The sequence below is a fragment of the Natronomonas halophila genome, from assembly GCF_013391085.1.
GTDB classification, from domain to species: domain Archaea; phylum Halobacteriota; class Halobacteria; order Halobacteriales; family Haloarculaceae; genus Natronomonas; species Natronomonas halophila.
In genome coordinates, this window is the sequence record NZ_CP058334.1 from 336,260 (window position 1) to 442,478 (window position 106,219).

Sequence of the window (106,219 nt, forward strand, 5' to 3'; positions counted from 1 at the left end):
AGACGGGCGTCCCCGACGGGAGGTTGGTATCGAACTCCTCCGCCGGCATCGTTGCCAGAGCGACGGTCACTGACCCCGGGTCGCGGTCCGCCGCGTACTCCAGCAGGGCAGTCAACAGTCCGCGCGTGATGTAGACCACGTCCCCTGTAGGGGCGCTGGCGCACAAATACCTTGGTTGGTCCGGTCGCGCCGGTGGCCGCAGTTCCGGGCCTCAGAACCCGAGGAACGATTTGGCGGTCTTCAGGTAGAGTTGCGGCGTTTTGATTCGCGACCCCGATATCGCGGAGTCGATGGCCTCAGGAACGTCCTCATCGAGGCCCTCGCCGTGGCCGACGAGCAGCCGTTCGGGGTCGTAGTCGGTCAGCGATTTCGGCGGCAGCAAGCGCAACATCGGGTGAACGCCGACGCGTTCGCCGGATGTCGTGAAGTAATCGACAGTTCCCAGGGCTTCGGGGACGACCAGCGTCTCGCCATCGAAGAGGGCGGCCTCCTGCCAGGCCGGGTTGTCGACCAGCCGTTCGGCCTCGAAGCCAGCGATTTCGTCGCCGAACCGTTCTACCGGCGCGTCGATATCCTCTTCGACGCCGCTCATCCACGAGGGGACGTGGACGGCGACGTCGTGTCGTCGCGCTATCGCGGCGGAATCGCGCTTGTGGCGGTCCAACAGCACGATGACGCCCGCTACCTCGCCGTATTCGGCGAGCAGGTCATCGAGGCCGTCGGCGTCGACGGGGTCGATGAGCCAGACGTCGCCGTCCCGTTCGACCGCGTGTGAGGCCCGTTGCATCGACTCGTTCGGATAGGCGAGCCAGCCCACCCCGTAGTCGTGCTGGTCGATTACGGTCAGGTCAGCCGTCCCCGAGGCTTTCATCGGCATATCCCTCTCGACGGCTGGAAGCCGCTTAAAGCCCCGAGTGCCGGCAGACTCCCTCTCATTCGGCTGCCGTGTGAGGCTCTACGCCGGCCAGCCCCGGGGTTTATCGCCACGCGGGCCGGCGTGACTACCATGCTGGGTGCCTGTCGCTGGCTGGCGCTTGAGGTCAAGTATCCCGAGCCTGTCGTCGACTTCTACCGGCGGGTTCTCGATACGCCCGTCGTCGCCGAATCCGAACGCGAGGTCGCAGTTGCCGTGGGCGGCGGCTCCGAACTCCGATTCCGTCGACCGGACGGCGTTCCACGGGGCGGCCTCCATACGCACTACGCGCTTTCGTGTCCGTCCAACGCCTACGACGCGTGGTGGGACCGACTCGACGAGGAGTTCGACCTACAGGAGATGGATTTCGGCGGGATGCGTTCGTTGTATTTCTACGACCCGGCGGACAACTGCGTCGAAGTCGGGAGTCGGGCCGACCCCACCGACTCCGGCGACCCGGAGCTTTCGGGCATCTTCGAGGTGGTCTTCGAGGTCGAGGACCTGCCGACCGCCGAATCTTTTTATACCGACCTCGGGTTCGAAGTCGTCGACAGGGGCGAAGACCGCAAGCGGACGCGGCTGACGACCGGTCCGTTCGATATCGAACTGTGGGAGCCGCATCTCGGCCTCGCCAACGCTCGCGGCGGCGTCCACGTCGACGTCGGCGTCGTCTCACAGAATCCCGTGCAAGCAGCCGATTCGGTCGCTGCACGCGTGACCAGACGGGAGCGGGTCGAGGAAGGCCTTCGGATTCGCGACCCGGACGGGCATTATCTGACGCTCGTCGACCAGTAGCGATTCGCGGGCGGCCGCCTCGTTATTCCAGTCGGTCAGTGTCGATGTCCCGCCCCGGCGGCGAGACCACGAGGAAGTCCCGGAAGTGCATGAGTTCGCCGCCGAGGTCACGGATGTCGCGGGCGAAGGGTGCCGCGAGTTCGTTCAGGTCGCCCTCGACGTTCAACACGAGGATGTCGTCGTTTTCGACGTGTTCGACCCATTCGAGGGGGTCAGTCGTTCCATCGAGGACGCCGAGGACGACCCGGCCGCCGTTTTCGGGTTCGTCGAGTTCGCCCTCCGCCGTCTGTAAATCGAGGTCTAAATCGCTCATATCCGGGAGTGTCCCGCCGGACCGGAAAAAGTCTACCCACTCCCGAGGGTGTCTCGCAAACTCTGCCAACAGCTTCATGACTTATTTTTGATGAGGTATATCCGTCGGGTGTGGTACACATCAACGTCGAGTATTGCGCACCCTGTCGCCTCGGTGGCGAGGCGGTGACGACACAGCGCGTTCTTTCGGACCGGTTGCGGAAATACGACGAAATCGAGGCCATCTCGCTGGACCCTTCCGGCGAACGTACCTTCCAAGTCAACGTCAACGGCGAGTCCGTCTGGCGGGCCGACCCGAGCGACGATATCGACCCGATGGAGGCGGTCGCCGCGGTCCGAGAGCGTCTCTCCGCATAGCCGTCCCGACGCGGGCCGCTTTTGTCCGCCCGCCACGTAAGGCGGGTAGTGACTGACGACGCCGCCACGGACCCCCCGACGGAGACTGACGCAGACGCCGATAGCGAGGACGACCCCGGGCCATCGGCCGATGAGTCGCCGGTCGACATCGACACCTTCTACGACGCGCTTGAGGACCGCGCCCGCCCGGTCGTGACCGCCAGCGAAGTCGCCCGTATCGCCGACTGCTCACAGGCCGAGGCGGCAAAAGCCCTGCAGCAGCTCGCCGACGATGGCCGTCTCACGCGCTTCGACGCCGAGCGGGACCCCGTCGTCTGGTTCCCGAGCGACTACCGCGAGACGGCGGCCCGCGAACGCCTGACAGTCTTCCCGAAGCGCCGGGAGATTATCGCCGACCAGCCAACCCAGTTCACCCGTGCGCGACTCTCGCAGTTCGCTCATCTCCGGGATACGAACCACGAATCCGGTTACATCTACGAGGTCCGCGAACAGGACATCTGGAACGTCCCACACGAGACCTACGAGGAGTTGCGGACGACGATGCGGTCGGCCCTCGGTGGCCGCTACGAGGCCCTCGAAGAGTGGGTCGAAGGCCAGTGGGAGCGGGCCCACAAGTTCCGGCTTGCGACCCACGAGGACGGCTACGTCGTCCTCGAGGCCCAGAGCGCAGACCTGCTCGGCAACGTCGCCGAACAGCACCTCGCCGACGGCGTGTTGCGGGCCCGCATCGGCGATACCACCGCGTGGGTCGCCGACGACAAGACGGCCGAAGTCAAGCGCACGCTCTACGAGGCCGGCTATCCCGTACAGGACCACCGAGACCTCGAAACCGGCGACGCTCTGCCCGTCGAACTCACCCTCGACCTCCGGCCGTATCAGGCCGACTGGGTCCAGCGCTTCGCGGACGCCAAATCGGGCGTTCTCGTCGGCCCGCCGGGGTCGGGCAAGACCGTCGCCGCGCTCGGCATCATGGCCGACATCAAAGGTGAGACGCTGATTCTGGTTCCCTCCCGCGATTTGGCGAGCCAATGGCACGAGCGCATCCTCGAAGACACCAATCTCACACCGGACCAGATCGGCGAGTACCACGGCGGGTCGAAGGAAATCCGGCCGGTCACCATCGCCACCTACCAGACGGCAGGGATGGACCGCCATCGGATGCTCTTCGACTCCCGGAAGTGGGGCCTCATCGTCTACGACGAGTGCCAGCACATCCCCTCGCCGGTCAGTCGCCGAAGCGCCGACTTACAGACCAAGCATCGCCTCGGTCTCTCGGCGACGCCGATTCGGGAAGACGACAAGGAACAGCAGATTTACACCCTCATCGGGCCGCCCATCGGCACCGACTGGGAGGCGCTGTTCGAGGCCGGCTACGTCGCCGAACCCGAGGTGGAACTCCGATACCTCCCGTGGGCTTCGGAGATGCACCGCAACGAGTACGGCTCCAGCGAGGGCCACGAGAAACGCCAACTCGCGGCGACCAACCCCGCGAAGGTTCAGGAGATTCAGGCCATCCTCCGGGCCAACCGCGGTTCGAAGGCCATCATCTTCGTCGAGTTCATCGACCAGGGCGACGCCATCGCCGAGGCGCTGAACGTCCCATTTATAAGCGGCGAGACGCCGCACGCCCGCCGGAGCCGGCTGTTCGGTGAGTTCCGCTCGGGGTCGCTGGATACCATCGTCGTCTCGCGGGTCGGCGACGAGGGCATCGACCTACCCGACACCGAAGTCGCCATTGCGGCCTCGGGACTGGGTGGCTCGCGACGACAGGGCGCCCAGCGCGCGGGGCGGACGATGCGACCCGTCGGGAAAGCACGGATGTACGTCCTCGCGACGCGCGGCACGCGCGAGGAGGATTTCGCCCGCCAGCGCACCCAGCATCTCGCGGCACGCGGCGTCAGGGTCCGTGAGGCCGAACCCGAGGCCTTCAGCGGCGGGCGCGTCGCCGGCGAGGACGACGAGACGGCGACGCTCAACGGGCCGGAAGAAGGAACGGCAGCCGACGAGGACGCCGCCAGCGACGAGGAGTAACTTCAAACCGGTCGGCCGCCATATCCGAGTCGTGACGAACGGCGACGACACGGTGGACGATTCGGAGGGAGACGAAACGGCCGGCGAGCGGCGCCACGACCGACTGGCGCGCCACCCGACGCCCGGCCCCGGCAACTCCCTCATGTCGTGGCCCGACGCCAAGCATCCCCTTCGGGTCGCGTTCAACTACGCCTTTATCGTCGCGGCCCGCCACTCGCCGAGCCTTCGCCTCAAGAACTGGCTACTCAGTCGCATCGGCGTCGACGTCGAGTCTGGTGTCTCGTGGGGACTGGAATCGACGCCGGACGTCTTCTGGCCGGAACTCGTGACCGTCGAAGAGGACGCCATCGTCGGCTACGACGCGACGCTGCTGTGCCACGAGTTCCTGCAGGACGAATACCGAACTGGGGAAGTCCACGTCGGCGAGCGAGCGATGATCGGAGCAGGTGCTATCGTCCTCCCGGGTGTGACTATCGGCGACGAGGCACAGGTCGCGGCCAACTCGCTCGTTACCGAGGACGTCCCACCGGGCGAGACGTGGGCGGGCGTGCCGGCCGAACCGGTCGGCGAGAGCGACATCGAGGACGTATAAGAAGTCCGACGGTCCGATTCAGTCCTCGGCCGCGACTTCGCTCTGAACTTTCTGCTTCAGTTCGGCAAACGACGTTTCGGCAGAGACCCGCGTTTCACCGAGCGTGGCTCCGGCGAGGCCGCCGACGGCGCCGCCAGTACTCGCCGCGTTTCGGCTCAGCAGGCCACCGACGGCCGCCCCGATAGCGGCGCCGATGGCTGCGTATTTCGCGCGACCGACTGCCGTCTTGATGCGAGAGCGCATGGTTCAACTATCGCCGGGAGTTCGGAAAAGGATACTCCCCGGTTGGCTCACGAACTGTGTCATAACTTCCCAAAGAGGCATACGGCTCTCCGCCGTCCGTTCGGTATGCTCTCGGATATCGAGAACGTCCGTAAGATGGTCGAGTTGCTCGGCGACGAGGGGTTCGTCGAGGCGCTGACGAACGCCGAGAAACTGGTCGAGGACGTGGACGAGACGCTCGACCGCGTCGAGCGAATCGAGGGCGACGCCGAGGAAGCCGTCCGGGAGGCCAACGAGGCGCTGACGGCGGTCGATAACCGACTGGGGAAGTTCGACGAGACCATCTCCCTTCTCGAAGCCAAAATCGAGGCCGGTTTCAGCGTCGGCTTCTTTTTCTTCGCGCTCAGCACCTGGCGGGGCGGCGACGTCTTCCTCGCTGCCGGCCTGTTCTTCATGGGGCTTTTGGGCGCCTCGTCGCTCGTAGTGACGGTCGTCAATCTGCCACAGGTTCGTCGCCTCCGTCAGGCGGGTCGATACACGATACAGCGACTCACGGAAGACGAAAGCGAAACCGCACCGGCCGACGAAAACGGCCGGGATTCGTAGTGCCCGGGGTCAACTCCGGACCCGCATCGCGCCGTCCCGGAGGACCTTCCGATTCGGAATCATGTACTCCTCGCCTTCGCTTTCGACGTAGGTGACGAAGACGTCGACCTCCTGGACGATGCCGCGATTGCCGTCGATTTCGACCTCGTCGCCGATGCTGTAGGGTTCGGTCAACAGGAGATAGATGCCGGCGGCGGCCGACGACAGCAGGTCCTTGAACGCGAGGCCGCTGAGGAGGACGATGCCGAAGGCGTAGGCCGCGAGCAACACGAGCAGCGCGCCCGTCGCGACGCCGAGTTGTGAGAGGGCGATGAGCGCGGCGATATACAGGATGGAAAACTTCACCAGCGTCGGCAGCAGCGTCACCTCGGGGAGTTTGATGCTTCGGAGCCGTTCGCCGACGAGGAGTTCGGCCTTGTCGGCCAGCAGGATGCCGACGATGACGACGAGGACGGCGATGAACAGTTGCGGGAGGAAGGTTCTGAGTTCGGTCAGGAACGCGGCGGAGGGGAGTATATCCATCGTCCCGGCCGCGTAGATGGCAGCGACGATGAAGACGAACAGGCCACAGAGCCATGCGAGAATGCGTACGGTCGAACTGCCGAGGCGGCGAGCGGTCCGTTCGAACGGCGTGCCTTCGACGGCCTCACCGACGCCGAAGGCCATCAGAATGCGGCGAACCAGCCACGCCGTCGCTGCCCCCAGAATGAGGCCGGCCAGCAGCACCGCAACCGCGATTGTGAGGTTCTGTTCGGGTATCGACAGACCGGAAAACCACTCGCGGACCGATACCATCGTCAGTAATCCTCCGGGTCCAGTTCGAGGACGATCTCGCCGCCCGTGAAGGCTCGAACGAGCGCGTCGGACTCCGAGAGGACGATGGCGACGGCGTTCGTATCACGCGTGATGGCGCCGGCCGCCATGTGGCGGGCACCGAGGCCCTTCGGGATGTCGACGCCTTCCGCCGAAGGTTCGAGATAGCGGTAGGCGGAGACGATTTTCCCCGAGTCGCTGATGACGAAGGCGCCGTCGAGGCGGGAGAATTCCTTGAGCATCACGTTCACGATGGGGTCGCCGACGTGGACGTGACTCTTCTCGAAGGGGTTGTACGACAGCGGGCGGGACTTGTTCATCACCTTGCCGGCGTCGCCGACGACGAACAGCGCGCCGACCTGTTTGCCCTTCTGGCCCTTCTTGCCGAGTTCGATGGCGACCTCCAGCACGTCCCGGATGACGCCGGGTTCCGGGCGGGTGTTGACGAAGAGGTCGTAGACGCCCGAGTGTTCGAAATCGCCGACGCGGACGCGCGTAACGGTATCGAGGTCCTCGGCGAACATCTTCGCCGCGCAGGCGACGTAGTCGCCCTCCTCGACGAACTCGTTTTCGAGCGCGCCCTCGATGCCGAACCGGATGCGGTCCCGCATGTCCTCGAATTCGAGGGGTAACTCGACGTACTGCTCGGCGTCGACGGCGTTTTCCGGCGAAACAACGACCGTAGGCGTGTCCGTTTCGGCGAACCGCTCGTAGATCGAGCCGCTCGGGGAAAACAGAAACACGCTGTCCACGTCCGCGACGATATCGTCTATCAGGTCCCCGAGTTCACTCATCGTTCGTTTATCGATTCCGACAGGAAAAAGGTTTATGGGGAGTCTGACGACTGAGGGGCATCTATCACAGTCCTGAAACCATCGAATCGCCGTGGGGCGTCGGGTCGAGGCGAGAGTCTCGGTTCGGCTGCTGTGAGGCCGGAGTCTCGTTTTCAGTCGGCCCTAGCACTCCCGGTCGTAGCAGTGACCAGTCAGCAGGGCGACGATGTTTATACAGAACACCGCCGCCAAAAGCGGGAGCCAGCCGCGCGGCTGTATCGCGACGAGTCCCAGCGCGACGAACGGGAGGCCGACGGCCGCCCAGAACCCGGTTCGTCTGAACGCGCGGCCGGCGAGTAGCCGTCCGGTCGATGCCGCGGTCTCGTGATACGTCCCATCCCCGCCGTCCCCGGAACCGTTCGCCTGCGCCATATTCGGAGATGCCACTCTCCCTTCAAGAACGTTGTTCGAACTCTCTTCGAACTCTCACCCAAATTCGGCGGCGTTTATAAAACTTCGTCGAGGGAGCGAACCGTATCGGACATGATCCAGGCGTCCTCGTTGTCCGGGTCCTCGATGCTGAGGGCATAAAACGAGTCACGGCCGTCGTCGACGGAGATACGGTACCCCTGGCTCGTCAGCGGGAATTCCTCGGATGGTGGTTCGGGTGTCGAATCGCTCACATCCCCTCTCAGGGATTGGTAGGGATAACCCGCACGATTCGGCCGAACGTGGCCTAAATTACCGGCAATCGGGCCGCTGCTGTGGGTTTGGGAAACGCGGCGAAACGGGGCTAGTAACTCCGCGGCAGTCCCAGTTCGTGTTCGCCGATGTAGTTCAGTACCATCTCGTTGGAGACGGGGGCGGTCTGGGTCAGCCGGAGGTTCTGCCAGATGTCGTAGACTTCGTATTCGTGAGTGAACCCGTTGCCGCCGTGGGCCTGAATGGCCCGGTCGGCGGCCTCGGTGCCGGCCTGCGAGGCCAGCAGTTTGGCGACGTTGGCTTCGAGTCCACACTCCTCCTCGTCGTCCCACTTGTTTGCGCCCTTATAAAGAATCTCGCGAGCGGCCATGAGTTTGGCGTAGGATTCGGCGATGGGGTGCTGGATGGCCTGATGGGCGCCGATGGGTTGGCCGAAGACGTTGCGGTCGCCCGCGTAATCGACCGCGAGGTCGATAGCCCGGAGGCCGCCGCCGAGCGCGGAGGCCGCGCCGGCGAGACGTTCGGTGTTGAGGGTGTCCCACAGGAGATAGAGGCCGCCGTCCTTCGTCCCGAGGATGTCGTCCTCGGTGACCTCGAGGTCGTCGTAGGTGACCTGATACTGGCGTTCGAACCACGGGACGGCCGTATCCAGTTCCGAGAGGCTGATGCCGTCGCGCTCGGCGGGGTCGTCGACGACGAAGAGCGTCACGCCGTGGGTCGGGTTCGACTTGTCGAACTCCGAGGTCCGGGCGACAAGGAGCATCGAATCGGCGTTCTCGACGCCGCTGATGAACGTCTTTTGACCGTTGACGTGGAAGGTGCCGTCCTCGACTTCCTCGGCGTGGGTGGAGATGTTGAGCGTGTTCGTCCCGGCCTCGGGTTCGGTCAGCGCCATGCAGAACTTCATCTCGCCGTCGGCGATTTTCGGGAGGTACTCCTCCTTCTGTTCCTCGCTGCCGTGCCGCTGGATGCCGATGCCGCCGAAGACGGGCGTGAGAACGAAGATGATGCCGCCCTGTCCGCCACCGCGGGACAGTTCCTCGATGATGATACTCATCTCCAGCATGCCGAGGCCCTCGCCGCCGTACTCCTCGGGGATGGTGACGCCGAGCCAGCCATCGTCGGCCAGCGCCTGCCAGTACTCTTCTGGGAACTCCTTTTCCTCGATGTGTTCGCGCCAGTACTCGCGGTCGAAATCGTCTGCGATTCCCTGTACCGATTCCCGGATGAGGTCGTGGAGTTCCGTCTCGCCTCGTGCCATGGTCCGTGTAAACTGTACCCACTATTAGAGTTTGCGCAGGTCCAAACGGGTGGAGCGAAAACGAAAGAAAGCGCGGCGGTTACTCGCCGAGTTCGTCCAGCAGCGTCCGTGCGGCGGCCGCCGAAGAGGCCGGACCACGGGCGGTAATCAGGTCGCCGTCGACTTTCACGCTCGTGTCGGCGTCGAGTTCGGCGTCCCACTCGCCGCCGACGGCCTTGACCTCGTCTTCGACCCAATAGGGGAGTTTGCGGCCGTCGGGCAGGCGGTCGAACTCGTCGACGATGTCCTCCTCCCACGCGTTCGGGAAGCCGGTGACCTCGCGGTCCTTGACGAGATAGGATCCATCGGCTTCGCGAGTGAACCCGAGGATGCCGACGGCGTGGCAGACGACGAGCGCGAGGCCCTCGTCGCCGGCGACCGCATCCAGCAGGAGTTGGCGGGCGTGGCGGTCCTGCGTGATGTCCCACTCGGTCCCGTGGCCACCGGGGAAGACGACGACGTCGTGCTCGCCGGGCGTCGCCCGCGCGAGCGGAATCGGGTTGTTCAGTTTGGGGTGGTTCTCGTCGACCTCGCGGACCCGTTCGGCCGTCTCCTCGCCGACCTCCTCGGGGTCCGCGGACCCCTCGTCGATGACGGGTTCGCCGCCGGTCGGCGTCGCGACGGTTACGTCGATGCCGGCGTCTTCCAGCGTGGTCAGCGGCTCGACGCATTCCTCGCCCCAGTAGCCCTCTTCGCTGACGACGAATAGTGCAGAAGTCATACACTCACCTGTTGGAGCAGGCCACTCAAAAGGGGACGACGACCGGCAGCCGCTGCCGTGGGTGGGCCATTTATCCGTGCGCGCTCGGGCACCCACAATATTATTTACCTGCGTTGGTATATCACGGCATACACAGAGGCTGGAAACTCTAAACATCAGGTGAGTTTCCACGAGCTACCATGGAAATCAAAATCGACGACGAAACCGACGAGGAGATCGCACAGGCCATCGCAACGGCTGTCTCGGAGCATCTGGGCCGCGGCGTGGAATTAGTGGACAAAGGCGGCGGCAAACTCGCCGAGGCCGGCGAAAACTGGAGCGAGGAAGGCGCCGTTATCACCGAGCGCGAGGAGGCCATCCGCGAGGATATCGAGGCCATCATGTCCGGCGGGCCCGAGCGCGGATTCGACAAAATCGACAACCTCGGGAAGGTCTTCGCCCGCGACCGCCTCGACATGATCTTCGACGAAATCGAGTACGAGGACGGCTCCTTCGCCCGCTACGGCGACGACGACGAACTCCCCGCCGACGGCCTCATCACCGGCATCGGGACCATCGACGGCCGGAAGGTCGCCTTCACCGCCAACGACTACACCGTCAAAGCCGGCTCGCTCGGCCAGATGGGCGTCGAGAAGGTCATCCGCATCCAGGAACGCGCGATGGACCTCGGTATCCCCATGCTCCGCCTCGTCGACTCGACGGGCGCCCGACTCAACGCCGAGGAACGCGAACCCGGCGACACCCACATGGACCGATACCGTGGCGGCAAGATGTTCTACAATCAGTGTCGGATGTCCGGCGAAATCCCGCAAATCGGCGTCCTCTACGGCCCCGACGTCGCCGGGTCGGCCTACACCCCCGTCTTCTGTGACTACCTCATCATGGTCGAGGAGATTTCGGGTATGGCCATCGCCTCGCCACGCATCGTCGAGGCGATGACCGGCGAACAGGTCGATATGCAGGCGCTCGGCGGCCCGCAGGTCCACGCCGAGGAGTCCGGCAGCGCCGACCTCGTCGTCCCCGACGAGGAGACCGCCGCCGAGAATGCCCAGGAAATCCTCAAACTCCTCCCGCAGAACTACGGCGAGGACCCGCCGGAAAAGACCGCCAAACCGCCGAAGAAGAACCCCTACAGCCTCGACGACATCATCCCGGACGAACCGAACAAGGCCTACGACGTCACCGAGGTCATCGACCGCGTCGTCGACCGGGATTCCTTCATCGAGATGAAGCCCGATTTCGCGCCGGAACTCGTCACCGGCCTCGGGCGCATCGACGGCCAAGTCGTCGGCATCGTCGCCAACAACCCCGAACACGTTTCGGGCGCCATCTTCCCCGATTCCGCGGACAAGGGCGCCGGGTTCGTCTGGACCTGCGACGCCTACAACATCCCTCTCGTCTACCTCTGCGACACGCCGGGCTACATGATCGGCTCACAGGTCGAAAAGGAGGGCGTCCTCCGAAAAGGCCGCAAATTCATCTACGCCACCTCGAACGCCCAAGTGCCGAAGTTCTGTGTCATCACCCGCAAGGCCTACGGCGCCGGCATCTACGCGATGGCCGGGCCCTCCTTCGGCCCCGACGCGACGCTCGCGCTCCCATCCGCCGAAATATCCGTTATGGGCCCCGACGCCGCCGTCCACGCCCTCTTCGGCGGCCAAATCGAGGACATGGAGGGCGACGCCAAGGACGCCTTCATCGAATCGGCCAAACAGGAGTTCGACAAGTACATCGACATCAAAAAGCAGGCCAGCAAGATGCAGGTCGACGAACTGATTCCCGCGGGTGACCTTCGCGAGCAACTGGAAGTCCGCCTCGACACCTACCGGACGAAGCAGCGAGACGACAGGCCGCGGCATCACGGGACCGTTTTCTTTTAAGCCACTTTTTGCACGAGAACACGGGTCGCGCCCGCTTCGGGGCGCGACCCCGGTTCTCGGCAAAAACATAGTGAAAATATGCGCGCCTCCTTTCTGCCGCCGCGCTCCCTACGGTCGCGCGGCGTTAGTCAGTCGGCGCTACGGCGGCTCGGCCTCCGGCCTCGCCGCCGGGAACCGCCTCGGGGGCCTTCTTCGAAGGCCCCGCTCGGCGGATGCTACTTAAAAGGAGATCAATCAGCCGATTCAGGCCGAAACGCCGAGTTCTTCGAGTTGCTCGTCCGTAAATTCCTCGCGGAGTTCCTCCTCGTCGTGTTCCTCGCGTATCTCCTCAATGACCGCCTCATCGTAGTTCTCGATAGGGATGTTATGGTGGCACATCGTGGTATCGAATAGCACGCGAGAGCATATAAACCCCACTCAGTTGCACGCTATCGGAGAAAGTCGAAATTCGGGTCGGCGCTGTTGATATTCGTCTCGACCTCACGGCCCTCCTCGAATTTCACGAAGCTCAGATAGTAGGGTTCGCCACAGCCCTCGCCACCGGTTTCAGCGGCGCCACAGACGATGACCACGCCGTCTTCGTCCTCGAAATCCTCGTAGGCGTCTGCGTACTCCCACCCGTCGAGCGGGTCCGGGGTGACGCATTTGTCATTTAAATACGCGTCCCGTTCGAGTTCGGCGATGGCACCGCAACGCGGGCAGTGATAGGAGACGGTGACCATACCGCTTCTTGGGCAGCAACCGCCATAGGGCCGTCGGACGCTCCCGAAGGCATATGGGACGGCCCTGCGATGTTTCGGGCATGATAGACGAGACCGTCGAAGAGATACAGGAGATGCAGACCCACTCCTCGTCGACCGTCGCCATCAAGGCCGCCGAGGCCCTCCGGGAGTTGCTCGACCGGGAGTTCGCGACCGTCGAGGAGTACGTCCGCTCGCTGGACCGCAACAGCAGCGCCCTCCGACGCGCCCAGCCCTCGCATGCCTCGCTTTTCAACACGCAGCGGGAAATCGTCACCCGCGTCGAGGACGCCGACGCCGAGAGCGTCGAGGACGCCAAAGACGTGACTGAAGCAGCCATCGACGACATCGTCGACGAGGTCGAACACGCCAAACACGAAGCCGCCCAGCAGGCCGTCGAACTCCTCCCCGACGGGGCGACGATTCTCACCCACGACTACTCCTCGACGGTGCTGGAGGCCATCGAACTCGCCGCCCAGGAGGGCCACCACCTCGACGTCTACGTCACTGAGGCCCGACCCCGCTTTCTCGGCCGCAAAACGGCACGCACTCTCGCCAGCGTCGACCGCGTGAACGCCACCCTCATCGTCGACAGCGCCGCCGGCCACTACCTCGACGAGTGCGACCGGGTCGCGCTCGGCATGTCCTGTATCGTCGACGAGACGCTCTACAACCGCGTCGGCACGTTCCCCATCGCCGCGACGGCCGCGGAACTGGCAGTGCCCGTCTCCGTCTTCGGCGCGAGCGCGAAAATCATCGAGGAAGGCTTCGCCTTCGAAAACGAGTTCCGCTCGCCCAGCGAGGTCATGCGGGAACCCGCGGAGGGCTTCGACGTCGCCAACCCCGCCTACGACGCGACGCCGAAACACCTGCTGGATAGCATCGTCACCGACGAAGGGATTCGAAACCTGCAGTAGACCTCCACGATTGCGATATGAGTTACGCGGAAACCGCAGCGACGGTGGTCGGAAGCGCGCTGTTCATCGGCGGTATCGCGCTCTCGACGGCATTTATCGGTAGGGGGACTCGAGACCCCGTCGCAACTCTCGTGCTCGGTGACTACTCCCTCCTCGTCGCGATTGCCGGCATCCTCGGGGGCCTCGTAGTGATGGCCTGTGGCCTCGTCATCGGCGTCAGAGTGGGGAACATGGAGAAGTATCACGAGGGCACGGACGACGGCCAGTAGGCTACCGCGGTTTAATAAAGAAATAAAACCGAATCAGTCAGCGGGCGTTACTGGAACGTCCGGCTGACTTCGCGTTCTTCCGGCTCGCGGCCGGGGGTGAACTCTTCCTCGATTTCCTCGTACTGTTCGCGGGTCTCGTCGTCAACGCTGGCGCCGACCTCGTCGAGGGCGTCCTCGAAGTGCTCGGCGGTGATGCGGACGTTGCCGACGCTTTGGACGGCCTCCTCACGGGAGACGCTGTTGATGAACTCCCGCGTCGCGGCCATGGAGGCTTCACGGCAGACCGCCTCGATGTCGGCACCCACGTAGCCGTCCGTCTTTTCGGCCAGTTCGTCGAGGTCGACGTCGTCGGCCAGCGGCTTGTTCCGGGTGTGGACCTGGAAGATGGCCTTCCGGGCGTCCTCGTCGGGGACGGGGACGTGGACGTGGCGGTCCAGTCGACCGGGGCGCAAGAGCGCCGAGTCGATGAGGTCCGGTCGGTTGGTCGTCGCGATAACGACGACGTCCTCGAGGTCCTCTAGCCCGTCGAGTTCGGTCAGCAGCTGGGAGACGACGCGTTCGCCGACGCCGGAGTCGCCCATCCGCTGGCCGCGTTCGCCCGCGATGGAGTCGATTTCGTCGAAGAAGACGACGGTCGGTGCGTTCGACCGCGCCTTCTCGAAGACCTCACGGACGCCCTTCTCGGACTCGCCGACGTACTTGTTGAGCAGTTCGGGGCCCTTGATGGAGATGAAGTTCGACTCCGCCTCGTTGGCGATGGCCTTCGCCATCAGGGTCTTACCCGTACCCGGCGGGCCGTACAGCAGGACGCCCTTGGGGGCCTGCATGTCCATCTCCTCGAAGACCTCGGGGTATTCGAGCGGCCACTGGATGGTTTCGCGGAGCCGTTCCTTGGTGTCTTCGAGGCCGCCGACGCTCTCCCAGGAGGTATCGGGAACCTCGACGAACACCTCGCGCATCGCCGAGGGCGTGACCTGCTTGAGGGCGTCCTTGAAGTCCTGCTCGGTGACCGTCATCGCCTCCAGGACCTCGGCGTCGAGTTCCTCCTGTTCGAGGTCGAGTTCGGGCCGGATGCGGCGGAGCGCGTTCATCGCCGACTCCTTGGTCAGCGACGCGAGGTCCGCGCCCACGAAGCCGTGGGTGTTCTCGGCGTACTGGTCGAGGTCGATGCCCTCGGCCAGCGGCATCCCGCGGGTGTGGACCTGCAGGATTTCCTTCCGGCCGCCCTTATCGGGCGCGCCGATTTCGATTTCGCGGTCGAAGCGGCCGCCACGGCGGAGCGCGGGGTCGAGTGCGTCGACACGGTTGGTCGCGCCGATGACGATGACGTCGCCGCGCTCTTCGAGACCGTCCATCAGCGAGAGGAGTTGGGCGACGACACGGCGTTCGACGTCGCCGCTGGTCTCGCCGCGCTTGGGCGCGATGGAGTCCAGTTCGTCGATGAAGATGATGGCCGGGGCGTTCTCCTCGGCCTCCTCGAAGACCTCACGGAGTTGCTCCTCGGATTCCCCGTAGTATTTCGACATGATTTCGGGGCCCGAGATGTTCGTGAAGTAGGCGTCAATCTCGCTGGCGACGGCCTTGGCCATGAGCGTCTTCCCGGTGCCGGGCGGGCCGTGCAGGAGGACGCCCTTCGGCGGCTCGATACCGAGCTGCTGGAACAGTTCGGGGTGCCGCATCGGGAGTTCGATCATCTCCCGGACCTGTTCGAGTTCCTCGTCGAGGCCGCCGATGTCCTCGTAGGTGACCGAAGGCGTGCTGCCCTCGCCGCCGGCTGCACCGCCCGCACCACCGGCCTGCTGGGCGATTTGCTCGGCGGGCTTTTCGCTGACCTCGATTTTGGTCGAATCGGTCACGACGACCGTTCCGTCGGGGTCGGTGTCGGCGATTTTCAGCGGGATACGCTGGCCGCTCTGCGAGGAGAGCGGGCCGAGGCCGAGCGAGAAGGGCACGTTCTGTCCCTTCGTGACGGCCTGTCCGCTGAGTTTGTCACGGATGTGGGGGCCGATGTTCCCGCGAATACGGAGGTTCTGCGGGAGGGCGACCGTGACCTGTTTTGCGGGGTTGACGTCCGCCGCCTCGACGGTAACGCTGTCGTCGATGCCGACGTCGGCCTCCTGACGGAGGCGGCCGTCGATGCGAATGACGCCCTTCCCCTCGTCTTCGGGGTATCCGGGCCAGACGCGCGCGACCGCGCGGGCATCACCCTCGATGACGATGTAATCGCCGTTCTCGAGGTCGAGTTCGTCCATCGCGGCGCGGTCGATGGCGGCGAGTCCGCGGCCGGCGTCCTTCTGCTTGAGGGGTTTGACCGTCAGTTTCATCGTTATCGCTCCACCTCGATAGTAACGATTCCGTTGTTCATAATAGCACGGGACGAGCCCTCGGGAACCTCGAACTCGTGTTGGTCGCCGTCGATGACGACGATAGCCGTGCCGTCAACTACGTCGACGTGGCCGTCGGTGACGCCGAAGTCCGCGACGAGGACGGTTTCATCCTCGTACTCGTAGGTACGTGCCATACCGTCCGTGTCGCCGCGAATCGCCTTCGTAAATTCTGTCATACTAACTCAGAGTTAGCCGTCAAACTATATAAACCTTTCTTCGATACCCCTCTTACGTGCGGGGGTTGCATCTGAACGGTTGATTTGCGGTTCACACTCGAAACGGCTGCGCACAGGCGGGCCTCGAAGGACAATCGAGCCGAAAAGAGACCGGAAAACGGCTGGATACCGACGCTCGTCAGTCGGCCATCTCGGTGAGGCGCTGGATGCGCTTTTCGGTCGGCGGGTGCGTCGAGAAAACCGACGCAAGCAGGCCGCGCTCGCCGCCGAAAATACACATCGATGCTGTCGCACCGTCGACGTCAGGGGCCTTCTCGTGGGTGCCGACTTCCTGAATCACCGACAGCGCCCGCGCGAGCGCGTCGGGGTTGCCGGTGTGTTCGGCGGCCTCCTCGTCGGCGACGTACTCCCGGTACCGGGAGATGGCCAGCACGAACACCATCACGAGCATCTGGGTGATGACGCTCAGCAGGTAGGCGACGATGAACCCGACGATAGGGATGTCGTCGGTGACCAACTGGACGATGAAAAAGACCGTCAGGCCGATAATCGACGCGATGGACTGACCGAGCAACATCACGACGACGTCGCGGTTCTTGATGTGGGCCAGTTCGTGTGCGAGGACGCCCTCCAGTTCGTCCATCGACATATGGCCTTCCTTGACCATCTGGAGCATCGATTCGGAGACCACGACCGTACCGGCGCCTTTCCGCCCGATAGCGAAGGCGTTCGGCAGACCCATCTGGCCGGCCATTAGCCGGGGTTTGTCGATGTCCATCGATTCGGCCAGTGCCTCAACGCGCTCGTGAATCTCCGGATGTGCCTCCGGCGACAGGTCGGTCGCGTTGACGCTTCGGAGCGCGAGTTTCTTGCCGACGACGTACTGGACGCCAACGAAGAGGACGCTGCCGGCGAGAACGACTGGGATACCGACGATGGGCGCGAACAGCGCCGCGACGAACACGTAAAACCCGAACAGGATGCTCATCGCGACGACCATTCGCGCTTGCAGACCACGGTGTGCCATGCGGTCTCGATCCACAGGTTCGGCAATAAAATTTTGCTCCGTGTGGCGTGCCGAAACGTCTCGACGCCAGCCCCTATCGCCGCAGTCGCCGTGTTTATCGGCCGACCGGGCGAGGGGGCAATCATGGACACCGTCACCCACCACGGCCGGACGACCGCCTATCGACGGACGGACTTCGGCGACGGCCCCCGCGTCTGCTACATCCACGGCGCGGGCGGCAGCCACGACGTCTGGGTCGAACAGTACGGCGACCGCGAGGGCCCGCCCGCCGTCGCCGTCGACCTCTCGGGCCACGGCGACAGCGACGACGTCGACACCGAACCCGGTACCGAGACGCTCGACGCCTACGCCGACGACGTGGTCGCGGTCTGCGAGCAGACGGACGCCTCGGTGCTCTGCGGCAACTCGATGGGCGGGGCCGTCGCGCTGTGGGTCGCCCTCGAACGCGACCTCGACCTCGATGGGCTCGTTCTCGCCGATACCGGCGCGAAACTCGGCGTCGACGAGGGGTTCCGGGAATCGCTCGCCCGGAACTTCGAGGCCGCAATCGCCTCGATGCACACGCCGGACACCCTCTTTCACGAACCCACCGACGAGCTCATCGAAGTCTCCAAGGAGGGCCTGCTGCGGACCGGACAGGCCGTCACCGTTCGGGACTTCGAGACCTGCGACGAGTTCGACGTCCGCGACCGCCTCGACGAGATTACGATGCCCGCTCTCGCGCTGTGCGGGGAACACGACCCGATGACGCCGCCGATGTTCAGCGAGTTCCTCGAAGCCGAACTGCCCGATTGTGAGTACCGAGAAATCGCCGACGCCGCCCACATGCCGATGCTCGAACGCCCGGACGTCTTCAACAGCGCCGTGCGGGCGTTCCTCGCCTAGCGGGACCGCTTACGTACGGCAATCAGATTCTTAAAAAGAGCCGCCGAACGTCGTCCCATGAGCCGAATAATGCGCGTTTTGAGCGGCCTCCTACAGACCGTCGTCACGTTCGCGGTGCTGATAATCCTCGGTACGCTCGCCTTCTACGTGACCGTCTTCGTCGTCTCGACTGGGGCGGGATTGGCGGGCTATGAGAACGTCAGCGGCGACTTCGTCGTCCTCTCGGCGGCCCTGCTCGTCGTCGCGGCCCTTTTAGGTGGGATACCGCTGAGCGCCGCCCCACAGCGGGGCGACGAAGACGACCGGGAACCGAACGCCGGCTTCGAATAATCACTCGGCGGCCCGCGCCTCCAGCCAGTCGACGATGTGTGCGGGCACGTCGACGTCCGGAACCGCGGCGTTCAGCGCCTCGAATTCGCAGGTCGCGTTCATCTCGTGGGCGGATACCTGGTTTTCGTCCCCATAGTCCACAGTTACTTGGGAATCGCGCCTGACACCGATGGTATGCCGCTTGGTACCGCGAAGCGCCACCCGGTCGCGACCGGGCTTGCGCTGTTGGGCACCGTTGTGACGGCCGGCTGGCTCGCCGAATCGCGTCTCGACCCCGCCGAATGGTATCCGCCGGACCCGCCGCCGATGGAGGGGCTACTCGCCTCCGGCGACGAACTGGTCGGCGCCGACACCGTCCTTCGGTGTGAGGGCCCCGAAGACGTGGCTTTCGACGACGAGGACCGCCTCTATACGGGGAGCGAGGACGGCCGTATCATCCGGACGGTCGACCCGGTAACGCCTGAGACAACCGACGCCGACACCGAGACGTTCGCCCTGACACAGGGTCGCCCGCTCGGGATGACCTTCGACGGTGAGGACCTGCTGGTCTGTGCGGAGGACGCCGGCCTCATTTCGGTTGACCCCGCAGGCGAGGTGACGACGCTGGCGGATTCGGCGGGGGGCCGCGACATCGCCTTCGCCGACGACCTCTATATCGCCGACGACGGTACCATCTACTTCACCGACGCCACCGAGCACGAAATCTTTCAGGACGAACTATTCGAGTTGGAGGATACCGGCCGCCTGCTGGCGTACCACCCCGATTCGGGGGAGACGACCGTCGAATTGACCGGTCTCGGCTTCGCCAACGGCATCTGCACGCACGCCGACGGCGAATCGGTGCTCATCACCGAAACCTCCCGATATCGGGTGACCCGTTTCTGGATCGACGGCGACCTCGAAGGCGACGAGCGACTGTTCGCCGAGAACCTCGTGGGCTACCCGGACAACATCGAGGCCGTGGGCGACGGCACCTACTGGGTGGCGATTCCGAGCCTCCGTGACGAGACCCTCGACGGCCTCCACGAACACGCGTGGGTCAAGCGCCAACTCGGTAAGTTCCCGACGGCGGTCCTGGAGCAGGTCAGCGGCGACCCCTACGGACTCGTGCTCCGACTCGATGAATCCGGGACGGTTATCGAGAGCTTTCACGACCCCGAGGGAGACGTCCACGGCGTTACCTCAGCGACACCCAAACCCGACCACGACGCGCTGTATCTCGGCTCGCTGTTCGGCGAGAAGGTCTCGCGGTACTCGTTGGAGTAACCGCGACCGCACCGGCTTTACTTCCACCGCGCTCTCGCAACCTTATAGGCGACCGTCCCGCTATCGACGGGTATGCCACGGCTCCCGGGCGTCGAACCGCCCGAACAGGTGGTCTGTCACGTCGACATGGACTGCTTTTATGCCGCCTGTGAGCGCCTCAAGGAGCCACAACTGGAGGGCGAACCGGTCGTCGTCGGGATGGGCTACGAGGACGGCGAGGAACACGGTGCCGTCGCCACTGCGAGTTACGATGCCCGGGAGTACGGCATCGAGTCGGCGATGGCCATCTCCGAGGCCCTCGAAAAACTCCCCCGGCGAGCGACGGCCGACGACCCCGAGGACACGGGCATCTACCGGCCCGTCGACATGGCCTTCTACGAGGCGGTCAGCGCCGACGTCAAATCGGTGCTCGGGGACTTCGCCGACACCGTCCGGAACGTCTCCATCGACGAGGCGTATCTCGATTTGGGCGACCCCTCGTGGGACGACGTCGCGGATATCGGCCGTGAACTCAAAGCCGAAATCGAGGCGGAGGCCGGTGTCGTCGCCTCGGTCGGTATCGCCCCGAGTATGACGACCGCGAAACTCGCCTCCGACGCCGACAAACCGGACGGCCTCGTCGTCGTCGAACCCGACGAAGTGCGGGAGTTCCTCGCACCGATGGACGTGGCGGACCTCCACGGCGTCGGCCCCGTCACCGCCCGCGAGCTGCGGGAGATGGGCTTCGAGACGGCCGGCGACATCGCTTCGGCCGAGGAGGCGACGCTGGTCGAAACCTTCGGCGAACGGGGCCGAGACATCTACGCGCAGGCCCGCGGCGAGGACGACCGCGAGGTCGAACCGAAGGGTCGTCCCAAGAGCCTCTCCAGCGAGTCGGCCTTCGTCGAGGCGACCGACGACATGGAAGCGAAACGTGAGAAAGTGCGGGCGCTGGCCGACGAGGTCGCAGAGCGAGCGACGGCGAAAGGCGCTCTCTACAAGACCATCGGCATCAAGGCCGTCGAACCGCCCTTCGAGGTCAACACCCGCGCCCGGTCGCTGTCGGGGCCGGTCGACGCACCGGACCTCGTCGAAGGGATTGCCCTCGATTTGCTCGACGAATTCGAGGACGCGACCGTGCGGAAACTCGGGGTTCGCGTCTCGAACCTCTCCTTCGACGAGCGCGACCAGACCAGCCTCGATACGTGGGAAGTCGACGGCGCGGAGACGGCGAGCGGTGACTCCCACGACATCCGCGAGCGCCACCGCGAACGCTCCTCGGGCGGGCAAGCCAGCCTCACGGATTTCGAGTGACGGGAGCGTATCCTTTTGGCCCTCGCTGCCGAAGGCGGTCGTATGAACCATCTCGCCGTCGTCAACGAGGAGACGTGGCGACTCGCTCGCCATGCCCACGTCATCGTCCACGAGACCAGCGACGGCAACGAGTTCATCACCGTCTACGACTGCGGCGCGGCCCAGAAGCCGCCCTCCGCCCAACTCATCGGTAACCTCGTCCGGGTCGACGCCGACCACGAACTCCTCGACCAGCCGACGGGCTATATCGCCAAATTGCGCGAGCCATCGGTACTGATTCGACAGGACGAGAACCACTGGGTCATCCGCGCGGCCCCTGAGTCGGACCCACAGGCTGATTGACCACCGGTCGGACGCGATGATATGGAAATCGACGGGACGGCCCGCATCGAGAACTCGACGGTTGCCGAAGCCGACGGCCAAATCCGCGAGTACGTGACGATACACGATTCCGAGATAGCCGCCGGCGTGCGAATCTACGAGCGCACGTCCCTCAAGAAATCCACCGTCGCCGGACCGACGGATATCAACGCCAACTGCTACGTCGAGAACGCGGACATCGGCGAGGAAGTCCAGATCGGCCCGAACAGTTCCGTCGTCGGCGTCACCCACGACCTCGACGACGAGGGGATGACCTTCCGGGAGGACACCTTCGAGGAAGTCGTGCTGGAAGACGGGGCGTTTCTCGGTGCCGGCGTGACCGTCCTGCCGGGCGTTACCGTCGGTGAGAACGCCGTCATCGGGGCTGGTGTCACGGTGACCGAGGACGTCGCTCCCGGCGACGTGGTCCGCGAGTAACTACGGAATCACCATCCACAGCAACCCAATACCACCGAACAGTGCGAGTCCGCCGCCAACCGCGAGGTTTCGGCTGGTCGCCTTCGACAGCGAGGTGGCGACGCTTTCGAAGTCGCCCTTCGCGATGAACGTCCCCGGTGTCGTACAGCGCAGGACAGTCTCGCCGAAGCCCTCGCCCTGTTCGGCTTCCCCGGCGACGACGACCGATTCGCCGGGCGTGATGGTCGTCTCCTTGAATCGGAGTTCCCGCTCGGCGCGGCCGTCGCTCGTCAGCGGCAGCGGGTCGAACACGTCGGTCGTCCGGAAGCGCTCCGGGACGCGTTCGCCGGCTTCGACGACCTGTTCGGTTTCTGCGGGCCCGCCGGTGAAGGCGCCCTCGACGTTCGGTTCGACGTCGGTCGGCGACCCCGACACGAGACTCACCCACGCGCCCTCGGGGTCGACCGAGGCGGTGCCGAACGCCCCGTCGACGTCGAACGGCTGGGTCTCGACGTCGTAGGCGGTGATGAAGTAGGTGCCCGACGAGCGCATCGGCCGGGATTTGTACTGGGCGACGGAGGTGACATAACAGACCGCCGGGTCGCCCGAGACGGGGGCTTCGAGCGGCGCCTCGCCATCGGGGACCGCCGCCGTTCCGGCGACGATGTTGGAGCCGTCGGGCGTGAGTTCGTCGGGGTCGCCGCCCGCCTGTTCGATGTAGTCGGCCCGCGGGCGGTTGGCGACGGCAATGACGCCGATATAGAGGCCGCCGATGTAGAGGCCAGCCGCGATTACCCACGCGAATTCGGAGATATCGCCACCCTTCGTCGCTAGTGGGACGAGGATTAGCAACGACAGCAGGGCGGCGGGAACCGTCTGCCGGCGCGTGAGACCGCTCTGATAGGCGGCGTATTTATACGGCGCTCGGAGGCCGCCCTCGGGAACCCAGGCCGCGAGGACCCACCAGACGACGCCACCGATGATGAGGAGGGCGATGCCGTAGGTGAACAGGTCGACGGTCGAAAGCGGCATTCGGCGGTACTGGCTCGCGAACCCTTATAAATAGCCGGCTCCGGTCGAGCGCCGAAACCGACCGCATGACGCCCGTCTGACGGACAACTATGTGGGGCGGGCGCCACGTGATTGCCGATGGGCGAGGAAACGATTACCGTCGGAGAAATCAGTCGTGGCGACGAGGAGGGGACCCCCGTCGAACTTCCCGTCGTGGACGTGTTAACGGGCCGCTCCTTTGTGACCGGTAAATCCGGGTCCGGGAAGTCCAACACTGCGAGTGTCATCTGTGAGAAAATGCTCGATAAGGGCTTCGGCATCCTCATCGTCGACATCGACGGCGAGTATTACGGCCTCAAGGAGGAATACGAGATCCTCCACGTCGGCGGCGACGAGGAGTGTGACCTGCAGGTCACCGAGGAACACGCGGGCAAAATCGCCGAACTCGCCCTCGAGCAGAACGTCCCGATAATCCTGGACGTCTCCAGTTTCCTCGACGAATCCGAGGCGCGGGCGCTTCTGACCGAAGTGACCAAACACCTCTTCGCGAAGGAGAAGAAGGTCAAACAGCCCTTCCTGATGCTTGTCGAGGAGATTCACGAATACATACCGGAGGGCGGCGGCGTCGACGAATGCGGCCGGATGCTTATCAAGGTCTCAAAGCGGGGCCGCAAGCACGGCCTCGGCATCGTCGGCATCAGCCAGCGGCCCGCCGACGTCAAGAAGGACTTCATTACCCAGTGTGACTGGCTGGTCTGGCATCGGCTGACCTGGAACAACGACACGAAAGTCGTCGGCCGGATTCTCGGCAACGAATACGCCGACCACATCGAGGAGATGGACGACGGCGAGTGTTTCCTGATGACCGACTGGGCCGAGGACATCCGCGTCGTCCAGTTCGAACGCAAGCGGACTTTCGACGCTGGCGCGACCCCGGGCCTCGACGATTTCGAACGGCCCGAACTCAAAAGCGTCTCCGGCGACCTCGTCGAGGAACTCGAAGAGATATCCGAGACCAAGGAGCGCCGCGAGAACCGCATCGAGGAACTCCAGCGCGAACTCGAATCGAAGGACGAGCGCATCCATGACCTCGAACGCCAACTGAAGGAGGCCCGCGACCTCAAGAAGATGGCCGACCGCTTCTCGCGGGCGATGATGGAACAGGTGACGGGCCGGCCCCTCTCCGCTGCACCGGGCCGACAGAGCGAACTCGACGAGGCTGCCGGGCCCGTCCGTCGGGACCCCGAAATCGAAGCCGAACTAAAGGCCATCCGCAACGGCGAGAAGGAACGGGAATCCAGCCCCGTGCCGGTCGCCGGGAACGATGACGACGCCAGCGAGGAGGCCGAAGACGACGCCGTAGACGAGACGACCGACGACGAATCTCCGCCCGATTCGGAAACTACGGAAACCGAACCGGAACCCACGGCCGAAACCACCGAGACACGGGCTGAAACCCAATCGGGCGAGGAGACCACCTCCGAGACGAGCGACTGGCCGACCGAATCGGACAGCCAGTCGTTCGGCTTCGGCGGCATCGACCGGGTCACAGGCGACACCGGAGTCGACACCGACGACTCACCGACGGTTTCGGACGTCGCAAGCGGGAGCGCCCGAGAGCCGACGGCTTCGCCCGCCCTTTCCGGAGGGGAGCGACTCGTCGACCGACTCCAATCGGAGATTCGGGCCCTCGACGACGTCGCCGTCGAGATGCTGCGGGTCTACCGGGCTCGCGGCCCGCTGACGCCACAGGAGGCCCACGAGGCGGCCGGGGGGTCAGGCGACCGGACCGGCGCGTATTCGATGAATCGCCAACTCCGCGAACGCGGTTTCGTCGCCCACGCAAGCCGTGGCCGCCACGAGTACGCCCTCCCCGAACTCGTCGCCGAGGAGACGGTCGACCCGTTCAATCCGAACCAACCGGTCGACGGCACCGAACACGACCTGCTCGTGCAGGCCGTCGAGTCCGTGTTCGTCGACGGTATTGACGCCCCCGAGACCGTCGACGCGGCGGCAGAAGTAGCGACTGACGGCGGCACTGATTCGGATAACTGAGAACGCGCTTCCTTTTCAGACGAGCGGCGAAACGAGGTCTTCCAGCGCTTGCTTCGGGTCGTCGGCCTTGGCGACGCCCGAGGCGAGCAGGACCCCCTCGGCGCCGAGGTCGCCGGCGGCTTCGAGGTCCTCGCCCGTCGAGATGCCGGCCCCACAGAGGACGGGCACGTCCCCGACGCTGGCGGCGGCTTCGACGGAGTCGGTGACGATGTCGGGGTCGGCCTGTGAGACGGGCGTGCCCGTGCCGATGAGTTCCGGCGGTTCGACGGCAACGGCGTCGGGTTCCAGTGCCGCCGCGGCCGCTATCTGTCGCGGGTTGTTCGCACAGACGACGGTTTCGAGGCCCGCGCGTTCGGCGGCGCGGACGCTACCGTCGATATCGGCGAGTTTCAGGCGGTTCTCGGAGTGATTCAGGAGCGTCCCGACGGCGCCGGCCTCTTTGGCGGCTTCCGCGAGCGTCGAGCCGGTATGCGAGCCGTGGTCGACCGGCGAGACGTGCTGGGCCCACGTTTCGACGCCGGTGGCGGCGACCCGGTCGAGGTGGGCCGCCTGCGGGGCGACGGCGATACGAACGCCCGTGTCGTTGGCCACTTCGGCGGCGGCCTCGGCGACTGCGACGGGGTCGCAGGGATACGCCTTCAGGTTGACGAGAACGAACATAGCGGGAGGGGGAGGGCCACCGAAAAATAACTGTCTATGGCAACCCGCGTCGGTCCGAAGTATGCTTGGCCCGCGGAACCGACGAATACAGGAACCACGAGGTTCGATGGTTATCCATGGATGCACGCCGTGTGTGGGTCACCGTCGACGGGGAGCCACGGCTGGGGACGGTCGAAAAGTACACCTACGCGCCCAAAACCGGGGCGAAACTACTCGCAGTCGAGTTGGACGAACCGGCCGGCGATACCGAACGGGTCGTCGTGAACCCGAACGTCGACGAAGTCCTCTACGAACACGAACTCTGACTAATCTTTTCGCTTGACCACGTCGCCGAGGGTCGTCTCGCCCGCCGAGGACCCACCGGACCACTCGCTGTCGTCGCCGGAACCGCCGGCCGAAAGCGAGATGCCCAGCGCCTTTTCGAGTTTGGTCTGGACCTTGTCGCTCGGGAGGACGTCGCCGCGTTCGAGTTTGCGGATAAGGCTCGCCTTCTCGTTGAGTTGGTCGGCGAGTTCCTCCTGAGTGAGGCCCTCGGATTCGCGGGCGTTCCGGATGCGCTCGTCGTAGTCCTGAACGACCTCGTCCATCTCGTCGAACATGTCGCGGCGACTGCCGCCACCGCCGCCCGAGGAACTGCTCGACGAACTGGACGTCGAAGAGGAGGAAGAACTCCCCGAGGAGGACGTGGAGTATTTCGTCGAGGACGAGGAGGTTTCCTGCGTTTTCACCTCCGTGCCGAAATCGGCGCAGTTGTCACAGACGTCGAGTTCCGCGCCTTCGACCTTGACCGTCTTCGGGTCGCTGGTGTTGGCGCCACACATCTCACATTGAACCATACTGGAGCCTAACACTCCGTCGCAAAAGGGTTTTCCGCCCGGCCCGGCGGGCGTCTCATTCGATGGGACACTGCTGCCGCCGATTTATATGTGGGACACTACGTCTCATCTATGAACGCCGACCTCGAACCGCGGCCGTCGGAACGACGCCCCGTCGTGAAACCCCTCGCCGAGGAGTCTCCCGACTGGATTCTCGACACTCGGCAGATGACACAACCCCGACTCGGGGCCGTCATCGACGCGCTGGGAGACGCCGAGGTCGGTGACACTGTGGTCGTCATCACCCCTATCTCGCCGGTGCCGCTGTACGACCACCTCAACGAGCGTGGCTGGGGCTACGAGGTCGACCGAATCTCGCCCGACGAATGGCAGGTTCGTATCACCGTCGGCGAGCAGCCCGGCGATTCCGGCGAGCGACTCCGCCGGCCGCGGCGGCGCCGCCTCCGATAACTCAATTCAGGCAAATATTATCAACTCTGGGTGTGAGTGCCATGGTATGCCGTACAGTTACGAGCCACATCACTTCGAGGACATGGAGGTCGGCAAGACCTTCGAGAGCGCCGGACGAACGATTACGGAGACGGATTTCGTCTTCCACTCGATGTTCACCGGCGACTGGACGGAACTGCATACGAACGCGGAATACTCCGAGGAAGGACCGTTCGGCGCCCGCATCGCACAGGGGCCGATGACGTTCATCATCGCGACCGGGCTCTTCCAGCGGACCGGCATCGTCGAACGCACCGTCGTCGCCTTCCTCGGCATGAACTACATGGACGTCCCGAACCCGGTCTTTATCGGCGACACCATCAGCGCCGAATACGAATGTGCCGAAAAGCGGGAACTCGACAGTCGGGACGATGCCGGCTACATCGAGATTGATACCCTGATGACGAATCAGGACGGCGAGTCGGTCTTCGAGGGCGACATGAAGTTCCTCTTCAAGAGAAGGGAATCGTAAGGTGTCGATATCGGCATCCGGAGCCGTCTAACCCCGCACAGAATTTATTACCAGTCCCCTGATTGACGTGACATCGATGCAGCGAACCGTCCGTATCGGGTTGCTGGTTCTCTGTGTCACGCTGGTACTCGGCAGCGGCGTCACCGTGTTCGAACCGCACCGACCGCTTACGGACCAGCAGACCGAGTACTTCGTCTCGCCGGACATCTCAACGTCCGCGCTGTGGTCACACGCGCGACTCAATACGAAGCAGGCGTCCCATACGATGGTCGTCGAGAAATACGCACCCGCATCCAACGAGACACGCTTCTCGAAGCGCGTCTATCGGTACGACCCGCAGTCGCGACAGGTTCGCTCGACCCTCTATTATCGGAACGACGGCGGCTGGGGCACCTCACATGTCTACTTCGGCGAACAGGTCAAGGCCACGGCCATCGGCGACGCGTCGTCCCCGACTCGCTCCGCCGTGTCGGACGTCTCGGCCCGCACCACGACCCAGTATAACGCGTTCGTTCGTGCGACCGACGACTATCTGACCGCCGAACAGGGGGCGTATGCACTCAAACACCTGAACACGACGTCACAGCACCTCGTCGTCGGGGTTACGACCGCCGACGGCTACGCGGATTTCCACCAAATCGAGGACGAGCGCATACTGAACGGCAGTTCGTATCGGGCGTACGTCGACCGCGACACCGGCCGCGTGACGAAGGTCGTGGAAACGCGCCGCTACCGGGATACCGACAACGAGACGCGGTCGGTCCGAACCGTCATCAGGTTCGAGCGGTTCGGGAACACGACCGTCTCACGCCCCGACTGGGCCGAATGGAGCCCGCTGGAACTCGTCTACGATGCGCTGTCGCTGTGACCGGCGCGCGCTCAGTTCAACAGGCGGTCGAACAGTTCGGACTGGGCGCGCCGGAGCCGCTCCAGAAACGCCGATTTCGAGATGCCGACCGCGTCGGCGACCTCCTGGGCCGTGGCGCCTTTCGGCACGTCAAAATAGCCCAGTCGGTGGGCGGTTCTGAGCGCCTCGGCCTGTGCTGGCGTGAGGTTCCAGCGGGTCGAAATCCCGTCGTCTGCCTCCTCGCCGAGCGGCGAGATGCGTTCGAGTTGCACGCCGACGGCCTCGCCGGCGGCTTCGAGGACGCCGTGGAGGACCTCCTGACCGACCACGGCACCGAGATGTCGTTCGACGCCGTCGACGTAGCGGACCGTCTCGACGAGAAAACCCTCGTCGATGAGCCGATGGACGACACACCGTTCCTTGGAGAGACACCGGTAGGTGTCGCGCCCGTCGGCGGCCGCACGATGGAGATATCGGATGCGGTCGTCGGCATCGAGCACGTCGCCGACCCGCGATTCATCGGTCGAAAACCGGAGGAGAGTGTAGCCGTCCTCGCGCAACAGCGGCGGCGACGCCTCGACGGTCCCTCCGGTGGCCCGCGTGGCGTCCGCGAGCGGACACTCGTCGCCGGTCACCTGGAACTCGACGACGAGACACTCCGATATCACGTGTTACGATAGCATGAACCAATATTTAAAACCAGCCTATGGGCGGGTGAACCAGTATGGTACTCCGTCACATTAGTTCTTGTAGTGATGGACCTCCAGACCGCCACGGAGCGCGCGGGGCCGCGGGAGTTCGGCCCTGCCGACGACATGCCCCGGGAGTACAGGGAGGCGGCGACCCGGATGATTCAGTTCCACGCCAACAGCGAGATTATGGGCGCCTACATCGAGCGACCGTTCATCCGGCAGGCGCCGAGTCTGGACCGCAAACTCGCGGTCAGCGCACAGGTCCAGGACGAAATCGGCCACGGCCAGTTGCTCTACCGGGCCGCCGAGGAGTTGGGCATCAAGACCCGCGAGGAGATGCTTGACGAACTCGCCGCCGGGGAAGGGAAGTTCCTCAACTGCTTTCACTACCCGCTGGACGACTGGTACGAACTGCCGATGATCATGTTCTTCGTCGACGGCGCGGCGATGCGCCGGCAGGCGACCCTCAAGCGGACCTCGTGGGAGCCGTACGCCCACGCCATCGACAAGATTTGCTTCGAGGAGGGGTTCCACATCAAGCACGGCGAGGACATTCTCCGAACGATTGCGACGGGCAGTCGCAAGGACCAGGAACGCCTGCAGGAGGCCTTCGACAAGTGGTGGCCGCGCATCCTGCAGTTCTTCGGGCCGACGGACGACCAGTCGACCCACGGCGATTTCTCGATGGAGGTCGGGCTGAAGACGATGAGCAATGACGACCTGCGGAACGCCTTCCTGAACGCCTACGTCCCGAAGGCTCGGAAATACGGCCTCGAATTGCCGGAGTATCCCCGAATCGAGTACCACGAGGCCGACGATTACTACGAGGTCTACGAGGAGGACCTCGATTGGGACGAGTTCTTCACTGTCGCCAAGAACGAACTCCCGACCGGTGCCGGCCAGATCGACAAGCGCAAGCGGTCCCAGGAGGCCGTCGAGTGGGTCCGCGAGGTCATCGAATCACCCCAGCAGGGCGGGGGTAACCCTGCGGCCGCGGACGATTAATCATGAAATGGGAAGTGTTCCGTCAGGAGAAGAAGAAGGACTACCACACCCACGTCGGCAACGTGCACGCGCCGAACGCGGAGATGGCAAAGCAGTACGCCCAGATTATGCACGCACGGCGGAAACCCGCCAATAGCCTGTGGGTCGTCCCGAAAGAGGACATCGAGGAGGTTCATGCCGACGAGCAGGGCATCGAGATGGGCGGGACCACCCAGAAGGCCTACCGTTGGGCGACGAACTACAACACCGACGAGACGTTCGCCGAGGAAATCGAGGACAGCCAGCGCGAACAGGAACAGGCCGAAAAGGACCTCGCGGAGGCCGACAAATGACGTCGAACGCCGACGCCCTCGGTGGACCCGACGAACTGAACGACCGCGAGCGCGCGGCCGTCGAGGCCGAGCTCCGGTGTCTCGCCGACGACGAGTTCGTCGTCGCCGAACGCTATACCGAGTGGCAGGTCCGGGGGCCGACGCTGGAATCCGACATCGGCATCGCGAACATCGCACAGGACGAACTCGGGCACGCGCGCCTGTGGTACGACCTGCTGGAGGACTTCGGCTACGATCAGGTCGACCTCATATGGGAACGGGACCCCGCCGACTTCCGCCATTCCACGCTGGTCGAACAGCCCTTCGAGTCGGGCGACTGGGCCGACTGTATCGTTCGTGGGTACTTCTACGACACCTACGAGCACCTGCGTCTCGAATCGCTCGAATCGACGACCTATCCGCGCATCGCCGACCGGGTCGGGAAGGTCCTCGGCGAGGAGGATTATCACCGCGAGCACGCCCAGAACTGGCTCGAACGACTCTGTGAGGACAGCGAGGGGCGACGCCGGGTTCAGGAGGCCGTCGACCGCCTGTTCCCCTACGCGCTGACGCTCTTCGCACGCACCGACCACGAGGAAGATATCGTCGACCTCGGAATCCGGCCGGACTGCCTCTCGGAACTCCGCGAGGAGTGGCGGACCATCGTGTCGTCGTTCCTCACTGGCCTCGGTATCGACGTGCCAGTCGCTGACCACGACGAACTCCGCCCGGAGGCCGTCGGCCGCGACGGCACCCACACCGACGCGTGGCAATCCCTCTACAACGAGTTCACGTTCACCTACGAGCAACTGGACCGCAGCGAGGCGCCCGCGCTGATGCCGGACCCCGACGAGGCCGAAAGCGATGTCTGAACCCACTGACTTCGACGCAACCGGGGATATCGAAGGTGCCGACAGTCCCTCCTATTGCGCGTACACGGAGTACGAACACGGCGTCGACCCCGAAGACCTGCCGGCAACCGGCGAGGGCGCGGAGGGTGTCGAGGCCGACGTTTTCGAGGAACTCTACGAGGTTGAAGACCCCGAGATGCCCATCTCCGTCGTCGATTTGGGGCTCATCTACGGCGTCGCTGTCGAGGACGGCCACGCGACGGTGACGATGACGCTGACCTACACCGGGTGTCCTGCGCGTGACTACCTACAGGAGGACGTTCGGCAGGCCGCAGAACGCGCGGAGGGCGTCGACTCCGCCGAGGTCGAACTCGTCTGGAGTCCCGAGTGGAACCTTGAGTTGGTGACCGAGGCCGGTAAGAACGACCTGCGGGAGTTCGGGGTGAGCGTATGAGGGGACGACCGGACCCCTCGACGGAGACCGACGACGATGCCGACCCCGCCGAGTGTCCCTACTGTGGGTCGGCGGATACCGAGCGCGAACATCCGAAGGGGCCGTCGCTGTGTCGGTCGATGCATTACTGCAACGAGTGCGGGGAACCCTTCGAAGCCTTCGGGTAGACCCCTTCGCGATAGCTCAAATACCCTTTTTACCCTCCTGAAGGCACTTATCAGGGCCGGCAGAATCGGCGTGTATGCAACGACGGAGGCTACTCGCCGCGCTCGGGGCGACGTCGACGGCCGTGCTGGCCGGCTGTCTCGGCAGCGGTGACCCCGGTGACGGGACCGAGACGCCGACGCCGGAACCGTGTACCGTCGACCGCGAGACGCCCGTCGACGTGGAGAACGAGGAGATAGACGTCCGGGAACTCCCCGAGAAACCCGACGAATGGACCGAGTCGTCGGTCGAAACGTACGTCCGGGAATACGAGGCGGCCTACCGGCAGCACAAACTTTACTCGGCGGAGATGACGTCGTACGGCCACAGCGAGAGCACGGAGAACATCCGCCAGACGGACCGCGGCTGGCGCGTCGAACTCCGAACGAACTTCTACTGGAACGAGGACACCGACGACGGAAACGTCCACGCTGACAGCCCCTATTATACCGTGGTCTATCTCGTCGCCGATGACCGCCTGCTTCGGGCCGCAAGCGAACAGCACGACGCGGACCCGAGCCTCGACGATGCCACGACGCTGGAGTGCTGGTAATTCGTCGTGCGGTCGGATAACTTTTGAAGGAGTCCACGAAACCCCAAACTAGAACGATGTCCCGAGAAGACCACCTCGAAGACGCGGCGGACGCGCTCCGGCAAGCAAGCGATGCGGCGGACGGCGAGGCGGCCGAACGCCTGACGAAGAAAGCCGACAGCTTCGAAGAGGCAGCCGCAGAGGCCAAGACCCTCGACCACGGCACGCTCGCACGTCACGAACACGGCCTGCGAGAAGTCTCCGATGACGAAGGCGGTGCCGTGGCCGACCACGTCGACGATGCGCTCGAAGCGATTACCGAGTACCGGTCGACGGTCGAAGGCGTCTAAATCAGTTTTCGACGGTTTCCAACTGCCCGCCTTCCTGCTCCCATTCGGTGAGGCTGCCCTCGTAGAAGGCCAATTCCTCGTAGCCGAGGGCTCGCAGAACGGTGTAAGTGTGGCTGATGCGGCGGGCGGTGTTACAGTAGAGGAGCACGTGCTTGTCGGGCGTGACGCCCCTGCCTTCGAGGAGTTCGCGCATCTCGGATTCCGACCGGAGGCCGCGCGTGTCGTCGTCGACGAGTTCGCGCCAGTCGACGCGGACGGCACCGGGGATGTGGCCCTCCTCGTACTCCCACTCCTCGCGCGTGTCGACGATGACGGCATCAGGGTCATCCAGTGTGTCGCGGACGAACTCGATGCCGACGAGGGGGCCGTCCTCGTCGAAGGCCGCGTCGTACGTGCCCGGGCCGAGATTCGGCTCCTCGCTGCTGACCTCGTGTTCGAGGTTCCACGAGGAGTAATCGCCATTGAGCAGGTGGAGTTTGGAGGGGTCGTGACCGTAGAGTTCGGCGGTCACCAGAAACCGGGCGGCGAAAACGCCGTGGGTGTCGTCGTAGGCGACGATATCCGAGTCGTTGTCGATGCCGGCCGCCTCCGCGAGCGCGACGAAGGCGTCGGCACCGGGGAGCATCCCGGCTTCGGCCTCGCCGTGTTCTTCGGCCCGGAACTCGTCGAAGGGGATGTTCACGGCGGTCGGAATGTGGCCGATACCGTCGTACTCCCAGGCGTCCCGGACGTCGACGACGGCCACCTCGTCGAGTCGGTCGGCGACCCACTCGGCGGCGACGACGCGTTGGTTCATACGGTTGGGTTGTCCACCATCCGGTTTAAGGCTCGCGTGTCTGCCGTTTTGTCCCGATGCTCCCCGGAAGCGGAAATTTAGACCGCTATCGTGTGTACAGGCCGACCGAGCAATTGGGCCTATTAAACTATATAGGCGGACCAACGGGCTTATTTTCGAATCTGGGAGCGTTACAGGGCGTCACTGGTTCAGGGGCGTTTCTTGCCGTAAGCGGGGAGGGACGGCACTACAGGCCGTTAAGGTGTGGTAATATAAGATGGGGTGTCGTATGTAGGAGCGTAATGAGCGATTACGCGAAAGACGTGCTCGTTTCGGCCGACGAGGTCGAAGCGCAGCTCGACGAATTCGAGAGCGACGATTCGGACAAGCGACTGGTAGAGGTTGACGTGGACACCGAGGCCTACGACGAGGCCCACGCCCCCGGTGCCATCGGCTTCAACTGGGAGACGGACCTGCAGGACCAGACCACCCGCGACATCCTCTCGAAGGAGGACTTCGAGAACCTGCTGGGTGCCCACGGCATCACCGAGGACAGCACGGTCGTCCTCTACGGTGACAACTCCAACTGGTTCGCGGCCTACACCTACTGGCAGTTCAAGTACTACGGCCACGACGACGTGAAACTCCTCGACGGCGGCCGCGAATACTGGATCGAGAACGACTACCCGACCACGGACGAGGTTCCGGAGTTCTCGGCTGTCGACTACGAGGCCTCCGGCCCGCGCGAGTCCATCCGTGCCTACCGAGAGGACGTCGAGAACGCCATCGACCGCGACCTGCCGCTGGTCGACGTCCGCTCGCCCGAGGAGTTCACGGGCGAAATCCTCGCCCCCTCGGGCCTGCAGGAGACCGCCCAGCGTGGCGGCCACGTCCCCGGCGCCCAGAACATCTCGTGGGCGGCCGTGACGAACGACGACGGCACCTTCAAGGACCGCGACGAACTCGAGACCCTCTACGCCGAGTACGGCATCGACGGCGACGAGACGACCGTCGCCTACTGCCGTATCGGCGAGCGCTCGTCGGTCGCCTGGTTCGCTCTGCACGAGCTGCTGGGCTACGAGGACGCCATCAACTACGACGGGTCCTGGACCGAGTGGGGCAACCTCGTCGGCGCCCCCATCGAGAAGGGCGAGGCTGAGTAACGGGAGATTCGAGCGGAGCGAGAATCTCCGTATGGGCGAGCGGGGAGCGAAGCGACCCGCGAGCCGCGAAGCGCACGAGGCCTCGTAGCGAAGCGGTGAGCCCGTAGGGCGAACCGCAGAGCAGGCGAGGCTGAGTAAGCCCACCCCTTGGCCGACCGTCGTATCGTCACCTAACTGCACCATTTTTCGCGCCGGACCACACCCTTCAAGCGGTGCGTCTCCCAAGTGGGTCGCATGAACCCCGACGAATTCATCGACGCGGTCGCCTCGGAGAACGAAACCGCCCTCTCGCGACTCGGTTCCTCGAAATCCCTCTATGCCGACACGGAAGGCGAGATGGAATCCGAGGAGGTCCTGACCGCCGCGGCGACGGCCGAACACCACGCCGCGGAGACCTACGAAGCGTGGGCCGACGACGAAGAGGGCGACGTCGCAGAGGCCTTCGCGGAGACGGCCGCCGAGGAACGTGACCACTACGACACTGTCGTTGGCGAACTCGACGACCACGAACCCGGTGAGGTTCCGGCGATTCAGGAGTACCTTCGGGACCTCGACGGTACCGTCGAACGCATCGGCGGGTTCGTCGGCCGGACGCTGGCCGCCGAGAAATCCAAGGGGCAGTTGACCGGCTTCTTCACCGGGCAGGCCGACCCCCAGACGGCGAGTCTCTTCCGCGGCATGGGCGGCGACCTGGAGGACCAACTGGAACGGGCGACCGACCTGCTGGAAGCCGAATGCGGCGACGACGAGGAGTGCTGGGAGCGCGCACAGGAGGCCGCCACGGGCGCGATTCAGGCCGCCTACGACGAGTACACCGAGCGCCTCGAAAGCATGGGCGTCAACCCGAAGCCAGTCTGCTGAGGGGGTCGGACGCGCTGATTTTCGGGCGCCGGTAACGCCGGTGTTAGCGGGAACTCAAGTGTCGCGCGGGCGAACGAAGCCGTATGGAAGGACCACATCAGGACCAGCCGCTCGTCACGGCTGGCGCACCGCTGGATGCCGCCGACGCTGCCGTCGTCCTCGTTCACGGACGGGGCGCCACGGCCCAGAGTATCGTTCAGATGGCCGACGAGTTCTACCACCACGGCGTCGCGTTTCTCGCGCCGCAGGCCGCCCGCAACACCTGGTATCCGAACTCGTTCCTGGCACCCGTCGAGGCCAACGAACCGGGCCGCTCTTCGGGCTTGCAGGCCATCGAGGACGCTATCGAGTCGGCCAACGAGGCCGACATTCCCACCGAGCGCGTGATGTTGCTCGGCTTCTCGCAGGGCGCCTGTCTCGCCAGCGAGTACGTCGCCCAGAACCCGCGTCGGTACGGCGGCCTCGCGGTCCTCAGCGGTGGCGTCATCGGCCCCGAAGGCAAAGAGATGGATTACGAGGGCGACCTCGAAGGCACGCCCGTCTTCCTCGGGTGTAGCGACACGGACCCGCACATCCCCGAGGAGCGCGTCCACGAGACGGCCGAGGTGTTCGAGGCGATGGGCGCCGATGTGACAACGCGCATCTACGAAGGGATGGGCCACGGCGTCAACGAGGACGAAATCGACCACGTCTCCGAGATGGTCGAGAACCTGGTCGAGGAGTAGGTATGCGCCCGCCAACGGCCGGACTCCACCACGTTTCGACGCTCGCGGGTGACCCACAGGCCAACGTCGACTTTTATATCAGCGTTCTTGGCTTGCGATTCGTCAAACGAACGGTGAATTTCGACGATAAGTTCAGTTACCACCTCTACTACGGTGACCGCGAAGCGACCCCCGGCACGCTGCTGACCTGCTTTCCGTACCCACACGGCGAGTCGGGACGCATCGGTCGGCCACAGCCCCGGTCGGTCGCATTCGCTGTACCCGAGGACTCGACCGGATTCTGGCACGAACGCCTCGAATCCCGAGGCATCGACATCGAGGAGGAAACCCGCTTCGGCGATTCGGTGATTCGGTTCCGGGACCACGATGGCCTCCGCGTCGAGTTGGTCGAAACCGAATCGCCTCGTCCGCCAGCGACCGATGCCATCCCCGAAGAGTACGCGATTCGGAACCTCCACAGCGTGACCCTGCTGTCGACCAGCGTCTATCACACCGCCGCGACGCTGGAGGTACTGGGCTACGAGTTGGACGACCAGGAGGGCGACCGGGTCCGGTATCGGTCGCCCGGCGAATACGGAACCGTCATCGACCTGCTGGACACCGAGGCACCTTACGGCCGGGAGGGCGAGGGGACGATTCATCACGTCGCGTTCAAGGCCGGCGACCTCTCGCTCCCGGAGTGGCGCGACCGAATGCTGGAGGCGGGTCTGGAGCCGACCTTTATCAAGGACCGACACTACTTCGAATCGATTTACTTCCGGGAACCGGGCGGCCTGCTGTTCGAGATAGCGACCGAGAAACCGGGATTTACCGTCGACGAATCCGTCGAGGGGTTGGGTTCCTCGCTGCAGTTGCCGCCGTGGTTCGAGGAGGACCGCGAGATGATAGAACGGCAACTACCCGAACTGACCGGCCCCGAAGTGTAGAGCCCGCCGCGAGCCAAGCCGTTTTCCCCTCCGGGCGCCTTTTGACGTGTATGCCTACGGACATTCCCGGTATCCACCACGTCACGGCCATCGCTGGCGACCCCGAGCGGAACTTCGAGTTCTACACGGACACGCTCGGCCTGCGGCTCGTCAAGAAGAGCGTCAATCAGGACGACGTTCACGTCTACCACCTCTTCTATGCCGACCACGGTGGCTCGCCGGGCACGAGCATGACCTTCTTCCCCTACACGAACGCCCGACAGGGCCGCATCGGGACCGGGCAGGTCAGCACGACCCAGTTCCTCATTCCCGAGGACTCGGTCGACTACTGGACCGACCGCCTCGAATCGAAAGACGTCGGCTTCGTCACCAGCGAACGCTTCGGCGATACGGTCATCGGCTTCGAGGACCCCGACGGCCTGCCGCTGGAACTGGTCGCCCGCGAGGACGCGCCCGCTGGCGACCCGCCGGAGGGGCCGGTCCCCGAGGAACACGCAATCAGGGGCTTCTTCGGCGCGACGCTGTCGCTATCGACCGCGGAGTCGACGGCGAACCTGCTGGAGACCATGGGCTTTTCCCCGACCGAAGAGGAACAGCACCGTCAGCGCTTCGAGGCCGACGGCGAGTTGGGCTACGTCATCGACCTGCTTGAGGACCCACAGGCCCCGCAGGGCCAACCCGGCGGCGGAACGGTCCACCACGTCGCCTTCCAGGTGACCGAGGACGAACAGGAACAGTGGCGCGACATCCTCCAGCAGGCCGGCCTCCGTCCGACCGAAGTCATCGACCGCAAGTGGTTCAAATCGGTCTATGCCCGCACGCAGGGTGGCGTCCTCTTCGAGTTCGCGACGAAGGAACCCGGCTACACCGTTGACGAACCGCTCGACTCGCTCGGCGAGGAACTCGTCCTTCCCGAGTGGCTGGAGGACCGCCGCGACGAAATCGAGGATGCGCTGCCGGAACTGTCGCTGTAACGCACATCAGCACAACAGCAGGTAGAACCAGTACGGGAGGTGTATCACGCCGTCCTCGACGCTGATGGGGCGGTCGCTTCGGACGGTATCACCCCTGAGAACGAGGCCGAACGGCGTGTCGTAGGTGTCGCAGAACTCCCGGACTGCCGCCGCCGTTTCTTCGTCCGAGGCCCGATACATCAACCCGACCGGGACGGGCGTTCCGTCGGCTTCGAACACGAAGTCGACGTCGCCGTTTCTTCCGCGCCAGAACCGAACGTCGGGTTCGCTGTCGACCCCCTGTGCGGCGTCGACGCCATATGAGAACCGCATCGTGTGGTCGAACCCGGCCACGCGAGCGAGGGCGGCCTCGCGGTCGAAGTCATCGAGGACGCTGTCGGGTTCGCCGTCGGTCAGCGCGGTGACGAGTCCCGTATCGCGAAGGTAAAGGCGGACGGACCGGGGGCGGCTGTTGTCGTATTCGGTCACGCCCGAGAGCAGGTACAGTTCTTCGAGCGCCGGGAGATAACTCCCGGTCAGGGTCCGGCGGTCGACGTCGAAGAGGTCGACGAGGCGTTGATATCGGACCGGCTCGGCTCCCCGGTTTCGGGCCGCGAGCGCACAGAGCCGTTCGAGGTCGGCGATGGTCTGGACGGATTCGAAGCCGGGGACGTCCTGATAAAGCGCGTCTCGGACGTCGTCACGGAGGCGGGTGTAGGCCTTCGCATCGAGTTCTCTGGCCGACTCGACTGGGCCGTCGAGCGCGTAGCCGATGACGCCGCCCATCGCGAGGTAGTGGACGATTTGCGATTGGATACGCCGTTCGACGTCAGCGACGCGTTCGTACTGCGTCCGAAGGGTCGTCGCTAGCCGGTCGGGGTCGCCAGCCGCAAGCGCATCGGGGAGGCTGCCCTCGCCCGACCGAATCGGCGTCGGACTGACCCGTGTGCCGTCGCCTTCGAGGGGTGGATACAGCGTGTAGAGGTAGTCACGGAATTTCTCGGGGAGGATGGGTTGGGTATCGTAGGCATCGGCCGGGCAATCGACGCGGTCGAGTTCGCGGTCGATCTGGACGCCGGCGTTGGCCGTCACGACCACGTGGCACTCGTGGGCGTCGGTGAGCATATCCATAACTGGCGCGCCCCAGCCTTCGATAGCGGGCTTGCTCGGATGTTCGACGAGATGAACGTCATCGAGGAAGACGAAGTGCGGTGTCGGGTCCGAAACACGGCCGAGAACCCGACTCCGGTAGTAGCGAATCGCCTGCCGAAGCCCCTCGTCGGACTGGAGTTGGTAGAGCGGGTCGGCACCGAACGGAACGTAGCAGAACCGTTCAGGGGCCGCCCCCTGCTCGATGCGGTGGGCGATGAACTGTTTCAATAGCGTGGTCTTGCCGACGCCTCGACGCCCGACGAGGCCGAGGAGTTGCTGGTCCTCGAACTGGCTTGCTCCTCTGTCGGGGGCGACGAGGTGGTAGAAATCGCTTTTCGGCCGGTCCGGGAGGTCGATTGCACCCCGACCGGATTCCCACCACGGGTTGTGCTTTCCGAGTTCTCGGAGAAGCACGTCGTCAGCGACATCAAACGGCATGTGACATCCTTGTCCCTGTCACGAAAGCCATCGTATTGGATGTTTTGGACATTGATTCTTCGCCGCGATGTGTGTTCGGTGTCGGGGCTTCGACTATTAGCGCCGCCTTGACGTTATCACGTCTTGGGGCAGAAAGAGACACCACGATGTTCCTAATAACTATTCGAGTGGCATTATAATTCATATTGGCGAAGGATTTATCAGTACAAGATGCGTATTAATGAGTGCAGGATGGCCAAAAGACCCATCCTGGTGTCGGTTACGGTCGTTTCGGGGTAGGGGAACCGCAGACGGGCGCCCGAACGGTGTCGGGGTAAACACCGCACGCTGGCCACAATGACTGATTACACGGGCTCCGGGGGGAGCCGCTGGCAGAACCGCACAACGAACACCGCCCGGTCCAGCATCGTTTCGGTGGGGGGTACCGATTGATGCTGGTCTTCGCATTCGACCGCGACTGGACGGTGGACGTGAACCCGCATCCGAACAAAGCGGCCGTTCCGCTGGGGTGGGTACGGGAACTCGCACACGAGACCGAGCATGCGGTCTACGCCATCGGTAATCAGGACCTCGCCAGCGAGGCCGCCATTCCCGGCGTCGTCGACATCGTGGGGATGCACCCGGACGACTGGGACCGATGGCTCGGCGATAAGCAGGCCGACGGCTACTACGAGCGGTTCCCGGACCGCCGGGAACGGCTCGAACTCATCGCCGACCTGCACCCGGAGGCCGACGACTACGTCGTCGTCGATGACCTCGATTTGAGCGATGTCGATGGATGGGACCACTACCACGCGTGGGATTTCGTCCCCGCCATCGAACGCGGCGAGGTCGACCCCTCGTTGCCGTGGGTCCGCGAGCCGCTGGCAGACGGGGGCTATCCGTCCTCGGCCGGCATCGTCCCGGTCGATGCGTCGGACCTCGACGACTGGCTCGAAGACCGGCGAGATGCGCCCGGCTTCGAGGTCCGGTACGCCGACGACGGGACCGAGCGGACCGAACTGTTCCGTGACGTCTCGATTATCCGGGGAACGATGCGTCCGGCAGCGGCCTCGGCCGTTCGGTGTCAACCGGCCTCGGCCGACAGGGACGCGGTTAGCATCGCCGTCGACGACATAGAGCAGGTAAACGCGGTCAAACCGCCGATGGACGCGTTCCTGCCCGAAACCGACGACCCCGTCGAGCGGGCCGCAGCCATCGCCGATCTCGCGGCGGACAACCCGTTCGCCGTCGACGTCTCGCGAGTGCTGGCGCTGCTCGACCGCGAGGACGACGCTCCGCAGGCCGAGGCACTCCGCGCGCTCGAAGAGGTCGCGTCGGCCCGCCCGGGCGACTGCACGCCGGCGGTTCCGATTCTCCGGTCGCTGCTCGAAGGCGACTGTGCCGACCCGGAACGAGCCCTGTCGGTGCTCGACGCTATCGGCGGGTGGGATGGCCGCGATATCGTCCCGCTGGCCGGTGTCATCGAGACGTACCTGACGGCGGCCGATCCGAGTGTTCGGGCACAGGCGACGGCCTGTATCGGCAAAATCGTGGAAGAAGACCCCGATGAGGGGGTCGGAATGGTGCCGGCGTTGGCGATGCTGCTCAAAGACAGGGACGCGACCGCCCACGCCGCCTACGGCCTGTCGTTGCTCGCCAAAGAGTTTCCGGAGGCAGTCAAACCAGCCGCGCCGGTACTCGGTGAGGTCATCACCGACGACACCCTCGGGGCCAACCCCCGACTGAGCGCGACGGCCGCGCTGGGCCGGGTCGTCGGCGAGTATCCGAGCACGGCGCTCGATATCGTCGACGACGTCGTGACCCTCCTCAATGCCGAGAACCCGAAACTCCGCAATAACGCGGTCGGGTTCCTGAGTGACGTCGCAACGGTACACAGCGACGTTATCGAACCGCACGTCGATGCTATCGCGGGCCTACTGTCCTCGGACGACGAGTACGCTCGCATCAACGCCAGCGCCGCGCTGGCGCGTGTGGCCGAGGACTATCCGGACTCCGTCGCCGGGTACACCGACGACCTGCTCTCGCTGCTGGACGACGACCACCATCTCGTCAGGACGAACGCCTGCTGGGCGCTCGGATACCTCGGCGACTCGGAGGCCGTCGAGTTCCTCCGAGAGGTCGCCGTCGACGACGAGCACGACGAAGTCCGGAACAGGGCCAGTTGGGCAATCACCCGAATCGAGGACGGACCCTGAAAAGAGGGTCAACAGCAGTATCGCTCTGTCGACCACCCGATGCGGCAATCAACGGAGACTACAACGATGACAACAGACACGACCACCCACATCACGTTCGTACTGGATTCGTCCGGTTCGATGTCGACGATTCGAGACGATACCATCGGCGGATTCAACACGTTCCTCGCGGACCAGCAGGACGAACCCGGCCGCGCGGCGGTGACGCTCTACGACTTCAACTCGGGCGTCGAGCAGGTCTACGAGGGCAAACCGATTTCGAAGGCGCCGGAACTCGACGAGGAGACGTACACGCCCGGCGGACAGACGGCGCTGCACGATGCCATCGCGACGGCCGTCATCGAGACTGACGACCACATCGAGAAACTGCCGGCAGCGGTCCAGCCGGAGACCGTCATCGTGGTCGTACTGACCGACGGCAAGGAGAACGCTTCCGAGACGCCACAGGGACGGGTCCGCGAACTCGTCGAGACCTACCGACTGGAACACGACTGGGAGTTCCTGTTCATCGGCGCCAATCAGGACGCGGCACTCACCGCCCGGAAGATGGGGATGGACACGGACAAATCGCTGGACATGTCCCACAGCGGCGAGGGCACCCAGGCCGCCTACGAGTCCACCTCGCGGAACATCAGCGAGGCGCGACAGCAGGGCGAGGCCGGGGGATTCACCAACGAGGACAGACAGCGGCAGTCCGAAGCCGACGAATAGCCTGCCGAGTCCTACTCGGCACGCTTGCTTCGTTACCGATAGTCGTCGAGTAGCGACGCCACGTACTCCCGGCCGCCGCGGTGCCAGTACAGTCCGACCACCCGGAGCGATTTCTCGACGCGATACGGGACGAATCCGTGCTTCTCACAGAACACGTCCCAGAACGTTTGAATCGTCGCGCGGTCCTCCCGAACGTCGATGTCGATATCGAGGTCGCCGAGGGCCGCCGTCACCGCGAACAGCGTGTGGTCGACCGGTAGCGAGACCCACGTCATCCCCGCTAGCGACGCAACGCGGTCATGCATCAGCCGCACCCAGAAGGGCGTACTGACGGCGTCCGCGATGCCTGGCAAATCGGCGCCGCGGACCAGGCGCGCCGCATGGGGTCCGACATAATCCGCCTGACGCAGGAGTCCCTCCGGGTCCCCACCGAAGCGCTCGTACAGTGTGACGGCGGACCGGAACCACCAGTGAGCGTCGTAGGCGTCCATGATACGCAGCCGGTCGAAGAACGCCTCGAGTTCTTGTTTCCCCTCGGTAGCGACCAACTGGGTCGGGTCGTACACCCACTGGTGCTGTTGCCAGAGGTTCTTACAGACGCGCCAGAAGCCCCCTCGGCCGATTTGGGGTTTCGGCTGCCCGGATGGGTGGGCGTGAAACGGGACGAGCGACAGCGTCAGGAACCGGGCAGCCTCGCTGTCCGTGAGGTCCAACTCGTCGACGGCCGTGTACTCAGGGAGCGAATGGTCCGCGTAGAACCCCCGTTCATCCCGTTCGGCTCGCTGGAGTCGCAAGACGAGCGCCAGTAGTTCCCGCTCGTCTCGAATCATCGCTACCGGACGCTCGGGCCCGGCCCCTGTAATGGTTTGGCGCCACGCCGTTCGTCTGTTTCTGGGAGACGTTGTATTGGAAGCGAATTTACAAGCCGGGCGTCTAAGGGAGGATATGACCGACGAGACAGTGGACGCCGGATGGTTCCAGGGTATCGACCCGGGGGACCTCGACGCGGCTCGTATCGCCATCGAGGAGGGCCAGGCAGACGAACCGGACGACTGGCCCACGATGGCGGTTGCGTCCGGGTTCGCGGACGACGAAGACGAGTACTACGAACGGCTTCACGAGGCGACGATGGCGGCGACGCGTGCCGCCGTCCAGGAGGCCGAATCCGCCGACGACAAGCAACTCATCCATGCTATTCGAGCGATGGATGACTGCGACCGGACGGCTAACGAACTGGCCGAACGGGTCGCCGAGTGGGCCGGTTCCATTCGCGAGGACGCAGGTACGGGCGTCGAGTACGCTCGCGAATTGGCCGACGAAGCCGATTCAGAGGGCGACGACCGGCTCGTTTCGCTGGCCCGGCGGGTTCGGGACCTCGACGACGAGGCCGCCGACCTCCGCACGCACGTCCAGCAGACGGCACCCGAAGTCGCGCCGAACCTCGCGGCGCTGGCGGGGCCCGTTCTGGCAGCGCGACTCATCGCCCTTGCCGGCGGCCTCAAGGAACTCGCACGGAAGCCCGCGGGGACGGTGCAGGTACTGGGCGCCGAGGAGGCGCTTTTCGCCCATCTCCGGGGGCGCGCCCCCTCGCCGAAACACGGCGTCATCTTCACCCACGAGGCGGTGCAGGGCACCCACCCGGAAAACCGCGGATCGGCCGCGCGAGCGCTGGCGGGGAAACTCGCCATTGCCGCGCGAGTCGACTACTACTCGGGCGAGCGGAAACCGGAACTCGACGAGGAACTGGCGGACCGCATCGAGCGCATTCAGGCGCGTGATACCCAATGAGCCTCCCCGACGGCGTTCAGCGGCGACCCTTCGACGGCGAGGACGTCCTCGCGACGGAGGGCCAACCGGTCTACGGCGAACCGGCAGCGGACGGCTGGCGGAAGTGGGACGCCCGCCGCTCGAAACTCGGCGCGATGCTCAAAACCGGGATGGATACCGGCCTTGCGGGCGGCGAGACAGTGCTGTATCTCGGCGCCGCCGCTGGGACGACGGTCAGCCACGTCGCGGATTTCGCGGGGGCGACCTACGCCGTGGAGTTCGCCGCGCGACCGGCGCGTGACCTGCTCGATGCCGCCGAACCGCGCGGGAACCTCTTTCCCCTCCTGAAGGACGCCCGCAAGCCCGAGACCTACGCCCACGTCGTCGAACCCGTCGACGTCCTGATTCAGGACGTCGCGACGCGTGGGCAGGCGAAAGTCGCGCTTGCCAACCGGCAGTTCCTCGGCGACGAGGGACGCCTCCTCTTGGCCGTGAAGGCCCGCAGCGAGGACGTGGCCAGAGACCCGGACGAGGTGTTCGACGAAGTTCTAGAGACGCTTCGGGACGGCTATGAGGTTCTGGAGACGCGAAGCCTGAAGCCGTTCCACGAGGACCACCTCGGCGTGGTTGCGACGCCGCGTACCGACGGTCAGTAATCGACGGGTTGGCCGTCGAGATACGCTTTCGTCTTGTCTTCGGTCGACCGCATTCGCTTTCGGAAGGTGACGACACGTTCACCGGCAGACGTTTCGTCGGCCAGCAGGTCGATGGTGAGCCCTTGGTCCCGGAGGTGTGAGAGTAGTTCCGTGACGATTCGCGGCGGCGCGCGGACCGTATGCTTCTGGCCGACCGCTTGTCCGTCGTCGACGTTCTCGATGGTCTCGACGAGCGGATCGAGAATCGCCTCGCCGACGGCGTGGGCACGCTCGGTGGTATCGGCGTCGTGTTCGACCGCGCGGAAGGCCTCCCGGAGCAGACGCTGGAAGACGAACGAGCGACCGTATTCGAACGGGAGCGAAAAGGCGTGTGTGAGGTCGGATTCCGTCGACGCGCCGGTGGTGTATTTGAGTTGCGTCCGGCCGTCGACCGATTTCATGACGATGCCCTCCCGTCCCTGGGCGTCGAGTTCGTCGACGATACTCGCGATGGCGTCGGTTTCGTCGGGGGCGAACGTGCCGAACGACCGCGTCTGTGGGAGGCCGTGTGCGTCGAGTAGCTCCCGCCGCCGGTCGACGGGAACCGGGTCACTAGTCCTTCGGTCACGGAGGTCGAAGGCTCGAAACGCTGCCGACTCGACGTCCGGGTAATCGTATGCAGTGTAGGGGTTTTCGGGCCCGATAACCTCCCCGCAGACGGCGAGGTTCGGTCGGGCCTCGAACAGCGAATCGAGGTCGAGACGACGTTTGACGAGATGGGTCGAGAAGGGGCAGGCGATGCCGCTCCGCGTGAACGCGACGACCTTACCACCGAGGTGAGCGACGCGGACGTTGTAGCCGTTCAGTTTTTCCTCGACGACGAACGGGCCATCGAACTGCTCGGGGACGCCCGGGTCGAGCATGAGGGCGCGCGGAATCTTCGGGTAGCCACAGACGGGGTGTTCGTCGGCACCGAAAAGCACTGCACCGCGGTCCAGCGGGCCTCGATACTTCGGGAGGTACCGATATCGCGTGCCCCTGAAATACCGGGTTTCGAAGTGTTCGAGGACGGATTCGAGGGTGTCCGCTTGGAGCCCGAACCGCTGTCTATTGCCCATAAGTGTGGCATGAAGTAACGTACCACGGATATATGAAGGCGGCGACGCAATCACCGATATGGACGGCTACCCGCTGAAACAACGGTTCGTCCTCGACACGTCGCTTTTCATCACCGAGGAGATTCGCGAGGACGACGAAGACCTCGAGGCGGCGGTCCTCCGGTTGCTCGAACTCATCGCGGAGGCCAAACTGAGCCTCGGGGTCTCCTGTTACATGCCGCCGTCGATTCGCGAGGAGTTAACCACGATGCTGGAAGACCGGGGCGTCGACGACGAGGTGTACTCGAAACTCAACACGTGGGTTATCGCGAAACACCCCGACCGGTACGGCGTCCAGATGCCCGCGGAAGTCGTCTACGAGTTCGTCGACGAGATGAGCACGCGCGTCGACCGGGGCTTGCGGGTGGCCGAGGAAGCCGTCCGGGAGGCCGGCACTATCGACGAGGAACCCCTCGACGAACACGAATACAAGACCGACGTCGACGAAGTCGTCTCGGAGTTGCGCGATAAGTACCGGCGTGCGCTCCGGCAAGGGATTCTCGATTCCCGCGAGGACTTCGATTTACTCGTGCTCGCGGCGGAACTGGACGCCGGCGTCGTAACCGAAGACCAGGGCATCATCGGCTGGGCGGAATCGTTCGGCCTGCGGTACCTTCGTGGGAGTGACTTCCCGACGCTGCTGGAGGAGTACCTCCACGCTTCCGAGCGCATCGAGTAGTGGTCGGCGTCGCGGCCGTGGCTGTGTACTCCGACCGCAGTAGGTCACATGGTATTTAATGGACGCCGGCCAAGAAACGGCCAATGGAACTTGGGTCGCGTGATGCCTTCGACCGGATGGGCACGCTCGGTATCGAAGAGGAGTTCTTCGTCGTGGATGCGGACGGGCGACCCACCGCCGGCACCGACGAACTCGTCTACGAGGCCGACCCCCCCGAACTCCTGGAGGACCGCCTCGACCACGAACTGTTCAAATGCGTCATCGAGACGCAGACGCCAACCAACGAATCGCTCGCCGAGGCCCGCGATTCGCTGGGAGCGGTCCGGGAGGCGCTGGTCGACCACGCCGACGAATACGGCTTCGGCATCGCCGCCGCCGGCCTCCATCCGGCCGCGAAGTGGCGCGAACTCGAACACGCCGAGAAGCCGCGCTACCGCGCGCAACTCGACCGGATTCAGTATCCACAGCATCGAAACACGACCGCCGGACTCCACGTCCACGTCGGCGTCGACGATGCCGACAAGGCCGTCTGGATAGCCAACGAGATGCGATGGTATCTCCCCATTATGCTCGCGCTGTCGGCCAACTCGCCGTACTGGAACGGCTTCGATACGGGGCTGGCCTCCGCGCGGGCGAAAATTTTCGAAGGGCTGCCGAACACCGGCATGCCGACGACCTTCGAGGATTTCGACGCGTTTCAGGAGTTCGAACGGATGATGGTCGAGACCGGCTCTATCAACGACCGGGGCGAACTCTGGTACGACGTCCGGCCCCACTCCGAACACGGCACGGTCGAGATTCGGACCCCGGACGGACAGGCCGACCCCGACCGCGTGATGGCCTTCGTCGAATACACCGAGGCGCTCGTCGAGGACCTCGCCGCGCGCTACGAGGACGGCGAGTCGGGCTACGAGCACCGGCGCGAACCCCTCGACGAGAACAAGTGGCGCGCGATGCGGCACGGCCACGACGCGGAGTTGCTCGGCAAGGAGTGGGGCGAGTCGATACCGCTCGGCGAGTTGGTCGACCGGGAGTGTAGCCGCCTCGGAATCAGCGGTATCCGCGATATTTACGAGGCCGAAAGCGGCACACAGCGGCAGCGAAATCTCCGTGAAGTCGGCGGCCTCGACGCCGTCTGCGAGGCCCTGTTAGTCGACTGAAACCTGGCGTGGAGTTTATATACGGCTATTCCTTGTGTCCGACTGAATACGACGTATGTCTACCGACGATACTACTGAAGACGGGGACGGCGACCCCGTCGATACGGAGGAGGGGAGTGTACGGGACAAACTCGAACAGGAGGCCGAACGCGCTGCCGAGCAGTTCGACGAAGGCATCGTCGACCTGCTTTCGTGGGTGCTGGATACCGAAACCCGGGCGCGCATCTACGTCTATCTCCGACAGAACCCGGGGAGCACGAGCGAGGAAATCGCCGAGGGGACCGGGCTTTATCCCAGTACCGTCCGCGAGGCGCTGGCCGAACTGAACGACGAGGAGAAGGTCGAACGCCGCAAGCGGGAGTCCAGCGGCGCCGGCAACAACCCCTACGAGTACACGGCGATGGCGCCCAGCGACCTCGTTACCACCGTCGTCGACGAGGTGCAGGAGGAACTCAACACCGTCTTCAATCTCGATTCGCATCTCGGCATCGGCTCCAACGAGAACGTCGAACCCGTCGACATCACCGTCCGTTCGGACGACGAGGGCGCCGAGGACGAAGACGACGAACACACCGCGGACGACAACTGACGGCCCATCTTCTTTCGGGTCAGCCACAGCGACGCGTCCCGTCGCCGAACTCCCGGCAGCGTCGTGACCCATCGAAGCCACTAAATCAGGGCCGTTCCTTTCCGCCCTCATGAGGGTCGTTCTGGGCGGTACGTTCGACCCGGTGCACGACGGGCATCGGGCGCTTTTCGACCGCGCCTTCGAACTCGGGGACGTGACGGTCGGCCTGACGAGCGACGAGCTCGCACCGAAAACGCGCAGCGAGGACCGCTACGTCCGCCCGTTCGACGAACGGAAAGCCGACCTCGAAGCCGAACTCGAATCGCTCGCCGAGGAGTACGACCGCGACTTCGAGGTTCGAAAACTGAAGGAACCGACCGGCATCGCCACCGAACCCGGCTTCGACGTGCTCATCGTCTCCCCCGAGACGAAGGAGGGCGGCCGGATGGTCAACGAGGAACGCGAAGAGAAGGGCCTCGACCCGCTCGATATCGAAGTCGTCGACCACATCACCGCCGAGGACGGCGACATCATCTCCTCGACGCGCATCGTCTCCGGCGAAATCGACGAACACGGTAACGTCACACCCGACCGCGATGGCCGCGACGCGACGCGCGACTGATTTTCGGCGATTCGTAGAAGGCGGCAGCCCGCTACCACTTCGGCGGTTCGAGTCCGGCTTCCTCCATCAGGTCCTTCCAGCGCTTCTGGACCGTCAGCCGGGAGACGCCGACTGCGTCGGCCACGTCCGATTGTGAGCGCCGGTCGCCCGCGATGAGCGCGCCGGCGTAGATGCTCGCCGCCACCGTCGCCTCCTTCGAGCGGTCCGCCTCCGGGACCGTCGACAGAAAGAGGTCCGCCGCGCGGGATTTGGCCTCGCCGCCCAGTTCCAGCCGCTCGGCGGCGTCGTCGATGGCGGCCAGCCATTCCTCGTTTTCGACGTGGTCCGTTGCGCGGTACACACGCGCCACTCGGGCGCGCACTCTTATAAATGGTCCGCGGCGCACGGTCGGCAGCGCATGTATGTATTTCCCGACCCATGATTGGTGTATGCGACTGGAGGACATTTTCATCGCCGAGGCAGCCGGTGAACCGATGCAGCGCCGCGACTCGGTCGAAGCCGTCGACGGCGGCCTCGCGGGGGACCGCTACTGCACCGGCCGGGGCTACTACACGCCGTTCGACGTCTGTGAGGTGACCTTCGTGCAGGCCGAAGCCATCGACGCGATTCACGAGGAGACGACCATCGACATCAGCGACGGCGGCCACCGCCGAAACTTCGTCGTCCGCGGCGGCGACGTCCACGACCTGCTCGATACGCGCTTTACGCTCGGCGACGCCACCTTCGAGGGAACACGGCCACGGCCGCCCTGTCGCCACGTCGAGCAGGTGGCCGGCGAGGACGGCCTCATGCGGGCGCTCTCGGATGGCCGCGGCGGCATCTGTGCCCGCGTCGCCGACCCCGGAACGGTCAGCGTCGGCGACGAAGTCGGCGGTATCGAGGAGATGGGCAACTTCGAGGGACTGGTCGCCAACATCCGCGAGCGGGTCGGTCGGTAGCGACAGGTATTTTTGGTGTAGGACGGTACGAACGTCTGCGCGCGGGTTGCCGAGCTAGGCCAAAGGCGTAGCGCTTAGGACGCTATCCCGTAGGGGTCCGCCGGTTCAAATCCGGTCCCGCGCATGAGCGAACGTAGTGAGCGAAGAGCAGGACCGATTTGAACCCTGGAAGGCGCGCGCAACGAAGCGAGCACGTCTTCCTCCGGTTCAAATCCGGTCCCGCGCATTTTCGTGACGAACAACACGCGAGTAGCACGGCGTTCGTTAAATGTGTTGTTTCGAACCCAAAACCATGGCACAGGGTTAACCCTGTCAAGCGATTGTATATTGTATGGAACGAGATCTGGTCGCAAACGCGATTGTCGACCAGATAGAGGACCGCGAGGCCCATCCACCGGAAAACCCTGACTGCCCGTTAAACGACGTCATCGATACTGACGCATTGGAGTCACTCACCGACGTCCGGGAGTATCACCAGCGAGGGTCGGACCTCCTCGTGGAGTTCGTCTATGGCGACTACACAGTTACCGTCGACGGGACGGGAAAAGTCGTTATCAGGGAATACGCAGCGTCACCCGATGAGCTATTCGCCGAAGAGCAAGTGAACGCGGAAGAGCCTATTCGGACCGAAAATAACCGCCATGAGCGTGCGCTCAATGAGGCTTTAGAGATTATTTCGGCTCCCGAACTACCCTTTGAGGAGCAACTTGACGAGCTTCTGGAAGCCGCTCGCGGGACGCTGGGGACGGAGTTTGCGACGCTTTCGTACGTCGATGACGAGACCTACGTATTCGAAGCGGTTGCCTCTTCGTCCAATGGCGACATTGAGGCGGGCGAGACGATGGCCCTCACGGAGACTGCCTGTAAACGGGTTATCGAATCCGAACAATCGCTGGTCAGCCACGATATCGAGCGTGATGCCCCCGAGTTGGCGGCTTCCTGCTGGGGCGTCACCTCCTATCTCGGCGTCCCGGTATTCGTTGATGACGTAGTGTACGGGACGTTCTGCTTCTACGATACGGAACCACGAGCAGAGGCGTTCAGCGGTTGGGAACTGACGTTCATCGAACTGCTCGGAAATTGGATTCGTGGCGAACTCGAACAGCGAAAGCAGAAACGGACCTTGCATGCCAGCGCCTCCGAGCGGCCGTATAGCACTAATTGAGTATTACGAACCGATTCAGCACAGACTCTCTGAACCTGTTGCTTCTGCGTTTATTCTTCAGGAATCCGTAATCGACAGAGGCACGATCAGCCCACGAGCGTTTGCAGAACACGCGATTCCGCCTTCCGCAGGTGTTCGTCGACAGTCGAGGGCGCACATTCGAGTCGGTCGGCGATGTCCTCGTGGGTCGTCCGCCGGGGGATCTCGTAGTAGCCCAATTCGACGGCGGTTCGGAAGACTTCGAGTTGGCGGTCGGTAAGCATCGAAAGCGTATCGCGGCGGTCCGGCGAGTAGGTGCCGACCTCGTCGACGTTGATGGTCAGGTCGTCCGGCAGTTCGTCGAGGGCCTCCTGAAGCATCTCGTGGCTGCCGATGATGGTCATCTTGAGCGAGTTTCGGCCCGTGTACTCGATGGGCGTATCGAGCATCAGCGCGTACTTCTCGGCGAGATGCATCAGCGTCTTCGCCGGGTCGCCGGGCTGGAGGTGAAGATAGAGATGGAAGTCATCGCCGTCGGCATCCAGCAGGTCCAACGCGATGACGTCCGCGTGGTCCTTGAGGTCCGGAACGACCTGCTCGGCGTCACCCTGCAGTCGGTAGAGCAACACGCCGGTTCCGTCCCCGAGCGTGTCGATATGCATGATGGCCTGCCGAGAGACCGACGGGTCAGCCGCGATGACCTGGTCGACGGGATGGAAGCCGCCGTCCTCCGGTGTCAGTGTGAAATCGAAGTATCGCATGTCGGGGACCAATCAGGAGTCGTCTGTCATCATAATACACCTAGTTTACGGCTTTAGGCCTTTCGGCTGCCACGCGAATCGATACGTAATGTGTCGTTAATCCGATACTCTGACGTCGACGGTCCGCGAGCGGGGGCCGTCACATTCGACGAGGAGGACCGACTGCCACGTGCCCGTATCGAGTCGGCCATCGGCGATGGGAATCGTCTCCGAGGGGCCGACGAGCAGCGCCCGGAGATGCGAATCGGCGTTGTCGTCGAGTCGGTCGTGGTCCCAGCCCGAATCCGCCACGGTCCCGTCGAGGAACGCCGCCATATCGCCGAGGAGTCTGGATTCGGCCTCGTTGACGGCGATACCGGCGGTCGTATGCCGAACGAACACGGTCACCGTCCCGGTCGCATCATCGGGGAGTGCCGCCTCGACGCGGTCGGTGATGTCGATGATTTCGGTACGGTCGTCGGTGGAGACGGTGAACGTCGTCATTCGAGGAGTCGGTGGAAGATGACGCGGTCCTGTTGGCTGTAGACGTGATACGCCGAGGCGACCATCTGGAGGGAGAAATACCCGAGGATTATGTAGCCAAGGCTGAGCGTCGAGATTCCGGGCACGCCGATGATGGCCGCGACGGTGGTCAGCAGGCCGAGCAGCCCCAGCGCGAAGTAGACTTCGCCCCACGAGAGGCCGTATCGCGGCACGACTTCCATGTACACCTCGACTTCCTCGACGCGGTCGGCCAGCGTGACGGTCTTACTTTCGCCGTCGTATTCGAGAATGCCGAGGTCGTCGAGTTTCGGCAGGTGGGTCTGATGGAGCGAGACGTAGACCGACTGCCGCTTGTTCTTCGGCGGCGGGTCCTCGCCCGTCTCGCGGGCCGCCACCTCCTCGGCGAGGTCGCGCACGCTCGCCTGCCCGTTCCGGTCACGGAGGGCCTTGATGGCCAGTCGCCGGCGGCCGTTTCGCAGAACGTCGTGAATATCCCCCTCTTCCAGCGCGCCGTTCGTTTCGGCGTCCCCTGTAGTCCCCAGCACAAACACGACGTACTTGGTGTGGAGACAAGAAGGTATCTCCTGACTCACCTACAGCCAGTCGTCGGGTTTGGTGTCGTAGTCGACCTCGGTCGCCATGATGTCGGCAACCTCCTCGTCGTCGAGGTCCTCTTCTTCGAAGGATTCGCCGTCGAAACGGATGAGTTTGCCCTGCTCGGTCGGTTCCGGTTCGCGGTCACGGCGTCGGGCGACCTCGATGTCGTGTTCGTCGACCTCTTTGAGGATGGTCTTGAGTGCGACGGGCCGGCCCCACAACTCGAAGACGCGTTCGAGCGTCTGTTTGGCCTCCCGCAGGTCGAGTTGGACGCCGTTGTAGTGATGCGCCAAGAGGAGTTCGTTCCGGTTGCGGAAGTTGCCGTCGTGGACGGCGATGGTCGGCTTGCCGAAGTTGGTGAACTGCAACATCAGCTTCTTTTTGACGTCCTCGGCGGCCGTCGATGTGGCGCGGAAATCGCCCGTCGTGTGGGTGTACTCGTAGGTGAAGTAGTCGTTGTCGTCGACGAACTCGTCGGTGAGGAACTCGTCGATGAAGGTGACGTCGTTGTGGCTCTCCCGGACCTCCAGCATGCGGTCCCAGCCGGTCGTCCGGTCGACGTCGGCGATGGCGTCCTCGACGGTGTCGTATCGCTCGGTATCGAAGAGGTATCGGGAGATACGCTCCAACTCCGACTGCGAGACGCGTTTGAGGAAGCCACGATTCTCCGCCGCCACGAGCGAGTAGTGGCGTTCGGCGAGTCCCTCGTAGGTGAGCGGTTTCCACGGATACTTTTCGAGGTCGACCTCGCCATTGCGGGCGCGTTCGAGGTTTTCGGCGTCGATACGGGGGTCCTCGGGGTCGAGGTCCGCGAGGTTGCCGACCGGGTCGTCGACGGCGGGGGCCGGCTCCAGCAGTTCGAGGACGGCATCGAGGTCTACGGTATCGGCGAAGTTCCGCCACGTGACGCCCTCGACGCGGAGCAGGTGTTCGATGACCTCGCGACGGTTCCGGCGATTTTCGACGTACTGCCACAACTCGAAGCCGAGTTTGTAGGGATTCAGTCCCGGTGACCCCAGTACCTGCGCCATGTGGTCGGCATACGAGATGAACTCGTCCGCCGCGGCGAAGCCCTCGTCGGCCATCATCTTCGATTCCCAGTAGGCGGCCCAGCCCTCGTTCATCACCTTCGTCATCTTCTGGGGTGCGAAATAGTAGGCCTCCTTGCGCAGAATTTCGAGGATTTCGCGCTGCCACTCCTCGTAGTCAGCGGCTTTCTCGCTGTCCTCGTCGTAGGCCTTGCCGTGCGAGCGAAGGAACCCGAGGACGTCCGTTTCGGGCGTCTTCGGGAAGGTAGCGCCGTCCTCGTCGTCGGCCATGCCTTCGACCCATTCCTCGTCGAAGACCTGTTTGCGGACTTCATCCGAGAGGTCGAGTTCGTCGAGTTGCTCGGCGACGTCTTCGGGAATCGTCTCCTCGTCACTCCACTCCTCGGCGGTCGTAAACGCGCGGTGCTGGTCGATGTTGTCCTCCAGACAGAGGACGTGGTCGATCCACTCCTCGACGGCCTCCCGGGAGACGTCCGGGTCCTCCATGTACTCGGCGATGGTCTCGGAGTGGCGTTCCAGCATGGCCGCCGCGTCGGGCGAGGTGCCGAACAGCCGGAACCACTCGTTGTTCTTGAAGAAGTCCGCGTGGGCCTCGACGTGGGTGATGACGGCCTTCTGGTCGGCAATAGCGTTGGATTCCTGCAGGAAGGCGTTCGAGGGGTCGTCGTTGTTGACGATTTCGAAGGCCTTGCCGCCGAGGTACTGGCCCTGCTTGCGCTGTTTGTCGTACTGCATCCCCCACCGCCAGTGCGGGTAGCGCTGCTGGAAGCCGCCGTAGGCGATGAGTTCGTTCATCTCGTCGTAGTCGACGACCCAGTAGTTGACCGGGAAGGGGTCCAAGCCCAGTTTCTCGGCGAGGTTGTTGGCCTCGCGGGCGGGCTCTTCGAGGTCCTCGGCGATGCGCTGTTTGTGGATTCGGTCGTCGGTACTCATGATTCGTCCTCCGTACTCAGGATGGTGTAGATGGCATCGACCACGTCCTCGGGGCTCTGGACGTAGGCGACGGCGACGTTGCTCGAATCGCCGAAGTGGTGCTGGACCTCCTCGGCGTGAGTGGCGTTGATGGCGTTGCCCGACGGCTGGGTCTCCACGTACGCGTGGAGGTTCGCCGGAATCTCTTCCATCATCGGGATGACCTTCTCCTCGGTGTCGTTCGAGGAGTTCTCGGAGTCGCCCGCCGCGAAGACGTAGCGGTTCCAGTCGCTCCACGGGTACTCCGCTTCGAGGATTTCCGCGGCCAGTTCGTAGGCGCTGGAGATGCGGGTACCACCGCCCGAGCGGATGCCGAAGAACTCGTCGCGTTCGACCTCCCAGGCGTCGGCGTCGTGGGCGATGTAGACGAACTCGGCGTTGTCGTACTTGCCCGTGAGATACCAGTCAAGCGGCGTGAACGTCCGCTCAACGAGTTCGCGCTTGGACTGGCGCATCGACCCCGAGACGTCGCGGATGTTGACCACGACGACGTTCTTCTCCCGTTCTTCGATGATTTCGGGGTAGCGGTAGCGTTCGTCCTCCCGCCGGAACGGAATCTCGTCGACACCCTCCCGTCGGATACGGGCCGCGGTCGCCTCCCGGTCGACGTTCTCTTTCATCTCCTCGATGGAATCCCAACGATCCGTCTCGTCGTCCGACAGCGACTCGTAGGCGTCGTCGATCCACGCCCGAGAGACGGGGATGTGGTTGTCGCGCGCCCACTCGAACACCGTCGAGGGACCCCAGCCATCGACGCGGAGTGCCTCGCGGATGTACTCCTCGTCGAAGTCCATCGCGAGTTTTCGCTTGAGCCCTTCCTTGAACAGCCGCTCGAAATCGAGGGTGCTGGCGGGGCCGCTCCGGGTGATGTCGGTGAAGTCACCTTCCTTTTCCTCGATGACTTTCTTGCCCTTCGGGTCCAAATCGAGGCCGAGTTCCTCGTCCAATTCCTCGGCGAACTCCTCGGGGTCCATCTCGTAGTACTCGTGTTCGGCGCCCTCCTCGCCGGGGTCGTCGTCACCATCCTCGTCGCCATCGCCGTCGCCGGGCTGTGGCTCGGGCTGGCCGACCGGGTCGCCGACGTCCGGCGTACCACCCTGACCCTGTCCGACGCCGCCCTTGTCGCGGTCGTCGTAGACGAACGACGGCAGGTCGACGATTTTGATGGGTATTTTCACCTCGTCGGGGCGGGAGTTGCCTAAATCTCCGTACTGGATGAACTCCGAGAGGTCCTGCCGTTTCGCTTCGCCGACCTCACGGAAGCGGTCGAGGTCGTCTCTCAGTCCCATCGGTAACTCACCTGACTCATGACGTGTCTACTGGTCAACTCCGCGGAGGCCGCGGAGTAGCCGAACAGTTCCTGCATGTTGCGGATGGTCTTCTCCTTGATGGCCTCCGTCTCGGTGCCCGACGGCGGGTCGGCCCACTGGCTGGGTTCGAGGTCCTCGTAGGTGCGGCCGACGTCGTCCCAGTCGTGGCTCCCGAGCACCGTCTCGATGACCGGAATCTCACGGGGGTCGACGTCGGTAACCGAGAAGTCCTCGTCGCGGTTCCGCCACGCGTGGCGGTTCAAAGCGGTGATGACCTTCTCCTCGCGGAACTCGGCGACACCCTCGTCGGGGTCGGAGCCGTCGTAGTCGTCCTCGTCGAACCGGCCCAGATGCTCGATTTCGAAGACCTTCATCTTCAGGGGGTCCGGCTCCTCGTACTCGCCGCGGTCGTTCTCGATGTGCTCGTCCTCGACCCACGCGTAGACGTGTTCGATGTACTCCTCGACGGTCTCCTCGTCGACCCGCTTGTCGCGCATGATGGCGTCGATAACGTCGGCTTCCTGCTGGCCGAAGACGTGGTTCTTGATGGGGACGAGCCGGTTCTCGTATTCGGTCCGCTCGCTGCCGGAGAAGACCGGCGCGTCGTCGAGGCCTTCGGCCATCGCGTTCAGCACGTCACGCGGCATGATGACGTCCTCGACGGGCAGTTCGGCGTGGTGGCGGTCGGTCTCCTCGTGAAGCAGGTCGGCGATGATGTCGCGGGTGTAGGTGACGGGGATACCGCCCGCTCCCTCCTCGACGTCCGCGAAGTCGAAATCGTCCTTGTAGCGGCGCTCGTCGCCGTCCTGCAGGTAGCCGCGGTCGTAGATGAGCGCCTTGTCGACGAGGTCCAGTCCCGGCGGTAGCGACTCGTTGTCGAGTCGCGTGCCGACCGCATACAGCGCCGCCGCCTCGATGGCGTGCGGGGCCAACTCGCGTTCCCGGACCGTGCCTTCATCGCCGCGGACCGCGACGGTAATCGGCTCCTGAATCTTCTCCTCTAATTCCTCGTAGTTGTCCGCCTCCCAGATTTCCGTCTCGTTGGTCAACTCCCGGCGGACCAGTTCGGCCTCCAGCGAGAGGTTCGTCAGGTAGTGGAACTCCCGTTTGTCGAGGCGGCGCTTCAGCGCCTTCAGCGGGTCCGACCCCTGCCGTTCGGCGTGCTGGTTCAGTTGGGATTCGAGGTCGGGATTCGAGATGATAATCATCTGCGTGTCGACGTCCATCCCGACGGCCTTGTCGAGTTTCACCGTCCCCTCGTCGGGCACGTTCAGGAGTTTCTGCAGCAGGTCGGCGTGCTGGGCGGCGTCCTCGACGATGGTCAGCAGGCCGTTGCCCTGCGAGAGCACGCCGTCGTAGGAGAACGCCTGCGGATTCTTCCGGCCCCGGGAATCCAGCGCCTGCAACATCCCGGCCATCCACGACCCCACGAGGCGCTCCTTCGGCGTGCCGTCGTCCTCGCTGTGCAGAACGCCGATGCCCTGCCCCACGTCGACGACGTAGTTCTTGACTCGAAGGTGGTCCGCGTCGGCGACGGCCGAGAACATATCCTCGGTACCCTGCCGACGGTAGCGCTCTTCGAGGTGGTCGTAGGCCTCGCGACTGAAGGGATCCAGCCGGGTTTCGAGGTGGATGGGAATGTGGTCCTCGGCCGATTCGTTGAGGTCGGCGAGCAGTTCCTCGCGGACCGACTCCGGAAAGACCGAAAGCGGGTGGGCCTGCACGGGCGAGGGATACCAGTCGTCCTCGCTGGCCGCGGGCTTGCCGCCGTAGGTCATCCCCGGCGAGTCGTCGGTGCCGGCGATATTCCACTCGACGGTGTAGCGGCGGCCCTCCTCGGTCTTCGAGAACTCCCGAAGGCCGTTGATGAGGCACCGCTTGAGTTCGGATTTCCCCGTGGCCGTCGGCCCGTCGAGCCAGAGGATTTTCTCCTCCTTGCCGCGGCGGGCCGCGATAGAGCGCAGGTCGTCGACGAAGGCGTTCAGCACCTCGGTGTTGCCGAGAATGGCGTGTTCGCCGTCGTTGTGCGGGTCATCGAAGAAGCGGTAGCGGTCCTTGCGCTCGCCCTCCTCGACGACGGTTCGGGTGCCGGCGGCTTCGATGGCCTCCAGCAGGTACTTCGAAGCGTGGGCCGCCGAGGTCGGGTTATCGAAGATTGTTTCGACGTACTCGCCGAGGCTCATCGGCGGTTCGTACGTCTCCCGAAGCGCCTCGTCGGCACGGCCGATGTAGTCGTTGGCCGTCATCTCATTCCTCTTCCATTTCGGCTTTGGCGACTTCGGCGCCGGCGAACTCCAGCACCTCCTTTGCGCCCTCGTTGCTGTAACCCTGCTCTTCGAGGGCATCGACCCAGGCGTTGCGCTCGTCGTCGTCTAACTCGCCGCTGGAGACCAGCGCCGAGAAGTTGATGTTGTGTTTCTTGTCCTCCCAGAGTTTGCGTTCGAGTGCGCGACGCAGACGGTCGTTGTCCTGCGGTTCGAACGTCTCACCCTCGCGTGCGCGACGGGAGACCCAGTTGGCGACCTCCTGCCGGAAGTCGTCCTTGCGGTCCTCGGGAACGTTGAGTTTCTCCTCGACCGCCCGGAGGAACTTCTCGTCGGGGTCCTGTTCGCGGCCCGTAATCTCGTCTTCGACGGTGTCGTCGTCGATGTAGGCCATGACGTGGTCCATGTACTTCTCGCCCTGCCGCTGGATCTCGTCGAGGTCGTAGGCCAGCGCGTGGCGGACGTCCTCGATGGCGCGTTCCTTGTACTCCTCGCGGACCAACTCGAGGAATCGGTAGTACTCCTCGAAGTGCTCCTCGGAGATGGAACCGTGGTTCTCGAGGTTCTCCTCGAGGTGGTTGAACGTCGTCAGCGGCGAGAGGAACCCGCGGCCGCGGTGCATCGAGTCCATGATTGCCTCGGCGATTTCGTCGCCGATGAATCGCGGGGAGACGCCGTCCATCCCCTCGCCGATATCGGCGACGGCTTCGGCCTCGTCCTGCAGTTTCTTGATGTCGATATCCTCGCCCTCGTCGATTTCGCCGTTGTAGGCCTTGGTCTTCTGAACGATGGAGATGTTGCCACCATCGGGTTCCTCGATGCGCGTGAGGACGCCGAAGAGGCCGGCCATCTGGAGGGTGTGGGGTTCGACGTGCATATCGGGCACGTCGGCGTTGCCCAGCATCTTCTCGTAGATGCGGGCCTCCTCCTCGTACTGGAGGACGTAGGGGAAGTCGATGCGCTTGGTCCGGTCGTTGAACGCCTCCATCTTCTCGTCGCCCTTTTTATCCCGATATTCGGGCATGTTCGTCCGACCGACGATGACCTGGTCGATGTCGATTCGGGGGTTGTTCTTCGGCTTGATGGTCTGTTCCTGTGAGGCGTGCAGGAAGTCATAGAGGAACTCCCGCTGGAGTTTGAGCAGTTCCTCGCCGGAGAAGATACCCCGGTTGGCGTTACAGAACGCCCCCGAGTAGTCGAACGCACGCGGGTCGGATTCGCCGTAGACGGCGATTTTCGAGTAATTGACGTCGCCGGTCAACTCCGTCTCGTCTTGATTTTTCTTGTCCTTGGGTTCGAACGTCTCGATGGCCTGCCGTTTGTTCTCGTCGGCGAGCAGGCGGATGACCTCGACGTGGTTTTCGAGGACCTGCTGGAGGTCGTCATCGTAGTGTTCCAGCAGTTTGTCCATGTAGAACTCGCTTGCGGGGTCCAGCGCCTGCTCGTTGCGGATGGTGTAGGGCGCATCCAGCAGGTCGTTCAGGTCGTCGATGACCTGCTGGCGCTGTTCGAGCGGCAGCAGGACGATGGGGTCCTGATTCATCGGCGACCGGACGACGTCGTCGGCGGGGTCCTGGTCGTGGAGGATATCACACAGCCCGGTCCAGCGGAAGGTGTACATCCGTCCCGCCTCGCGGGTGGTGTAATCCTCGTAGTACCGCCGGACCTGTCGGTCGAAGTCGGACTTCCCGGAGCCGACCGGCCCGAGCAGGAGTTTGATGCGCTTTTCGGGCCCGAGACCACGGGCGCCCGACTTCACCTTGTTGACGAACTCGTGTATCGCCTCGTGGATGACCCGGCCGTAGAAGGTGTTCTCGCCGTCGCCGAGTGGGTCTTCGGCGGCTAAGTCGTATTCGACGACGCCTTCGTCCTCGTCGTAGGTCGTCCCGTAGTGGTCGAACATATCCGCCACGCGCTGGTGGGCGTTGCGGGCGATTTTCGGGTCGTCGTACAGCTCTTCGAGATACCAGTCGAACGACCGGGTCTGCCGGAGGTCCGACGGAATCGAGTTCCTGTACTCCTTGCTGAGTTCCTCGAGGGATTCCATGTCCTTCATTCTATCACGTGGATGGTCGCCCATCCCGCCCGATTTCCGGGCAGGCCGTCGCGGCCGTCACGGTACCGAGGCACGCGTACACTTACCACACCAGCGTGTCGAACGCGCTCTTGGTCGGAGCAACGACACGTCAGGGGCGGCAAGCGGCGAGCACGATACCGATAGTATCTTATATATGAGTGCTACACTAACATAAGTATTGTTGCCACACCACACGATTCTGTCGGTAGCCGTTCGAACGAAACCAGCAAGGGAAGCCGGTATTTGACGCTCCGAGTGAGCATGCGTCGGACGCTCGTCAGACGCCATTTATAAACCGAAGGCTGATACGGGCCGCGTCCAAAGCGCGCGTATGCTCGATGAATCGGCCCTCGGCGACGGCTGGACGGTCTGGAACGCCGAGGACGACCGCGTCATCCTCGCCTATCGACCCGACGTCTTCAACGGCTCCGACTTCCCCTCGGCCTGTCTGCCCACCATCTACGTCACGCGCGGCCGCCGGAGCCGCCGCCCCGAGGGCAACCGGAACCTCCCGCCGGACGCCCCGTGGATGGTCACCCTCTATCTGGAACCGGAGGTCAACCGCGACCCCGACTCCTACGACAGCATCGCCGAGGCCGTCGAGGGCGCCGAAGCCCTCTCGCGGCGCTTTTCCGAGGGCGACATCGACTACCGCGGGCTCTATCAGGTGCCGCGCGAGGGGTACTTCGCGAAACTCGACGACCTGACCGGCCGCCAGTAGCCCCGCGGCGACGCGCTTAACAGTGGGCCGACGAAATCATCCCCTATGTCGAAGGTCACGCTCATCGGCGAACGGCTCGCGGAGGTGGGCACCGAGTTCATTTATGGCGGCGAATCGCCCGCCTGCGAGGGCTGTCCCTACCGCGGGCAATGTCTCAACCTCACCGAGGGCCGCCGCTACCGCGTGACCAGCGTCCGCGATTCCGGCACCCTCGAATGTGCCGTCCACGACACCGGCGTCACCGCCGTCGAAGTCGAACCCGCGCCCGTGCTGGCGAACGTCCCCTCGAACGCAGCCTACGCCGGCAGCAAGGCCGAACTCGCCGGCCCCTGTCCGTACACCGAATGTCCGAGCCACGAGTTCTGCGAACCCGCCGGCGCCGAGTTCGACGAGGAACACCAGATCAAAGAGGTCGTCGGCGACCCGCCGCACGACTACTGCATGCTGGACCGGGACCTCACGCTCGTCGAGTTCGCGCCGGAAGAAGACGAATAGGCCGCGCTACCGGTTCGGACCCTCGGCACGCGCCGAGGCGCTTTCGGTCGTCGGCACCGGCGGTTCGTCACCGTCTAGACGGGCCACGAGGTCGCCGGCGTAGCCGAACTCGTTCTCGTAGCCGTAGGCCGAAAGCAGGATGGGATAGAACGGGAACTCCGCGTGCAGTACCTCGCCGTCGGCGGCGGCGAAGGCTTCGCCCTCGCCGACCCGCTCGAAGTTATCGACGAACACCTCGTATTCCTCGGCGTCGGGTTTGGGAATCTGCCGCTCCATCCGGAAGACGGGCAGGCGGTGGTCCCGACGCGGCTGTTCGGTACCGGCGAGGACGCTCGTCGCGACGAGGAACTCGCGGGCAAGCCGTTCGGCGTTCTCGGCGGCCGCCGCGGATCGCTGGATGCCACACTCCAGTTCGATAACGTCGGGGTAGGCGATGAGTCGGCCCGTGCTGTAGCCGGCCGTCTCGACGACGGCTTCGACCGAGAGGTACGGACAGATGGAGCGGCCGTGGCCGTCCATCTCGTCGACGAGCGCGAAGGGCGCGGCGTAGGACTGGGTCGAGTGCAGCGAGAGGATTTCACAGCCCCGAATCTCCGTGAGGAGTTCGTGGGCCAGTCGCCCCTCGTGGGTGTCGGCGTCCGGCGCGCCGGGGAAGGCGCGGTTGAGGTCCTCCTCGACGTAGCGGACGCCCTTCTCAAGGGCTTTCTCGTTGGCGACGATGAGTTTTACCGGCCGCTCGACGTCGAGGTCGGCGTCAAGCAGGGCTTCGACGGCTTTCGGGCCGCACGGCTCGTCGCCGTGAATCCCTCCGACGATTGCGACCTCGGGTTCGCCGTCACCCAGCGTCTCGACACGCATCTATCACACCATAGCGGAGCGGGGTGTATGAACCCCGCGCTTCGGCCCGTGTGGCAACACGCACCACTCCCGTTTCGTTTTTAAGCGGTGCCCGGGCGAGCGGTGTTGACCGCTCGTGGCTATCGGGCCATATCGTAGAACTCGTCGTTCGGGCGGATGTCGGCCACTGTCGCCATCCGGTTCGAGAGGTTGAACACGGAGACGACGCTCGCGATGTCCCAGATTTCCTCGGTCGAGAAGCCGACCTCGCGGAGTCGCTTGAGGTCCTCGTCGTCGACCTTGCCGGGCGATTCGGTGAGTTTCTCGGCGAAATCCAGCATCTCGCGGTGCTGGTCGGAGAGGTCAGCCGTCCGGTGGTTCGTCGCCAGTTGGTCGGCGAGTTTCGGCGCCTCCGCGAAGATGCGCAAGAGCGCGCCGTGGGCGACCACGCAGTACAGACAGTCGTTGACGCCCGAGACCGTGACGACGAGCATCTCGATTTCCTCGCGTTCCAGCGACGTGTCCTCGGTCAGGGCGTCGTGGTAGTCGAAAAACGCCCGGAAGTGGCTCGGTTTGTAGGCGAAGGCCGGAAAGACGTTCGGCGTGAAACCGGCGTCTTCGGTCTCCTCGTCGATGCGTTCCAGGATATCGTCCGGAATCTCCTCGCGGTCGGGGACCGGGAACCGGCCCATAGCATCCTCGTTCATGGCGCGGGTATCGGGCGGCAGTGACAAAAACCCCCACGCGCGGCTATTCGCGGGCCCAGTAGTCCTCGTCGCCGCGAAGTCGGTGGAAAACGACCACGGCGGCGTAGAAGACCACGCCGATGAAAAACAGGGCGACCGGAACCGCGAAGGGGCCGAACGTCTCGAAGATCAGTCCGGCCAAATCGACGATGATACCGACCATGGGGGGCGATAGACACCCGACATATACAGGTTCTTCCCTCCCGAACCGACAGTCACCCACATGTACAAGACGGGCCACTACGGGGCCGCGCTGTTGCTGTACGCCCCGGTCGGCTATCTCCTGTTGTCGGTCGACCCCGGGCTTGCGGTCCTCGGCGGCCTCGGGTCGGTCGCCTTCTCGCGGGTTCCCGACTACGACCTCCGGGTACCGGGCATCCAGCACCGCGGCGTCACTCATACCCTGCTCTTCTTGGGCGTCGTCACCGCCGTCCTTTCGGGGGCGTGTCTGGTCTTCGCCGAACAGTTCGGGACCGACCCGACGCTGACGGCCGGCCTCGGCGCACTCGTCGGCGTCGTCGCCATCGGCTCGCACCTGCTGGCCGACGCGCTGACGCCTTCGGGTGTGCCGCTGCTGTGGCCGCTGTCGAGTCGCCGCTTTTCGGTCAGCGTGGCGACGGCCTCGAACCCCATCGCCAACTACGGCCTGCTCGTTTTGGGCGTCGCCCTCACCGTCGCCCTCGGCTATTTCGCCGGACAGGCCTGACCGGTCGACTGCGAAATCACGGAGTGGCGAATAAACGGCGAGAAACCTTCCTCACGTGCCGGATTTTACCGGGAGTATCTTTATTAGGAATCCTCCGAACTTGCGCACGCTACCATGGAACACTATAACGGAGAACCCCTGCGCCATATGGGGGACCTGCCGTCGATGGCAGCCCACCGGTACGGCGACAAGACGGCCCTCACGTTCATGGGCCAGGAGACGTCGTTCAGCGAACTGGAGGCGAGAGCCAACAGCGTCGCGAACGTCCTCGTCGACAACGGCGTCGAACCGGGCGACCGGGTCGGCCTCTATATCCCGAACACCGACCAGTTCCCCGAATCCTACTTCGGCGCGATGAAGGCCGGTGCCATCCCGGTACCGCTGAACCTCCGGATGGACCCGAACACGCTGGAGTTCGTCCTGCAGGACGGGGACGTCGACCACATGATCGGGTCGCCGCTCTTGGCCGGTGGAATGGACACCGAGGAAGGCCGCATCGAGGGCCCCACCGAACTCGCCGGCCGCGCCGGCGTCTCGAACGTCTACGTCTCCGGCGTCAGCGAGGACGACGTCGTCAACTACTCGCAGGCGACCGCCGAGGCATCCGACGAGTTCGACACCGTCGACCGGGATTACGACGACGTGGCGGTCCAGCCCTACACCTCCGGGACGACGGGCAAGCCGAAGGGCGTCCTTCTGACCCACAAGAACCTGCTGTCGACCATCGAATCCTACGAGAAGGGCGGCCTCCCCATCGACCCCGACGACAGCATCGTCCTCGTGCTCCCACTCTTCCACATCTACGCGCTCAACGCCATTCAGGGCACCTACCTCTACAACGGCGCGAAGATGCACATGATTCCGCGTCCGGACCCCGAGATGATTCTCTCGACCATCTCCCAAAACGAGGTCACGAACTTCGCCGGCGTCCCCGCCCTCTACAACATGATGTGGCAGGTCTACCGGGAGGACCCCGACGCCTACGACATGGAATCGCTGACCGACGTCATCTGTGCGGCGGCACCCCTCGCGGACGACACCCGCCGGACCATCGAGGAGGCGTGGGGCGTCCCGATGACCGAAGGCTGGGGGATGACAGAAACCGGGCCGGCCGGCTGTGTCGAACCCTCTCGCGGCGTCCGCAAGTCCGCGGGCTGTATCGGCCCGGCGCTCCGCGGCGTCGACCTCAAACTCGTCGACCCCGAGACCCGAGAGACCCGCATCTCGGTCGACGACCTCGAACCCCACCCCAGCGACGACATCGACTTCACTGACGAGGAGCAGGTCACCGGCGAAATCGCCATCAACGGGCCGACGATCTTCGAAGGCTACTACAACCGGCCCGAGAAGACCAGCGCCGTCTTCGACGACGAGGGCTGGTTCTACACCGAGGACATCGCTCGCGTCGACGAGGACGGCTACTTCTGGATGGTCGACCGCGCCGACGACATGATTATCGCCGGCGGGGAGAACATCTACCCCGCCGAAGTCGAGGACGCCCTCTACGAACATCCCGACGTCGCCGAGGCCGCCGTCGTCGCCGCACCCCACGAAATCAAGGGCGAAGCGCCGGTCGCCTTCGTCGTCCTCGAAGAGGGTTCGGACGTCTCCGAGGACGAACTGCGGGATTTCAGCCTCGACCACGTCGCCACCTACGCCCACCCGCGCCGCATCTGGTTCATCGACGAACTCCCGCGCAGCGCGACCCAGAAGGTCCAGCGGTACAAACTCGAAGAGGAAGTCGAAGAACGCCTCGACGGCGGGTCGCTCGGCTCCAGCGAGGAACTGTAAGCCAACCACCACGGGGCGGCCCACGGCCGTCCGTTTCTATTTCAGCAATTACCGAAGAGCCGAGTCACGACGAGCGACGAGCCTTATTCGTCGTCCTCGTCGGGGCGCGGAATCTCGCCGTTGCCGATTTTCGCGCCGCGGCGCAACACGCCGCGCATCGTTCGGGCCTCCCGGCCGGTCGGCTGCGCACGGGCGATTAGCCGGCGGAACAGCCGGTTCGTCTTGTCGATTTTCTCCGTGGGATGGCCGACGTCGTGGAGGTAATCGTCGAACGTCCCGTAGAGACCCTCGATTTCGTGTTCGTTAGCGCGTTCGTGCGGATTGTCGGGATGCTGTGTCTCCTCGACGGTCAACTCCCGGAGTTCGTAGAGGACGATTGTCGCGGCCTGTGCGAGATTGAGGACCGGATACTCGTCGTCAGCCGGAATCGAGCAGATGCGGTCCAGCCGTGCGAGTTCGTCGTTCGAGAGGCCGACGCGTTCGCGGCCGAAGACGATACAGACGTCCGTATCGAGGTCCCCGAGTTCGTCGGCGAGGTCCTCGGGTTTGAGGAAGGGATACCGGACGTGCTTCGTGGCGTCCTCGTTGGTAATCGCCGTGGTGGCGACCGTATAGAAGTTGTCGACGAGGTAGTCGAAATCGACCTCCGTGGCGTTCGGGAGGACGTCCTCGCGGGCGTGGCCGGCGAAGCCGTAGGCCTCGCCCTCGGGGTCCAGTTCGGGCGGGTTCACGAGATAGAGGTCCGAGAGGCCGAAGTTCTTCATCCCGCGGGCGATGGTGCCGACGTTGCCGGGCGTCTCGGGGTCGACGACGGCGACGGAGATGTTCGGCGTCACGTCAGATCCGAGTAGTCCATGCCGAGGTCGTCCAGCGCCTCGTCGTCCATCTCCTCGATGGCCTCTTCGAGTTCGGGGACGTCCTCACCCATGTCCGGGGCGGGGATTTCGTCGGGTTCGGTATCGACGTGTTCGAGGCCGCCGTAGCCCTCGGGTGCACGGTTGCCCGCCGCGAACCATTCGTGGAAGGTGTCGGCGAAATGTTCGTTGCCCTTCTCGCGGCTGCCGCCGTCCTCGCGGAACCAGTAGAGGAAATCCGCCTCGTGGTCGGGACAGAGCAGCACCTCGCCGAGCGGTTCGCCGTAGACGATGCGGGCGACGTTGCAGTCCTCCTTCTTTTCGTTGAGCAGCCAACAGCAATCGCACGGTTCCCCGGCGACGACACGCAGGCGGATGAGTCGCTTGCGCGTCTCCTCGGACATCTCTTCGAGCGGGCGAATCTCGTCGTTCTCGTCGAAGACTTCCTCTTCGTCGAAGCGCCACCCCCGAAGCGCGATAGAGACCTTTGCCATATCCGTGGGTTCGTGATTGGCGCGTATAAGCGCGTCCGTCCGGGCCGAGGCCGACGCTCAGGTGTGGCGGCCCGCAGCGGCCCGAATTTCGCCGGCGACGACCGAGAGTTCCTCGGAGCGACCGCTTACGGCGGACGCGACCTCTCGAAGCGTCGAGACGGTACCCGTCAGATAACAGTCGCCGTCGCCCAGTCCGACCACGCCGCCGGCGTCTTCGGTCGCGGCCACGAGCGCCTCGCGGTCGGCATCGGGCAACTCACCGACGAGGAAGGAAAGCGTCGCGCCGTCCTCGGGGTCGCCGGTTCCGTCCCGGAGGGTCATGCTCCGTTCGACCTCCCGGCGGGTCGTCCCGGTCAGCTCGACGACGCGTGCCTCGTCGTCGGCGACGCGCCGGTCATCGCCGAGGTGGTGGGCGACGAGCGCGACGTCCCGTGTCTCGGCGACGTCGTGGGTGCGGATGATGTGGGCGCCGCGTTCGACTTCCATCGTCGCCGCGGCGAGGCTAACCGGCAACTGGTCCTCGGTGTCGGGCCGGTCGGCGATATCGCCGAGGAAGTCCTCGCGGTTCGTCGCGGTGACGATGGGGCGGCCGAAGGCGCGGAACTCCCGGAGGCGGCGGAACATCTCCCAGTTGTCCTCGTAGGTCTTCTCGTCGTACCAGCCTCCGAAGGCCGGGTCGATGATGGTCTTGTCCGTGAAGCCGCCGCGCTGGAGCGCCTCGAAGACATCGTCGATGGTCTTCAGGTGGCCCGGACTCTTGATATCCGGCGGGCTTGCCATCTTGATGACCGCGGCGTCTTGGTCCTCACAGACGCCGGGCATCTTCGGGTCGGCCCAGCCACAGACGTCGTTGACGAGGTCGAAGCCGCCGTCAAGCGCGCGCTCGGCGACCTCCGAGTAGCGCGTCTCGATGGACCACGCGACGTTCTCGTCGGTCTCGACGGCGTCCATGACCGCCAGCGCCTTGTCCAGTCGTTCGAGTTCCGTCTCCGGCGGCAGCCAGTCGTTCTTCGGGTTCGAGGACTGCAGGCCGACGTCGATGATGTCGGCGCCCTCGGCGATGAGTTCCTCCTCGGCGAATTCGACCGCCTGCTCCGGCGTCCCGTGGACGCTCGGGTCGTAGTTCGACTCGACGCTCATGTTGAGCACGCCCATGATGCGCGGGGGGTGGCCGTCGCCGACCGGGACCCCGCCAACGTCGACAGTTCGCATTACCGCAATACAGCGGCGTCACGGAGTAATACCTTGGCATATCGGCCAGCAGACGGCCCCATCGGTGACATCACGGTGGAGGCCCGTTCGGCCGGAAGGACAGGATTCAAGCGCGTTTCGACCGCTAGAACGGGTAGATGCAGGATTTCGACGGCTCCCCGCTCGACGCGGATTCGCTGGCGGTCGTCTCCAACCGGGAGCCGTACAGCCACGGATACGGGCCGGACGGTATCGAGGTGTCACGCCCGAAGGGCGGCCTCGTGACGGCGCTGGACGGCGTCCTTCGGGAGGCCGGGGGGACGTGGATTGCGTGGGGCAGCGGCGACGCGGATTTCGGCCCCGAAATCGCCGACGACGGCGTGGTACCGATGCCGCCCGAAACCGGCGAGTACACGCTCCGCCGCGTCCCGCTGAAGCGCCAGCAGGTCGAGGACTACTACTACGGCTACAGCAATCAGGTGTTGTGGCCGGTCTGCCATCTGTCGACCGAACACATCCGGGTCGAACCGGGATTCTGGAACGCCTATGAGGCGGTCAACCGCCAGTTCGCCGAGGAAATCATCGCGAGCGGCCACGAGACGGTCTGGTTTCAGGATTACCACCTCGCACGGGCGCCGCGACACGTTCGCACCGAGCGGCCCGAGGCCTCGCTGGCGCAGTTCTGGCACATCCCGTGGCCGCATCCCGACGCCTTCGCCGTGACCCCGCATACCGAGGACCTGCTCGACGGCCTGCTGGCCAACGATGCCGTCGGCTTCCATACCGAACAGTACCGCCGGAACTTCCTGCGGTGTGTCGACGCGCTTCTGGACCCCGAAGCGGTCGATTTCGAGGCGGGAACGGTCGGCTATCGCGACCGGGCGACCGAGACGTTCGTCGCCCCCATCGGCGTCGACCCCGAGTCGATAGCAGCGAAGGCCCGTGCGGACGACGCCAGCGGGTTCTGGAACGCCTTACGCAAACGCCACGACTTCGACGAGGAGACGACGGTCGCTTTGGGCGTCGACCGCCTCGACTACACGAAGGGCATCCTCGAACGTCTCGACGCGCTGGCGCATCTCTGGGAGCGCCGTCCCGACTTGCGAGAGCGGCTGGTCTACGTCCAGAAGGCGACCGAGAGCCGGACGCATATCGACTCCTACCGGTGGTATCGTCGGGAGGTCATCGACCGCATCGACGAAATCAACAGTCGGTTCGCGACCGACGACTGGACGCCCATCGTGTATCTGGACGAGTCGGTCGCACGGGACGCTCTGCTCGGCCTCTATCGGAACGCCGACGTCTGTCTGGTCACCTCGAAACGCGACGGGATGAACCTCGTCGCCAAGGAGTTCGTGGCGGCCTCCCGCGGCGCCGACGGCGTGTTGGTCTGCTCGGAGTTCGCCGGCGCCGCCGAATCGCTGTGCCCGGCGGCGATTCCGGTCAACCCGGTCGACATCCCGGCGCTGGCCGACGCCATCGAGCGGGCGACCGATATGGACGCCGACGAACGCGCCGACCGCCTCGGCCGACTCCAGCGTGCAGTTGTCGATGAGGACATCGAATCGTGGTTCGTGACAAACCTCACGCACCTTTAGGCCCACCCTACTCACCAAGCCAGCGGGCCGTAGCGGTCACGAGGGAGTATCTCCTCGCGTCTGACGCATGTCGGACAGGTGACGTGCAGTACGAGAAAGCTTATACCAAAGCGACCGGAAAGGTCAGGTGGAAGCCCGGAGGGCACATCTGGGTAGGGGTACCTTGGTGCGCTCTGGGCCCAGTCTTAACATCTCTTAGTGGTAACTGTGGGTATGCGATACGACGAGTGGCAGCCCGCTTATGAGGCGATCCTGTCGGATTTCGGCTTCGAGAAGGCCGCTGACGAACGAGCACGGGACCTCCTCGCGGAACTGATGGACGACGAGCAACCGCGTTCGGTCGCCGATATCGACCTCTCGGGCACCGTCGCCGTCTGCGGCGGCGCACCGTCACTGGTCGGCGACCTCGACGTCGCCCGCCGGGCCGACAGCGTCGTCGCGGCCTCCATCGCCGCGGATATCCTCCGGGATGCCGGCATCGCCGTCGACTGTATGGTGACCGACCTCGACAAGAACCCCGAAACCGCCCGGGCGCTGACCGAGGCGGGAACACCCGTCGCGGCTCACGCCCACGGCGACAATATCGAGGCCCTCCGAGAGCAGGTGCCGAAGTTCGACGCCTCGGCCGTTCTACCGACGACGCAGGCCGACCCCGTCGGTTCGGTCGTCAATTTGGGCGGCTTCACCGACGGCGACCGGGCGGCGTTTCTCGCCGACGCCTGCGGCGCCGATCGGCTCGTCTTCCCCGGCTGGGAGTTCGACGACCCGACCGTCGGCCGGCAAAAGGCCCGGAAACTGCTGTGGGCCGAGCGCCTGCTCCGGTGGCTGGAAATGCGACGTGAGGAGGAGTTCGGCCTCCTCGATGGCCGCCGCGGACGCATCGAATTGCCGTGGCTGGCCGGCAGGTAGCGACCATCGGATTCGACCCGAGGCGGCCCCTTTTGACGGCGGCACACTGCTTATAAGACCCCGCGGCGAAGCGCCGGCGATGAGTTCCGTGTCGGTCCACCGCATCGAGTTCGATATCCCGTGGCCGCCGGATACGGCCTACGCGTATCTGGTCGACGTCAATGAACCCGTACTGGTCGACGCCGGGGGCCCCGGCGAATCCGGCACCGAGACACTCCGGGACGGCCTCGCCGAGATAGGGTACGAACTTGCGGATATCGAACACCTCCTGATTACACACCCGCACACGGACCACGGCGGACAGGCCGCGACGATCGTCGAGGCGGCCGACCCAACCGTCTACGCGCTCGAAGGCGTTCGCGAGCGCCTCGCACGCGACGCCGACGACCTCGCGGCCGCCATCCGTGCGAACGCCACCGAGGTCGGTGTCCCCGACCCCGAAGCGGAGGTCGACCGCGCGGTCGATTCGCTTCGACGCAATCGCGACTGTCTACCGCCGGAGCACATCGACGTCGAACTCGCGCCGGGCGAAGCCGTCGAAGCAGGCGGTATCGCCTTCGAAGCGGTTCACGTTCCCGGCCACCAGGAGAATCAGGCGGCGTTCCGACACGGCGACCTGCTTTTCGCCGGCGACACCGCCGTCGAACCGTTCCGCCCGGCAGCCCTCCACGTCGGCCTCGACCACGGCTGTTACGAGGCGATATATGCCTTCCATCGAGGGTTGGACGCCCTCGAAACCGTCGCCTCCGACATCGACCGGGTCTATCCCGGCCACGGGCCCGTCTTCGATGACCTTCAGGCCGTCATCGAGCGGGACCGTGCGTCACTGGAGGCCCTCGTCGAGGACTGCCGGACGACTCTCAGCGACCTCGGCGCTGCGACGGCCTACGAGGTGACTGACGCCCGAATCGAGAACCTCGAGAAACGTCCCTATACGATATTCGAGTCCGTCGGCGCGCTCGCGCGGCTGGAGCGGCAGGGCGTCATCGACTCGTCGATGGATGGGGACGTACGGCGATACCACCCATCGTAGCCGGTCACGGGCCCGCCGAATTACGTCGCTACCGACCGTCAGTGGCGTATAGTATTTCACAGGTACGACGCCGACCGCGCCGAGCGCTCGAAGACGAAAGCCGCCATCTCGACTGGACGCGGCGCGGAAGCAGCAAGGAGGACGCGCCGTCGAGCGGACGGAAACGTTCGGCTGCCGGGGGCGGCGATAGAGACCGGAGGGTCAGGAACGTTCCATCGCGCGAGTGAGCATCTCGACTTCGTCCTCGTCGAGGGCTGTGTAGTAGAGGCGGAACTCGTAGAGTCGGCCGTCGAGGGGTTGGTCGGCACCTGAGTCGTCCTGCCCGATTCGCATGCTTCCCATGTCGACGGGCGACTCGTAGGTGGACTCGTTGGCTTTCGTGCCGTCGAGATAGAGGCGGTAGGTCTCACCGTCGTAAGTGGCGACGGCAACGTAGGTTTCGCCGGTCTGAAGCGCGTCGTTGGCGGTCGTGATGAAGTGGTCGTCCCCGTAGTTGACCCCGAACTGCAGTTCGTCATCGCCGGTCGTTTCGATGTGCCACTCCTCGCTGCCGCTGCTGTGTTCGACGAGTTGCTGTACTCTCCCGTTCTCGTCGAGACGGAACGTCGTCGCGACAGTGAAGGCCTCGACGTCGCCAGTTCCCTCGGTCTTGAGATCGTCAACCTGCACGTAGTCGTCCGATTCGTTTGAGCCGTCAACCGTCCCATCAAACGACAGCGCCGTTCCGTTTCCGTCCTCGACCCACTGCGGCCCACCGCCGTCGCCTTCGAGGTCTCCGTGGTTCCCGTTTCGTGACCCGTCTTCGAGCGTGCTCCCGCTTCCGTCGAAGGTGTAGTAGCCGACGAAATCGCCGGCCTCGCCGGCTTCGAACTCCTCGCGGAGGAGGACGCTCGTCTCGTCGCCTTCAGCGACGAGGAGAACCTCGTCGTCCGGTGCTGTCGGCAGGAATACCGTCGACCCGGTCGAACTCTGGTCGAGCGTCGTCAGGGTCTCGCCGTTGAGCCGGACCTGAAAGGTCTGTCCGACGGCCGTCGGTGTCAGTTCGGCACCCGCGTTCGTGCCGTGGAGGTCGACGACCGTCTCGACCTGCTGGTCGGGCGGGGTCTCCCCGAGGCTCAACGCCATCACACCAATTACGGCCGCCAGCACCACCGTAATCGCGACCATTAGGATAACGCCGATGACGGGCGAGACCGCTCGGTCGCCGCTGTTCGACCCCATTACCGAACGGTTCGGCCACAAGATATAAAATGCAGGTAATGGTTCGATAGCTGAAACGGCACCGCAGTGCAGCCATTCCTGCCGCCAGCGCTGATTCCTGCCGAACCGGCCTGCTCCGGATAAAAGCCTATTACGTTGTGGTATAGCATTTCTCGCATGGTCCCCGAACCAGACTCCTCCCGCGGTTGCGAGAAGTGCGGTCACACGGAAACCGAAGTCGGCACGATTTCGACGACTGGCGGCGGCCTGAGCAAGATGTTCGACATCCAGACGAACAGTTTCAAGGTCGTCTCCTGTACGAACTGCGGTTACTCGGAACTCTACCGCGATACCACGGCCGGGTCCAGCGACATCGTCGACGTCTTCCTCGGCTGATGGCCGACGGCGCCCTCCTGATCGTCTTCCTACTGGTCGCGATAGCCTCGCCGCTAGTGCTGTACTGGCTTGTGCGGGCCGAACACGACCAGCGCGAGGAAATGAGCCGCGAGGAAGCCGAACGCGTCGCCCGCCGGGATACCGACGACGAGCGCTGAAACGGTCCGCGAACCGGGTTACGGCTTCAGGACGACCTTCCCGCTGGATTTGCGGTCCTCGATGAACTGGTGGGCTTCGGCGGCGTCTTCGAGGTCGAAGGTGTGGCCGACCTGGACCTCGAGGGTGCCGTCGCCGAGCAGTTGGGTGAGTTCCGGCACTGCGCCCATCACCTTCATCGGCTTTTCGTTCAGCGCGCGGCCGAGGTGGTAGCCGATGACCTTCTTGTTGCCGAACAGGAGGTCGGCGGTGTTCGGCCGGCCCGGTTCGCCGGCGGCGGCGCCGAACGAAACCATCCGGCCGAAGGAAGTCAGCGCATCGAGGCTCCGGTCGCTCGTGTCGCCGCCGATGCCGTCCAGCACGAGGTCGACGCCCTCGCCATCGGTGATTTCGTTCACGCGGTCGACGAAGTCCTCCTCGGTGTACTGGACGGGGTGGTCCAGACCGAGGTCTTCGGCCATCGAGAGTTTCTCCTCGGTCGAGGCAGTGCCGATGACTTCGGCGCCGGCCTCGTCGGCCAACTGGACGGCGGCGCTGCCGACACCGCCCGCCGCGGCGTGGATGAGGACCGTCTCGCCTTCTTCGAGGCCGCCCCACTCGTGGAGGCAGTTGTGCGCGGTCAGCCACTGGACGGGGAAGCCGGCGGCCTCCTCGAAGGAGAGGTCACCGGGCACGTCCAGTAGACCGCGGGCGTCGGCGATGGCGTACTCCGCGTAGCCGCCGCCGTTGACCAGCGAGACGACGGCCTCGCCCTCCTCGCGGTTGACTCCCTCGCCGACGGCATCGATGACGCCCGCAACCTCCATTCCCGGGATGTACGGCGGTTCGGGGCCACCCTGATAGTGGCCGCGGCGCTGCATGATGTCCGCGAAGTTGATACCCGCGGCCTTGACCTCGATGCGGACCTGCCCCTCGCGGGGTTCCGGTTCGTCCGCCTCCGTAATCTCCAAGACGCCTGTCTCGCCGAATTCGGTTACCTGGGCTGCTTTCATATGTGTCCCTACCTGTGGGCGGACGTCTTATCAATGTTAACCACACACGGCCGATTTTAATACCGTGTTAAACAATCGGTGAAGGCATGAGGCAGTTAAACGCCCTATCACCTGCGCGAGTAGTTTTAAGCGGGTCCGGTCGTCTCCCTACTGTATGACCTACGACTGTTCGTTCCTCGACTCGCTCGACCTCGACGGCGACGTGTCCTACGAGGATTCGGCCCGCGCGAACCACGCGGCCGATTGGGTCGCACAGGAGGCCGGCCTCGGCGTCACGCCCGACGCCGTCGTCTGGCCGAAATCGACCGCCGACGTCTCGGCTGTCATGGAAGCGGCCCACGAACACGAGGTGCCCGTCACGCCCTACGCGGCGGGTACCTCGATGGAGGGCAACGCCGTGCCCCTTTTCAAGGGTATCAGCATGGACATGACGAAGATGAACGACGTGCTGGAGGTCCGCCCGGACGACTTCCAGATCGATGTCGAACCGGGCGTCATGGGCAACGTCATCGACGAGACGGTCGGCGAACACGGGATGTTCTTCCCGCCGATGCCCTCCTCGGCCAATATCTCGACTATCGGCGGTATGATTGTCAACGACGCTGCGGGCCAAAAGACCGTCAAATACGGCGAGGTGGCCGACTGGGTGCTCGAACTCGAGGTCGTCCTCGCGGACGGCACCGTCATCGAAACCGGAAGCAAGGCCGTCAAAACGTCGTCGGGCTACAACCTCAAGGACCTCATCATCGGCAGCGAGGGCACACTCGGAATCGTCACGCGCGCGACGCTGGAACTCGAAGGCCGCCCCGAGCAAATCCGCGGCGGCCGCGCCGTCTTCGGGTCGATGGACGACGCCGCCGAGGCCGTCTTCGATTCGGTCCGGTCGGGCGTCGACGTGGCAAAACTCGAACTTATCGACCCGCTGGCGGGGGAGATGGCCAACGACTACTTCGATACCGGCCTCCCCGACGCAGCGATGATTTTCGTCGAGTTCCACGCCAACCACAACGTCGAGGAGGAAATCGAGTTCTTCGAGGCCATCCTCGAGGCCCACGACGTCGAGCAGTTCGAAATCGCCGAGGAAGAGCGGATGGACGAACTCTGGGCGGCCCGCGACGAACTCGCCTTCGCCGTCCAGCAGTACGACCCCGACCTCGAACCCCGCCACCCCGGCGACGTGACCGTCCCCATCAGCAAGTACCCCGATATCATCCGCTACGCGAAGGACCGAGCGGCCGAACACGACATCTTGCTTCCCTGCTTCGGCCACGCAGGGGACGGAAACGTCCACTATGCGGCGCTTGTCGACCCCGACGACGAAGAGATGGTCGCCGCCGCGGACGAACTCTACGACGACATCGTCGAGCAAGCTATCGAGTGGGGCGGCACCGCAACCGGCGAACACGGCATCGGCATGGGCAAGCGCAAGTTCCTCGAACTGGAGCACGGCGCGGGCGGCGTGCAGGCGATGCGAGCCGTGAAGGCCGCGTTAGACCCAAAGGACATCCTCAATCCCGGGAAGATGTTCCCCGAAACCGAGGAAGAGGGCGTTCGGATGGAGATGCCGACCGACGACTGATGCGGATTGGTTCGGTATAAGAACGGCCGACCGGTCGGTGACTCCGATGGCCGTTTGACCTTCCCGAGTTTTTAACCCGATATCCGGCCTGTTTTCGGCTACGATGGCCCTCCCTCGACGACGATTCCTGCGGACTGCAGGCACACTTCCGTTCGTCGCGCTCGCCGGCTGTTCGTCCCTCCCCGAGAGCACCGCTCCGACGACGGATACCCCGACATACGAACGGCTCCGGAACATCGCGGTCTACGTCGATGATGACGTCGGGGTGAGTTTCCCCGAGGCCGTTCCACGGGTATCTGCGCCGACAAACGCCGACCTCCTCGTGCTACACGGCAATGCGTCGGTTTCGGCCGAGACGGCCGTCTCGTGGCTCGCGGACGACCGCGCGGTCGCCTTGCTCGGCGAGCGCGCCCAGGAGACCTGGACCGACTGGGCTCGAACCGAGGAGTTTCAGAACGCGTTCGATACCCGGGGACTGGGCGAAGCGAACCCGGCCCCGCAGTTACTGGTCGGGGCGACGGTCGGGCTTCGGGTCACGACGTATCGGAAGACGTGGGAAGACCAACCCGCCAACGGCGACATCGTCGCTGCGCTGGATGAGACGATGGACGACCTCGAAACCGAACGGTCGGAAGAAGGATAACCGCGAGCTATCGACCGGGGAAACCGCCCTTTTCGCAGCCTTTCACCAGCGTTGGTGATGAGTCGTGCCACCCACCTGCACATAAACCGCCTCCCATGAGACGGCGAATAGATTTGCGGATACCGACGTGAGGTAGGGTAGCCATGAGCAGTGCCCACCTCGACGACGAACACGAGATGATTCGGAACTCCGTCCGGGAGTTCCTCGAAGACGAAATCGCGCCGGACCTGCCGGAGGCCGACCGGAAGCCGATGAGCAAAGAAGAGGCCATCGAGTATCAGCAGATGCTCGGCGACCTCGGCATCGGTCCCGGCGACACAGAAAGCGACGGGTTCGCCGACCCGCTGACGTATACGGTCACCTCCGAGGAGATCTCGCGTATCTGGCCGTCGCTCAACGTCACGCTCAACATGTCGTTCCCGACGATATTCGCGCCGTATGCGGGCGAGGAGACGGCCGACGCCCTCGGCGACAAACTCGACGACGGCTCCTGTATCGGCTGTATGGCCGTCACCGAACCCGACGGCGGCAGCGACACGGCCAGTCCGGGAACGACCGCGGTCAAGGAGGGTGACGAATACGTCATCAACGGCGAGAAGACGTGGGTCTCGAACGCGCCCATCGCCGACATGGCCCTCGTCGTCGCACAGGACGAGGCGGCCGGCCAACGGGATTTCTTCATCGTCGATACGGTCACGAACGACGTCGAGACGCGCGAACTCGACAAACTCGGCTGGAAGGGGTCGCCGACCGGCCAGATATTCTTCGACGACGTTCGGGTGCCGGAGGACAACAAACTGATGAACGCCGTGATGAACATGCTCGCATCCGGCGACTCCGACCTCGCGGAAAACGAGATGTTCCAGACCGGCGACCCGCTCAACGCCATGTTCGCCTATATGCGGACGGGGATGGCCGCGATGTCGGTCGGCATCATGCAGGCCGCCTACGAGGCGGCGCTGGATTACGCGAAAGACCGCGAAGTCTTCGGCGGACCCATCGGCGGCCACCAACTCGTTCAGGAGAAACTCTACAACATCCGTGCCGGCCTCGAAACCGGCCGCCTGCTGACCTACGAGGCCGCGAGGAAGGTCGCCGAGGCCGACCCCGAGGCCCGGATGTACTCTTCGCTTGCGAAGGGGTGGGTCTGTGAGAAATCCGTCGAGGTGGCCGACGAGGCCCTGCAGGTCCACGGCGGCAACGGCCTCTCGAAGGAGTACCCCCTCGAACGCTACTACCGGGACGCGCGTACGATGACGATTCCCGACGGGACGACGGACATCCAGCAACTCGTCGTCGGCAAGGAACTGACCGGCATCCGCGCCTACGAGTAGCGAACCGGTCCCGGCCGGCGAGTGGTTTTTTCCGGTCGCAACGAAATCGGCGGGTATGACCCGGCAGGAGATAGCCGACGCCGCCGCGGAAATCCGCGAGGCCGACACCGTCGCCGCGTTGACCGGCGCGGGTGTCTCGACGGCCTCCGGCATCCCGGATTTTCGCTCGGAGGATGGTATCTGGACCGAGTACGACCCCAACGACTTCCACGTCCGTCGGTTCCGGGCCGACCCCGAAGGCTTCTGGACCGACCGCATCGAACTGGTCGAGGACCTCTTCGGCGAGGGGTTCGAACCCAACGCCGCCCACGAGGCGCTGGCCGACCTGGAGGCGGCGGGCCACCTCGACGGCCTCGTCACCCAGAACGTCGACGGCCTCCACCAGCGGGCGGGCAACGAGGACCCAATCGAGATTCACGGCAACGGCCAGCGGGTCGCCTGCACCGGATGCAACCGACGGCAGGACGCCGACCCCGTCTTCGAGCGCGTCCGCGAAGGGGAGGTACCGCCGACCTGCGAGCAGTGCGGTGAGGTGCTGAAACCCGACGTCGTCCTCTTCGGCGAGGAGCTCCCCCAGCACGAACTCCTCAGCGCGCAATCACTGTCGAAGGACGCCGACGCGTATCTCGCGGTCGGGTCGTCGCTGACCGTCGAACCCGCCGCGTCGCTGCCCCGGACCGCCGCGAGCAACGGCGCGACGCTCATCATCGTCAATCTCGACCCGACTGACCTCTCGGACCGGGCAGACTTCGACTTCCGTGCGGACGTGACCGAGGTGCTGCCGGCCCTCGCCGAGGCGGTCGTCGACGGGACGTAGCTTTTTGCATCCCCGATTCGTGGGGTGGAATGTCATGGACTACAAGGTCATCGACCTGGACGACGTGCCGGTAACCGACCTCTCCGAAATCGAGGGGGTGCCGCCGGACCTCGATATCCGGCCCGTCGGCGACCAACTCGGACTCGAGGAGATGCGAGCGACGGTCTGGTATTTCGAACCCGGCGAAGAAATCCAGTATCACGCCCACAGCGAGCAGGAAGAGCTTTACTTCGTCCTCGAAGGCGAGTTCTCGCTGAAACTCGGTCGGTCCGGGGAAGAAGAGTACATCGACGCCGACGAGGGCACCTTCTGGGTCGCCAAGCCGAAGGTCGGCCACGGCCACCGCTACGTCGGCGACGACCAGGGCGTCGTCCTCTCGCTCGGCGCGCCGCCGGTCGAAGACCCCGGTCTCGACCCCCACTCGCTGGAGGATTAGAAGTCGAAGTCGGTGTCGACGTCCTCCGGCGACCCGGCGTCGCCGTAGGTCGTTTCGATGAACTCCAGAATCCGGGCCGACTGGCTCATCGTGACGCCGTAGGCGTCGTCGACGATGACCGGCACCTGTCGCTGGCCCGAAACCGCCTTTACCTCGTCGCGATTGGAGTGTGGCCCTTCGACCCAGACGCTGTCGTAGTCGACGCCCAGTTCGTCGAGTTTGTCGACGACGAACTCGCAGAACGGACAGGCCTCCAGACGGTAGAGTGTGATGGACATACACGGACACCCGTACCCGGAGAGCAAAAAGCCGGCGGCGTCGGAACCCCGACTTGTGGCAGGCGGCGCCGAAACCGGACGGCTTGCGGCAGGCGGCGCCGAAACCACACGACTTGCTGCCGTCCGCGTTTTTAAGTCAGTGCCGCCGGTTGGACGTGGTATGCCACCATCTGTCGGTGAAGACGCCCCCGAGTTCGAGGCATTGCTCTGCGACGGCGAGACCTTTCGGCCAACAGCCCTCGGTGACGCAGTCGGCGAGCGGGGCGCCGTCCTCGTTTTCGACGGGTTCGTCTTTTCAGCTATCGCCCGGAACTGGTGGCGTCGCTACGACAGCAACGGCTGGGCCGATTTCGACGGCGTTCCCGTCTACGGCGTCGTCAGCGACGGCCCCTACGCAATCAACGAGTTCCTCCGCCAGTTGGACAGCCCCTTCTCCATGTTCTCCGATACCGGCGGCGACGTCGCCGACGCCTACGACCTGCTGGTCGAACGCGAGGGAATGGCGGGCACGAAAACCGCCCGCCGTGGGATTTTCGTCCTCGACGAGGCTGGCGCCGTCCGCCACGCGTGGGACACCGACGACTGGATTTATCCGGTGCCGCGCGAGGAAATCGAAGAGGCCGTAGCGTCGCTGTAGTCACTCGGCGTCTTCGTACTGCTCGAACCAGTCGCCGAGGCTCTTCTTGACGGCGCCGACCGTGCTGCCGACGTTGAGGAGTTGGTAGCCGTCGTCGACTTTCTCGTGGACGTCGTCCATCCCGCTGGAGAGGCCACCGACCACCACGTCGTTGGCGAGGGCGGCCGTCCGGACCGACTCGACGGCTTCCTGCACCTCCGGATGGTCGGCCTCGCCGGGATGGCCGTAGGACACCGAGAGGTCGTTCGGGCCGATGAAGACGAAGCCGAGTTCGGGCACCGAGACGATGTCGGCGATGTTCTCGACGGCCGCCGCGGTTTCGATGGTGACGCCGAACATCACCTCCTCGTCCTCGGTTTCGGTGTAGGTGTCACCGGCGCCGCCCCACCGGCTTGCTCGCGGGGAGGCGAGGCCGCGCTGGCCCGGCGCGCCGTCGTACTCGAAGCGGGCCGCCTCGATGGCTTCGCGAGCCTCCGCGGCCGTCTCGATGCGGGGGATAAAGACGTTCCGAACGCCCGCATCAAGCGTTTTCCGTACCAACGCGGGTTCGTTGGTCGGCAGGCGAACGAGCAGTTCGGTTCCGACGGCGTCGGCGGCCCGGAGCATGTCTTCGAGCCGCTGGCCGTCCCACGGGCTCGGGCCGCCGTGTTCGAAGTCCAGCCAGACGAAATCGAAGCCGAGTTCGCCGACGAGTTCGACCATCGTCGGGCTATACACGCCCTCGATGACGCCGAATGCTACGTCGCCGTCTTCGACCGTCTGCCGGAGGTCATTGGTCCGTAAATCGGACATGGACATGTGTTCGGTCGCCAGCACCAAGAAGGGCGATGCCGGCGGAGAGGTTACTCGTCGAGGAGGCGGTCGTACAACGGCCGAGTCAAACGCTCGATACGAGCAGTTCGTTCCTCGGTTTGATACTGGGCGGCCGACGGCGCCTCGCGATACCGATACACCTCGATGTGCTGTCGGTCGCCCTCCAGCCCTCGGGACGTTGCGGGCGCGTACGTGACGATATCGACGATGGGGTAGCGCTTCCAGTCGGTCGTCTCCAGTTCGGCACGGACCGACCGCGGCCACGGTGGCGAGGCGGGGCGCAGACGCGGCGACATCCCCGATTACGGCAGGCCGAGTTCCTTCGCGATGGTGTTCAACTGGATTTCGTCGGTGCCCTCGACGATGCGGAGGATACGACCCGTCTGGAGTTCGTCCATGAAGGGGTTGTCCTCCGCGAGGCCGTTGCCGCCGTGGACCTGCACCACGTCGTCGGCGACGTCGAAGAGGACGTTCGAGGCGAGGTATTTGACGATGGAGGACTCCTCGATGGCCTGTTCGCCGTTATCCATCAGCCACGCGAGACGGAGCCCCGCCGCGTTGGCCGCGAAGGCGTTCGCCCGCGCCTCCGCGAGTTTGTGGGAGATGCCCTGGAACTTGCCGATGGGACGGCCGAACGCTTCCCGGTCGTTGGCGTATTCGACGCCCTTCTCGATGAGGAACTCGGTGTGGCCGAGCGCGCGGGCACCGATTTCGAGGCGGCCCAGCGAGAGGAACTCCATGGCATCGTAGAAGGCGCCGTCCTCGGTGCCGAGGATTCGGTCCTCGGGAATGCGGACGTCATCGAGGGCGATTTCGCCCTGCATCCCCGTCATGCCGACGGCGTTGTTCAGCGAGGCGACTTCGAACTCGTCTTCCTCGACGATGAAACAGGAGATGCCGCCGTAGCGGCCCATCTCCTCGATGGGAGATGTGCGGGCGAACACCTGCACGAAGTCGGCGTAGGGCGCGTTCGTAATCCACTGTTTCCGGCCGTTGAGGACCCACTCGTCGCCGTCCTTCTCGGCGGTGGTGTCCATGTTCGGCGAATCGGAGCCGACGCCGGGTTCGGTCTGGGCGAAAGCCGTCGACTTCTCCCCACGGATGCAGGGTTTCAGGTATTTCTCGACCTGTTCGCCCTCGGCCTGGGCGAGAAGCGGTTTCGGACCTTCCGGGCCCGCGAGTGCGTATTCGGCGATGCCCGGTCCCGTCGAGGCGACTTTCTTGACCGACCGATACCACGTGACGTTGGAGACGCCCTCGCCGCCGACGTCCTCGGGGAGGTTCATCGCGTAAAAGCCCGCGTCGGCGCTCTTCTTACGGACCTCCTGAATCGCTTCCTGTACCTCGGGGACCAGACGGCCGTCGTCCTCGTGGCGCTTTCGAGGGTTCGACCACGTCTCCCCGAGGTCGTCCTCGATGGACTGGACCTCACTTTCGAGGAACTCCTCGAGGCTCGAGAGGATGAGACTCGTCTCCTCGTCGGTGTCGAAGTTGATGCCGGCAGACTCGCTTGCCATGGCCCCACATACGGCGGGGCCCTCTTGAAGGCTGCGCGTCGATTCACCGGCGGGTTTAAATTACCCACGCATCGCAGGTTTCCGGCCGACGGCAGGCTTATGTGCCGCCGCGGCCACCCACGTTCCATGCGACTTGATGGCGTACGCGTGCTCGACCTCACGCGCCTGTTGCCCGGCCCCTACGCGACCCAACTGCTCGCGGACGCGGGGGCGGACGTAGTGAAAATCGAGGATACCGGCGCGGGCGATTACGCCCGACACATGCCGCCGACGACCGACGAAGGCATCGGCGCCGTCTTCGATGCCGTCAACCGCGGCAAGAAAAGCGTCGCGCTGGACCTCAAAAGCGAGGGCGGCCGAGAAGCCTTCTACGAACTCGTCGCTGAGGCCGACGTCGTTATCGAGAGTTTCCGGCCCGGCGTCACCGAACGCCTCGGCGTCGATTACGAAACCCTGACCGACTACCGCGAGGACCTCGTCTACTGCTCGCTGACTGGCTACGGCCAGAACGGCCCCCACGCCGACAAGGCCGCCCACGACCTCAACTACATCGGCCTCGCGGGCCTGCTGGATATGACCCGCGAGGACACCGACGAGGCCCCGCGCATGCCGGGCTACCAGATAGCCGACATGGCCGGCGGCCTGCTCGCGGCGTTCTCGATTTGTTCAGCGCTGCTCTCCCGGGAACTCGGCAACACTGGCGGCGAGTATCTGGACGTGGCGCTGACCGATGCCGTCGTCTCCTTCTCGCAAGCGCTCGCACCGCAGGCGCTGGCCGGCGAGGACCCGCGACCGGGCGAGACGCCGCTGACCGGGAAATACCCGTGGTACGACGTCTACGAAGCCGCCGACGGCCGGTACGTCACCCTCGGCGCGCTGGAACCACAGTTCTGGAACGCCTTCTGTGAGGCCGTCGACCGGCCCGAACTCATCGGCAAGCACATGACCGACGACCCGGCCGAGCGGCAGGCCGTCCGCGAGGAACTGGAAGCCATCTTCGCCGAACGGACCCGCGACGAGTGGGCCGAAACGATGGCCGACGTCGACGCCGCCGTCGACGCCGTCTATACGCCGGCCGAAGCGTTCGAACACCCACAAATCGAGGCCCGCGGCTACGTCGAACAGCCCGAAGAGGGTGAATCGCGGGTCGGCTTCCCGCTTTGCGGTTCCGAGATAGACCGGGACACCGTCGACGCACCGCCGGGACACGGAACCCACACGGAAGCGCTGCTCCGAGAGGCCGGCTTGGACGACGAGGAACTCGAACGGCTTCGCGAGGAGGGCGCGATTAATTGACGCCGACGGCGAGCAGGTCGGCCAGCGCGTGTCGCTTCAGGAGCGCGAAGCCGACGAAGACGATGACGAAGCCGACGACCGAGAGCAGGCCGATGGATTCCTCAAGCAGGAAGACGCCGGCCACGGTGGCGACGACCGGCACGAGATAGGCGACGAGGCTCGTCTCGAAGGCGCCCTGTTCTTCGAGGATGGTGTAGTAGATGACGAACGCGAACGCTGTCGAGAAGACGCCGAGATAGACGATGGCGCCGAGCGCGGTCGGTGCGAGCGTGGCGGCGGCAAGGCGTTCGCTGGCGCCGAAGCTGACGGAGTGCAGGACGAGGCCGCCGACCAGCATCGACCAGCCCGTGAGGGCGACGCGGTCCATCGAGGGGCCGGCACGCTGGACGAGGACGCCCCCAAGCGCGACGCTAATCGCCTGCCCGACGATGATGAGTCGGCCGACGGTATCGCCGGCGAGCAAGTTGTTCGGGTCGGGTTGGACGATGAGGCCGATGCCGAGGAAGCCGAGGCCGACACCGACGGCCCCGACCGGCGAGAGGCGTTCACCGAGCAAGGCGAGCGCCCATATCGCGGTCACGATGGGGACCAGCGCCTGAAGGATAGCAGCGATACCGCTCGGGACGGTCTGTTGGCCGATGAACAGCAGGCCGTTGCCGGCGACCAGAAAGAGTCCGCCGCTGACGATTGCGAGGCGATTGTTCCGACCGGTCGGACGCCAGTCGTCGCGAGCGACGACGGCGTAGGCCAGAAGGAGGACCGCGGCGACGTCGTAGCGGAACGCCGCGAACAGAAGCGGCGGAAGATACTCCAGACCGACGGTTATCGCCGGGAACGAGAGGCCCCACAGCGCCGCGAGGGTGACGAACATCGAAGTGGCGTACAGCCGTGACACACCTTCGGATAGCCAACCCTCCGGCAAATCCCTGCCGTTTCGGTAGCGAACAGGTGACCCGTTCGGGGACGACAGACCGTGGGTCACAGCGGCGCGGTCGGCGCCTGCTCCCGCCTCGGCGGCCCGTCGGCAACTCGTCAGCGCACGCACCGTCTGCTCGGGTTATAGTATATAAACTTTCGCCGGAGGGCGGAAGTGTCGGTTACGTCGTCGTCCAGCCGCCGTCGACCTTGTAGACGCCGCCCGTACAGTAGACCGAGGCGTCGCTGGCGAGGAAGACGGCGAGGCCTTTGAGGTCCTCAGGGTCGCCGAGACGGCCGAGCAGGGTTTCCTCGGCCATCCGGTCGTGCATCTCGTCCATGCCGGAGTCCTTGCGGAACGCGCCGCCGCCGATATCCGTGTGCGTCCAGCCGGGAGCGATAGCGTTGACGCGGATGTCCTGGTCGCCGAGGTCTGCGGCGGCCTGCTTGGTGAGTTGGACGACGCCGCCCTTCGAGGCGACGTAGGCGGCGACGCCGGGCCAATCGGAGGCAACCTCGCCGAGCACGGAGGCGGTCGTGACGATGCTGCCGCCGTCGTCCATCGCCGCGGCCGCCTCGCGAATCGTATAAAAGACGCCGTCGAGGTTGACGTCCATCACGTCGTCCCACTCTTCGAGCGGGTAGCGGTCGATAGGCAAGGAGAGGCGGCCGATACCGGCGTTGGCGAAGACCACGTCGAGACCGCCGAGTTCGGCTTTCGTCTCCTGGACCATCGCCGCGACCTGCTCGGGGTCCGAAACGTCAACCTCGAGCGTGATGGTCTCGGCGTCGAGTTCCTCGGCGACTTCGTCGAGGCCCTCGCTGTCGATATCGGCCAGCGCGAGGTCCGCGCCCACGTCGGCGCAGGCCTCCGCATACCCCTTGCCGATGCCGGATGCCGCGCCCGTAATCAGTACCACGTCGTCATCCAATCTGAATCGGTCGAGGACGCCCATGCCCGCCTCTCGTCCGATTCGGGTTTGTCCGTTTCCCCTCTCATGCGTCGACACTTATGAACCGCGTCGGCAACCCTTAACCGCCGACCGACGTATTGCCACTCGAGATGACGGATAGCGTCCGAACTGGGAGCGGGCCGACGGGAGGAAACCGGTGGTAGCGACGCCGCACGTGAGCGTCGACGTCGGCGGCACCTTCACCGACGTCGTGCTGACGACCGATTCCGACCTCGTGACCGCGAAGGTGCCCTCGACGGCCGACCAAAGCGAGGGCGTCCTCGAGGGCATCCGGAAGGCCTGCGACCGGGCGGGCATCGCGCCCGACGAGGTGGCCACGTTCACCCACGCGATGACCGTCTCGGTCAACGCCCTGCTGGAGCGAAACGGCGCCGAGACGGCGCTGGTGACGACCGACGGCTTCCGAGACGTCTTGGAGATCGGCCGCCAGACCCGGCCGGCCCTCTACGACCTCGACGCCGAGCGGACCCCACCGCTCGTGCCCCGACGGCGCCGCTACGGACTCGACGAGCGGGCGACGACGAAGGGCATCGAGATGCCGGTCGACCCCGCCGAGGTCGACGCGCTCGCCGAGGAACTGGCGGACGCCGAAAGCATCGCCGTTTCCCTGCTACACGCCTACAACGACTCGGAAAACGAGGCCATCGTCGCTGACCGTCTCCGCAAGGCCCTCGATGTGCCGGTATCGGTCTCTCACGAGGTCCTGCCCGCCTTCAGGGAGTACGAACGCACTTCCACGACCGTCGTCGACGCCTACGTCCGGCCGGCTATCGACTCGTATCTCGGCCGATTGACCGAACGCGCCACCGAGGCCGGGATTCCGGCCCCGCGGGTGATGCAGTCCAACGGCGGTATCGCCGACCCCGAGACGGTCCGCAAGCGGGCAGTGACGACCGTCCTGTCCGGGCCCGCCGCGGGCGTCGTCGGTGCCAAGGCCAGCGCCGAACGCGCCGTCGACGGTGAGGCGTTCGACGGCGTCGTCACCTTCGATATGGGCGGCACCTCCAGCGACGTGAGCCTCGTCCGCGACGGCGAAATCGCCCGGACGACCGACGCCGAAATCGACGGCCTCCCCATCGCGATGCCGATGGTCGACGTGAACACCGTCGGCTCCGGCGGCGGCTCCATCGCATGGGTCGACGCCGGCGGCGCGCTCCGGGTCGGGCCCGAATCCGCTGGCGCCGACCCTGGACCGGCCTGTTACGGCAGCGGCGGCGGCAAGCCGACGGTTACCGACGCCAACGTGGTGTTGGGCTATATCGGCGCAGACGCGGCCCTCGGGGGCGAGGTATCGCTGGATGTCGAGGCGGCCCGTGATGTCCTCGCCGAACTGGCCGACGAGGCGGGTCTCGATTCCGCCCAGGAGGCCGCCGAGGGCGTCTATCGGGTCGCCAACGCGAATATGACCCGGGCGATTCGGTCGGTCACGATCGAACGGGGCTACGACCCACGGGAGTTTGGCCTCGTCGCCTTCGGTGGCGCCGGCCCGATGCACGCGACGGCACTAGCCGAGCGGCTGGAGATGGACCGGGTCATCGTCCCGCTTGCGGGCGGCGTCCTCTCGGCGTACGGCCTGCTCGGCGCGGACGAACAGCACGACGCGATGCACACCCACCGGACCCTGCTGGACGAGGCCGATCCGAGCGAACTCGAAGCGATTTACGACGCTCTCACGACGGAAGCGCGGGCCGACGTAACCGCCGACGAGGAACCGACTATCGAGCGGATCGCCGAACTCCGATACGACGGCCAGAGCTTCGAACTTGGGGTTCCCGTCGACGAACCCCTTGCAATCGACGAGGTTCGCGAGCGGTTCAATGCCGCCCACGAGCGAGCCTACGGCTACCGCATGGACGAACCGGTCGAACTCGTTGCCCTCCGGGTCTCCGCGCGGGTCGAACACGACGTGCCGACGACCGGCTACGAGGGGGCGCCGGACGCCAACCTCGGAACTCGGACCGCAGTCTTCGACGGCGAGCGCCACGAACTCCCCGTCTTCGCCCGAAGCGGAGTCACGCCGGGAACGACCATCGACGGCCCGGCCGTCCTGGAGGATGACGAGAGCACCGTCGTCGTCCGGCCCGGCTGGTCCGGAACGGTCCAACCCGACGGCGCGCTCGTACTCGAAGGGGGTGGACGATGAGCCTCGATGCGGTCACGCTGGAAGTTCTGCGGAACCAGCTTGCGGGCATCGCCGAGGAGATGGGTCACGTCCTGATTCACGGCGCCTACTCGCCCAATATCAAGGAGCGACAGGACTGCTCGACGGCGCTTTTCGATGTCGAGGGCCGGATGGTCGCCCAGGCCGAACACATCCCGGTCCACCTCGGGGCGATGCCCGAGGCCGTCGACGTGGTGCTGGACAAAGACCCCGAACCGGGCGACGCCTACATCCTCAACGACCCCTTCACCGGCGGGACCCACTTGCCGGACGTGACTATCGTCGCACCCATCGACGTCGACGGCGAAATCGTCGGCTTCGGCGTCACTCGCGCCCACCACGGCGACATCGGTGGGATGACGCCCGCAAGCATGCCCGCCGGCGCGACGGAGATTTATCAGGAGGGCATCCGCCTGCCCGCCGTCAAGCTCGTCGACGATGGTGAAATCAACGACGACGTACTGTCACTCGTCCTCGCGAACGTCCGGAACCCAGACGAGCGACAGGCCGACCTGCGCGCGCAGTTGGCGGCCAACGACCGGGCCGGCGAGCGGGTCCGCGAACTCATCGCCGAGCACGGCCGCGAGACGGTTATCGAGGCGTTCGACGCCGTCATCGACTACTCCCGGGAACGCGTCGAAAGCGAACTCATCGAGATTCCGGACGGCGTATATAAGGCTCGCGACGCGCTGGAGGGCGACGGCGTCACCGACGACGAGATACCCATCGAGGTGACCGTCACCGTCGACGGCGCGAGCGCCGACGTCGATTTCTCGGGAACCGCCGACCAGGTGGCCGGCAACATGAACGCGCCGCTGGCCGTCGCCAAGAGCGCCGTCTACTTCGTGGTTCGGGCGGTGACCGACCCCGACATTCCGCCAACGGAGGGCTGTTATCAGCCCGTCTCGGTCAGGGTGCCGGAGGGGTCGCTTTTGAATCCCTCCCACCCGGCGGCCGTCGTCGGCGGCAACGTCGAGACGAGCCAGCGGGTGACCGACGTGGTGCTGTCGGCCTTCGCCGAGGCCGTCCCCGAACGCGTCCCCGCACAGGGGCAGGGGACGATGAACAATCTCATCATCGGCAGTCGTGAGGCCGGCGGCTTCACCTACTACGAGACCATCGGCGGCGGTTTCGGCGGGCGCCCGGCCCGCGACGGCATGGACGGCGTGCAGGTGGGGATGACGAACACCCTGAACACGCCGATAGAGGCCCTCGAAGCCGAATACCCGATGCGCGTCGAGCGGTACGCGCTCCGCGACGGAAGCGGCGGCGACGGGGAGTATCGCGGCGGCCTCGGAATCGAGCGCTCCGTGACTGTCGAAACCGATGCGACCGTATCCCTGTTGACCGAGCGACGCCGTCTCGCCCCCGCCGGACTTCGAGGCGGCGAGGACGGTGCGACCGGCGCGAACCTCATCGACGGGAATCCGGTGCCCGCCAAGACGACAGTCGACGTCGACGCTGGGACGACGGTCACCGTCAAGACGCCCGGTGGCGGTGGTTACGGCGACCCAGCAGAGAGAAATAGCGAGGCTCGCCAGCAGGACTACGTCGACGAGAAGGCCAGAAACGACGAGTAAGCATCCGCGAGCGCCCACAGGGCGCGAGCGGTTCCGCCCCGCCGAACGAAGTGAGGCGCGGGACCGAGACTCGACCGTAGGTCCCGCGAGCGAAGCGAGCGGGAGCGTTGGAAGACGAGCGCTAGCGAGTCTTCCTGAGGGAGAGTCGACGTGTCTTTTTCATCGAAGTTTTTGCCGGGCGCCGCAGGCGCCCGTGCAAAAAGTTCGTTTAGAAGGAAAAGAGGTCGATACCGCCGGTGACGCCGATGACCTGTCCCGTGATGTAGTTGGACTGCTCGGAGGACAGGTAGGCGACGAGGTTGGCGACGTCCTCCTCCTTGCCGAGTTTCCGCATCGGGGTGGCCTTGGCGATGCGGGCGAAGTGTTCGTCGACCTCTTCGAGTTGTTCGATGGGGAGGTCGGCGAGTTGGCCGACGACGATGCTCGGCGCGATGACGTTGGAGGTGACGCCGTGCTGGGCGCCCTCCAGCGCGAGCGTCTTGCCGAAGCCGATGAGGGCGGCCTTCGTCGCGGAGTAGGAAAGCTGGCCGAAACCGCCCTGCCAGCCGGCCATCGAGGACATACTGATGATACGGCCGAAGCCGCGTTCCTTCATGTTGGGGTAGACCTCGCGGGTGATGTTGTAGGCGCCCGTGAGGTTGACCGCGATGTCGCGGTCCCAGATGTCGCTCTCGAAGTCCTCGACCTTGTCGCGGGCGTCGACCATCCCGGCGTTGTTGACGAGGATGTCGATTCCACCCGTCTCTTCTTCGAGGGCGTCGACGGTGGCGGCGACGTCGTCGCGGTCGGTGAGGTCACATTCGACGGCGTGGGCCGTCCCGCCGTAATCCTCCTCGATCTCGTCGGCGACGTTCTCAGCCTTGTCGAGCGCGACGTCGAGGATGACCACTTCAGCGCCTTCCTCGGCGAGAATGCGGCAGTCTTCGCTTCCGATACGTCCGGCGCCGCCCGTTACGAGGGCGGTTTTGTCGTCGAGTCCTAGATCCATTGCGTCCCGCTATGTAACGGGTTCCAGCATAAGAATTGGGTCGGTGATGGGAGGTTCGTTTAGTAGGGGGTTCGGAATGACGACTGGGAACAGGTTCGGAGGACGGACGTCGGTGACTGTCGCCACGGACGGTCAGTTCGGTACCGAACGTGGGTTTAAGAATATTGGCGAGCAATAATGCGACATGGCCGCCGAAATATCGGATCGAGTTCGGGAAATCGCAGAGGCGCGTGACCTCCCCGAATCGGAAGTTTTCGAGCGGGCCCTCGAACGCGGTCTCGAAGACCTGTGGGAAGAACTCGTGCTCGCGCGGTACCTCGATGGCGAACTCGACCGTGAGGAAGCCATCGAACGCGTCGGCCGGACGAAAGTCAAACGCGCCGAGCAGGAGCGTGAACTGGTCGAAGAGGACGTCGACTGGGGCCTGAACGCGTGACGCTTGCGGCCGTCTCGGACGCTGGGCCACTCATTCATCTCGCCGAAATCGAATCACTCGACCTGTTAGCAGTCTTCGACACGCTCCTGATTCCGGAAGCCGTCTACGAAGAAGTCGAGAAGGGCGGTCTCCCCGACGCTCTGGAGGACATCTCGTATACCCGTGTCGAGAGCGATGATAGCGGCTTTGGAGAGGAACTGGATGCCGGTGAACGCGCTGCATTAGCGGCGGCAAAAGAACACGAGGCCGTCCTCCTGACGGATGACCTCGCCGCCAGAGAAACAGCGAAGAGCGCCGGTATCGACGTGCACGGTTCCATCGGCATCATCGCGCTCGGGTATAGTAGAGGACCCCTCAGCCGAGACGAGGCCGCAGCCAGCATGCGAGCACTCCAGAACGAGACGAGCCTCTTCGTTACCGATGCCGTCGTCGAGCACGGTATCCGACTTCTGGACGAGCAGTAACGAACTGTATGTAAGGAATAGTTCGCAGGCAGGCGATTATTCTTCGATTCCCACGATATCGAGCAACTCGCGTAAATTCTCAATTTCGTGGTCAGTTTCGGGCCCGCGGGCCTCCTCGCCGTAGCCGACGGTCCCGATACCGACCCCGGCAGCGCCGGCGATATCGTTCCGATGACGGTCCCCGACCATGACGGTTCGTTCGGGGACGGCGCCGGTGCCGTCCAGCGCGTCCTCGAACATGCGTGAATCCGGCTTTTTGAAGCCGATTTCCTCGGAGGTGGTGATGTGGTCGAAGCAGTCGTGGATGCCGAAGGATTCGAGCATATCGTGGGCTTCGGCGGTGTCGATATCGGAGACGATGGCCTGCTGAATGCCGGCCTCGTGGAGGGCTTCGATGGTCTCGATAGCGCCGTCCTCGGCACGGAGCGTAGCAGCGGTGGACTCTTCGAGGATGAGTTCCCAGTCCTCCGGCGGGTCGCCGTCGAAGAGCGCGGTGGTAGCCTTCCGGTAGCCCTCGTGGGCCGACTGGTACTCGGCGCCGTCGGCGGCCTTGAAATGCTCACCAAGGACGGATTTCCACTCGTCGAGGGCGGCCTCGGGGTCCATCCCGTGGTCGGCGGCGAGTTCCGAGATGAAGGCCGCGTATCCCTCGCGGATGGAGCGGAGTTCGACGATGACGCCGCCGATGTCCCAGAAGACGGTGTCGTAGTTTCGGTCGGTCGCCTCGGCGTCGCCGCTCATGGCTCGTAGTGACGGATGCCGTCGCGGAGTTCGCTCGTAATCTCGCCGTGTTTATCGAGGTGGGCGAGCGCGCTCATCGCCTCGGGAATGAGATACTTGACGTCGCGGTCGCCGGCCAGCGCCATGGCGACGCCGCCGACCGTCGAGTAGCCGTCGGCGACGAGGTCGGCGACGCGGTCGAGACGGTCATCGAGGCTCTCGCGGTCACGCTCGACGGCGGCCTGCAGGTCCTCGTGGACGGGGCCGTGGCCGGGGTAGACGCGGTCGACGTCGACCGATTCGAGGCGGTCCAGTGCGGTGTAAAAGGCATCGAAGGCCTCGCGGTGGCCGTCGTCGAGGCCGTCGTGCATGACGACGGGGCGGAACGGTTCGATGCCCATGTCGCCGGCCAGAAGGGCGCGTTCGCCGTCGATTTCGGTGGGATAGCTGAGGTGGTCGGCCTGATGACCGGGAACGTGGACGGCGCCGATTTCGAGGGGGCCGACGGTGGTGGTGTCGCCCGGCTCTATCCAGACGTCGACGGCCTCGGGCGGGAGGTGTTCGGCGTCCCGTTCGAGCGACTGGACGGCCATGTCGACGGCCATCTCCAGTTGCTCGTCGGGGAAGCCGGCCTCGGTACAGTTCTGTCGGACGCGGGCTTCGAGGGCTGCGGGGTCGCGCTGGAACCGCGCTTCGACGCCGGCGGGAGCGTAAATCGTCGGGTCGCCGGCCTCCAGTACCGTCGGCACGAGGCCGACGTGGTCGATGTGCGGGTGGGTAATCAGGACGTGTTCGATATCGCCGGGGTCGTAGCCGTGGTCGGCCAGTGCCGCCTCGAACTCCTCGGCGTGGTCCGGGTCGGCGGCGTCGACCAGCACCGGCTCGGGACCGTCGACAAGATAGCAGGCGACGTGGCCCGGCGGCCACTCCACGTCGAACTCCAGTCGGTGGACCTGCGTCTCCGTGTTCCGTACTTCCATTCACCGGAAAAATGCGACCCCACGGCTTAAGCCTTCGTTTTGATACAACGCCCCTTCAGTTTCCATTGTTCAACATCCGCCCCCGGAACTTACCTTTATTAACGTTCCCTCGAAACGGACAGCCGTCACAATGACAGCGACACACGTGAGCGCCCGGACGGCGCGTGAGTACCGATGTTAGAACAGTACAGCGTCGAGGACAAGACGGCCATCATCACCGGTTCCAGCCAGGGTATCGGCGCGGTGACCGCAAAGCGGTTCGCCGACGAGGGGGCCAACGTCGTCGTCACCTCCCGCTCGCAGGACAAAATCGACGAGGTGGCCGACGAAATCAACGACAGCGACCGGCCGGGCCGGGCCATCGCCGTCGAGTGTGACGTCCGCGAGCGCGACTCCATCGAGGCGCTCGTCGACGCCACCGTCGAGGAGTTCGGCCGCGTCGACACGATGATTAACAACGCCGGTGCCTCCTTTATGGCCTCCTTCGACGACATCTCGGAGAACGGCTGGAAGACCATCGTCGACATCAACCTCCACGGCACCTTCCATTGCTCGCAAATCGCGGGCCAGCAGATGCAACAGCAGGACGGCGGTGGAACCATCATCAACTTCGCGTCGGTCGCGGGCACGATGGGCTCCCGTTACATGAGCCACTACGGCGCCGCCAAGGCCGCCGTCGTCAACCTGACGACGTCGCTATCGGCCGAATACGCCGAGGAGAACATCCGCGTCAACTGTATCGCGCCCGGCCTCGTCGGCACGCCCGGCGTCGCCTCCCAGATGGGCATCGACCCCGCGGACGTCGACCGCGAGGACATCGCGAAGGACATGGGTCTGCCCGAAGAAATCGCCGACATCACGCAGTTCCTCGCCAGCGACGCCTCCTCGTATATCGTCGGTGAAACTATTACCGCAGAGGGCGTGCCGCCGCTCGAGGATTCCCAACTCTGAGAACCATGACCGACACCGAACGCGACGTCTTCCTCCCGGTGGCCGCCCAGCCGAGCGTCGACGCGCTCGTCGAGCAGGCGCGCACGGGCGAGGCGTTAGGCTACGACACCGCGTGGCTCCCCGAAACGTGGGGCCGGGACGCCGTCACGACGCTGACGAGTATCGCCCACGGCACCGAGGACATCGACATCGGAACCTCGATTATGCCGGTCTACTCGCGGTCGCCGGCACTCATCGGCCAGACCGCCGCCACCCTGCAAGAAGTCTCGGAGGGGCGGTTCCGCCTCGGCCTCGGGCCGTCGGGGCCCATCGTCATCGAGAACTGGCACGGCGCCGACTTCGGCAATCCCCTGCGCCGGACCCGCGAGACGGTCGACATCGTCAAGCAGGTCCTCTCCGGGGAGGAACTGGAGTACGACGGCGAGTACTTCGACCTGCAGGGGTTCCGCCTGCGCTGTGACCCGCCGGAGACCGTCCCGCCGGTCGAAACCGCCGGCATGGGACCGAAGGCCGTCGAACTCGCCGGCCGCTTTGCCGACGGCTGGCACGCGCTCATGCTGACTGCCGAGGGCATTCAGGACCGACTGGAGGATTTCAACCGCGGGTCGGAGATGGGCGACCGTGACCGCTCCGAACAGCGCGTCAACCTCTCGTTGACCTGCTGTGCGCTGGACGACGCCGAGGAGGCCAAGCGACTCGTCAAGGCCCACACCTGCTTCTACATCGGCGGGATGGGCACCTTCTACCGCGATAACCTCGCCCGGCAGGGCCACGAGGACGTCGCCAACGAGGTCTACGACAACTGGCAGGAGGGCGACCGCGAGGCCGCGATGGCCGCCATGCCCGACGACCTGCTGGAGGACCTCGCCGTCTGGGGCACGCCCGAGGAGGCCCGCGAGCGCTTCGAGCGGTTCGCCGATATCGACGGCCCGGACGCGGTTTCGGTGTCGTTCCCCCGCGGCGCGGACCTCGAACAGATCGAGCGGACGATGGACGCGCTGGCACCGAACTGACCCTTCTCACCGCAGCGTTTTCCGACTCGCCTGTTCCCGATAGATGGTGGGTGTTGGCACGACCCATCATTGTTATGAATTGACGTGTCATGTTTATAGTGTTCAGTAAATCGGGGAGAAACCGATTCCATCTGTGGGAATGAAATCAAACTAGATTACCGTTGGTAAATTTCACGACATTCATTACCCCAGGGTGTTACCGGACCGCCATGGCAGACGACACGCCATCGTTCCGCAGTGCGAAGAGTCGTAGAGGGTTTCTAACCGCAACCGGTGCTGGCGTGAGTACGTTCGCACTCGCCGGCTGTCTCGGCGATGGTGGCGGCAACGGGAACGGCGGGGGCGACGGCGAAGCTCCCGGCTCCGACGGCAACCTCGTGATGACCACGTCGGGGTCGGGCACGACCGCCTACGCCGCGAGTCAGGGCATCTCCGCGGCCATCGAGGAGGAAGGCGACGGCGACGTACGCGTCGACGCCCGACCCAGTTCGGGGACCGACGCCAACGTCGCCCGCCTCGACCGGGAGGAAAGCGACATCTCTTACATCCAAAACTGGACGGCCGCCCGCATCCGTGAGGGCGAAGAGCCCTTCAACGACCTCAACTACCAGCCGTGTCAGGCCTTCCACCTCTACAACCTGCCGTGGATCTTCGCGTCGGCCAACCCCGAGTGGACCTCCGTCACCGACATCACCGGCGACAGTCGCGTCGTGCCGACCCCCCGTGGCTCCGGCACGCGCCCCGCCCTCGAATACGGCCTCGATTACGCTACCGACGCCGAATACGACCGTACGAGCGTCCAGTACGGCGACCTCGGGTCGGCCTTCAGCGAAGGTCGCATCGACTCCGCCGCGATTACCATTCTCAACGGCGACATCGAGCCCGGCTGGGTCCAGGAGATGAAGGGCAGCGTCGACCTCCGCCTGCTCGATTGGCCCGAGGAGGCCGTCTCGCAGATGCGCGAGGACGACCGGCTGTTCATCAGCGACGTCGACATGACGAAGTTCGACGGCTACGACTACGCCTCGGATACCATCCCGAGCATCACCTTCGCCTACAACTTCATCGTCCGAGACGACCTGGACTACGACACGCTGTACGCATTCCTCGAAACCCTGCATGAGGCCCGCGAGAGTCTCTCGGATTACAACGCCCTGCTGGGCTATCACGCCGACTCCGAATACTGGGTCTCGGACATGTACGACGAGCTCCCGTTCCATCCCGCCGCCGCCGACTTCTACGAGGAAATCGGCGTCTGGCGCGACGAGTTCGAACGCTACGAGGAATAGGCCATGGAACCTGAGAAGCCACCCACCGTTCGTCTCCGCGAACGGTTCGACCGACCACGGGGTGAGCTCGCGCTCAGAAGCATCATCTACGTACTGGGGGTGTTCCTCACCCTCTTTACCGTCTACTACGCCGCGACGCTGTGGACGGACATCGGTCGCTACGCGAACGTCTTCTTCGGCGTCGGCGTCGCGCTGTTCTACCTCGTCGAGATTCTGGAGAACCACGTCGCCGACTCACAGGAAGGTATCGCCGAAACCGACCCCAGCAGCGGCGACGAGGAGGAACCCGACCCGTTCATCGAGACGCCGTTCTCGGACGCCTTCGGGCACCCCATCTGGTCGAAACTCGATTTCGTCGCGCTCGTCGTCGGCGTTCTCGTCGCCGCCGCGGTGTCGGGCTACGTCGAAGTCCACTACGCGCGCCTGCTCGACCGGGCACCCATCTTCGGCTGGACGACGACAGACTACTACGTCGGGTGGGCCGCGATGGCGCTTGTCACCGACGCGACGCGGCGGGCCTTCGGCAACGTCATCGCCGGGGTCGTTGTCGCCGGTATCGCCTACGCGTTCGTCGGCCCCGTCTTCGATTCGCCGTACCTCCCCGACGTCTTCTACCATACGGGGATGGACTGGAAGCAGGTGTCCCGCCACGGCGCCATCGGCCTGACCGGCGTCTACGGCTTCATCCTCGAAGTCGGCGCGACCGCTGTCGCCATCTTCCTGATGTTCGCGGGGATGGCCAAGGCCTACGGCCTGATGGATTTCGTGTTGCAGATCAGCCGCGAGGTGCGCAACGTCCTCGAAAGCGGCGTCGTGCAGGTCGCGGTCGTCGGCAGCATGATTATGGGCTCCATCACGGGCAGTGCGGCCGCCAACACCGCGACGACCGGGAGCTTCACGATTCCGATGATAAAGGACCAAGGCGTCCGCAAGGACTTCGCCTGTGCCATCGAGTCGGTCGCCTCCAGCGGCGGGCAGATGCTCCCGCCCATCATGGGGGTGGCCGCCTTCCTGATGGCGGACTTCCTCGCGATTCCCTACGTCGAAATCGTCATGGCCGGGACGCTGCCCGCGCTCCTGTTCTACTTCGCGGTCGGCATCGCCGTCCACCTGACGGTCCACAAGTTCGGCTGGACGACCCCCGCCGACGGCCGCTTCGACAAGCGGATGCTGCTGGGCGGTATCCACTACGTCCTCCCGCTTGCCGTCCTGCTGTACACGCTCATCGGCCTCCGGTACTCGCCGCTGAGCGCGGGGCTGTACACCATGGCGGCGATGATTCCCTCAGCGCTGCTGAAACGGCTCATCGACGCCCACGACGCCGACGAAGCCGCGTCCGAGGTCGCACTCGATTTCGTCGTCACGACCTTCGACGGCCTCCGGCAGGGCGCCGTCGACATGGCGCCGCTGGTCGGCATTCTCGCCTCCCTCGGCGTCGTCATCCAGATGGTCGAACAGACGGGACTGGGCGCCCGCATCAGTTTCCGGATGGTCTCGCTTGCGGGCGGCGTCCTCGTCTTCCTGCTCATACTCGCGATGCTGACGAGCATCCTCTTCGGCCTCGGGATGCCGACGCCCGCGGCGTACATCGTCGTCGCGGCGCTGGTCGCGCCCGCGCTGGTCCAGATGCAGGTCCAGAGCCTGACGGCGCACATGTTTGTCTTCTACTTCGCGATGCTGTCGGCGATTACGCCACCCGTCGCGGTCGCGGTGGCCGTCGGCGCCCGCATCGCGGATTCGGACTTCATGCGCTCCTGTAAGCAGGCGCTCCGCATCGGCGCGCCCGGGTTCGTCATCCCCTTCGCCTTCGTCGCCAACGACAGCATCATCCAATGGCAGTACGTCGTCAGCGACGCCCGTGAGGCCGGCGGGTCGGCCCTGCTCGAGGCGCTCGTCCAGCCGATTCTCTTCGAGTTGGGCGTCGTCCTCGTCGGAACGGTCGCGCTGGTCGTCGCGACGGTTGGCTACGACGGCGTTCAGCGACTCCCGTGGCCACACCGCATCGGCTACATCGCCGTCGCCGCCGTCGCGATGTTCGCGCCGATGAACGCCGCCCAGTTCGCTGCGGCGGCCTTCGGCGTCGTCGTTCTCGCGTTGACGAACACCGGCCGACTGCCCGCGGTACTGACCCCGTCGCGGCAGTAACCCACCGCCCGTTTCCCGTTCTTATAAGTCGCGCCGATTTCCGACGGGATGAAGTATATATCACTGGCCCCGACAGAGTGCGTCATGACGGATTCGTATACGGGGGCGGACCTCTTCGTCGACGCCCTCGAACAATACGGGGTCCAGCACCTCTTCGGAAACCCCGGGACGACCGAGTTGCCCATCATGAACGCCCTGTCGGAAAGCGAGGTGGAGTACGTCCTCGGCCTGCAGGAGGACGTCGCCACGGGGATGGCCGCCGGCTACGCCTCCACGCGCCGGTATCACGCCGACGACGACCCCGAGGTCTGTCCGGTCGGCGTCGCCAACCTCCACATCACGCCGGGCCTCGCCCACGGGACGGGCAACATCTTCGGCGCCGAATACGGCGGCGCGCCGATGGTCGTCACCGCCGGCAACCACGAACTCGATTTCCGCCACGAGGAACCAATCCTGACCGGCGACCTCGAGGAGCTCGTCGACCAGTTCTGCAAGTACTCGGCGGAGGTAACTCATATCGACGCCCTCCCGATGATGATTCGGCGCGCCTTCCGCGTCGCCATGACGCCGCCGACGGGGCCGGTCTTTCTCGCACTTCCGGCCGACGTGATGCAGACCGAAACCGACGCCTCGCCGGAACGCCTCGGGCCCATCCCCGACGCCGGGGGCGGCGACACGGCTCAAATCGAGGCCGCGGCGGACTACTTCGTCGAGGCCGACCAGCCGGTACTCGTCTTGGGCGACCACATCGCCCGCTCGGGCAAGGACGCCGTCGACGCGGCCGTCCGGCTGGCCGAAGCCACCGGCGCGCGCGTCCACGGCGAAATCCTCGCCAGCGAAGTCAACTACCCCACCGACCACGACCAGTGGATTTCCTTCATCGGCCCTGACGAGGGTATCGCCTCGATGCTGATGGACACCGACACGCTCGGCCTCATCGGCTGTTCGACCAACACGACGCTGATGCACCACGAGGAGCCGCTGGTCTCGGAGGATACGACGACGGTTCAGGTCTCCAGTGACCCATGGGAGGTCGGCAAGAACCAGCCCGCCGATGCCGCCGTCGTCGGCGACCCGGGCCGCGTGATGGACCAGATAGCCGAGCGCGTCGAGGACCGCCTCAGCGAGGACGAACGACAGGAACGCCTCGACTACGTCCAGACGATGAAGGCCGGCCTCGAATCGACGATGCAGGAGATGGGCGAAGACGAGAAACCCGAGGGCGAAACCCGCTCCTCGAAGGCCGAACTCGTCGACAACATGAAAGCCGTCGACCCGGACACCTACATCGTCGACGAGGGCGTCACCTCGAAGTTCGCGCTGCTGACGCGGTTCCCGCTGTCGCCCGAACAGTACCTCTCGAACAAGGGCGGCGGCCTCGGCTACGGCCTGCCCGCGGCGGTCGGCGCGGCCTTCGCCGAATCCCTCCGGGATGACCCCCGGAACGTCGTCGGTTACATCGGCGACGGGTCGTATCTCTACTACCCCAACACCATCTACTCGGCGGCCCGCAACAACCTCGATTTAACCGTGGTCGTCCCCGACAACCGCAACTACCGTATCCTGAAGGACAACACGATGAAGATGCTCGGCGGCGAGGAAGAAGACTACGAGTTCGTCGGCATGGACTTCGAACCGAACGTCGATATCCCGAAAAACGCCGAAAGCCACGGCGCCCGGGGCCACCTCGTCGAGACGCCCGAGGAATTCCCCGAGGTCTACGAGGAAGCGCTGGACAGCGAGGGCACGGACGTCATTGACGTGCTAATTCACGACTGACTGGGGAAAATCCAGCGTCGCTGCCTAAAACAGCCCTTCTTCGTCGCCGATTCCGAGCCGCTCGCCGAACTCGTCGATTTCGTCGTTGATGTCCGTCCCGCTCGATTCACCGGGCAGGATATCACCCAGTGCGGCGCCGAAACAGGCGACGGCCCAGACGACCGAGACCCGACCCAGCGCGACGACGGGGTCGGCCCAGCCGTCGAGGCGGCCCCAGACGGTCATCGTGAACGCCGCGGTGATGAAGGCGATGACGAGCACGGCGAGGAGTCGCCGAGGGATGAGTCCGAAGAGCGGCCGAGAGACCTCCACCTCCCGGAACTCGGCGTAATAGAGCATTCCCGCGGTCATGATGACGACGAAACTCACGTTGATAACGAGGAGCGCCGGCGCCGCAAGCAGGTGCTCGGCGATGGCGTTGACGCCGTCCTCGACGAGCATCGGCAGCGAGATGAGGATAGCGCCGACGAACGCCTCGGCGATGTCCCGGCGCGTGAACTTGTCGATGGTGCCGCGGACGCCCTCCGGCGAAAGGCTGTCGACGAGGCGCATCGCGCGGCGGACCTCCTCGCGTTCGGCCTCGTCGTCGACGGTCTCTTCGAGTTCCTCCAGTTGGTTCAACACGTCCTCGACGGCGACGCCGTCGGGGTCCCGCGGGGCCGTAGTGTCGGACATACCCACCATCTCGGGCGACGCCTCGAAAAGCGTTGTTCCCGGAGCGCGATTTTAAACCGCCCGCGGGCGAATCATCGGTCGATGGTCGACCTGCTCGAAACCCGGATACAGAATCGTCAGCGCGTCCAGCCCAACGATACCAATAACTACGGCAGCGTCCACGGCGGGATGGTGATGCTGTGGATGGACGAGGCCGCGGCACTGTCCGCCATCCGCTTTACCGGCGAGTGGTGTGTGACCGCCCACGTCGACGCCATCGACTTCCTCGCGCCGGTCCCCTCCGGCGACACGCTCTATCTCGACGCCTACGTCTACCGGGCGGGCCGGACCTCCTGTTCGGTCCGACTGCGCGCCTATCACGAGGACCCGAAAACCGGCGACCGGGTCCAGACGACCGACTCGAATTTCGTCTTCGTCGCCGTCGACGAGGAGCGCAATCCCGCCGCGGTGCCGGAACTAACGTGTGAAAGTGAGGAAGCAGAGCAGTTACGGCAGGCCGCCCGCGACGCCCACGGCGAGTAGTCCCGGACTACGACTCGGTTTCGGGGTCGATAACCGACTTCTCCTCGTCGGCGTGTCGGAGCGTGACGCTGTGGCGCGTGTGTCGGGCGTGTGTCTCCGCCCAGCGGCGGGCCGCACGCTCTTCGAGGAACTCGTCGCCGTCGGGGCATTGCCGGCAGGCGACGACCCACGGCGTTATCTCGTCGGGGAAGTGGCCTGTGTGGCGGTGGTGGTCCAGCGCGAACCGTTCGAGCGCCTGATTGCCGACGCGCAACTCGTCGAGTTCGTATTCGAGGTCCCATTCCCGAGCGCACTGCGAGCAGGTCACCGTCGGCAGGTCGTCGACCTCTACCGGCGGGATGGCGTCGTCGCGTTCGCTGTCGTAACCGTCGGGCACGAATCGAAATTGGTCGCCGGAGTATTTAGGCGCACGGAACGGTCGCGACCGGACGATTCGCATACATGGCTGTCAGCGAATCGGTCGGCGTTAAAAGTTGAGTGGGACCGCCGTGACACGAACATCTCGGTTTCCGCCGCCGTTGCCGTACTTCGAACTGATTGTTTTCTTATGAGTCATGATTTGGTGTCCTCCGTTGGGATGTCGAGTTTCTCCAGGTGCGGCTGCCGCCGCTGCCGGAGTTCCTCGAGCGGGTCCGACTTGTCGTAGTGTCGTCGCAGAATCTCGGGCGAAACGTTCGCGCGCTTCGCGACGACCTCCATCGGGATGCCCTGGTTGAGCTGCCAGGTGATCGAGCCCGTTCGGATTTGGTGAGGCGAACGCGTCGACGGGCACTTCGCGATTCCGTTGTTGTGCCACCACTCGCAGTTCCGATCCTCGCGGTCGTGGGGACACGTCGTCCGCCAGCACGGCGCTGTCCCGAAGTACGCGGCCATCCGGACGCTGTTCTTCGAGATGCGGCCGTACTGCGTGGTGAGCAGCGGGTCGCGCCCGAAGTCGTCGCGCCGCTCCTTCCGGTTCTCGTCGATGTAGGTCTCGACGACGTCCGCGACGGTCGGCCGGAGCCCGACGGGGCGCTCGCCATCGGACCCGTTTTTCAGCGGCGTGCCGGACTCCGGCCGGTGCCGAAAATCGAGGTAGTACTCCTCCGACTCGGCGTCGGCGACGTAGTCGCGGAGATCGAGGCCGCGAACGGCGCCGAGGCGACACCCGATATGCCACATCAACTCCAGGACGACGTGCTTCCGGGAGCCGTACTCGCTACTCTGCCGATACCAGCGAATCTGCGGAATCGCGTCCTCTGCATCGAGCTTGATGTCGCTGGACTGCTCTTCCTTCGTGACGGTCGGCGGGTCGACCGCCTCGGCGACGTTTTCGTCGACGAGGCCACGGCTCGCGCACCACTCCAGCCAGTCCTGGACCGTACCGAGTTGGTTGTTCATCGAGATGGTGCTGATTTCGGCGCGACGGTCGGCTTCGAAATCGTCGATGTCCCACGGCGTCAACTCGGCCATCGACTCGATGTCGTTCTCGGCGCACCATTCGACGAACTCTTTGGTCCGGTAGTGCAGCGTCGACAGCGAGGCTTCGCGAAGGTCGTCCCGGCGCTTGTCGATCCAGCGCTGGGCTGCCTCCTCTGGCGACATGTCCCTCATCGGTCTCCCTCCAGGACATCGCTCATCAAGCGATCCGTTTCTTCTCGGAGCCTCTCGAGGTCTTTAATAGGGTAGAAGCCAAGCCCGGATTCGCCCTCCAGGAGGTCTCGACAGACATCGCGCTTCAGCTTCTGGATATCATACTCGGTTAAATAGCGCCCTTCCTCAATCGGTTCTTTATCAGCGTATTCCAGCTTTTCATCGTGAAGCGTGTACGCGCCGGTAACGGCTGCATGGACTCGGAGGAGAGTCCAGCGAAGTTCCCGGATGGTGTCGAACATCACGTCGGGCGTCATACCCGACCGGACGCCGATTTCGTGGTAGAATTCGGCGTCCCAGGTCCGCTCGATTGTTTTGTGGCAGTCTGAGCAGACGGTAATGAGGTTCTGGTCCTCATCGGTTCCGCCGTATCGACGAGGCACGACGTGGTGTTCTTCGAGGTGGTCGGTCGCGTCACAGAATCGGCAGTTATCGTTCATGCTGGAATGGAAACGGAGGGGGTTCGGTTCGCGGGCTGTGCGTCGGTCGGCTTCGGCAGCGACGTGCCGTCGGGCTGGTAGCGGACGTCTTCGTCGGTGGGTCGGTGCTTCGTGACGGCGCCGCAGTCCTCACACCCAACCCGGATGACGTCGCCGACGCTCCGGTACTCGAGTGGAAGGAAGCGTTCGGCGCCGCACTCGATGCAGATGCGTCGGAAGCGGACGCGGACGAGGCCGTTTTCGCGTTCGCCGAAGTCCGAGGGGTACTCGAAGGGCGCGACTGGCTCGTCGACGAGATCGCGCCCGCACTCGATGGGTTCGCCATCAGTTTCGTCGACGACGTTGTCGCAGCGGTAGACGGTGGTCGACCGGCCGCCGCACGCTGGGCAGAAGACGATCCAGCGGGTCATGCGGGACCAGCCTCCTCGGCGTCGGTATCTGGCGTCAGCAGGTCGCAGGCCGTCGTCGGGTCGTCTGGGAGGCCGTCGCCGGCGACGGCGCCGTCGAAGCCGTAGATGCCGAGCGCTCGCAGGACGCGCTCGGTCGACCAGCCGAGGTTCTCAGCGAGCTCGCTGACTGTCGAGGCGTCGTCGACCTTCTCCTGGAACTCGCCGGGCTCGAGATAGTCCAGCCGAGCCTGCGGAACGCCGTGCGCCTCAGTCCGGTGGATTCCTTTCTCGAATGCGTTGCTGCAGACGACGCCGCAGCGACATACCCATGGATAGGACGTCGGCTCCTCCTCGGACGTGTCGTCGGGCGCGTCGGCGAATCCTTTCGTCTGGACGCTCGTCGCGGCTTCGCTGGCATCTTTTCCGTTCGAAGCAGCGTCCTCGTCGTCGACGTGCTGGCCGGACGTGTCGTCGACGCGTTGAACGGCCGGCGTCAGGTCCCCCGTTCCGAGTTCGCTGGTGTCCTCGAGGTCATCCTCGTCGTCTCTATCTTCCTCGTCATCGCTGCCGTGCTGGTGGCCGCGATGAATCGAGAGGCCATGCTCGGAGTCGAACGTTTCACCGCAGTCGGAGCACCGAATCTCAGGATCCTCGTCGTCTGTGTGCGCACGGCCTTTGTGAATCGCGAGCCCCTGCTGGTTGCCGGTGTACTCGCAGCCGTCGACGTCGCACTCGATCTCTTCGTCGGCGTCCTCGTCGATGTCTTCCTCGACGGCTTCGTCGACGTGCTCTTCCTGGTCGGCGTCGGTCACCGATGTCTCCTGCGTCGGCTCGGCCGGCGCCGTGATCGTCACCGAGGCCTGGATGGTGTCGTCGGTGACTTCGAGGAGTTCGGCATCGTCGACGTCGACGGCGTCCACGGTCTCGAGCTTGTCGAGGACGTCCGCGAGCGCGCGGTAGTTCGTCGCGAGGTCGCTCATGCTTCGACGACCTCCTGGGCAGCGTTCGCGAGCGGTGTCTCCTGGACGTCGACGATCTCCGGGAGTTCCTCCTGGAGGAGGTCCTCAAGTTCGATCGCCTTTCGTGGTTCGCCCTCACCGCCGCCGGTGGTGAAGTCGTGGTAGCGGTAGCGAGCGGCGCCGTCGTTATCGAGGCTGGTCGTGATGGCCCATTCGCGAGGCCCGCTGTCGAAGTAGAGGGCCACGCCGTCGACGCGCCGCAGCGTCACCAGCAGGTGGTGCGGCGGCAGCGTCGCGCAGTCATCGCGATAGTACTCGAGAACGGCCTGGCCGAAGGCCTCGTCGCGGTCGGCGAACGCCTCCAGCCGGGTCTCGACCGGCTCACTCGGCATCGCCGTCACCCCCCTCGGCCTCTTCGAACAGCGTTGAAGCGAGTGTTCTCGCGGCTGCCACCACGAGTCCAGCAACCAGCCAGAAGACGATGGTAGCGACCAATATCCCTGCAGCAACCCCTATCAAGTGCTGCGTGGGGTAGTCGATGATATTCCCGGAGACGGCCTGATAGACGATTGTCCCGACCATCACCGGAATCATGATCGCGGTGAGGAAGGTCGAGATGACCCCCAGACCTGCAGCCCATTTGATGCTGTAATCCGACACGAGATAGTCGATGTACTGTGCGATGAAGATTCGCAGTACAGAGGACTGTGAGTCGGGTTCAACCACGTATTCAGACATCGACGACACCTCCCTCGCTGGGGTCGCCGAGATGCAGGATGACGGTCTGGAAGCCGTCACGC

124 protein-coding genes, 1 tRNA gene and 1 pseudogene (2 of these 126 cut by a window edge) are annotated in these 106,219 nt (G+C 64.7%); 68 read left to right on the forward strand and 58 right to left on the reverse strand.

Translation table 11 applies throughout. The features are described from left to right. Both HWV23_RS01700 and HWV23_RS01705 read right to left on the reverse strand, forming a co-directional pair. Positions 1 to 139: the start of a JAB/MPN domain protein-containing protein gene (locus HWV23_RS01700; RefSeq protein ID WP_178288742.1), read on the reverse strand. The gene continues 281 nt to the left of window position 1, outside the view; the window shows 139 of its 420 coding nt (coding positions 1-139); it begins with the start codon at positions 137 to 139; its stop codon lies beyond the left edge, outside the window. A gap of 72 nt (positions 140 to 211) precedes the next feature. Next, positions 212 to 877, reverse strand: coding sequence for a hypothetical protein (locus tag HWV23_RS01705; RefSeq protein ID WP_178288743.1), 666 nt, complete (start codon positions 875 to 877; stop codon positions 212 to 214). A gap of 129 nt (positions 878 to 1,006) precedes the next feature. Here HWV23_RS01705 and HWV23_RS01710 point away from each other — a divergent pair, with 129 nt between their 5' ends. After that, positions 1,007 to 1,708 carry a VOC family protein gene (locus tag HWV23_RS01710; RefSeq protein WP_178288744.1) on the forward strand — a complete coding sequence of 234 codons (702 nt, stop codon included), beginning with the start codon at positions 1,007 to 1,009 and terminating at the stop codon, positions 1,706 to 1,708. Between the two features lie 22 nt (positions 1,709 to 1,730). Here the strand turns inward: HWV23_RS01710 and HWV23_RS01715 are convergent, their stop codons facing one another. After that, on the reverse strand, positions 1,731 to 2,021 hold the full coding sequence (locus HWV23_RS01715) for a DUF5779 family protein (RefSeq protein WP_178288745.1): 291 nt from the start codon (positions 2,019 to 2,021) through the stop codon (positions 1,731 to 1,733). A gap of 110 nt (positions 2,022 to 2,131) precedes the next feature. Here HWV23_RS01715 and HWV23_RS01720 point away from each other — a divergent pair, with 110 nt between their 5' ends. From HWV23_RS01720 to HWV23_RS01730, 3 genes are read left to right on the forward strand one after another with little or no spacing between them, the layout of a single operon-like run. Beyond that, a complete protein-coding gene (locus HWV23_RS01720) occupies positions 2,132 to 2,377 on the forward strand; it encodes an Rdx family protein (protein ID WP_178288746.1) in 246 nt (81 codons plus the stop codon). A gap of 48 nt (positions 2,378 to 2,425) precedes the next feature. After that, positions 2,426 to 4,408: a DEAD/DEAH box helicase gene (locus HWV23_RS01725; protein WP_178288747.1), complete on the forward strand. Its 1,983-nt coding sequence runs from the start codon at positions 2,426 to 2,428 to the stop codon at positions 4,406 to 4,408. 31 nt (positions 4,409 to 4,439) lie between these two features. Continuing rightward, the gene (locus HWV23_RS01730) at positions 4,440 to 5,000 is read left to right on the forward strand and encodes an acyltransferase (protein ID WP_246282715.1); all 561 of its coding nucleotides are present in this window, start codon (positions 4,440 to 4,442) and stop codon (positions 4,998 to 5,000) included. An 18-nt stretch (positions 5,001 to 5,018) separates the two neighbouring features. Here HWV23_RS01730 and HWV23_RS01735 read toward each other — a convergent pair whose 3' ends face one another. Further along, a complete protein-coding gene (locus tag HWV23_RS01735; RefSeq protein ID WP_178288748.1) occupies positions 5,019 to 5,243 on the reverse strand; it encodes a glycine zipper domain-containing protein in 225 nt (74 codons plus the stop codon). A gap of 105 nt (positions 5,244 to 5,348) precedes the next feature. Between HWV23_RS01735 and HWV23_RS01740 the strand changes: the two genes are divergently transcribed. Beyond that, a complete protein-coding gene (locus HWV23_RS01740; RefSeq protein ID WP_178288749.1) occupies positions 5,349 to 5,828 on the forward strand; it encodes a hypothetical protein in 480 nt (159 codons plus the stop codon). Between the two features lie 9 nt (positions 5,829 to 5,837). On the opposite strand, the gene HWV23_RS01745 is transcribed toward HWV23_RS01740, so the two are convergent. The 6 genes from HWV23_RS01745 to HWV23_RS01770 all read right to left on the reverse strand — a co-directional run bounded on the left by HWV23_RS01745 (position 5,838) and on the right by HWV23_RS01770 (position 10,137). Next, on the reverse strand, positions 5,838 to 6,623 hold the full coding sequence (locus HWV23_RS01745) for a mechanosensitive ion channel domain-containing protein (RefSeq protein WP_178288750.1): 786 nt from the start codon (positions 6,621 to 6,623) through the stop codon (positions 5,838 to 5,840). A 2-nt stretch (positions 6,624 to 6,625) separates the two neighbouring features. Beyond that, a complete protein-coding gene (dacZ, locus tag HWV23_RS01750; protein WP_178288751.1) occupies positions 6,626 to 7,435 on the reverse strand; it encodes a diadenylate cyclase DacZ in 810 nt (269 codons plus the stop codon). A gap of 162 nt (positions 7,436 to 7,597) precedes the next feature. Next, positions 7,598 to 7,846 carry a DUF8028 family protein gene (locus tag HWV23_RS01755; RefSeq protein ID WP_178288752.1) on the reverse strand — a complete coding sequence of 83 codons (249 nt, stop codon included), beginning with the start codon at positions 7,844 to 7,846 and terminating at the stop codon, positions 7,598 to 7,600. A gap of 74 nt (positions 7,847 to 7,920) precedes the next feature. Further along, a complete protein-coding gene (locus HWV23_RS01760; protein ID WP_178288753.1) occupies positions 7,921 to 8,097 on the reverse strand; it encodes a hypothetical protein in 177 nt (58 codons plus the stop codon). Positions 8,098 to 8,207: 110 nt separating this feature from the next. Beyond that, a complete protein-coding gene (locus tag HWV23_RS01765; RefSeq protein WP_178288754.1) occupies positions 8,208 to 9,377 on the reverse strand; it encodes an acyl-CoA dehydrogenase family protein in 1,170 nt (389 codons plus the stop codon). Between the two features lie 79 nt (positions 9,378 to 9,456). Next, on the reverse strand, positions 9,457 to 10,137 hold the full coding sequence (locus HWV23_RS01770) for a type 1 glutamine amidotransferase domain-containing protein (RefSeq protein ID WP_178288755.1): 681 nt from the start codon (positions 10,135 to 10,137) through the stop codon (positions 9,457 to 9,459). 179 nt (positions 10,138 to 10,316) lie between these two features. Here HWV23_RS01770 and HWV23_RS01775 point away from each other — a divergent pair, with 179 nt between their 5' ends. After that, complete coding sequence (locus HWV23_RS01775) at positions 10,317 to 12,017, forward strand: acyl-CoA carboxylase subunit beta (protein ID WP_178288756.1); 1,701 nt, start codon at positions 10,317 to 10,319, stop codon at positions 12,015 to 12,017. A 243-nt stretch (positions 12,018 to 12,260) separates the two neighbouring features. Here the strand turns inward: HWV23_RS01775 and HWV23_RS17145 are convergent, their stop codons facing one another. Both HWV23_RS17145 and HWV23_RS01780 read right to left on the reverse strand, forming a co-directional pair. Continuing rightward, positions 12,261 to 12,395 (reverse strand): hypothetical protein, encoded by a 135-nt coding sequence (locus HWV23_RS17145; RefSeq protein WP_281362680.1) that lies wholly within the window; start codon positions 12,393 to 12,395, stop codon positions 12,261 to 12,263. A 50-nt stretch (positions 12,396 to 12,445) separates the two neighbouring features. After that, positions 12,446 to 12,739, reverse strand: coding sequence for a DUF7969 family protein (locus HWV23_RS01780; protein ID WP_178288757.1), 294 nt, complete (start codon positions 12,737 to 12,739; stop codon positions 12,446 to 12,448). Positions 12,740 to 12,819: 80 nt separating this feature from the next. Between HWV23_RS01780 and HWV23_RS01785 the strand changes: the two genes are divergently transcribed. Together HWV23_RS01785 and HWV23_RS01790 are read left to right on the forward strand one after the other, a co-directional pair. Next, positions 12,820 to 13,674, forward strand: coding sequence for an eIF2B alpha/beta/delta subunit family protein (locus HWV23_RS01785; RefSeq protein ID WP_178288758.1), 855 nt, complete (start codon positions 12,820 to 12,822; stop codon positions 13,672 to 13,674). A gap of 17 nt (positions 13,675 to 13,691) precedes the next feature. Continuing rightward, complete coding sequence (locus HWV23_RS01790; protein WP_178288759.1) at positions 13,692 to 13,943, forward strand: hypothetical protein; 252 nt, start codon at positions 13,692 to 13,694, stop codon at positions 13,941 to 13,943. Between the two features lie 47 nt (positions 13,944 to 13,990). On the opposite strand, the gene HWV23_RS01795 is transcribed toward HWV23_RS01790, so the two are convergent. The 3 genes from HWV23_RS01795 to HWV23_RS01805 all read right to left on the reverse strand — a co-directional run bounded on the left by HWV23_RS01795 (position 13,991) and on the right by HWV23_RS01805 (position 17,533). Then, complete coding sequence (locus tag HWV23_RS01795) at positions 13,991 to 16,267, reverse strand: CDC48 family AAA ATPase (RefSeq protein WP_178288760.1); 2,277 nt, start codon at positions 16,265 to 16,267, stop codon at positions 13,991 to 13,993. Between the two features lie 2 nt (positions 16,268 to 16,269). Then, positions 16,270 to 16,506 carry a DUF7127 family protein gene (locus tag HWV23_RS01800; RefSeq protein ID WP_178288761.1) on the reverse strand — a complete coding sequence of 79 codons (237 nt, stop codon included), beginning with the start codon at positions 16,504 to 16,506 and terminating at the stop codon, positions 16,270 to 16,272. 178 nt (positions 16,507 to 16,684) lie between these two features. Then, positions 16,685 to 17,533: a M48 family metalloprotease gene (locus tag HWV23_RS01805; protein WP_178288762.1), complete on the reverse strand. Its 849-nt coding sequence runs from the start codon at positions 17,531 to 17,533 to the stop codon at positions 16,685 to 16,687. Between the two features lie 123 nt (positions 17,534 to 17,656). Here HWV23_RS01805 and HWV23_RS01810 point away from each other — a divergent pair, with 123 nt between their 5' ends. Both HWV23_RS01810 and HWV23_RS01815 read left to right on the forward strand, forming a co-directional pair. Further along, positions 17,657 to 18,418, forward strand: coding sequence for an alpha/beta fold hydrolase (locus HWV23_RS01810; RefSeq protein WP_178288763.1), 762 nt, complete (start codon positions 17,657 to 17,659; stop codon positions 18,416 to 18,418). Positions 18,419 to 18,475: 57 nt separating this feature from the next. Beyond that, positions 18,476 to 18,748 carry a hypothetical protein gene (locus HWV23_RS01815; protein WP_178288764.1) on the forward strand — a complete coding sequence of 91 codons (273 nt, stop codon included), beginning with the start codon at positions 18,476 to 18,478 and terminating at the stop codon, positions 18,746 to 18,748. Here HWV23_RS01815 and HWV23_RS01820 read toward each other — a convergent pair. After that, positions 18,749 to 18,856 (reverse strand): annotated as a pseudogene (locus HWV23_RS01820) (lysine biosynthesis protein LysX); the annotation flags it as partial. 66 nt (positions 18,857 to 18,922) lie between these two features. Between HWV23_RS01820 and HWV23_RS01825 the strand changes: the two are divergent. The 4 genes from HWV23_RS01825 (at position 18,923) to HWV23_RS01840 (ending at position 22,105) form a co-directional block, all read left to right on the forward strand. After that, a complete protein-coding gene (locus HWV23_RS01825) occupies positions 18,923 to 20,014 on the forward strand; it encodes an SMP-30/gluconolactonase/LRE family protein (protein WP_178288765.1) in 1,092 nt (363 codons plus the stop codon). Positions 20,015 to 20,086: 72 nt separating this feature from the next. Next, positions 20,087 to 21,307 carry a DNA polymerase IV gene (gene dinB / locus HWV23_RS01830; protein WP_178288766.1) on the forward strand — a complete coding sequence of 407 codons (1,221 nt, stop codon included), beginning with the start codon at positions 20,087 to 20,089 and terminating at the stop codon, positions 21,305 to 21,307. A 42-nt stretch (positions 21,308 to 21,349) separates the two neighbouring features. Beyond that, positions 21,350 to 21,649: a hypothetical protein gene (locus tag HWV23_RS01835; protein WP_178288767.1), complete on the forward strand. Its 300-nt coding sequence runs from the start codon at positions 21,350 to 21,352 to the stop codon at positions 21,647 to 21,649. A gap of 21 nt (positions 21,650 to 21,670) precedes the next feature. Continuing rightward, positions 21,671 to 22,105 carry an acyltransferase gene (locus HWV23_RS01840; RefSeq protein ID WP_178288768.1) on the forward strand — a complete coding sequence of 145 codons (435 nt, stop codon included), beginning with the start codon at positions 21,671 to 21,673 and terminating at the stop codon, positions 22,103 to 22,105. Here the strand turns inward: HWV23_RS01840 and HWV23_RS01845 are convergent, their stop codons facing one another. Beyond that, positions 22,106 to 23,116 carry a hypothetical protein gene (locus HWV23_RS01845; protein WP_178288769.1) on the reverse strand — a complete coding sequence of 337 codons (1,011 nt, stop codon included), beginning with the start codon at positions 23,114 to 23,116 and terminating at the stop codon, positions 22,106 to 22,108. A 117-nt stretch (positions 23,117 to 23,233) separates the two neighbouring features. On the opposite strand from HWV23_RS01845, the gene HWV23_RS01850 reads away from it, so the two are divergent. Beyond that, a complete protein-coding gene (locus tag HWV23_RS01850) occupies positions 23,234 to 25,150 on the forward strand; it encodes an ATP-binding protein (protein ID WP_178288770.1) in 1,917 nt (638 codons plus the stop codon). Positions 25,151 to 25,165: 15 nt separating this feature from the next. On the opposite strand, the gene tpiA is transcribed toward HWV23_RS01850, so the two are convergent. Next, a complete protein-coding gene (tpiA, locus tag HWV23_RS01855; RefSeq protein WP_178288771.1) occupies positions 25,166 to 25,810 on the reverse strand; it encodes a triose-phosphate isomerase in 645 nt (214 codons plus the stop codon). A 116-nt stretch (positions 25,811 to 25,926) separates the two neighbouring features. Between tpiA and HWV23_RS01860 the strand changes: the two genes are divergently transcribed. Further along, on the forward strand, positions 25,927 to 26,115 hold the full coding sequence (locus HWV23_RS01860) for a hypothetical protein (RefSeq protein WP_178288772.1): 189 nt from the start codon (positions 25,927 to 25,929) through the stop codon (positions 26,113 to 26,115). Here the strand turns inward: HWV23_RS01860 and HWV23_RS01865 are convergent, their stop codons facing one another. Further along, positions 26,116 to 26,646, reverse strand: coding sequence for a multiprotein bridging factor aMBF1 (locus HWV23_RS01865; RefSeq protein WP_178288773.1), 531 nt, complete (start codon positions 26,644 to 26,646; stop codon positions 26,116 to 26,118). Positions 26,647 to 26,757: 111 nt separating this feature from the next. Here HWV23_RS01865 and HWV23_RS01870 point away from each other — a divergent pair, with 111 nt between their 5' ends. The 3 genes from HWV23_RS01870 to HWV23_RS01880 all read left to right on the forward strand — a co-directional run bounded on the left by HWV23_RS01870 (position 26,758) and on the right by HWV23_RS01880 (position 28,475). Next, positions 26,758 to 27,096: a DUF2249 domain-containing protein gene (locus HWV23_RS01870; protein WP_178288774.1), complete on the forward strand. Its 339-nt coding sequence runs from the start codon at positions 26,758 to 26,760 to the stop codon at positions 27,094 to 27,096. A 46-nt stretch (positions 27,097 to 27,142) separates the two neighbouring features. Next, the gene (locus tag HWV23_RS01875) at positions 27,143 to 27,607 is read left to right on the forward strand and encodes a MaoC/PaaZ C-terminal domain-containing protein (protein WP_178288775.1); all 465 of its coding nucleotides are present in this window, start codon (positions 27,143 to 27,145) and stop codon (positions 27,605 to 27,607) included. A 76-nt stretch (positions 27,608 to 27,683) separates the two neighbouring features. Further along, positions 27,684 to 28,475 carry a hypothetical protein gene (locus HWV23_RS01880; RefSeq protein WP_178288776.1) on the forward strand — a complete coding sequence of 264 codons (792 nt, stop codon included), beginning with the start codon at positions 27,684 to 27,686 and terminating at the stop codon, positions 28,473 to 28,475. A gap of 11 nt (positions 28,476 to 28,486) precedes the next feature. Here the strand turns inward: HWV23_RS01880 and HWV23_RS01885 are convergent, their stop codons facing one another. Further along, on the reverse strand, positions 28,487 to 29,122 hold the full coding sequence (locus tag HWV23_RS01885) for a helix-turn-helix domain-containing protein (RefSeq protein WP_178288777.1): 636 nt from the start codon (positions 29,120 to 29,122) through the stop codon (positions 28,487 to 28,489). 87 nt (positions 29,123 to 29,209) lie between these two features. On the opposite strand from HWV23_RS01885, the gene paaA reads away from it, so the two are divergent. The 7 genes from paaA to HWV23_RS01920 all read left to right on the forward strand — a co-directional run bounded on the left by paaA (position 29,210) and on the right by HWV23_RS01920 (position 32,853). Continuing rightward, positions 29,210 to 30,151 carry a 1,2-phenylacetyl-CoA epoxidase subunit PaaA gene (gene paaA / locus HWV23_RS01890; protein ID WP_178288778.1) on the forward strand — a complete coding sequence of 314 codons (942 nt, stop codon included), beginning with the start codon at positions 29,210 to 29,212 and terminating at the stop codon, positions 30,149 to 30,151. Positions 30,152 to 30,153: 2 nt separating this feature from the next. Then, entirely contained in the window at positions 30,154 to 30,483 is a 330-nt protein-coding gene (paaB, locus tag HWV23_RS01895; RefSeq protein ID WP_178288779.1) for a 1,2-phenylacetyl-CoA epoxidase subunit PaaB, read from the forward strand. Next, the gene (paaC, locus tag HWV23_RS01900) at positions 30,480 to 31,334 is read left to right on the forward strand and encodes a 1,2-phenylacetyl-CoA epoxidase subunit PaaC (RefSeq protein ID WP_178288780.1); all 855 of its coding nucleotides are present in this window, start codon (positions 30,480 to 30,482) and stop codon (positions 31,332 to 31,334) included. The genes paaB and paaC overlap by 4 nt, the downstream gene beginning before the upstream one ends. Further along, a complete protein-coding gene (gene paaD / locus HWV23_RS01905) occupies positions 31,327 to 31,767 on the forward strand; it encodes a 1,2-phenylacetyl-CoA epoxidase subunit PaaD (RefSeq protein ID WP_178288781.1) in 441 nt (146 codons plus the stop codon). Before paaC ends, paaD begins: the two co-directional genes overlap by 8 nt. Beyond that, the gene (gene paaE / locus HWV23_RS01910; RefSeq protein ID WP_178288782.1) at positions 31,764 to 31,934 is read left to right on the forward strand and encodes a 1,2-phenylacetyl-CoA epoxidase subunit PaaE; all 171 of its coding nucleotides are present in this window, start codon (positions 31,764 to 31,766) and stop codon (positions 31,932 to 31,934) included. The genes paaD and paaE overlap by 4 nt, the downstream gene beginning before the upstream one ends. Positions 31,935 to 32,008: 74 nt before the next feature. Continuing rightward, on the forward strand, positions 32,009 to 32,524 hold the full coding sequence (locus HWV23_RS01915; RefSeq protein WP_178288783.1) for a hypothetical protein: 516 nt from the start codon (positions 32,009 to 32,011) through the stop codon (positions 32,522 to 32,524). A gap of 56 nt (positions 32,525 to 32,580) precedes the next feature. Beyond that, positions 32,581 to 32,853, forward strand: coding sequence for a DUF7553 family protein (locus tag HWV23_RS01920; protein ID WP_178288784.1), 273 nt, complete (start codon positions 32,581 to 32,583; stop codon positions 32,851 to 32,853). Position 32,854: 1 nt separating this feature from the next. Here HWV23_RS01920 and HWV23_RS01925 read toward each other — a convergent pair whose 3' ends face one another. Continuing rightward, entirely contained in the window at positions 32,855 to 33,649 is a 795-nt protein-coding gene (locus HWV23_RS01925) for a sulfurtransferase (RefSeq protein ID WP_178288785.1), read from the reverse strand. A 281-nt stretch (positions 33,650 to 33,930) separates the two neighbouring features. Between HWV23_RS01925 and HWV23_RS01930 the strand changes: the two genes are divergently transcribed. The 5 genes from HWV23_RS01930 to HWV23_RS01950 all read left to right on the forward strand — a co-directional run bounded on the left by HWV23_RS01930 (position 33,931) and on the right by HWV23_RS01950 (position 38,277). Further along, the gene (locus tag HWV23_RS01930) at positions 33,931 to 34,791 is read left to right on the forward strand and encodes a sulfurtransferase (RefSeq protein WP_178288786.1); all 861 of its coding nucleotides are present in this window, start codon (positions 33,931 to 33,933) and stop codon (positions 34,789 to 34,791) included. Positions 34,792 to 35,025: 234 nt separating this feature from the next. Next, positions 35,026 to 35,652 (forward strand): ferritin family protein, encoded by a 627-nt coding sequence (locus HWV23_RS01935; RefSeq protein WP_178288787.1) that lies wholly within the window; start codon positions 35,026 to 35,028, stop codon positions 35,650 to 35,652. Between the two features lie 83 nt (positions 35,653 to 35,735). Next, complete coding sequence (locus tag HWV23_RS01940; RefSeq protein ID WP_178288788.1) at positions 35,736 to 36,377, forward strand: alpha/beta hydrolase; 642 nt, start codon at positions 35,736 to 35,738, stop codon at positions 36,375 to 36,377. Between the two features lie 2 nt (positions 36,378 to 36,379). Further along, a complete protein-coding gene (locus tag HWV23_RS01945; RefSeq protein ID WP_178288789.1) occupies positions 36,380 to 37,303 on the forward strand; it encodes a ring-cleaving dioxygenase in 924 nt (307 codons plus the stop codon). 50 nt (positions 37,304 to 37,353) lie between these two features. Further along, entirely contained in the window at positions 37,354 to 38,277 is a 924-nt protein-coding gene (locus HWV23_RS01950; protein ID WP_178288790.1) for a ring-cleaving dioxygenase, read from the forward strand. Positions 38,278 to 38,283: 6 nt separating this feature from the next. Here the strand turns inward: HWV23_RS01950 and HWV23_RS01955 are convergent, their stop codons facing one another. Then, the gene (locus HWV23_RS01955; protein ID WP_178288791.1) at positions 38,284 to 39,846 is read right to left on the reverse strand and encodes a DUF4143 domain-containing protein; all 1,563 of its coding nucleotides are present in this window, start codon (positions 39,844 to 39,846) and stop codon (positions 38,284 to 38,286) included. A 431-nt stretch (positions 39,847 to 40,277) separates the two neighbouring features. Between HWV23_RS01955 and HWV23_RS01960 the strand changes: the two genes are divergently transcribed. Both HWV23_RS01960 and HWV23_RS01965 read left to right on the forward strand, forming a co-directional pair. Then, positions 40,278 to 42,044 carry a HEAT repeat domain-containing protein gene (locus HWV23_RS01960; RefSeq protein WP_178288792.1) on the forward strand — a complete coding sequence of 589 codons (1,767 nt, stop codon included), beginning with the start codon at positions 40,278 to 40,280 and terminating at the stop codon, positions 42,042 to 42,044. A 66-nt stretch (positions 42,045 to 42,110) separates the two neighbouring features. After that, a complete protein-coding gene (locus HWV23_RS01965) occupies positions 42,111 to 42,755 on the forward strand; it encodes a vWA domain-containing protein (protein ID WP_178288793.1) in 645 nt (214 codons plus the stop codon). Between the two features lie 32 nt (positions 42,756 to 42,787). Here HWV23_RS01965 and HWV23_RS01970 read toward each other — a convergent pair whose 3' ends face one another. Continuing rightward, a complete protein-coding gene (locus HWV23_RS01970) occupies positions 42,788 to 43,585 on the reverse strand; it encodes a hypothetical protein (RefSeq protein ID WP_178288794.1) in 798 nt (265 codons plus the stop codon). A 115-nt stretch (positions 43,586 to 43,700) separates the two neighbouring features. On the opposite strand from HWV23_RS01970, the gene HWV23_RS01975 reads away from it, so the two are divergent. Then, the gene (locus HWV23_RS01975) at positions 43,701 to 44,543 is read left to right on the forward strand and encodes an NOP5/NOP56 family protein (RefSeq protein ID WP_178288795.1); all 843 of its coding nucleotides are present in this window, start codon (positions 43,701 to 43,703) and stop codon (positions 44,541 to 44,543) included. Continuing rightward, complete coding sequence (locus tag HWV23_RS01980) at positions 44,540 to 45,178, forward strand: fibrillarin-like rRNA/tRNA 2'-O-methyltransferase (protein WP_178288796.1); 639 nt, start codon at positions 44,540 to 44,542, stop codon at positions 45,176 to 45,178. Before HWV23_RS01975 ends, HWV23_RS01980 begins: the two co-directional genes overlap by 4 nt. On the opposite strand, the gene HWV23_RS01985 is transcribed toward HWV23_RS01980, so the two are convergent. Then, positions 45,172 to 46,275, reverse strand: a complete 1,104-nt coding sequence (locus HWV23_RS01985) for an RNA ligase (protein ID WP_178288797.1) — start codon at positions 46,273 to 46,275, stop codon at positions 45,172 to 45,174. The two genes, HWV23_RS01980 and HWV23_RS01985, sit on opposite strands and share 7 nt — an antisense overlap. 58 nt (positions 46,276 to 46,333) lie before the next feature. Between HWV23_RS01985 and HWV23_RS01990 the strand changes: the two genes are divergently transcribed. From HWV23_RS01990 to HWV23_RS02005, 4 genes are all read left to right on the forward strand, one after another. Beyond that, positions 46,334 to 46,993: an RNA ligase partner protein gene (locus HWV23_RS01990; RefSeq protein WP_178288798.1), complete on the forward strand. Its 660-nt coding sequence runs from the start codon at positions 46,334 to 46,336 to the stop codon at positions 46,991 to 46,993. Positions 46,994 to 47,076: 83 nt separating this feature from the next. Continuing rightward, positions 47,077 to 48,153 (forward strand): glutamate--cysteine ligase, encoded by a 1,077-nt coding sequence (locus tag HWV23_RS01995; protein ID WP_178288799.1) that lies wholly within the window; start codon positions 47,077 to 47,079, stop codon positions 48,151 to 48,153. 55 nt (positions 48,154 to 48,208) lie between these two features. Further along, positions 48,209 to 48,742, forward strand: a complete 534-nt coding sequence (locus HWV23_RS02000; protein WP_178288800.1) for a winged helix-turn-helix domain-containing protein — start codon at positions 48,209 to 48,211, stop codon at positions 48,740 to 48,742. A gap of 109 nt (positions 48,743 to 48,851) precedes the next feature. Beyond that, entirely contained in the window at positions 48,852 to 49,343 is a 492-nt protein-coding gene (locus HWV23_RS02005) for a phosphopantetheine adenylyltransferase (RefSeq protein WP_178288801.1), read from the forward strand. A 31-nt stretch (positions 49,344 to 49,374) separates the two neighbouring features. Here HWV23_RS02005 and HWV23_RS02010 read toward each other — a convergent pair whose 3' ends face one another. Continuing rightward, a complete protein-coding gene (locus HWV23_RS02010) occupies positions 49,375 to 49,683 on the reverse strand; it encodes a transcription initiation factor IIB family protein (RefSeq protein ID WP_178288802.1) in 309 nt (102 codons plus the stop codon). A gap of 88 nt (positions 49,684 to 49,771) precedes the next feature. On the opposite strand from HWV23_RS02010, the gene HWV23_RS02015 reads away from it, so the two are divergent. The 3 genes from HWV23_RS02015 (at position 49,772) to HWV23_RS02025 (ending at position 51,446) form a co-directional block, all read left to right on the forward strand. Next, positions 49,772 to 50,281: an MOSC domain-containing protein gene (locus HWV23_RS02015; protein WP_178288803.1), complete on the forward strand. Its 510-nt coding sequence runs from the start codon at positions 49,772 to 49,774 to the stop codon at positions 50,279 to 50,281. Positions 50,282 to 50,320: 39 nt separating this feature from the next. After that, positions 50,321 to 50,405 (forward strand) — tRNA-Leu (locus HWV23_RS02020). Between the two features lie 207 nt (positions 50,406 to 50,612). Then, on the forward strand, positions 50,613 to 51,446 hold the full coding sequence (locus HWV23_RS02025) for a GAF domain-containing protein (protein WP_178288804.1): 834 nt from the start codon (positions 50,613 to 50,615) through the stop codon (positions 51,444 to 51,446). Positions 51,447 to 51,532: 86 nt separating this feature from the next. Here HWV23_RS02025 and HWV23_RS02030 read toward each other — a convergent pair whose 3' ends face one another. The 7 genes from HWV23_RS02030 to HWV23_RS02060 form a co-directional block, all read right to left on the reverse strand. After that, positions 51,533 to 52,186 carry a helix-turn-helix domain-containing protein gene (locus HWV23_RS02030; protein ID WP_178288805.1) on the reverse strand — a complete coding sequence of 218 codons (654 nt, stop codon included), beginning with the start codon at positions 52,184 to 52,186 and terminating at the stop codon, positions 51,533 to 51,535. Positions 52,187 to 52,282: 96 nt separating this feature from the next. Beyond that, the gene (locus tag HWV23_RS02035; protein WP_178288806.1) at positions 52,283 to 52,669 is read right to left on the reverse strand and encodes a secondary thiamine-phosphate synthase enzyme YjbQ; all 387 of its coding nucleotides are present in this window, start codon (positions 52,667 to 52,669) and stop codon (positions 52,283 to 52,285) included. Continuing rightward, the gene (locus HWV23_RS02040; RefSeq protein WP_246282716.1) at positions 52,666 to 53,214 is read right to left on the reverse strand and encodes a DUF7344 domain-containing protein; all 549 of its coding nucleotides are present in this window, start codon (positions 53,212 to 53,214) and stop codon (positions 52,666 to 52,668) included. Before HWV23_RS02040 ends, HWV23_RS02035 begins: the two co-directional genes overlap by 4 nt. 48 nt (positions 53,215 to 53,262) lie before the next feature. Then, on the reverse strand, positions 53,263 to 55,248 hold the full coding sequence (locus tag HWV23_RS02045) for a SpoVR family protein (protein WP_178288807.1): 1,986 nt from the start codon (positions 55,246 to 55,248) through the stop codon (positions 53,263 to 53,265). After that, on the reverse strand, positions 55,245 to 56,576 hold the full coding sequence (locus tag HWV23_RS02050; RefSeq protein ID WP_178288808.1) for a YeaH/YhbH family protein: 1,332 nt from the start codon (positions 56,574 to 56,576) through the stop codon (positions 55,245 to 55,247). Before HWV23_RS02050 ends, HWV23_RS02045 begins: the two co-directional genes overlap by 4 nt. Continuing rightward, positions 56,567 to 58,843, reverse strand: coding sequence for a PrkA family serine protein kinase (locus HWV23_RS02055; protein ID WP_178288809.1), 2,277 nt, complete (start codon positions 58,841 to 58,843; stop codon positions 56,567 to 56,569). Before HWV23_RS02055 ends, HWV23_RS02050 begins: the two co-directional genes overlap by 10 nt. Position 58,844: 1 nt before the next feature. After that, positions 58,845 to 60,917: a PrkA family serine protein kinase gene (locus HWV23_RS02060; protein ID WP_178288810.1), complete on the reverse strand. Its 2,073-nt coding sequence runs from the start codon at positions 60,915 to 60,917 to the stop codon at positions 58,845 to 58,847. A gap of 352 nt (positions 60,918 to 61,269) precedes the next feature. Here HWV23_RS02060 and HWV23_RS02065 point away from each other — a divergent pair, with 352 nt between their 5' ends. Together HWV23_RS02065 and HWV23_RS02070 are read left to right on the forward strand one after the other, a co-directional pair. Continuing rightward, entirely contained in the window at positions 61,270 to 61,659 is a 390-nt protein-coding gene (locus tag HWV23_RS02065) for a DUF5820 family protein (RefSeq protein ID WP_178288811.1), read from the forward strand. A gap of 45 nt (positions 61,660 to 61,704) precedes the next feature. Next, on the forward strand, positions 61,705 to 62,154 hold the full coding sequence (locus HWV23_RS02070) for a UPF0179 family protein (protein ID WP_178288812.1): 450 nt from the start codon (positions 61,705 to 61,707) through the stop codon (positions 62,152 to 62,154). A 6-nt stretch (positions 62,155 to 62,160) separates the two neighbouring features. Here the strand turns inward: HWV23_RS02070 and HWV23_RS02075 are convergent, their stop codons facing one another. The 3 genes from HWV23_RS02075 to HWV23_RS02085 form a co-directional block, all read right to left on the reverse strand. Next, the gene (locus HWV23_RS02075) at positions 62,161 to 63,012 is read right to left on the reverse strand and encodes a M14 family metallopeptidase (RefSeq protein ID WP_178288813.1); all 852 of its coding nucleotides are present in this window, start codon (positions 63,010 to 63,012) and stop codon (positions 62,161 to 62,163) included. Between the two features lie 119 nt (positions 63,013 to 63,131). After that, entirely contained in the window at positions 63,132 to 63,698 is a 567-nt protein-coding gene (locus HWV23_RS02080; protein ID WP_246282717.1) for a peroxidase-related enzyme, read from the reverse strand. 43 nt (positions 63,699 to 63,741) lie between these two features. Further along, a complete protein-coding gene (locus HWV23_RS02085; protein ID WP_178288814.1) occupies positions 63,742 to 63,900 on the reverse strand; it encodes a hypothetical protein in 159 nt (52 codons plus the stop codon). A 60-nt stretch (positions 63,901 to 63,960) separates the two neighbouring features. On the opposite strand from HWV23_RS02085, the gene HWV23_RS02090 reads away from it, so the two are divergent. Both HWV23_RS02090 and HWV23_RS02095 read left to right on the forward strand, forming a co-directional pair. Then, positions 63,961 to 64,443 (forward strand): metal-dependent hydrolase, encoded by a 483-nt coding sequence (locus tag HWV23_RS02090; protein WP_178288815.1) that lies wholly within the window; start codon positions 63,961 to 63,963, stop codon positions 64,441 to 64,443. A gap of 147 nt (positions 64,444 to 64,590) precedes the next feature. After that, positions 64,591 to 66,234 carry a class I adenylate-forming enzyme family protein gene (locus tag HWV23_RS02095; RefSeq protein WP_178288816.1) on the forward strand — a complete coding sequence of 548 codons (1,644 nt, stop codon included), beginning with the start codon at positions 64,591 to 64,593 and terminating at the stop codon, positions 66,232 to 66,234. 83 nt (positions 66,235 to 66,317) lie between these two features. On the opposite strand, the gene HWV23_RS02100 is transcribed toward HWV23_RS02095, so the two are convergent. From HWV23_RS02100 to HWV23_RS02110, 3 genes are read right to left on the reverse strand one after another with little or no spacing between them, the layout of a single operon-like run. Next, positions 66,318 to 67,070 (reverse strand): RNA methyltransferase, encoded by a 753-nt coding sequence (locus HWV23_RS02100; RefSeq protein WP_178288817.1) that lies wholly within the window; start codon positions 67,068 to 67,070, stop codon positions 66,318 to 66,320. After that, positions 67,067 to 67,582 carry a DUF8114 family protein gene (locus HWV23_RS02105; RefSeq protein ID WP_178288818.1) on the reverse strand — a complete coding sequence of 172 codons (516 nt, stop codon included), beginning with the start codon at positions 67,580 to 67,582 and terminating at the stop codon, positions 67,067 to 67,069. Before HWV23_RS02105 ends, HWV23_RS02100 begins: the two co-directional genes overlap by 4 nt. Positions 67,583 to 67,639: 57 nt before the next feature. Then, positions 67,640 to 68,794 (reverse strand): dihydropteroate synthase, encoded by a 1,155-nt coding sequence (locus tag HWV23_RS02110; RefSeq protein WP_178288819.1) that lies wholly within the window; start codon positions 68,792 to 68,794, stop codon positions 67,640 to 67,642. Between the two features lie 137 nt (positions 68,795 to 68,931). On the opposite strand from HWV23_RS02110, the gene HWV23_RS02115 reads away from it, so the two are divergent. The 3 genes from HWV23_RS02115 to HWV23_RS02125 all read left to right on the forward strand — a co-directional run bounded on the left by HWV23_RS02115 (position 68,932) and on the right by HWV23_RS02125 (position 72,313). Beyond that, the gene (locus HWV23_RS02115) at positions 68,932 to 70,371 is read left to right on the forward strand and encodes an alpha,alpha-trehalose-phosphate synthase (UDP-forming) (RefSeq protein ID WP_178288820.1); all 1,440 of its coding nucleotides are present in this window, start codon (positions 68,932 to 68,934) and stop codon (positions 70,369 to 70,371) included. A 213-nt stretch (positions 70,372 to 70,584) separates the two neighbouring features. Further along, the gene (locus HWV23_RS02120; protein ID WP_178288821.1) at positions 70,585 to 71,280 is read left to right on the forward strand and encodes a 6-hydroxymethylpterin diphosphokinase MptE-like protein; all 696 of its coding nucleotides are present in this window, start codon (positions 70,585 to 70,587) and stop codon (positions 71,278 to 71,280) included. Positions 71,281 to 71,359: 79 nt separating this feature from the next. Next, positions 71,360 to 72,313, forward strand: coding sequence for an MBL fold metallo-hydrolase (locus HWV23_RS02125; protein ID WP_178288822.1), 954 nt, complete (start codon positions 71,360 to 71,362; stop codon positions 72,311 to 72,313). A gap of 201 nt (positions 72,314 to 72,514) precedes the next feature. Here the strand turns inward: HWV23_RS02125 and HWV23_RS02130 are convergent, their stop codons facing one another. Beyond that, a complete protein-coding gene (locus HWV23_RS02130; protein ID WP_178288823.1) occupies positions 72,515 to 73,534 on the reverse strand; it encodes a LamG-like jellyroll fold domain-containing protein in 1,020 nt (339 codons plus the stop codon). A 156-nt stretch (positions 73,535 to 73,690) separates the two neighbouring features. On the opposite strand from HWV23_RS02130, the gene HWV23_RS02135 reads away from it, so the two are divergent. Together HWV23_RS02135 and HWV23_RS02140 are read left to right on the forward strand one after the other, a co-directional pair. Further along, positions 73,691 to 73,909, forward strand: a complete 219-nt coding sequence (locus HWV23_RS02135; RefSeq protein WP_178288824.1) for a zinc ribbon domain-containing protein — start codon at positions 73,691 to 73,693, stop codon at positions 73,907 to 73,909. Continuing rightward, positions 73,909 to 74,067 (forward strand): DUF8143 family protein, encoded by a 159-nt coding sequence (locus HWV23_RS02140; protein ID WP_178288825.1) that lies wholly within the window; start codon positions 73,909 to 73,911, stop codon positions 74,065 to 74,067. The genes HWV23_RS02135 and HWV23_RS02140 overlap by 1 nt, the downstream gene beginning before the upstream one ends. A gap of 18 nt (positions 74,068 to 74,085) precedes the next feature. On the opposite strand, the gene HWV23_RS02145 is transcribed toward HWV23_RS02140, so the two are convergent. After that, positions 74,086 to 75,057: a quinone oxidoreductase family protein gene (locus HWV23_RS02145; protein WP_178288826.1), complete on the reverse strand. Its 972-nt coding sequence runs from the start codon at positions 75,055 to 75,057 to the stop codon at positions 74,086 to 74,088. A 154-nt stretch (positions 75,058 to 75,211) separates the two neighbouring features. Between HWV23_RS02145 and HWV23_RS02150 the strand changes: the two genes are divergently transcribed. The 5 genes from HWV23_RS02150 to HWV23_RS02170 all read left to right on the forward strand — a co-directional run bounded on the left by HWV23_RS02150 (position 75,212) and on the right by HWV23_RS02170 (position 79,866). Then, entirely contained in the window at positions 75,212 to 76,636 is a 1,425-nt protein-coding gene (locus HWV23_RS02150; RefSeq protein WP_178288827.1) for an FAD-binding oxidoreductase, read from the forward strand. Positions 76,637 to 76,739: 103 nt separating this feature from the next. Continuing rightward, positions 76,740 to 77,279 carry a hypothetical protein gene (locus HWV23_RS02155; protein WP_178288828.1) on the forward strand — a complete coding sequence of 180 codons (540 nt, stop codon included), beginning with the start codon at positions 76,740 to 76,742 and terminating at the stop codon, positions 77,277 to 77,279. A gap of 143 nt (positions 77,280 to 77,422) precedes the next feature. Then, on the forward strand, positions 77,423 to 78,613 hold the full coding sequence (locus tag HWV23_RS02160) for an acyl-CoA dehydrogenase family protein (RefSeq protein ID WP_178288829.1): 1,191 nt from the start codon (positions 77,423 to 77,425) through the stop codon (positions 78,611 to 78,613). Between the two features lie 55 nt (positions 78,614 to 78,668). Continuing rightward, positions 78,669 to 79,430 (forward strand): SIR2 family NAD-dependent protein deacylase, encoded by a 762-nt coding sequence (locus tag HWV23_RS02165; protein WP_178288830.1) that lies wholly within the window; start codon positions 78,669 to 78,671, stop codon positions 79,428 to 79,430. A 34-nt stretch (positions 79,431 to 79,464) separates the two neighbouring features. Further along, positions 79,465 to 79,866, forward strand: coding sequence for a cupin domain-containing protein (locus HWV23_RS02170; RefSeq protein ID WP_178288831.1), 402 nt, complete (start codon positions 79,465 to 79,467; stop codon positions 79,864 to 79,866). On the opposite strand, the gene HWV23_RS02175 is transcribed toward HWV23_RS02170, so the two are convergent. Further along, the gene (locus HWV23_RS02175; RefSeq protein ID WP_178288832.1) at positions 79,863 to 80,144 is read right to left on the reverse strand and encodes a glutaredoxin family protein; all 282 of its coding nucleotides are present in this window, start codon (positions 80,142 to 80,144) and stop codon (positions 79,863 to 79,865) included. The two genes, HWV23_RS02170 and HWV23_RS02175, sit on opposite strands and share 4 nt — an antisense overlap. A 160-nt stretch (positions 80,145 to 80,304) precedes the next feature. Between HWV23_RS02175 and HWV23_RS02180 the strand changes: the two genes are divergently transcribed. Further along, positions 80,305 to 80,781 (forward strand): redoxin domain-containing protein, encoded by a 477-nt coding sequence (locus HWV23_RS02180; RefSeq protein WP_178288833.1) that lies wholly within the window; start codon positions 80,305 to 80,307, stop codon positions 80,779 to 80,781. On the opposite strand, the gene HWV23_RS02185 is transcribed toward HWV23_RS02180, so the two are convergent. Genes HWV23_RS02185 through HWV23_RS02195 form a run of 3 tightly spaced genes read right to left on the reverse strand, consistent with a single transcriptional unit; the run spans position 80,782 to position 83,111 of the window. Further along, the gene (locus HWV23_RS02185) at positions 80,782 to 81,573 is read right to left on the reverse strand and encodes an HpcH/HpaI aldolase family protein (RefSeq protein ID WP_178288834.1); all 792 of its coding nucleotides are present in this window, start codon (positions 81,571 to 81,573) and stop codon (positions 80,782 to 80,784) included. 50 nt (positions 81,574 to 81,623) lie between these two features. Beyond that, on the reverse strand, positions 81,624 to 81,890 hold the full coding sequence (locus tag HWV23_RS02190) for a hypothetical protein (protein WP_178288835.1): 267 nt from the start codon (positions 81,888 to 81,890) through the stop codon (positions 81,624 to 81,626). Positions 81,891 to 81,896: 6 nt separating this feature from the next. Beyond that, complete coding sequence (locus tag HWV23_RS02195) at positions 81,897 to 83,111, reverse strand: acyl-CoA dehydrogenase family protein (RefSeq protein WP_178288836.1); 1,215 nt, start codon at positions 83,109 to 83,111, stop codon at positions 81,897 to 81,899. Between the two features lie 126 nt (positions 83,112 to 83,237). Here HWV23_RS02195 and HWV23_RS02200 point away from each other — a divergent pair, with 126 nt between their 5' ends. Further along, positions 83,238 to 84,407 (forward strand): CaiB/BaiF CoA transferase family protein, encoded by a 1,170-nt coding sequence (locus HWV23_RS02200; protein ID WP_178288837.1) that lies wholly within the window; start codon positions 83,238 to 83,240, stop codon positions 84,405 to 84,407. Here the strand turns inward: HWV23_RS02200 and HWV23_RS02205 are convergent. Then, positions 84,400 to 85,302 carry a DMT family transporter gene (locus HWV23_RS02205; protein ID WP_246282718.1) on the reverse strand — a complete coding sequence of 301 codons (903 nt, stop codon included), beginning with the start codon at positions 85,300 to 85,302 and terminating at the stop codon, positions 84,400 to 84,402. The two genes, HWV23_RS02200 and HWV23_RS02205, sit on opposite strands and share 8 nt — an antisense overlap. Positions 85,303 to 85,504: 202 nt before the next feature. Further along, positions 85,505 to 86,278 (reverse strand): SDR family NAD(P)-dependent oxidoreductase, encoded by a 774-nt coding sequence (locus HWV23_RS02210; protein ID WP_178288838.1) that lies wholly within the window; start codon positions 86,276 to 86,278, stop codon positions 85,505 to 85,507. A 154-nt stretch (positions 86,279 to 86,432) separates the two neighbouring features. Here HWV23_RS02210 and HWV23_RS02215 point away from each other — a divergent pair, with 154 nt between their 5' ends. Both HWV23_RS02215 and HWV23_RS02220 read left to right on the forward strand, forming a co-directional pair. Further along, complete coding sequence (locus HWV23_RS02215; protein WP_178288839.1) at positions 86,433 to 88,439, forward strand: hydantoinase/oxoprolinase family protein; 2,007 nt, start codon at positions 86,433 to 86,435, stop codon at positions 88,437 to 88,439. Next, complete coding sequence (locus HWV23_RS02220; protein WP_178288840.1) at positions 88,436 to 90,037, forward strand: hydantoinase B/oxoprolinase family protein; 1,602 nt, start codon at positions 88,436 to 88,438, stop codon at positions 90,035 to 90,037. The genes HWV23_RS02215 and HWV23_RS02220 overlap by 4 nt, the downstream gene beginning before the upstream one ends. Positions 90,038 to 90,245: 208 nt before the next feature. Here HWV23_RS02220 and HWV23_RS02225 read toward each other — a convergent pair whose 3' ends face one another. Further along, positions 90,246 to 91,025, reverse strand: a complete 780-nt coding sequence (locus HWV23_RS02225; protein ID WP_178288841.1) for an SDR family NAD(P)-dependent oxidoreductase — start codon at positions 91,023 to 91,025, stop codon at positions 90,246 to 90,248. Between the two features lie 184 nt (positions 91,026 to 91,209). Between HWV23_RS02225 and HWV23_RS02230 the strand changes: the two genes are divergently transcribed. Together HWV23_RS02230 and HWV23_RS02235 are read left to right on the forward strand one after the other, a co-directional pair. Beyond that, complete coding sequence (locus HWV23_RS02230) at positions 91,210 to 91,461, forward strand: hypothetical protein (protein ID WP_178288842.1); 252 nt, start codon at positions 91,210 to 91,212, stop codon at positions 91,459 to 91,461. Next, positions 91,458 to 91,925 carry a PIN domain-containing protein gene (locus tag HWV23_RS02235; RefSeq protein WP_178288843.1) on the forward strand — a complete coding sequence of 156 codons (468 nt, stop codon included), beginning with the start codon at positions 91,458 to 91,460 and terminating at the stop codon, positions 91,923 to 91,925. The genes HWV23_RS02230 and HWV23_RS02235 overlap by 4 nt, the downstream gene beginning before the upstream one ends. 36 nt (positions 91,926 to 91,961) lie before the next feature. Here HWV23_RS02235 and HWV23_RS02240 read toward each other — a convergent pair whose 3' ends face one another. Beyond that, entirely contained in the window at positions 91,962 to 92,666 is a 705-nt protein-coding gene (locus HWV23_RS02240) for an HAD family hydrolase (RefSeq protein ID WP_178288844.1), read from the reverse strand. Beyond that, positions 92,663 to 93,625: an MBL fold metallo-hydrolase gene (locus HWV23_RS02245; RefSeq protein WP_178288845.1), complete on the reverse strand. Its 963-nt coding sequence runs from the start codon at positions 93,623 to 93,625 to the stop codon at positions 92,663 to 92,665. Before HWV23_RS02245 ends, HWV23_RS02240 begins: the two co-directional genes overlap by 4 nt. 174 nt (positions 93,626 to 93,799) lie before the next feature. On the opposite strand from HWV23_RS02245, the gene HWV23_RS02250 reads away from it, so the two are divergent. From HWV23_RS02250 to HWV23_RS02270, 5 genes are all read left to right on the forward strand, one after another. Further along, positions 93,800 to 94,576 (forward strand): SDR family NAD(P)-dependent oxidoreductase, encoded by a 777-nt coding sequence (locus HWV23_RS02250; RefSeq protein WP_178288846.1) that lies wholly within the window; start codon positions 93,800 to 93,802, stop codon positions 94,574 to 94,576. A 5-nt stretch (positions 94,577 to 94,581) separates the two neighbouring features. Continuing rightward, positions 94,582 to 95,589: a TIGR04024 family LLM class F420-dependent oxidoreductase gene (locus HWV23_RS02255; RefSeq protein WP_178288847.1), complete on the forward strand. Its 1,008-nt coding sequence runs from the start codon at positions 94,582 to 94,584 to the stop codon at positions 95,587 to 95,589. Between the two features lie 281 nt (positions 95,590 to 95,870). Further along, positions 95,871 to 96,878, forward strand: coding sequence for a TAXI family TRAP transporter solute-binding subunit (locus HWV23_RS02260; RefSeq protein WP_246282719.1), 1,008 nt, complete (start codon positions 95,871 to 95,873; stop codon positions 96,876 to 96,878). 3 nt (positions 96,879 to 96,881) lie between these two features. Next, positions 96,882 to 99,023, forward strand: coding sequence for a TRAP transporter permease (locus tag HWV23_RS02265; RefSeq protein ID WP_178288849.1), 2,142 nt, complete (start codon positions 96,882 to 96,884; stop codon positions 99,021 to 99,023). A gap of 84 nt (positions 99,024 to 99,107) precedes the next feature. Continuing rightward, on the forward strand, positions 99,108 to 100,802 hold the full coding sequence (locus tag HWV23_RS02270; RefSeq protein WP_178288850.1) for a thiamine pyrophosphate-binding protein: 1,695 nt from the start codon (positions 99,108 to 99,110) through the stop codon (positions 100,800 to 100,802). Between the two features lie 24 nt (positions 100,803 to 100,826). Here HWV23_RS02270 and HWV23_RS02275 read toward each other — a convergent pair whose 3' ends face one another. Beyond that, complete coding sequence (locus HWV23_RS02275) at positions 100,827 to 101,477, reverse strand: DUF2391 family protein (protein ID WP_178288851.1); 651 nt, start codon at positions 101,475 to 101,477, stop codon at positions 100,827 to 100,829. Between the two features lie 81 nt (positions 101,478 to 101,558). Between HWV23_RS02275 and HWV23_RS02280 the strand changes: the two genes are divergently transcribed. After that, positions 101,559 to 101,999, forward strand: coding sequence for an acyl-CoA thioesterase (locus HWV23_RS02280; RefSeq protein WP_178288852.1), 441 nt, complete (start codon positions 101,559 to 101,561; stop codon positions 101,997 to 101,999). Between the two features lie 7 nt (positions 102,000 to 102,006). Here HWV23_RS02280 and HWV23_RS02285 read toward each other — a convergent pair whose 3' ends face one another. The 8 genes from HWV23_RS02285 to HWV23_RS02320 all read right to left on the reverse strand — a co-directional run. Then, positions 102,007 to 102,375: a DUF8062 family protein gene (locus tag HWV23_RS02285; RefSeq protein WP_178288853.1), complete on the reverse strand. Its 369-nt coding sequence runs from the start codon at positions 102,373 to 102,375 to the stop codon at positions 102,007 to 102,009. 176 nt (positions 102,376 to 102,551) lie between these two features. Beyond that, a complete protein-coding gene (locus HWV23_RS02290; RefSeq protein WP_178288854.1) occupies positions 102,552 to 103,592 on the reverse strand; it encodes a tyrosine-type recombinase/integrase in 1,041 nt (346 codons plus the stop codon). Next, the gene (locus HWV23_RS02295; RefSeq protein WP_178288855.1) at positions 103,589 to 104,071 is read right to left on the reverse strand and encodes an HNH endonuclease; all 483 of its coding nucleotides are present in this window, start codon (positions 104,069 to 104,071) and stop codon (positions 103,589 to 103,591) included. The genes HWV23_RS02290 and HWV23_RS02295 overlap by 4 nt, the downstream gene beginning before the upstream one ends. Continuing rightward, complete coding sequence (locus HWV23_RS02300) at positions 104,068 to 104,481, reverse strand: hypothetical protein (protein ID WP_178288856.1); 414 nt, start codon at positions 104,479 to 104,481, stop codon at positions 104,068 to 104,070. The genes HWV23_RS02295 and HWV23_RS02300 overlap by 4 nt, the downstream gene beginning before the upstream one ends. Beyond that, a complete protein-coding gene (locus tag HWV23_RS02305) occupies positions 104,478 to 105,440 on the reverse strand; it encodes a C2H2-type zinc finger family protein (RefSeq protein WP_178288857.1) in 963 nt (320 codons plus the stop codon). The genes HWV23_RS02300 and HWV23_RS02305 overlap by 4 nt, the downstream gene beginning before the upstream one ends. Next, entirely contained in the window at positions 105,437 to 105,811 is a 375-nt protein-coding gene (locus HWV23_RS02310; protein ID WP_178288858.1) for a hypothetical protein, read from the reverse strand. Before HWV23_RS02310 ends, HWV23_RS02305 begins: the two co-directional genes overlap by 4 nt. After that, positions 105,801 to 106,157 carry a hypothetical protein gene (locus tag HWV23_RS02315; protein WP_178288859.1) on the reverse strand — a complete coding sequence of 119 codons (357 nt, stop codon included), beginning with the start codon at positions 106,155 to 106,157 and terminating at the stop codon, positions 105,801 to 105,803. Before HWV23_RS02315 ends, HWV23_RS02310 begins: the two co-directional genes overlap by 11 nt. Beyond that, on the reverse strand, positions 106,150 to 106,219 hold the final stretch of the coding sequence (locus tag HWV23_RS02320; protein ID WP_178288860.1) for a hypothetical protein. The gene runs 80 nt beyond the window's last position; 70 of the gene's 150 nt are visible here — the last part of the coding sequence; its start codon lies off the right edge, out of view — the gene reads right to left on this strand; its stop codon occupies positions 106,150 to 106,152. The genes HWV23_RS02315 and HWV23_RS02320 overlap by 8 nt, the downstream gene beginning before the upstream one ends.

Excerpts from the sequence above, each read along its gene's own strand:
- HWV23_RS01705 (WP_178288743.1), bottom strand. The coding sequence starts at position 877 with ATGCCGATGAAAGCCTCGGGGACGGCTGACCTGACCGTAATCGACCAG.
- HWV23_RS01710 (WP_178288744.1), top strand. The coding sequence starts at position 1,007 with ATGCTGGGTGCCTGTCGCTGGCTGGCGCTTGAGGTCAAGTATCCCGAG.
- HWV23_RS01715 (WP_178288745.1), bottom strand. The coding sequence starts at position 2,021 with ATGAGCGATTTAGACCTCGATTTACAGACGGCGGAGGGCGAACTCGAC.
- HWV23_RS01735 (WP_178288748.1), bottom strand. The coding sequence starts at position 5,243 with ATGCGCTCTCGCATCAAGACGGCAGTCGGTCGCGCGAAATACGCAGCC.
- HWV23_RS01740 (WP_178288749.1), top strand. The coding sequence starts at position 5,349 with ATGCTCTCGGATATCGAGAACGTCCGTAAGATGGTCGAGTTGCTCGGC.
- HWV23_RS01745 (WP_178288750.1), bottom strand. The coding sequence starts at position 6,623 with ATGGTATCGGTCCGCGAGTGGTTTTCCGGTCTGTCGATACCCGAACAG.
- dacZ (WP_178288751.1), bottom strand. The coding sequence starts at position 7,435 with ATGAGTGAACTCGGGGACCTGATAGACGATATCGTCGCGGACGTGGAC.
- HWV23_RS01755 (WP_178288752.1), bottom strand. The coding sequence starts at position 7,846 with ATGGCGCAGGCGAACGGTTCCGGGGACGGCGGGGATGGGACGTATCAC.
- HWV23_RS01765 (WP_178288754.1), bottom strand. The coding sequence starts at position 9,377 with ATGGCACGAGGCGAGACGGAACTCCACGACCTCATCCGGGAATCGGTA.
- HWV23_RS01770 (WP_178288755.1), bottom strand. The coding sequence starts at position 10,137 with ATGACTTCTGCACTATTCGTCGTCAGCGAAGAGGGCTACTGGGGCGAG.
- HWV23_RS01775 (WP_178288756.1), top strand. The coding sequence starts at position 10,317 with ATGGAAATCAAAATCGACGACGAAACCGACGAGGAGATCGCACAGGCC.
- HWV23_RS17145 (WP_281362680.1), bottom strand. The coding sequence starts at position 12,395 with ATGTGCCACCATAACATCCCTATCGAGAACTACGATGAGGCGGTCATT.
- HWV23_RS01780 (WP_178288757.1), bottom strand. The coding sequence starts at position 12,739 with ATGGTCACCGTCTCCTATCACTGCCCGCGTTGCGGTGCCATCGCCGAA.
- HWV23_RS01785 (WP_178288758.1), top strand. The coding sequence starts at position 12,820 with ATGATAGACGAGACCGTCGAAGAGATACAGGAGATGCAGACCCACTCC.
- HWV23_RS01790 (WP_178288759.1), top strand. The coding sequence starts at position 13,692 with ATGAGTTACGCGGAAACCGCAGCGACGGTGGTCGGAAGCGCGCTGTTC.
- HWV23_RS01795 (WP_178288760.1), bottom strand. The coding sequence starts at position 16,267 with ATGAAACTGACGGTCAAACCCCTCAAGCAGAAGGACGCCGGCCGCGGA.
- HWV23_RS01800 (WP_178288761.1), bottom strand. The coding sequence starts at position 16,506 with ATGACAGAATTTACGAAGGCGATTCGCGGCGACACGGACGGTATGGCA.
- HWV23_RS01805 (WP_178288762.1), bottom strand. The coding sequence starts at position 17,533 with ATGGCACACCGTGGTCTGCAAGCGCGAATGGTCGTCGCGATGAGCATC.
- HWV23_RS01810 (WP_178288763.1), top strand. The coding sequence starts at position 17,657 with ATGGACACCGTCACCCACCACGGCCGGACGACCGCCTATCGACGGACG.
- HWV23_RS01815 (WP_178288764.1), top strand. The coding sequence starts at position 18,476 with ATGAGCCGAATAATGCGCGTTTTGAGCGGCCTCCTACAGACCGTCGTC.
- HWV23_RS01825 (WP_178288765.1), top strand. The coding sequence starts at position 18,923 with ATGCCGCTTGGTACCGCGAAGCGCCACCCGGTCGCGACCGGGCTTGCG.
- dinB (WP_178288766.1), top strand. The coding sequence starts at position 20,087 with ATGCCACGGCTCCCGGGCGTCGAACCGCCCGAACAGGTGGTCTGTCAC.
- HWV23_RS01835 (WP_178288767.1), top strand. The coding sequence starts at position 21,350 with ATGAACCATCTCGCCGTCGTCAACGAGGAGACGTGGCGACTCGCTCGC.
- HWV23_RS01840 (WP_178288768.1), top strand. The coding sequence starts at position 21,671 with ATGGAAATCGACGGGACGGCCCGCATCGAGAACTCGACGGTTGCCGAA.
- HWV23_RS01845 (WP_178288769.1), bottom strand. The coding sequence starts at position 23,116 with ATGCCGCTTTCGACCGTCGACCTGTTCACCTACGGCATCGCCCTCCTC.
- HWV23_RS01850 (WP_178288770.1), top strand. The coding sequence starts at position 23,234 with ATGGGCGAGGAAACGATTACCGTCGGAGAAATCAGTCGTGGCGACGAG.
- tpiA (WP_178288771.1), bottom strand. The coding sequence starts at position 25,810 with ATGTTCGTTCTCGTCAACCTGAAGGCGTATCCCTGCGACCCCGTCGCA.
- HWV23_RS01860 (WP_178288772.1), top strand. The coding sequence starts at position 25,927 with ATGGATGCACGCCGTGTGTGGGTCACCGTCGACGGGGAGCCACGGCTG.
- HWV23_RS01865 (WP_178288773.1), bottom strand. The coding sequence starts at position 26,646 with ATGGTTCAATGTGAGATGTGTGGCGCCAACACCAGCGACCCGAAGACG.
- HWV23_RS01870 (WP_178288774.1), top strand. The coding sequence starts at position 26,758 with ATGAACGCCGACCTCGAACCGCGGCCGTCGGAACGACGCCCCGTCGTG.
- HWV23_RS01875 (WP_178288775.1), top strand. The coding sequence starts at position 27,143 with ATGCCGTACAGTTACGAGCCACATCACTTCGAGGACATGGAGGTCGGC.
- HWV23_RS01880 (WP_178288776.1), top strand. The coding sequence starts at position 27,684 with ATGCAGCGAACCGTCCGTATCGGGTTGCTGGTTCTCTGTGTCACGCTG.
- paaA (WP_178288778.1), top strand. The coding sequence starts at position 29,210 with ATGGACCTCCAGACCGCCACGGAGCGCGCGGGGCCGCGGGAGTTCGGC.
- paaB (WP_178288779.1), top strand. The coding sequence starts at position 30,154 with ATGAAATGGGAAGTGTTCCGTCAGGAGAAGAAGAAGGACTACCACACC.
- paaC (WP_178288780.1), top strand. The coding sequence starts at position 30,480 with ATGACGTCGAACGCCGACGCCCTCGGTGGACCCGACGAACTGAACGAC.
- paaD (WP_178288781.1), top strand. The coding sequence starts at position 31,327 with ATGTCTGAACCCACTGACTTCGACGCAACCGGGGATATCGAAGGTGCC.
- paaE (WP_178288782.1), top strand. The coding sequence starts at position 31,764 with ATGAGGGGACGACCGGACCCCTCGACGGAGACCGACGACGATGCCGAC.
- HWV23_RS01915 (WP_178288783.1), top strand. The coding sequence starts at position 32,009 with ATGCAACGACGGAGGCTACTCGCCGCGCTCGGGGCGACGTCGACGGCC.
- HWV23_RS01920 (WP_178288784.1), top strand. The coding sequence starts at position 32,581 with ATGTCCCGAGAAGACCACCTCGAAGACGCGGCGGACGCGCTCCGGCAA.
- HWV23_RS01925 (WP_178288785.1), bottom strand. The coding sequence starts at position 33,649 with ATGAACCAACGCGTCGTCGCCGCCGAGTGGGTCGCCGACCGACTCGAC.
- HWV23_RS01930 (WP_178288786.1), top strand. The coding sequence starts at position 33,931 with ATGAGCGATTACGCGAAAGACGTGCTCGTTTCGGCCGACGAGGTCGAA.
- HWV23_RS01935 (WP_178288787.1), top strand. The coding sequence starts at position 35,026 with ATGAACCCCGACGAATTCATCGACGCGGTCGCCTCGGAGAACGAAACC.
- HWV23_RS01940 (WP_178288788.1), top strand. The coding sequence starts at position 35,736 with ATGGAAGGACCACATCAGGACCAGCCGCTCGTCACGGCTGGCGCACCG.
- HWV23_RS01945 (WP_178288789.1), top strand. The coding sequence starts at position 36,380 with ATGCGCCCGCCAACGGCCGGACTCCACCACGTTTCGACGCTCGCGGGT.
- HWV23_RS01950 (WP_178288790.1), top strand. The coding sequence starts at position 37,354 with ATGCCTACGGACATTCCCGGTATCCACCACGTCACGGCCATCGCTGGC.
- HWV23_RS01955 (WP_178288791.1), bottom strand. The coding sequence starts at position 39,846 with ATGCCGTTTGATGTCGCTGACGACGTGCTTCTCCGAGAACTCGGAAAG.
- HWV23_RS01960 (WP_178288792.1), top strand. The coding sequence starts at position 40,278 with ATGCTGGTCTTCGCATTCGACCGCGACTGGACGGTGGACGTGAACCCG.
- HWV23_RS01965 (WP_178288793.1), top strand. The coding sequence starts at position 42,111 with ATGACAACAGACACGACCACCCACATCACGTTCGTACTGGATTCGTCC.
- HWV23_RS01970 (WP_178288794.1), bottom strand. The coding sequence starts at position 43,585 with ATGATTCGAGACGAGCGGGAACTACTGGCGCTCGTCTTGCGACTCCAG.
- HWV23_RS01975 (WP_178288795.1), top strand. The coding sequence starts at position 43,701 with ATGACCGACGAGACAGTGGACGCCGGATGGTTCCAGGGTATCGACCCG.
- HWV23_RS01980 (WP_178288796.1), top strand. The coding sequence starts at position 44,540 with ATGAGCCTCCCCGACGGCGTTCAGCGGCGACCCTTCGACGGCGAGGAC.
- HWV23_RS01985 (WP_178288797.1), bottom strand. The coding sequence starts at position 46,275 with ATGGGCAATAGACAGCGGTTCGGGCTCCAAGCGGACACCCTCGAATCC.
- HWV23_RS01990 (WP_178288798.1), top strand. The coding sequence starts at position 46,334 with ATGGACGGCTACCCGCTGAAACAACGGTTCGTCCTCGACACGTCGCTT.
- HWV23_RS01995 (WP_178288799.1), top strand. The coding sequence starts at position 47,077 with ATGGAACTTGGGTCGCGTGATGCCTTCGACCGGATGGGCACGCTCGGT.
- HWV23_RS02000 (WP_178288800.1), top strand. The coding sequence starts at position 48,209 with ATGTCTACCGACGATACTACTGAAGACGGGGACGGCGACCCCGTCGAT.
- HWV23_RS02005 (WP_178288801.1), top strand. The coding sequence starts at position 48,852 with ATGAGGGTCGTTCTGGGCGGTACGTTCGACCCGGTGCACGACGGGCAT.
- HWV23_RS02015 (WP_178288803.1), top strand. The coding sequence starts at position 49,772 with ATGCGACTGGAGGACATTTTCATCGCCGAGGCAGCCGGTGAACCGATG.
- HWV23_RS02025 (WP_178288804.1), top strand. The coding sequence starts at position 50,613 with ATGGAACGAGATCTGGTCGCAAACGCGATTGTCGACCAGATAGAGGAC.
- HWV23_RS02030 (WP_178288805.1), bottom strand. The coding sequence starts at position 52,186 with ATGCGATACTTCGATTTCACACTGACACCGGAGGACGGCGGCTTCCAT.
- HWV23_RS02035 (WP_178288806.1), bottom strand. The coding sequence starts at position 52,669 with ATGACGACGTTCACCGTCTCCACCGACGACCGTACCGAAATCATCGAC.
- HWV23_RS02045 (WP_178288807.1), bottom strand. The coding sequence starts at position 55,248 with ATGAGTACCGACGACCGAATCCACAAACAGCGCATCGCCGAGGACCTC.
- HWV23_RS02050 (WP_178288808.1), bottom strand. The coding sequence starts at position 56,576 with ATGGGACTGAGAGACGACCTCGACCGCTTCCGTGAGGTCGGCGAAGCG.
- HWV23_RS02055 (WP_178288809.1), bottom strand. The coding sequence starts at position 58,843 with ATGACGGCCAACGACTACATCGGCCGTGCCGACGAGGCGCTTCGGGAG.
- HWV23_RS02060 (WP_178288810.1), bottom strand. The coding sequence starts at position 60,917 with ATGAAGGACATGGAATCCCTCGAGGAACTCAGCAAGGAGTACAGGAAC.
- HWV23_RS02065 (WP_178288811.1), top strand. The coding sequence starts at position 61,270 with ATGCTCGATGAATCGGCCCTCGGCGACGGCTGGACGGTCTGGAACGCC.
- HWV23_RS02070 (WP_178288812.1), top strand. The coding sequence starts at position 61,705 with ATGTCGAAGGTCACGCTCATCGGCGAACGGCTCGCGGAGGTGGGCACC.
- HWV23_RS02075 (WP_178288813.1), bottom strand. The coding sequence starts at position 63,012 with ATGCGTGTCGAGACGCTGGGTGACGGCGAACCCGAGGTCGCAATCGTC.
- HWV23_RS02080 (WP_246282717.1), bottom strand. The coding sequence starts at position 63,698 with ATGAACGAGGATGCTATGGGCCGGTTCCCGGTCCCCGACCGCGAGGAG.
- HWV23_RS02085 (WP_178288814.1), bottom strand. The coding sequence starts at position 63,900 with ATGGTCGGTATCATCGTCGATTTGGCCGGACTGATCTTCGAGACGTTC.
- HWV23_RS02090 (WP_178288815.1), top strand. The coding sequence starts at position 63,961 with ATGTACAAGACGGGCCACTACGGGGCCGCGCTGTTGCTGTACGCCCCG.
- HWV23_RS02095 (WP_178288816.1), top strand. The coding sequence starts at position 64,591 with ATGGGGGACCTGCCGTCGATGGCAGCCCACCGGTACGGCGACAAGACG.
- HWV23_RS02105 (WP_178288818.1), bottom strand. The coding sequence starts at position 67,582 with ATGGCAAAGGTCTCTATCGCGCTTCGGGGGTGGCGCTTCGACGAAGAG.
- HWV23_RS02110 (WP_178288819.1), bottom strand. The coding sequence starts at position 68,794 with ATGCGAACTGTCGACGTTGGCGGGGTCCCGGTCGGCGACGGCCACCCC.
- HWV23_RS02115 (WP_178288820.1), top strand. The coding sequence starts at position 68,932 with ATGCAGGATTTCGACGGCTCCCCGCTCGACGCGGATTCGCTGGCGGTC.
- HWV23_RS02120 (WP_178288821.1), top strand. The coding sequence starts at position 70,585 with ATGCGATACGACGAGTGGCAGCCCGCTTATGAGGCGATCCTGTCGGAT.
- HWV23_RS02125 (WP_178288822.1), top strand. The coding sequence starts at position 71,360 with ATGAGTTCCGTGTCGGTCCACCGCATCGAGTTCGATATCCCGTGGCCG.
- HWV23_RS02130 (WP_178288823.1), bottom strand. The coding sequence starts at position 73,534 with ATGGGGTCGAACAGCGGCGACCGAGCGGTCTCGCCCGTCATCGGCGTT.
- HWV23_RS02135 (WP_178288824.1), top strand. The coding sequence starts at position 73,691 with ATGGTCCCCGAACCAGACTCCTCCCGCGGTTGCGAGAAGTGCGGTCAC.
- HWV23_RS02140 (WP_178288825.1), top strand. The coding sequence starts at position 73,909 with ATGGCCGACGGCGCCCTCCTGATCGTCTTCCTACTGGTCGCGATAGCC.
- HWV23_RS02145 (WP_178288826.1), bottom strand. The coding sequence starts at position 75,057 with ATGAAAGCAGCCCAGGTAACCGAATTCGGCGAGACAGGCGTCTTGGAG.
- HWV23_RS02150 (WP_178288827.1), top strand. The coding sequence starts at position 75,212 with ATGACCTACGACTGTTCGTTCCTCGACTCGCTCGACCTCGACGGCGAC.
- HWV23_RS02155 (WP_178288828.1), top strand. The coding sequence starts at position 76,740 with ATGGCCCTCCCTCGACGACGATTCCTGCGGACTGCAGGCACACTTCCG.
- HWV23_RS02160 (WP_178288829.1), top strand. The coding sequence starts at position 77,423 with ATGAGCAGTGCCCACCTCGACGACGAACACGAGATGATTCGGAACTCC.
- HWV23_RS02165 (WP_178288830.1), top strand. The coding sequence starts at position 78,669 with ATGACCCGGCAGGAGATAGCCGACGCCGCCGCGGAAATCCGCGAGGCC.
- HWV23_RS02170 (WP_178288831.1), top strand. The coding sequence starts at position 79,465 with ATGGACTACAAGGTCATCGACCTGGACGACGTGCCGGTAACCGACCTC.
- HWV23_RS02175 (WP_178288832.1), bottom strand. The coding sequence starts at position 80,144 with ATGTCCATCACACTCTACCGTCTGGAGGCCTGTCCGTTCTGCGAGTTC.
- HWV23_RS02180 (WP_178288833.1), top strand. The coding sequence starts at position 80,305 with ATGCCACCATCTGTCGGTGAAGACGCCCCCGAGTTCGAGGCATTGCTC.
- HWV23_RS02185 (WP_178288834.1), bottom strand. The coding sequence starts at position 81,573 with ATGTCCGATTTACGGACCAATGACCTCCGGCAGACGGTCGAAGACGGC.
- HWV23_RS02190 (WP_178288835.1), bottom strand. The coding sequence starts at position 81,890 with ATGTCGCCGCGTCTGCGCCCCGCCTCGCCACCGTGGCCGCGGTCGGTC.
- HWV23_RS02195 (WP_178288836.1), bottom strand. The coding sequence starts at position 83,111 with ATGGCAAGCGAGTCTGCCGGCATCAACTTCGACACCGACGAGGAGACG.
- HWV23_RS02200 (WP_178288837.1), top strand. The coding sequence starts at position 83,238 with ATGCGACTTGATGGCGTACGCGTGCTCGACCTCACGCGCCTGTTGCCC.
- HWV23_RS02210 (WP_178288838.1), bottom strand. The coding sequence starts at position 86,278 with ATGGGCGTCCTCGACCGATTCAGATTGGATGACGACGTGGTACTGATT.
- HWV23_RS02220 (WP_178288840.1), top strand. The coding sequence starts at position 88,436 with ATGAGCCTCGATGCGGTCACGCTGGAAGTTCTGCGGAACCAGCTTGCG.
- HWV23_RS02225 (WP_178288841.1), bottom strand. The coding sequence starts at position 91,025 with ATGGATCTAGGACTCGACGACAAAACCGCCCTCGTAACGGGCGGCGCC.
- HWV23_RS02230 (WP_178288842.1), top strand. The coding sequence starts at position 91,210 with ATGGCCGCCGAAATATCGGATCGAGTTCGGGAAATCGCAGAGGCGCGT.
- HWV23_RS02240 (WP_178288844.1), bottom strand. The coding sequence starts at position 92,666 with ATGAGCGGCGACGCCGAGGCGACCGACCGAAACTACGACACCGTCTTC.
- HWV23_RS02245 (WP_178288845.1), bottom strand. The coding sequence starts at position 93,625 with ATGGAAGTACGGAACACGGAGACGCAGGTCCACCGACTGGAGTTCGAC.
- HWV23_RS02250 (WP_178288846.1), top strand. The coding sequence starts at position 93,800 with ATGTTAGAACAGTACAGCGTCGAGGACAAGACGGCCATCATCACCGGT.
- HWV23_RS02255 (WP_178288847.1), top strand. The coding sequence starts at position 94,582 with ATGACCGACACCGAACGCGACGTCTTCCTCCCGGTGGCCGCCCAGCCG.
- HWV23_RS02265 (WP_178288849.1), top strand. The coding sequence starts at position 96,882 with ATGGAACCTGAGAAGCCACCCACCGTTCGTCTCCGCGAACGGTTCGAC.
- HWV23_RS02270 (WP_178288850.1), top strand. The coding sequence starts at position 99,108 with ATGACGGATTCGTATACGGGGGCGGACCTCTTCGTCGACGCCCTCGAA.
- HWV23_RS02275 (WP_178288851.1), bottom strand. The coding sequence starts at position 101,477 with ATGTCCGACACTACGGCCCCGCGGGACCCCGACGGCGTCGCCGTCGAG.
- HWV23_RS02280 (WP_178288852.1), top strand. The coding sequence starts at position 101,559 with ATGGTCGACCTGCTCGAAACCCGGATACAGAATCGTCAGCGCGTCCAG.
- HWV23_RS02290 (WP_178288854.1), bottom strand. The coding sequence starts at position 103,592 with ATGAGGGACATGTCGCCAGAGGAGGCAGCCCAGCGCTGGATCGACAAG.
- HWV23_RS02295 (WP_178288855.1), bottom strand. The coding sequence starts at position 104,071 with ATGAACGATAACTGCCGATTCTGTGACGCGACCGACCACCTCGAAGAA.
- HWV23_RS02300 (WP_178288856.1), bottom strand. The coding sequence starts at position 104,481 with ATGACCCGCTGGATCGTCTTCTGCCCAGCGTGCGGCGGCCGGTCGACC.
- HWV23_RS02305 (WP_178288857.1), bottom strand. The coding sequence starts at position 105,440 with ATGAGCGACCTCGCGACGAACTACCGCGCGCTCGCGGACGTCCTCGAC.
- HWV23_RS02310 (WP_178288858.1), bottom strand. The coding sequence starts at position 105,811 with ATGCCGAGTGAGCCGGTCGAGACCCGGCTGGAGGCGTTCGCCGACCGC.
- HWV23_RS02315 (WP_178288859.1), bottom strand. The coding sequence starts at position 106,157 with ATGTCTGAATACGTGGTTGAACCCGACTCACAGTCCTCTGTACTGCGA.